75 protein-coding genes, 3 pseudogenes and 1 riboswitch (2 of these 79 running past the window's edge) are annotated in these 115,343 nt (G+C 74.1%); of the genes and pseudogenes, 42 read left to right on the top strand and 36 right to left on the bottom strand.

The genetic code is table 11. The annotated features are described in order from the left end of the window. The 10 genes and pseudogenes from OG534_RS05065 to OG534_RS05020 form a co-directional block, all read left to right on the top strand. Positions 1–626: the end of a non-ribosomal peptide synthetase gene (locus OG534_RS05065; protein ID WP_326586868.1), read on the top strand. 3,904 nt of this gene lie to the left of the window's left edge; the window shows 626 of its 4,530 coding nt (coding positions 3,905–4,530); the start codon falls outside the window, past its left edge; it ends in the stop codon at positions 624–626. Between the two features lie 1,028 nt (positions 627–1,654). After that, positions 1,655–3,433, top strand: coding sequence for a non-ribosomal peptide synthetase (locus OG534_RS05060; protein WP_326586867.1), 1,779 nt, complete (start codon positions 1,655–1,657; stop codon positions 3,431–3,433). Further along, positions 3,430–4,302 carry a thioesterase II family protein gene (locus OG534_RS05055; RefSeq protein WP_326586866.1) on the top strand — a complete coding sequence of 291 codons (873 nt, stop codon included), beginning with the start codon at positions 3,430–3,432 and terminating at the stop codon, positions 4,300–4,302. The genes OG534_RS05060 and OG534_RS05055 overlap by 4 nt, the downstream gene beginning before the upstream one ends. Further along, on the top strand, positions 4,296–5,519 hold the full coding sequence (locus OG534_RS05050) for a cytochrome P450 (RefSeq protein ID WP_326586865.1): 1,224 nt from the start codon (positions 4,296–4,298) through the stop codon (positions 5,517–5,519). Before OG534_RS05055 ends, OG534_RS05050 begins: the two co-directional genes overlap by 7 nt. Before the next feature lie 173 nt (positions 5,520–5,692). Then, positions 5,693–5,905 (top strand): MbtH family protein, encoded by a 213-nt coding sequence (locus tag OG534_RS05045; protein ID WP_326586864.1) that lies wholly within the window; start codon positions 5,693–5,695, stop codon positions 5,903–5,905. 8 nt (positions 5,906–5,913) lie between these two features. Further along, the gene (locus OG534_RS05040; RefSeq protein WP_326593464.1) at positions 5,914–6,912 is read left to right on the top strand and encodes a TauD/TfdA family dioxygenase; all 999 of its coding nucleotides are present in this window, start codon (positions 5,914–5,916) and stop codon (positions 6,910–6,912) included. Positions 6,913–6,959: 47 nt separating this feature from the next. Then, positions 6,960–20,537 (top strand): annotated as a pseudogene (locus OG534_RS05035) (amino acid adenylation domain-containing protein); the annotation flags it as partial. A 6-nt stretch (positions 20,538–20,543) separates the two neighbouring features. Next, entirely contained in the window at positions 20,544–21,848 is a 1,305-nt protein-coding gene (locus OG534_RS05030) for an MFS transporter (RefSeq protein ID WP_326586862.1), read from the top strand. A 150-nt stretch (positions 21,849–21,998) separates the two neighbouring features. Continuing rightward, positions 21,999–22,814, top strand: a complete 816-nt coding sequence (gene ddaH, locus OG534_RS05025) for a dimethylargininase (RefSeq protein ID WP_326586861.1) — start codon at positions 21,999–22,001, stop codon at positions 22,812–22,814. 249 nt (positions 22,815–23,063) lie between these two features. Further along, positions 23,064–23,285, top strand: a complete 222-nt coding sequence (locus OG534_RS05020; RefSeq protein ID WP_326586860.1) for a hypothetical protein — start codon at positions 23,064–23,066, stop codon at positions 23,283–23,285. A 71-nt stretch (positions 23,286–23,356) separates the two neighbouring features. On the opposite strand, the gene OG534_RS05015 is transcribed toward OG534_RS05020, so the two are convergent. Next, entirely contained in the window at positions 23,357–26,647 is a 3,291-nt protein-coding gene (locus tag OG534_RS05015; protein WP_326586859.1) for an AfsR/SARP family transcriptional regulator, read from the bottom strand. Between the two features lie 284 nt (positions 26,648–26,931). On the opposite strand from OG534_RS05015, the gene OG534_RS05010 reads away from it, so the two are divergent. Together OG534_RS05010 and OG534_RS05005 are read left to right on the top strand one after the other, a co-directional pair. After that, the gene (locus tag OG534_RS05010; protein WP_326586858.1) at positions 26,932–27,963 is read left to right on the top strand and encodes a hypothetical protein; all 1,032 of its coding nucleotides are present in this window, start codon (positions 26,932–26,934) and stop codon (positions 27,961–27,963) included. Positions 27,964–28,086: 123 nt separating this feature from the next. After that, positions 28,087–28,521, top strand: a complete 435-nt coding sequence (locus tag OG534_RS05005; RefSeq protein ID WP_442807214.1) for a hypothetical protein — start codon at positions 28,087–28,089, stop codon at positions 28,519–28,521. A 91-nt stretch (positions 28,522–28,612) separates the two neighbouring features. On the opposite strand, the gene OG534_RS05000 is transcribed toward OG534_RS05005, so the two are convergent. Both OG534_RS05000 and OG534_RS04995 read right to left on the bottom strand, forming a co-directional pair. Then, complete coding sequence (locus OG534_RS05000) at positions 28,613–30,145, bottom strand: amino acid permease (protein ID WP_326586857.1); 1,533 nt, start codon at positions 30,143–30,145, stop codon at positions 28,613–28,615. Between the two features lie 128 nt (positions 30,146–30,273). Next, positions 30,274–31,254, bottom strand: coding sequence for a hypothetical protein (locus tag OG534_RS04995; protein WP_326586856.1), 981 nt, complete (start codon positions 31,252–31,254; stop codon positions 30,274–30,276). Between the two features lie 316 nt (positions 31,255–31,570). Here OG534_RS04995 and OG534_RS04990 point away from each other — a divergent pair, with 316 nt between their 5' ends. From OG534_RS04990 to OG534_RS04975, 4 genes are all read left to right on the top strand, one after another. Continuing rightward, entirely contained in the window at positions 31,571–33,007 is a 1,437-nt protein-coding gene (locus OG534_RS04990; RefSeq protein ID WP_326586855.1) for an FGGY family carbohydrate kinase, read from the top strand. Next, the gene (locus OG534_RS04985; protein WP_326586854.1) at positions 33,004–34,440 is read left to right on the top strand and encodes an FAD-dependent oxidoreductase; all 1,437 of its coding nucleotides are present in this window, start codon (positions 33,004–33,006) and stop codon (positions 34,438–34,440) included. Before OG534_RS04990 ends, OG534_RS04985 begins: the two co-directional genes overlap by 4 nt. A gap of 65 nt (positions 34,441–34,505) precedes the next feature. Next, complete coding sequence (locus OG534_RS04980) at positions 34,506–35,693, top strand: NAD(P)/FAD-dependent oxidoreductase (protein ID WP_326593463.1); 1,188 nt, start codon at positions 34,506–34,508, stop codon at positions 35,691–35,693. Positions 35,694–35,858: 165 nt separating this feature from the next. Next, positions 35,859–36,188, top strand: a complete 330-nt coding sequence (locus OG534_RS04975) for a hypothetical protein (RefSeq protein ID WP_326586853.1) — start codon at positions 35,859–35,861, stop codon at positions 36,186–36,188. A 95-nt stretch (positions 36,189–36,283) separates the two neighbouring features. Here OG534_RS04975 and OG534_RS04970 read toward each other — a convergent pair whose 3' ends face one another. Next, on the bottom strand, positions 36,284–36,730 hold the full coding sequence (locus OG534_RS04970; protein WP_326586852.1) for a DUF7144 family membrane protein: 447 nt from the start codon (positions 36,728–36,730) through the stop codon (positions 36,284–36,286). Between the two features lie 340 nt (positions 36,731–37,070). On the opposite strand from OG534_RS04970, the gene OG534_RS04965 reads away from it, so the two are divergent. Together OG534_RS04965 and OG534_RS04960 are read left to right on the top strand one after the other, a co-directional pair. Beyond that, positions 37,071–37,811, top strand: a complete 741-nt coding sequence (locus OG534_RS04965) for a carbonic anhydrase (protein WP_442807036.1) — start codon at positions 37,071–37,073, stop codon at positions 37,809–37,811. A gap of 166 nt (positions 37,812–37,977) precedes the next feature. Continuing rightward, on the top strand, positions 37,978–39,927 hold the full coding sequence (locus OG534_RS04960; RefSeq protein ID WP_326586850.1) for a flavin monoamine oxidase family protein: 1,950 nt from the start codon (positions 37,978–37,980) through the stop codon (positions 39,925–39,927). Between the two features lie 2 nt (positions 39,928–39,929). Here OG534_RS04960 and OG534_RS04955 read toward each other — a convergent pair whose 3' ends face one another. The 4 genes from OG534_RS04955 to OG534_RS04940 are packed head-to-tail and all read right to left on the bottom strand — an operon-like array spanning position 39,930 to position 44,384. Then, positions 39,930–41,924: a CASTOR/POLLUX-related putative ion channel gene (locus OG534_RS04955; protein ID WP_326586849.1), complete on the bottom strand. Its 1,995-nt coding sequence runs from the start codon at positions 41,922–41,924 to the stop codon at positions 39,930–39,932. A gap of 25 nt (positions 41,925–41,949) precedes the next feature. Further along, complete coding sequence (locus tag OG534_RS04950) at positions 41,950–42,681, bottom strand: TetR/AcrR family transcriptional regulator (RefSeq protein ID WP_326586848.1); 732 nt, start codon at positions 42,679–42,681, stop codon at positions 41,950–41,952. Beyond that, the gene (locus OG534_RS04945; RefSeq protein WP_326586847.1) at positions 42,678–43,760 is read right to left on the bottom strand and encodes a saccharopine dehydrogenase; all 1,083 of its coding nucleotides are present in this window, start codon (positions 43,758–43,760) and stop codon (positions 42,678–42,680) included. The genes OG534_RS04950 and OG534_RS04945 overlap by 4 nt, the downstream gene beginning before the upstream one ends. A gap of 24 nt (positions 43,761–43,784) precedes the next feature. Further along, positions 43,785–44,384: an isochorismatase family protein gene (locus OG534_RS04940; RefSeq protein WP_326586846.1), complete on the bottom strand. Its 600-nt coding sequence runs from the start codon at positions 44,382–44,384 to the stop codon at positions 43,785–43,787. Between the two features lie 148 nt (positions 44,385–44,532). Here OG534_RS04940 and OG534_RS04935 point away from each other — a divergent pair, with 148 nt between their 5' ends. Further along, positions 44,533–45,099, top strand: coding sequence for a DUF6434 domain-containing protein (locus OG534_RS04935; protein ID WP_326586845.1), 567 nt, complete (start codon positions 44,533–44,535; stop codon positions 45,097–45,099). A 5-nt stretch (positions 45,100–45,104) separates the two neighbouring features. On the opposite strand, the gene OG534_RS04930 is transcribed toward OG534_RS04935, so the two are convergent. Beyond that, positions 45,105–46,451: an MFS transporter gene (locus OG534_RS04930; protein WP_326586844.1), complete on the bottom strand. Its 1,347-nt coding sequence runs from the start codon at positions 46,449–46,451 to the stop codon at positions 45,105–45,107. Positions 46,452–46,505: 54 nt separating this feature from the next. Here OG534_RS04930 and OG534_RS04925 point away from each other — a divergent pair, with 54 nt between their 5' ends. Next, positions 46,506–47,285 carry an AraC family transcriptional regulator gene (locus OG534_RS04925; protein WP_326586843.1) on the top strand — a complete coding sequence of 260 codons (780 nt, stop codon included), beginning with the start codon at positions 46,506–46,508 and terminating at the stop codon, positions 47,283–47,285. On the opposite strand, the gene OG534_RS04920 is transcribed toward OG534_RS04925, so the two are convergent. Then, positions 47,270–47,833 carry a dihydrofolate reductase family protein gene (locus OG534_RS04920; protein ID WP_326586842.1) on the bottom strand — a complete coding sequence of 188 codons (564 nt, stop codon included), beginning with the start codon at positions 47,831–47,833 and terminating at the stop codon, positions 47,270–47,272. The two genes, OG534_RS04925 and OG534_RS04920, sit on opposite strands and share 16 nt — an antisense overlap. Before the next feature lie 36 nt (positions 47,834–47,869). Between OG534_RS04920 and OG534_RS04915 the strand changes: the two genes are divergently transcribed. Then, the gene (locus OG534_RS04915; RefSeq protein WP_326586841.1) at positions 47,870–48,928 is read left to right on the top strand and encodes an enoyl-CoA hydratase/isomerase family protein; all 1,059 of its coding nucleotides are present in this window, start codon (positions 47,870–47,872) and stop codon (positions 48,926–48,928) included. An 85-nt stretch (positions 48,929–49,013) separates the two neighbouring features. On the opposite strand, the gene OG534_RS04910 is transcribed toward OG534_RS04915, so the two are convergent. Together OG534_RS04910 and OG534_RS04905 are read right to left on the bottom strand one after the other, a co-directional pair. Then, a complete protein-coding gene (locus tag OG534_RS04910) occupies positions 49,014–49,766 on the bottom strand; it encodes a TetR/AcrR family transcriptional regulator (RefSeq protein WP_326586840.1) in 753 nt (250 codons plus the stop codon). A gap of 161 nt (positions 49,767–49,927) precedes the next feature. Continuing rightward, positions 49,928–52,189, bottom strand: a complete 2,262-nt coding sequence (locus OG534_RS04905; RefSeq protein WP_326586839.1) for an excinuclease ABC subunit UvrA — start codon at positions 52,187–52,189, stop codon at positions 49,928–49,930. A gap of 94 nt (positions 52,190–52,283) precedes the next feature. Between OG534_RS04905 and OG534_RS04900 the strand changes: the two genes are divergently transcribed. After that, the gene (locus OG534_RS04900; protein ID WP_326586837.1) at positions 52,284–53,045 is read left to right on the top strand and encodes a TetR/AcrR family transcriptional regulator; all 762 of its coding nucleotides are present in this window, start codon (positions 52,284–52,286) and stop codon (positions 53,043–53,045) included. Positions 53,046–53,113: 68 nt separating this feature from the next. On the opposite strand, the gene OG534_RS04895 is transcribed toward OG534_RS04900, so the two are convergent. The 10 genes from OG534_RS04895 to OG534_RS04850 form a co-directional block, all read right to left on the bottom strand. After that, positions 53,114–54,037: an SDR family oxidoreductase gene (locus OG534_RS04895; protein WP_326586836.1), complete on the bottom strand. Its 924-nt coding sequence runs from the start codon at positions 54,035–54,037 to the stop codon at positions 53,114–53,116. A 9-nt stretch (positions 54,038–54,046) separates the two neighbouring features. Continuing rightward, positions 54,047–55,303, bottom strand: coding sequence for an MFS transporter (locus tag OG534_RS04890; protein WP_326586835.1), 1,257 nt, complete (start codon positions 55,301–55,303; stop codon positions 54,047–54,049). An 18-nt stretch (positions 55,304–55,321) separates the two neighbouring features. Then, positions 55,322–56,590, bottom strand: a complete 1,269-nt coding sequence (locus tag OG534_RS04885; RefSeq protein WP_326586834.1) for an alkaline phosphatase family protein — start codon at positions 56,588–56,590, stop codon at positions 55,322–55,324. Positions 56,591–56,701: 111 nt separating this feature from the next. Then, positions 56,702–57,895 carry a galactokinase gene (locus OG534_RS04880; protein ID WP_326586833.1) on the bottom strand — a complete coding sequence of 398 codons (1,194 nt, stop codon included), beginning with the start codon at positions 57,893–57,895 and terminating at the stop codon, positions 56,702–56,704. Further along, the gene (locus tag OG534_RS04875; protein ID WP_326586832.1) at positions 57,892–59,763 is read right to left on the bottom strand and encodes a class I SAM-dependent methyltransferase; all 1,872 of its coding nucleotides are present in this window, start codon (positions 59,761–59,763) and stop codon (positions 57,892–57,894) included. Before OG534_RS04875 ends, OG534_RS04880 begins: the two co-directional genes overlap by 4 nt. Next, a complete protein-coding gene (locus OG534_RS04870; RefSeq protein ID WP_326593462.1) occupies positions 59,760–60,923 on the bottom strand; it encodes a glycosyltransferase in 1,164 nt (387 codons plus the stop codon). Before OG534_RS04870 ends, OG534_RS04875 begins: the two co-directional genes overlap by 4 nt. A 2-nt stretch (positions 60,924–60,925) precedes the next feature. After that, a complete protein-coding gene (locus OG534_RS04865; protein ID WP_326586831.1) occupies positions 60,926–61,756 on the bottom strand; it encodes an alpha/beta fold hydrolase in 831 nt (276 codons plus the stop codon). 7 nt (positions 61,757–61,763) lie between these two features. After that, positions 61,764–62,084, bottom strand: a complete 321-nt coding sequence (locus tag OG534_RS04860; protein ID WP_326586830.1) for an acyl carrier protein — start codon at positions 62,082–62,084, stop codon at positions 61,764–61,766. After that, complete coding sequence (locus OG534_RS04855) at positions 62,074–66,831, bottom strand: polyketide synthase (protein ID WP_326586829.1); 4,758 nt, start codon at positions 66,829–66,831, stop codon at positions 62,074–62,076. Before OG534_RS04855 ends, OG534_RS04860 begins: the two co-directional genes overlap by 11 nt. Next, positions 66,824–74,149 carry an SDR family NAD(P)-dependent oxidoreductase gene (locus OG534_RS04850; RefSeq protein WP_326586828.1) on the bottom strand — a complete coding sequence of 2,442 codons (7,326 nt, stop codon included), beginning with the start codon at positions 74,147–74,149 and terminating at the stop codon, positions 66,824–66,826. Before OG534_RS04850 ends, OG534_RS04855 begins: the two co-directional genes overlap by 8 nt. 484 nt (positions 74,150–74,633) lie before the next feature. Here OG534_RS04850 and OG534_RS04845 point away from each other — a divergent pair, with 484 nt between their 5' ends. The 3 genes from OG534_RS04845 to OG534_RS04835 all read left to right on the top strand — a co-directional run bounded on the left by OG534_RS04845 (position 74,634) and on the right by OG534_RS04835 (position 78,273). Further along, positions 74,634–75,527, top strand: a complete 894-nt coding sequence (locus OG534_RS04845) for a LysR family transcriptional regulator (protein ID WP_326586827.1) — start codon at positions 74,634–74,636, stop codon at positions 75,525–75,527. A gap of 89 nt (positions 75,528–75,616) precedes the next feature. Further along, positions 75,617–76,903 (top strand): putative Ig domain-containing protein, encoded by a 1,287-nt coding sequence (locus OG534_RS04840; protein ID WP_326586826.1) that lies wholly within the window; start codon positions 75,617–75,619, stop codon positions 76,901–76,903. An 89-nt stretch (positions 76,904–76,992) separates the two neighbouring features. Beyond that, positions 76,993–78,273 (top strand): cytochrome P450 family protein, encoded by a 1,281-nt coding sequence (locus OG534_RS04835; protein WP_326586825.1) that lies wholly within the window; start codon positions 76,993–76,995, stop codon positions 78,271–78,273. A 48-nt stretch (positions 78,274–78,321) separates the two neighbouring features. On the opposite strand, the gene OG534_RS04830 is transcribed toward OG534_RS04835, so the two are convergent. From OG534_RS04830 to OG534_RS04815, 4 genes are all read right to left on the bottom strand, one after another. After that, on the bottom strand, positions 78,322–79,497 hold the full coding sequence (locus OG534_RS04830) for a serine hydrolase domain-containing protein (protein ID WP_326586824.1): 1,176 nt from the start codon (positions 79,495–79,497) through the stop codon (positions 78,322–78,324). Positions 79,498–79,667: 170 nt separating this feature from the next. Beyond that, positions 79,668–81,227: a molybdopterin-dependent oxidoreductase gene (locus OG534_RS04825; RefSeq protein ID WP_442807213.1), complete on the bottom strand. Its 1,560-nt coding sequence runs from the start codon at positions 81,225–81,227 to the stop codon at positions 79,668–79,670. A 114-nt stretch (positions 81,228–81,341) separates the two neighbouring features. Further along, positions 81,342–83,789 (bottom strand): alpha-N-acetylglucosaminidase, encoded by a 2,448-nt coding sequence (locus tag OG534_RS04820; protein WP_326586822.1) that lies wholly within the window; start codon positions 83,787–83,789, stop codon positions 81,342–81,344. A gap of 28 nt (positions 83,790–83,817) precedes the next feature. Next, positions 83,818–85,506, bottom strand: a complete 1,689-nt coding sequence (locus tag OG534_RS04815) for a ricin-type beta-trefoil lectin domain protein (RefSeq protein WP_326586821.1) — start codon at positions 85,504–85,506, stop codon at positions 83,818–83,820. Positions 85,507–85,686: 180 nt separating this feature from the next. Between OG534_RS04815 and OG534_RS04810 the strand changes: the two genes are divergently transcribed. Both OG534_RS04810 and OG534_RS04805 read left to right on the top strand, forming a co-directional pair. Next, positions 85,687–86,364: a TetR/AcrR family transcriptional regulator gene (locus OG534_RS04810; RefSeq protein ID WP_326586820.1), complete on the top strand. Its 678-nt coding sequence runs from the start codon at positions 85,687–85,689 to the stop codon at positions 86,362–86,364. 14 nt (positions 86,365–86,378) lie between these two features. Continuing rightward, positions 86,379–87,320 carry a serine/threonine dehydratase gene (locus tag OG534_RS04805; protein ID WP_326586819.1) on the top strand — a complete coding sequence of 314 codons (942 nt, stop codon included), beginning with the start codon at positions 86,379–86,381 and terminating at the stop codon, positions 87,318–87,320. Between the two features lie 43 nt (positions 87,321–87,363). Here OG534_RS04805 and OG534_RS04800 read toward each other — a convergent pair whose 3' ends face one another. Next, complete coding sequence (locus OG534_RS04800) at positions 87,364–87,837, bottom strand: universal stress protein (RefSeq protein WP_326586818.1); 474 nt, start codon at positions 87,835–87,837, stop codon at positions 87,364–87,366. A gap of 190 nt (positions 87,838–88,027) precedes the next feature. Between OG534_RS04800 and OG534_RS04795 the strand changes: the two genes are divergently transcribed. From OG534_RS04795 to OG534_RS04780, 4 genes and pseudogenes are all read left to right on the top strand, one after another. Beyond that, entirely contained in the window at positions 88,028–88,393 is a 366-nt protein-coding gene (locus tag OG534_RS04795) for a hypothetical protein (protein WP_326586817.1), read from the top strand. Positions 88,394–88,508: 115 nt separating this feature from the next. Further along, a complete protein-coding gene (locus OG534_RS04790; protein WP_326586816.1) occupies positions 88,509–89,066 on the top strand; it encodes a hypothetical protein in 558 nt (185 codons plus the stop codon). Positions 89,067–89,111: 45 nt separating this feature from the next. Next, a pseudogene (locus OG534_RS04785) lies at positions 89,112–89,500 on the top strand (GyrI-like domain-containing protein); the annotation flags it as partial. A 139-nt stretch (positions 89,501–89,639) separates the two neighbouring features. Continuing rightward, the gene (locus OG534_RS04780) at positions 89,640–90,272 is read left to right on the top strand and encodes a hypothetical protein (RefSeq protein ID WP_326586815.1); all 633 of its coding nucleotides are present in this window, start codon (positions 89,640–89,642) and stop codon (positions 90,270–90,272) included. A 30-nt stretch (positions 90,273–90,302) separates the two neighbouring features. Here OG534_RS04780 and OG534_RS04775 read toward each other — a convergent pair whose 3' ends face one another. Next, positions 90,303–90,923, bottom strand: a complete 621-nt coding sequence (locus OG534_RS04775; protein WP_326586814.1) for a hypothetical protein — start codon at positions 90,921–90,923, stop codon at positions 90,303–90,305. A 522-nt stretch (positions 90,924–91,445) separates the two neighbouring features. Here OG534_RS04775 and OG534_RS04770 point away from each other — a divergent pair. The 4 genes from OG534_RS04770 (at position 91,446) to OG534_RS04755 (ending at position 97,696) form a co-directional block, all read left to right on the top strand. Continuing rightward, positions 91,446–92,756, top strand: a complete 1,311-nt coding sequence (locus tag OG534_RS04770) for an ABC transporter substrate-binding protein (protein WP_326586813.1) — start codon at positions 91,446–91,448, stop codon at positions 92,754–92,756. 80 nt (positions 92,757–92,836) lie between these two features. Next, positions 92,837–93,730, top strand: coding sequence for a carbohydrate ABC transporter permease (locus OG534_RS04765; RefSeq protein ID WP_326586812.1), 894 nt, complete (start codon positions 92,837–92,839; stop codon positions 93,728–93,730). Next, entirely contained in the window at positions 93,727–94,611 is an 885-nt protein-coding gene (locus tag OG534_RS04760) for a carbohydrate ABC transporter permease (protein WP_326586811.1), read from the top strand. Before OG534_RS04765 ends, OG534_RS04760 begins: the two co-directional genes overlap by 4 nt. Positions 94,612–94,672: 61 nt before the next feature. Beyond that, positions 94,673–97,696 carry an alpha-mannosidase gene (locus OG534_RS04755; RefSeq protein WP_326586810.1) on the top strand — a complete coding sequence of 1,008 codons (3,024 nt, stop codon included), beginning with the start codon at positions 94,673–94,675 and terminating at the stop codon, positions 97,694–97,696. Positions 97,697–97,745: 49 nt separating this feature from the next. Here the strand turns inward: OG534_RS04755 and OG534_RS04750 are convergent, their stop codons facing one another. Continuing rightward, the gene (locus tag OG534_RS04750) at positions 97,746–99,299 is read right to left on the bottom strand and encodes an alpha/beta fold hydrolase (protein WP_326586809.1); all 1,554 of its coding nucleotides are present in this window, start codon (positions 99,297–99,299) and stop codon (positions 97,746–97,748) included. Between the two features lie 232 nt (positions 99,300–99,531). On the opposite strand from OG534_RS04750, the gene OG534_RS04745 reads away from it, so the two are divergent. Together OG534_RS04745 and OG534_RS04740 are read left to right on the top strand one after the other, a co-directional pair. Then, on the top strand, positions 99,532–101,556 hold the full coding sequence (locus OG534_RS04745; RefSeq protein ID WP_326586808.1) for an NADPH-dependent 2,4-dienoyl-CoA reductase: 2,025 nt from the start codon (positions 99,532–99,534) through the stop codon (positions 101,554–101,556). 56 nt (positions 101,557–101,612) lie between these two features. Further along, positions 101,613–102,026 (top strand): PaaI family thioesterase, encoded by a 414-nt coding sequence (locus OG534_RS04740; RefSeq protein WP_326586807.1) that lies wholly within the window; start codon positions 101,613–101,615, stop codon positions 102,024–102,026. 137 nt (positions 102,027–102,163) lie between these two features. Here OG534_RS04740 and OG534_RS04735 read toward each other — a convergent pair whose 3' ends face one another. Next, entirely contained in the window at positions 102,164–102,856 is a 693-nt protein-coding gene (locus OG534_RS04735; RefSeq protein ID WP_326586806.1) for a DUF6518 family protein, read from the bottom strand. A gap of 100 nt (positions 102,857–102,956) precedes the next feature. Here OG534_RS04735 and OG534_RS04730 point away from each other — a divergent pair, with 100 nt between their 5' ends. Beyond that, positions 102,957–103,871: a cobalamin-binding protein gene (locus OG534_RS04730; RefSeq protein ID WP_326586805.1), complete on the top strand. Its 915-nt coding sequence runs from the start codon at positions 102,957–102,959 to the stop codon at positions 103,869–103,871. Between the two features lie 19 nt (positions 103,872–103,890). On the opposite strand, the pseudogene OG534_RS04725 reads toward OG534_RS04730, so the two are convergent. Then, a pseudogene (locus tag OG534_RS04725) lies at positions 103,891–104,373 on the bottom strand (DUF4430 domain-containing protein); the annotation flags it as partial. Positions 104,374–104,543: 170 nt separating this feature from the next. Then, positions 104,544–104,616: riboswitch (cobalamin riboswitch) on the bottom strand. Between the two features lie 269 nt (positions 104,617–104,885). On the opposite strand from OG534_RS04725, the gene dacB reads away from it, so the two are divergent. The 3 genes from dacB to OG534_RS04710 all read left to right on the top strand — a co-directional run bounded on the left by dacB (position 104,886) and on the right by OG534_RS04710 (position 108,695). Next, positions 104,886–106,532, top strand: coding sequence for a D-alanyl-D-alanine carboxypeptidase/D-alanyl-D-alanine endopeptidase (gene dacB / locus OG534_RS04720; RefSeq protein ID WP_326586804.1), 1,647 nt, complete (start codon positions 104,886–104,888; stop codon positions 106,530–106,532). A gap of 191 nt (positions 106,533–106,723) precedes the next feature. Continuing rightward, complete coding sequence (locus OG534_RS04715) at positions 106,724–108,172, top strand: MFS transporter (protein WP_326586803.1); 1,449 nt, start codon at positions 106,724–106,726, stop codon at positions 108,170–108,172. A gap of 70 nt (positions 108,173–108,242) precedes the next feature. Next, on the top strand, positions 108,243–108,695 hold the full coding sequence (locus OG534_RS04710) for an SRPBCC family protein (RefSeq protein ID WP_326586802.1): 453 nt from the start codon (positions 108,243–108,245) through the stop codon (positions 108,693–108,695). 19 nt (positions 108,696–108,714) lie between these two features. On the opposite strand, the gene OG534_RS04705 is transcribed toward OG534_RS04710, so the two are convergent. The 5 genes from OG534_RS04705 to OG534_RS04685 all read right to left on the bottom strand — a co-directional run bounded on the left by OG534_RS04705 (position 108,715) and on the right by OG534_RS04685 (position 114,496). Then, complete coding sequence (locus OG534_RS04705) at positions 108,715–110,289, bottom strand: alpha/beta hydrolase (RefSeq protein ID WP_326586801.1); 1,575 nt, start codon at positions 110,287–110,289, stop codon at positions 108,715–108,717. A 175-nt stretch (positions 110,290–110,464) separates the two neighbouring features. Beyond that, positions 110,465–110,950, bottom strand: coding sequence for a hypothetical protein (locus tag OG534_RS04700; protein ID WP_326586800.1), 486 nt, complete (start codon positions 110,948–110,950; stop codon positions 110,465–110,467). Positions 110,951–111,133: 183 nt separating this feature from the next. Then, positions 111,134–112,129: an SCO0930 family lipoprotein gene (locus OG534_RS04695; protein ID WP_326593461.1), complete on the bottom strand. Its 996-nt coding sequence runs from the start codon at positions 112,127–112,129 to the stop codon at positions 111,134–111,136. A 136-nt stretch (positions 112,130–112,265) separates the two neighbouring features. Then, the gene (locus OG534_RS04690; protein ID WP_326586799.1) at positions 112,266–113,681 is read right to left on the bottom strand and encodes an NADH-ubiquinone oxidoreductase-F iron-sulfur binding region domain-containing protein; all 1,416 of its coding nucleotides are present in this window, start codon (positions 113,679–113,681) and stop codon (positions 112,266–112,268) included. 29 nt (positions 113,682–113,710) lie between these two features. Continuing rightward, positions 113,711–114,496 carry a hypothetical protein gene (locus OG534_RS04685; protein ID WP_326586798.1) on the bottom strand — a complete coding sequence of 262 codons (786 nt, stop codon included), beginning with the start codon at positions 114,494–114,496 and terminating at the stop codon, positions 113,711–113,713. Positions 114,497–115,310: 814 nt separating this feature from the next. On the opposite strand from OG534_RS04685, the gene OG534_RS04680 reads away from it, so the two are divergent. Continuing rightward, positions 115,311–115,343 carry the beginning of a PucR family transcriptional regulator gene (locus OG534_RS04680; RefSeq protein ID WP_326586797.1) on the top strand. It continues 1,074 nt past the right edge of the window, so the window shows 33 of its 1,107 coding nt (coding positions 1–33); it begins with the start codon at positions 115,311–115,313; its stop codon lies beyond the right edge, outside the window.

Raw genomic sequence — 115,343 nt, 5'->3', positions numbered from 1 at the left:
ACGAACTGCCCCGCACGGTGGAGCGGGTCCTGCCCGACGCCCCCGGGCAGCTGCGCACGGTCGCCGACGCGCTCGCCGTCCCGGTCAAATCGGTCGCGCTCGCCGCCCACCTGCACGCTCTGGCCCGGATCACCGGGCGCCGCCGGGTCACCACCGGGCTGGCGATGAACGGCCGGCTGGAACGGCTCGGCGGCACCGAGGTGTACGGACTGTTCCTCAACACCGTGCCGCTGGTCGCCGAGCCGGAAGGGGACGACCTGGCCGCGCTGGTGCGGCACGTGCACCGGGAGGAGCTGGACATGATGCCGCACCGCCGGGTGCCGTTCGCCCGGCTGGCCCGGATGATGGCCGACACCGCGCTCGACAGCCAGTTCGGCTACCTGCGGTTCCATGCGCTGGGCCGGCTCAGCGCGGCCCGGATCGAGGACGGCCGGATCGGCAGCGAGCCGACCCTGCGACACGAGCCCAACAGCTTCGCCTTCGGCGCCTCGCTGATCCAGGACCCGGTCTCGCAGCGCGTGCTGCTGGCCGTGGACCACCAGCGCGCGCTGGTGGACGACGCCACGGCCGAGGCCTTCATGGACGCCTACGCGGAGGCCCTCTCCCGCCTGGCGACCGACGCCTGACGCGGTGCCGCCGACCGCCTGCGGCGGGGCGGGTGCGGACCCAGTACGGCCGGCCCGGCCCGGGGCCGGACCTGGCGGTCCCGTCCGCCCGATTGCGTCCCGCCGGTGCAGGGGCGCCAACGGTCCGGCCGGTCCGGCCCCCGTACGCCCGGCTTCGCGCCGCTGGTCACCTGCCGGCGGTAGGTGCCGCCGGTCGCGGGCCGTCAGCGGTACGGCGGCCCCGGGGCCGGATCCTGGCGGTCGCGGGCCCGCCGGCCCCGGGGAACCGGACTGGCGCCGGCGGTCCGGCCGGGCCGGGGGGCGCGGAGTTCGTACCGGGGCTACGCGCCGCCGGTCCCGCGTCGGGGTCAGACCTGCCGGTCTGGTTCCGCCGGCCAGGCGGGACCGGGGCAGCTCTGCAGGTCGCGGGCCGTCCGGGGCACGAGCCACGTGCCGCCGGTCCTGTACGACCGGTGGTTCTCACCGGGGGCACGCCCGTAGGGCAGAGCCGAACTGGCCCTGCCGGTCGGGGGTCGTGGGCCGTTCGGCCGGTCCCGGGGCGCGGAGCCGGTACCAGCCGTCACCCGCCGTCGGCGGGTGACGCCGGACCCGTCCGGCAGGCCCGGGCGGAGCCCGTACCGGAGGCCGGCTGCCGCCGGGCGCGGGGCCGCGTTCTGACGGTGCCGTCCGGGCCGCAAGGCGCGGGTCGTTGGCCGCCGGGCCGAAGTGGAGCTCGTACCGCTGCGGTCCACGCCTGTCCGGGCCCGCCTGGATACGGGCGGAGCCCGTCCCGCACGGCAGTTACCGCGGGCCGACCGGGCCGAAGTGGAGCCCGTACTAATGCGGGTCACGCCGGTCCGGGCCCGTCCGGACAGGGGCGGAGCCCGTCCCGCACGTCGGATGCCGCACGCCCGGGCCGAAGCGGCGCCCGTACTACCGCCGGGCCACGCCCGTCCCGCACGGCAGTTGCCGCCGGCCGCGGCGGACGGCGTACCCGCCCATCGTGATCCACCCATCCCGTACCACCCGACAACCGAGGAGTGCCTCGCATGACCACCTTCGCCGAGCCGTCCACCGTCACCAGCGACCTGCTGTCCCGGCTGCGCGTCGCCGTCGCCGCCCACCCCGGGCGGGCCGCCGTGCACGCCGCAGACGGCAGTCTCGACTTCGCCGCCCTGGACCGCCGCACCGCCGCCCTGGCCCGCGCCCTGCGGGCAAACGGCGTCCGGCGCGGCGACCGGGTCGGGATCCACCTCGCCCGCACCTGCGACCTGCCGGTCGCCCTGCTCGCCGCCTGGCGGGCCGGCGCCGCGTACGTCCCGCTCGACCCGGCCTACCCGGCCGAGCGGATCGCCTTCATGGCCGCCGACGCCCGCCTCGCCGCCGTGGTCAGCGCCGACGCCGCGCCGCCCGTCCCGGCCGGCGTCCCGGTGCTCCGCCCGGACGCCGACGGCCCGGCGGCGGCCGACTTCATCCCGCACCCGCTCGACTCCGCCTACGTCATCCACACCTCCGGCTCCACCGGTCGCCCCAAGGGCGTGGAGGTCCCGCACGGCGCCGTCGCCGACCTCGCCGCCGCCCTCGAACTCAGTGGTGCCTACCGCCCGGAGCCGGGCGTCGTCGCCTGGAACGCCAGCGTCTCCTTCGACGCCTCCGTCCAGCAGTGGATCCGGATCTGCCGGGGCGACACCCTGGTGGTGATCGACGACACGCAGCGGGCCGACCCGGCCCGCCTCGCGCAGCTGCTCGCCGAGCACGGCGTCACCGACCTCGACCTGACCCCCTCGCACTGGCAGCTGCTCCGCGAGCCGCTGGCCGGCGCCCGTGTCCTGCGGCTGTTCATGGGCGGCGAGCCCGTGCCCGCCCGGACCTGGCGCGAACTGGCCGACGCACGCATCGACGCGCTCAACCTGTACGGGCCCACCGAGTGCACCGTCGACGCCATCACCACACCGATCACCGGCCCCGGCCCGCACCTGGGCGAACCGCTGCCCGGCGTCCGCGCCCACCTCCTGGACGACCGGCTCGCCCCCGTCACGGCGGTCGGCGCGGTCGGCGAGCTGTACCTGGCCGGGCCCGGCCTGGCGCACGGCTACCCGGGCCACCCGGGCCTGACCGCGGGCCGGTTCGTCGCGGACCCGTTCGCACCGGAGCCGGGCGCCCGGATGTACCGCACCGGAGACCAGGCCCGCCGCTCCACCGAGGGCCTGCTGGAGTACGTGGGCCGGGTGGACCGCCAGGTCAAGCTGCGCGGCTTCCGGATCGAGCCGGGCGAGGTCGAGCACGCGCTGGGCGCCCTGGCCGGCGTGAGCGCCGCCGCGGTCACCGTCCACGAGGCCGCGCCCGGGGACCACCGGCTGGCCGGCTACGTCACCGGCGCGGCCGTCCGCCCCGCCGACCTGCTCGCCGAGCTGCGCCGCACCCTGCCCGCCCACCTGGTGCCGTCCACCGTGACCGTGCTGGACGCCCTGCCGCTCACCCCGAACGGCAAGGTCGACCACCGTGCCCTGCCCGCCCCGGCGGCGCCGGCCGCGGCGCCGGCCGCGGAAGGCGGAGTCGACGAGCAGGTCGCCGAGGTCTGGCGCACCGTGCTCGGTGTGCCCGGCGTCGAACCGACCGACGACTTCCTCTCCCTCGGCGGCCACTCGCTCGCCGCCCTGCGCGTCGTCCACCTGCTGCGCCGCAAGCTCAACGTCGAGCTCCAGCTCCGCGACCTGCTGGACGCCGCCGACCTGGCCGGCTTCACCGCCGCCGTCCGGCGCGCCGCCGAGGCCGGTCCGGCCGCCGTCCGCCCCGCCCTCACCGCCCGCCGCGAGGCCGTCCGATGACCACCATGACCCCCGCGGCCGCCGCGACCACCACGACCAGCGTCACCGCCACGCTCGGCACCCCCGCCGCACGCACCGCCCGCCCCCGGGTCGAGGGCGACTGGCTGCTCGTCCCCGCGCCCCAACCGCACCGCCCCGTCCGGCTGTTCTGCTTCCCGCACGCCGGCGGCGACGCCACCGCCTACACCCCGCTGGCCCGCGCCCTGGCCCCCGTCGCCGAGGTCTGGGCGCTGCGCCCGCCGGCCCGCGGCGGCCGCAGCCGGCACCCGATGCCGCCCGACTTCGACGCCCTGGTGGCAGCCGTCGCCGAGGCACTGACCCCGCACCTGGGCGGCGGCGACGGCGGCCGGTTCGGTTTCTACGGACAGAGCTTCGGCGCCCTGCTCGCCTACGAGGTCGCCCGCGCGCTGCCCGCAGACCGCCGCCCCGAGGTGGTGGTCGTGGCCGGCGCGCCCAGCCCCGCCGAGTGGGCCGAGCGTGGGTCCAAGGACCTGGACGCGTCCGAACTCCTGCGGCTCACCGGCCTGGAGGAGATGGTCCGGGCCGATCCGGACCTGGCCGAGCTCGCCCTCGGCGCCATCCGCACCGACCTCGCCGTCAGCGCCACCTACCGGCACCGTCCGCACGCGCCGATCGGTTCCGCCCTCCACGCACTGGCCGGGGCGGACGACCCGATGCTCGCCACCACCGGCCTCGGCGGCTGGGCCGCCCACACCCGCGGGGCCTTCGGCCACCGCGTCGTCCCCGGCGGGCACCTGCTCGCCACCGTCGACCGGCCCGGCCCGGTCGACCTCCTGGCCTCGCTTCTGGCGGACCGCCAGGTATCCGTCCCGTCCCGTACCGCCGTCCCCAGGGAGCAGGAATGCTGACCACCGCCACCGCCACCGCCACCACGACCGGCACCGCCACCAGCACTGCCGTCGACCTCACCGACCCCGGCCTGTGGGCCCGGCCCGACACCCCCGCCCTGGTCGCCGACATGCGCCGCGAGGCGCCCGTCCACCTGACCGACACCGTCGACGACGGCCCGGTCTGGTCCGTGCTCACCTACCGGGAGTCGGCGGAGGTACTGCGCAACGCGGCCGTGTACAGCTCGGAGTCCGGCTCGCTGCTCGGCTCGGGGGAGGGCAAGGTGCCGGTCGGCTCGGGCCGGATGATGGCCCTCACCGACCCGCCCCGCCACCGCGACCTGCGCGCCCCCGCCAACCCGTTCTTCTCCAAGGGCGGCGTGCGCGGCGCCGCCCGCTCCATCGCCGAACGGGCCGGCGAGCTCTTCGACCGGGCCGTAGAGCAGGGCGACGTGGACCTCGTCGACGTGGTCTCCGCCCTCCCGCTCGCGGTCATGTGCGACCTGCTGGACGTGCCCGAGAAGGACCGCGAGATGGTGGTCCGGGTCTGCGACGTGGCCTTCCTCGGCCGTACTCCGGAGGAACGCCGGGCCGGACACCAGCAGTTGATCCCCTACCTGCTCCACCAGGTGATGCTGCGCCGATCCGACCCGCGCGACGACCTGATCTCGATGATGGCCACGTACAAGGTCGGCGGGCGACTGCTGCCGATCGAGGACGTGGTGCTCAACCTGGACAACATCGTGGTCGGCGGTGTCCAGACCGTCCGCCACACGGCCGCCATGGGGTTGCACACGTTGGTCCAACGGCCGGATCTGTGGCGGAAGCTGCAGCAGGGCGAGGTGTCCATGGACTCCGCCGTGGACGAGCTGCTGCGCTGGACCTCGGTGGGCCTGCACACGCTGCGCACCGCCACCCGGGACGTCGAGCTCGGCGGTCGGCAGATCCGCCGCGGCGACCGGGTCGCGGTCTGGGTGTGGTCCGCGGACCGGGACCCGGAGGCCTTCGAGCAGCCCGAGGAGATCCGCCTCGACCGCTCGCCCAACAAGCACCTCGCGCTGGGCCTGGGCGCCCACTACTGCATCGGTGCCCCGCTCGCCAAGGCGGAGCTGAGCGCGCTGTACTCGGCCGCCCTGGAGAAGGCGGCCCTCATCGAGCCGACCGGGCCCGTCACCTACAACCGCTCGATCATCAACTTCGGCCTGGACCACTTCCCGGTCCGCCTCACTCCCCGCTGAGATCCCCCGCTCCCCCCGCTGCCCCCCGCTGAGACCCCCTCCTGGGCCCCCGCTGAGCCCCCCGGCAGCGCCGTAACTGCCGCCCAGCTGCCGGAGCTTGTGCCGCTCGCGCCCGCCCGGCGCTCCTACCTTCGAATCACACCCCAGAGCTTCTCTCACCTACGGAGAACACCATGAGCAACCCGTTCGAGGACGACAACTCCGGCTACCTGGTCCTGGTCAACGACGAGAACCAGCACTCGCTCTGGCCGGTCTGGATCGACGTGCCGGCCGGCTGGACCACCGTCCACGGCGAGGCCACCCGCCAGGAGTGCCTCGACTGGATCGAGGTCAACTGGGCCGACATCCGCCCGGCGAGCCTGCTCGCCACCCTCGACCAGCGGTGAGCGCCGCCATGCCGACCTGGGAGCTGAACCCCGGCCGTCCCGCCCTCGCCCACGTGCCGGCCACCGCCGACCTCGCCGAGGCCTGCGCGTGGCTGCGGGAGAACGAGGCCGCGCTGACCGCCGCCCTGCACGAGCACGGCACGATCTTCCTGCGCGGACTGCCGGTGGCGCAGAGCGCCGACGTCGCCGCCGTCCGCGACGTGCTGATCCCCGAGCCCACCCCGTACCGGGAGAAGGCCACCCCGCGCAGCGACTTCGGCAACGGCGTCTTCTCCTCCACCGACCTGCCGCCCGCCCAGTCGATCCGGATGCACAACGAGAACAGCTACACCCTGACCTTCCCCGGCCGGCTGCTCTTCGCCTGCCTGACCGCCCCCGGGACGGGCGGCGCCACCCCGACCGCCGATGTCCGCAAGGTCCTCGCCGGGCTCCCCGACCACCTGGTGGAGCGGGGCCGGTCCTCCGGCTGGACGCTCACCCGCGCCTACTCGGACTACATCTCGCTCGGCTGGCGCACCGCCTTCGGCACCGAGGAGCGCGCCGACGTCGAGCGGTACTGCCGGGAGAACGGCATCGCCTGGGAGTGGCAGCCGGACGGCAACCTGCGCACCAGCCAGCTGCGTTCGGCCACCATCCACCACCCGCACACCGGCGAGGAGGTCTGGTTCAACCACCTGGCCTTCTGGAACGAGTGGTCGCTCGACCCGGACATCCGGGAGGCCATGGTCGACGAGTTCGGCCCGGACGGCCTGCCGTTCAACACCGGCTTCGGCGACGGCGAACCGCTCTCCCGGGAGGACGTGGACGCCCTCAACGCGGCCTACGAGGCCGCCACCGTCCGCGAGCCCTGGCAGGTCGGCGACGTGATGCTGGTCGACAACATGCTGTGCGCGCACGGCCGCGACCCGTTCGGCGGCGACCGCAAGATCGCCGTCGCGATGGGCCGCCCCGTCGACCTCCTGGACTGCCGGCCCACGGTGCACCCGACCGCCGCAGTCCCCGCCTGAGGCACCCCGAACACCATCCACGCCGTGACGTGAGCAGAGGAAGCACCGTGATCCCGGTTTCGTACGCACAACAGCGTCTCTGGCTGATCGACCAGATCGAAGGGCCGACCGCGCTCTACAACCTGCCGTTCGCGGTCCGCCTGCGCGGCACGCTCGACGCGGCCGCCCTGTGCGCCGCGACGGCGGATGTGGTGGCCCGGCACGAGGCCCTGCGCACGGTGTTCCCGGTGGTCGGGGGAGTCCCGGTGCAGCGGATCCTGCCGTCCGCGGAGGCGGAGATCGCCTTCGACACGGTGGACTGCGCACCGGGCGACTACCCCGCCCTGCGGGACCGGGCCGCCTCGCACACCTTCGATCTGAGCTGCGAACTGCCCATCAGGGTCACGGTCTTCTCACTCACCCCCACCGTCAGCCCCACCACCCCCGCCACCGGCGAGCCGTCCTCCGAGCACGTGCTGCTCGTCGTGCTCCACCACATCGCGGGCGACGGCTGGTCGCTCGGCCCGCTGCTGCGCGACCTCGCCACCGCCTACGCCGCCCGCCAGGGCGGCCGCGCCCCCGACTGGGAGCCGCTGCCGGTCCAGTACGCCGACTACGCGCTCTGGCAGCGCGAGGTGCTCGGCGAGGAGTCCGACCCCGACAGCCTGATGAGCCGCCAGCTCGACTACTGGAGAGGAGTGCTGCCGGGCCTGCCGGAGGAGCTGGAGCTGCCGGTGGACCGCCCCCGGCCGCCCGCCCCGACCGGGGCCGCCGACGCCGTGGCCTTCGGCTACGGCCCCGGCCTGCACGCCGCGCTGACCGGCCTGGCCCGCCGGCACCGCGCCACCCTGTTCTCCGTCCTCCAGGCCGGCCTCGCCGCGTTGTTCACCCGGCTCGGCGCCGGCACCGACATCCCGCTCGGAACCGGGGTGGCCGGCCGCTCCGACGAGGCGCTGAACGACCTGGTCGGCTTCTTCGTCAACACCCTGGTGCTGCGCACCGACACCTCGGGAGACCCGTCCTTCGCCGAACTCCTCGGCCGCGTCCGGGAGTCCCAGCTCGACGCCTTCGCCCACCAGGACGTGCCGTTCGAGCGGCTGGTCGAGGAGGTCAACCCGGCCCGCGCCCTCGGCCGCCACCCGCTGTTCCAGACCCTGCTCGTCCTGCAGAACCACGAGGAGGGCGAACTCGGGCTGCCGGGGCTGGAGTCGGCGCCCGAGCCGCTCGGCCTGCGGGTCGCCAAGTTCGACCTCAACATCGGCATCACCGAGCGCCACGCCCCCGACGGCGCCCCCGCCGGCCTCACCGGGTCGGTCGAGTACGCGGCCGACCTCTACGACCGCGCCACCGTCACCACCCTGTTCGAGCGCCTGGGCCGGCTGCTGGCCGCCGCGGCCGCCGACCCCGAGGCGCCGATCGGCGCCCTCGACGTCCTCGCCCCCGAGGAGCGCCGCCGCCTGCGCGACGAGTGGAACGCCACCGCCGCGCCCGTCCCGTCCGGCTCGCTGCCCGAGCTGTTCGAGGCCCAGGCCGCCCGCACCCCCGACGCGGTCGCGCTCGCCCACGACGGCGGCGCCGTCGGTTACGCCGAACTCAACACCCGCGCCAACCGGCTGGCCCACCACCTGATCGCCCGCGGCGTCGGCCCGGAGTCCCCGGTCGCCCTGCTGATGGAGCGCTCGGCCGACCTGGTCGTCGCCACCCTGGCCGTGCTCAAGGCCGGAGGCTGCTACGTCCCCATGCACGCGAGCCTGCCGCCGGAGCGGATGGCCGCGCTGCTCGCCGACACCGCCGCCCCCGTCCTGCTCACCGACCGCGCCGACCCGGGCTTCCCGCACACCGCCGTCGTGGTCCGCCCCGGCGACGAGACGGCCGCCCCGGCGCACGACCCCGGCATCCCGGTCCACCCCGACCGGCTCGCGTACGTGATGTTCACCTCCGGCTCCACCGGCACCCCCAAGGGCGTCGCCGTCCGCCACCGCGACGTGGTCGACCTCGCCGCCGACCGCCGCTGGCAGGACGGCCGGCACCAGCGGATCCTGCTGCACTCCCCGCACGCCTTCGACGCCGCCACCTACGAGCTGTGGACGCCGCTGCTGTCCGGCGGCACGGTGGTCGTCGCCCCGCCCGGGAACCTGGACGCCGCCGCCCTGCACGCCGTCGCCACCCGGCACCGGGTCACCGCCGTCTTCCTCACCAAGGCGCTCTTCGACCTGGTCGCCGAGCAGGCCCCGGAGACCTTCCGCGCCCTGCGGACCGTCTGCACCGGCGGCGAGGCCGCCTCCGCCACCCTCATGCGGCGCGTCCTCGACCACTGCCCCGACCTGCTGCTCGCCCACGTCTACGGGCCCACCGAGGCCACCACCTTCGCGACCCACCACCCCCTCGCCCCCGCCGACCTGGCCGGCCCCCGGCCGCCGATCGGCGCCCCGCTCGACAACATGCGCGCCCACGTCCTCGACGCCCGGCTGCAGCCCGTCCCGCCCGGCGTCCCCGGCGAGCTGTACGTGGCGGGAGCCGGCCTGGCCCGCGGCTACTGGCACCGGCCCGCGCTGACCGCCGAGCGCTTCGTCGCCGACCCGTACGCGCCGGGGGAACGGATGTACCGCACCGGCGACCTGGTCCGCCGCCGGGCCGACGGCGCGATCGAGTTCCTCGGCAGGATCGACGGCCAGGTCAAGCTGCGCGGCTTCCGGATCGAGCTCGGCGAGATCGAGGCCGTGCTCTCCCGCCACCCCGCCGTCCGCCAGGTCATCGTGATCCCCCGCGAGGACCGCCCCGGCGACACCCGGCTGGTCGGCTACTGCTCGGTGCTCGGCCCCACCCTCGACGAGCACCCCGAACTCGCCGCCGAGATCAAGCGGTTCGCCGCCGAGACCCTCCCCGGCTACATGGTCCCCTCGGCCGTGGTCGTCCTGCCCGCGCTGCCGCTCAACGCCAACGGCAAGGTCGACCGGCGCGCACTGCCCGCCCCCGAGCAGGCCGCCGACACCGCCGGCCGCGCCCCGCGCGACGAGCGCGAGCAAGCCCTGTGCACGCTCTTCGGGGAGATCCTCGGCATCGACGACATCACCATCGACGACGACTTCTTCGAACTCGGCGGGCACTCCCTGCTGGCGACCCGCCTGGTCGGCCGGGCACGCACCGAGCTCGGCGCCGAACTCGCCATCAGCGACCTCTTCCAGGCCCCGACCGTCGCCGACCTCGCCGCCCGGCTCGCCACCAAGCCGGCCCGGCCCGCCCTGCGCCCCGAGCCCCGGCCCGATCGTCTGCCGGTCTCCTTCGCGCAGCGCCGGCTGTGGTTCCTCGGCCAGGCCGAGGGACCCTCCGCCACCTACAACGTCACCCTCGCCCTCCGGCTCACCGGCCCCCTGGACGCGGACGCCCTGGAACGCGCCCTCGGCGACGTCGTCGCCCGCCACGAGACGCTCCGTACGGTCTTCGGCGAACACGACGGCGTCCCGTACCAGCGGGTCCTGCCCGCGCCCCCGGCCCCGCTGCTCACCGTCACCGACCGCCCCGTGCAGGAACTGACCGGCCACACCTTCGACCTGGCCGTCGACGTACCGCTGCACGCCTACCTGCGCCCCGAGTCCCCCGACGAGCACGTCCTGCTCCTGGTGATGCACCACATCGCAAGCGACGGTTGGTCGCTGCGGCCGCTCTTCCGCGACCTCGCCGACGCCTACACCGCCCGGCTCGGCGGTGAGCTGCCGGTGTGGGAGCCGCTGCCGGTCCAGTACGCCGACTACACCCTCTGGCAGTACCGGCTGCTCGGCGCGGACACCGACCCGCAGTCCCAGCTCACCCGCCAGCTCGACCACTGGAGGCAGACGCTGGCCGGCCTGCCGGACGAGCTGCCGCTCCCGCTGGACCGCCCCCGCCCGGCGGTCGCCGGCCACCGGGGCGACGTCGTCCCGCTGGAGCTGGACGCGGACCTGCACGTGCGGCTCGCCGAGCTGGCCGCCGGGCACGGCGCCACCCTCTTCATGGTGCTCCAGGCCGCCTACGCCACCCTGCTGCACCGCTTCGGCGCCGGCGACGACCTGCCGATCGGCACCCCGCTGGCCGGCCGCCTCGACCCGGCCCTCGACGAGCTGGTCGGCTTCTTCGCCAACACCCTGGTCCTGCGCACCGACCTCACCGGCCGGCCCACCTTCGCCGAGCTGCTGACCCGCGTCCGGGAGGCCGACCTGGCGGCCTACGCGCACCAGGACGTGCCGTTCGAGCGGCTGGTCGAGGAGCTCAACCCGGCCCGCACGCTGGCCCGTCACCCGCTCTTCCAGGTGATGATCGCCTTCGACAACACCGCGGGCGGTGGCCCCGAGTTCCCCGGCACCCGCACCGCCTACGAACCGCTAGGCCTGCCCGCCACCGCTTTCGACCTCACCCTCAACCTCTCCGAGCGCCACCACCCGGACGGCACCCCGGCCGGCCTGGAAGGCGGCCTGGAGTTCGCGACCGACCTGTTCGAGCGGACCACCGCCGAACGGCTCGCCGAGGCCCTGCTGCGCCTGCTCGCCCAGGCCGCCGACGACCCGCACCGCCCGGTCGCCGAACTGGACGTGCTGGGCGACGCCGGCCGGGCCGCGCTGGCCGCGTGGCACGACACCGCCCGGCCCGGCGCGGATGTCCTCGTACCGGAGGCCTTCGCCGCCCAGGCTGCCGCGACCCCGGACGACACCGCCCTGGTCTTCGGGGAGACCCGGCTGACCTATGCCGAGCTGGACGCCCGGTCGAGCCGCCTCGCCCACGGCCTGATCGCCGCCGGCGCCGGCCCGGAGGACGTGGTCGCGCTCGCCCTGCCGCGTTCCGCCGAGTCGCTCGTCGCGGTCCTCGCCGTGCTCAAGGCCGGCGCGGCCTTCCTCCCGCTGGACGCCGAGTACCCCCGCGACCGGATCGTCCACATGCTGGCCGACGCCCGCCCGGCGGCCGTCCTCACCGGCGCCGGCTGGCCGCTGCCCGAGGTGCTGGACGGCCTCGCCGTCCTGGACGCCGACGAGCGGACCTGGGCCGAGCGGCCCGCCGAGGCCCCGCCCGTCCGCGTCACTCCGTCCCACGCCGCGTACGTGATCTACACGTCGGGCTCCACCGGCCGCCCCAAGGGCGTGGTGGTCCGCCACGGCGGCCTCGCCAACCTGCTCGCCTTCCACCGCGACGAAACCATCGCCGCCGCCCGACAGGCCCGCCCGGGGCGCAGGTTCACGTTCGCCCAAGCCGCCTCGCTCTCCTTCGACACGGCCCTCGAGGCGCTGCTGTGGATGGTCAACGGCCACGAACTCCACCTGCTCGACGACGACCTGCGCCGCGACGCCGCCGCGATCGTCCGCCACGCCGAGCGGACCGGCGCCGACGTCCTCGACGTCACCCCCGGCCAGGCCGAGCGGCTGGTCGAGGAGGGCCTGCTCGACCGCTGCCCGCCGGCCCTGCTGATGGTCGGCGGCGAGGCCCTCGGCCAGACCCTCTCGGCCGCCCTCACCGCGGCCGCCGACACCGTCGTGCTCAACATGTACGGCCCCACCGAGTGCACCGTCGACGCGCTGTACCACCGGCTCTCCGGCGACCCGCGCCCGCTCATCGGCCGCCCGCTGCCCAACCTGCGCGCGCACGTCCTGGACGCCGGCCTGCGGCCCGTCCCGCCCGGCGTACCCGGCGAGCTGTACCTGAGCGGCGCCGGCCTGGCCCGCGGCTACCTGGGCCGCCCCGCGCTGACCGCCGAGCGCTTCGTGGCCGACCCGTTCGCGCCGGGGGAGCGGATGTACCGCACCGGCGACCTCGCCCGGCGCCGCCCGGACGGCCGGGTCGAGTACCTGGGCCGCACCGACCACCAGGTCAAGGTCCGCGGCTTCCGGATCGAACCGGGCGAGATCGAGACCGTCCTGACCGCGCACCCCGACGTCCTCCAGGCCGCGGTGCTGCCCCATGAGGACAGTACGGACGGCGCGGCCGGAACCCGGCTGGCCGCCTACGTCGTGGCGCGCACCCCGCTCGACCCGGCCGCGCTGCGCGCCCACGCGGCCGCCGCCCTGCCGGACTACATGGTCCCGGCCGCCTTCACGACGCTCGACGCGCTGCCTCTGGGCGTCAACGGCAAGCTCGACCGAGCCGCGCTGCCCGCCCCCGACTTCGCGGCGGCCACCGGCGGCCGGGCCGCCCGCACGGCGCGCGAGGAGATCCTCTGCGGCCTGTTCGGCGAGGTGCTCGGCGTGACGGGGCCGGTCTCCGTCGACGACGACTTCTTCGCCCTCGGCGGCCACTCGCTGCTCGCCACGAGGCTGCTCAGTCGGGTTCGTTCGGTGCTGGACGCCGAACTCGGCATCCGGGACGTCTTCGAGGCGCCGACCGTCGCCGGCCTGGCCCAGCGGCTGGACGGCGCCACGACCCGTCCCGCGCCGGCCGCGGGCGAGCGCCCCGAACGCCTGCCGCTCTCCTCCGCCCAGCAGCGGCTCTGGCTGATCGACCGGATGGAGGGACCGAGCGCGCTCTACAACATGCCGCTCGCGCTGCGCCTCACCGGCCCGCTCGACCCGGCCGCCCTGGAACGAGCCCTCGGCGACCTGGTCGCCCGCCACGAGATCCTGCGCACCGTCATCGCCGAGCACGACGGCGAGCCCCACCAGCTGGTCCTCGCCCCCGCCGACGCCACACCCCCGGTCGAACTGCTCGACTGCGCACCGGAGTCGGTGGACGCCGAAGTCGACCGGGCCGCCCGCCGCCCCTTCGACCTGGCCGCCGAACCGCCCGTCCGGGTCACCCTGCTCCGGGTAGCCCCCGAGGAGCACGTGCTGGTCGTCGCGCTGCACCACATCGTGGGCGACGGCTGGTCGATGGGCCCGCTGCTGCGCGACCTCACCGACGCCTACACCGCCCGCCAGGGCGGCTCGGCGCCCGGGTGGGACGCGCTGCCCGTCCAGTACGCGGACTACGCACTCTGGCAGCGCGAACTGCTCGGTGCGGAGACCGACCCCGACAGCCTGGTCTCCCGCCAGCTCGCCTACTGGCGCGACACCCTGGCCGACCTCCCGGAGGAGCTCACGCTCCCCGTCGACCGGCCGCGCGGAGCCCGCGCCGACCACCGGGGCGACCGGATCGCCCTGGCCATCGACGCCGAACTGCACCGCTCACTGGTCGAGTTGAGCCGAGAGCACCGGGTCACCCTGTTCATGACCTTCCAGGCCGCACTCGCCGCGCTGCTCACCCGGCTCGGGGCCGGCACCGACGTGCCGATCGGCTCGGTGGTGGCCGGCCGCTCGGACGAGGCACTGGACGACCTGATCGGCTTCTTCGTCAACACCCTCGTCCTGCGCACCGACACCTCCGGCGACCCCACCTTCGCCGAACTCCTCGGCCGCGTCCGGGAGACCGGTCTCGGCGCCTACGCCCATCAGGACGTGCCGTTCGAGCGGCTGGTCGAGGAGCTCAACCCGGCCCGCTCACTGGCCCGCCACCCGCTCTTCCAGGTGGCGATGGTCCTCCAGTCCAACGCCGGGGCCGAGCTGGAACCGGCCGGCCTGCGGGCCGAGGCGCTGCCGGCGGACACCGGCGTCGCCAAGTTCGACCTCAACGTCACGCTGGAGGAGTTCTTCGGCGCGGACGGAGCGCCCGCCGGTCTGGACTGCGCGATCGACTTCGCCACCGACCTGTTCGACCGGGAGACCGTCGAGTCCATCGCCGCCCGTTTCGGCCGGCTGCTGGCGGCCATGACGGCCCGCGCCGACCAGCGGATCGGCCGCGCCGACCTGCTGGCCGAGGACGAGCGCGCCGCACTCCTCGGCGGCCACCGGCCGCTTCCCGCCCAACTCCCGCTGATCCCATCCGCCTTCGCGGACCGGGTGGCGGCCGCGCCGGACCTCACGGCCCTGGTCTTCGGGGAGACCCGGCTGACCTACGCCGAGCTGGACGCCCGCGCGAACCGCCTCGCCCACGGCCTGCGGGCCGCCGGCATCGGACCCGAGGACGTGGTCGCGCTCGCCCTGCCCCGCTCGGTGGAGACGGTGGTCTCCCAGCTCGCCGTGCTCAAGGCCGGTGCGGCCTTCCTCCCGCTGGACGCCGAGTACCCGCTGGAGCGCACCGCCCACATGCTGGCCGACGCCCGCCCGGCGGCCGTCCTCACCCACTCCGGCTGGCCGCTGCCCGAGGCGCTGGACGGCCTCACCGTCCTGGACGCCGGCGAACAGAACTGGGCCGACAGGCCCGCCGACACCCCGCCCGTCCGCGTCACCCCGTCCCACGCCGCCTACGTCATCTACACCTCCGGCTCCACCGGCCGCCCCAAGGGCGTGGTGGTGAGCCACGGTGCGATCGCCGGCCTGCTGGCCGCCCACCGGGCGGAGACCTTCGGCGAGCCCGAGCGGACGCACGGCCGGCTGCGCGCCGCACTGACCGCCTCGCTCTGCTTCGACGCCTCCTGGAACAGCCTGCTGTGGATGGTCGCCGGCCACGAGCTGCACCTGATCGGCGAGGACCTGCGCCGTGACCCGGCCGCCCTGGTCCGGCACATCCGCACGGCGGGCGTCGACGCCGTCCAGTTCACCCCCACCTACGCCGAACAGCTCATTGCCGAGGGCCTGTTGGACGCGCCCGCGCCGCGCGTGGTGCTGCTCGGCGGCGAACCGATCGGCCAGGCGCTGTGGACCCGCCTGCGCGAGGCCCCGGACACCACCGGCCACAACCTCTACGGGCCCACCGAGTGCACCGTCGACACCCTGCTCCAGGCGTACGGCGACTCGGAGCGCCCCACCATGGGTCACACCGTCCTCGGCACCCGCGCCTACGTCCTCGACGAGCACCTGAACCCCGTCCCCGCCGGCGTCCCCGGCGAGCTGTACCTGGCCGGCGACAGCCTGGCCCGCGGCTACCTGGGCCGCCCGGCGCTCACCGCCGAGCGCTTCGTGGCCGACCCGTTCGCGCCGGGAGAGCGGATGTATCGCACCGGCGACCTGGTCCGCCGCGGCCGCGACGGCCGGATCGATTACCTGGGACGCACCGACCACCAGGTCAAGATCCGCGGCTTCCGGATCGAACCCGGCGAGATCGAGCAGGCGCTGACCCGGCACCCGGCCGTCCGCCAAGCCGTGGTCACCCCGCACGAGAGCGCGGACGGCGACCGCCGCCTGGTCGCCCACTGCGCGGTCACCGCGCCCAGCCCCGAACTCGCCGTCGAACTGCGGAGGTTCGTTGCGCAGACCCTCCCCGCCTACATGGTCCCGGCGGCGGTCGTCACCCTCGACGCGCTGCCGCTGACCGGCAGCGGCAAGGTCGACCGGCGCGCCCTGCCCGCCCCCGACTTCCAGCTCTTCGCCGGCGGCCGGGCCGCCCGGACGGCGCGCGAGGAACTGTTCTGCGGCCTGTTCGGCGAGGTGCTCGGCGTGACGGGTCCGGTCTCCGTCGACGACGACTTCTTCGCCCTCGGCGGCCACTCGCTGCTCGCCATGAAGGTGGTCAGCCGGGTCCGCACGCTGTTCGCGGCCGAGATCGACGTCCGGGACGTCTTCGAGGCGCCGACGGTGGCCGGCCTGGCCCAGCGGCTGGACGGCGCCGGGGGCCGGCTCGCACTGACGCCCGGCGAGCGCCCGGAACGGCTTCCGCTGTCCTTCGCCCAGCAGCGGCTCTGGCTGATCGACCGGATGGAAGGCCCCAGCGCCCTCTACAACCTCCCGCTCGCCCTGCGCGTCACCGGCCCGCTCGACCCGGCCGCCCTCGAACTCGCCCTCGGCGACCTGGTCGCCCGGCACGAGATCCTGCGCACGCTGATCACCGAGCAGGACGGCGAGCCCCGGCAGCGGATCGTCCATCCCGCCGAGGCCCGGGTGCCCTTCGAACGCCACACCACCCCGCCCGCCGACCCGGCGGCCGCCCTGGCCGAGTGCACCTCCCTCCCCTTCGACCTCGCCTCCGAACTCCCCGTACGCGCCCACCTGTTCCCGCTCGCCGCCGGCGAGCTCGCCGCCCACGAGTCCGGTGCCGACGAGGTCGCCGCGGCCGAGCACGGTGCCGACGAGCACCTGCTCGTCCTCGTCCTGCACCACATCGCCGGCGACGGCTGGTCCATGGACCCGCTGCTGCGCGACCTGGCCGCCGCCTACGCCGCCCGCCGCGACGGATCGGTGCCCCAGTGGCAGCCGCTGCCGGTGCAGTACGCCGACTACGCGCTCTGGCAGCGCGAGCTGCTCGGCGACGAGGAGGACCAGGAGAGCCTGGTCTCCCGCCAGCTCGGCTACTGGCGGGACGCCCTGGCCGGGCTCCCCGAGGAGCTGTCGCTCCCGGTGGACCGCCCCCGGCGGGCGGACAGCAGCCACCGCGGCGACCGCGTCGTCCTCCCGCTCGGTGCCGCACTGCACCGGTCGCTGGTCGACGTGTCGCGTGAGCACCGGGTCACGATGTTCATGACCCTGCAGGCCGGGCTCGCCGCGCTCCTCACCCGGCTCGGGGCCGGTACCGACGTACCGATCGGGTCGGTCGTCGCCGGCCGCTCGGACGAGGCGCTGGAGGACCTGGTCGGCTTCTTCGTCAACACCCTCGTCCTGCGCACCGACACCTCCGGCGACCCGACCTTCACCGATCTGCTCCACCGCGTCCGGGAGACCCAACTCGACGCCCACGCCCACCAGGACGTGCCCTTCGAGCGGCTGGTCGAGGAACTCAACCCGGCCCGCTCACTGGCCCGGCACCCGCTCTTCCAGGTGATGCTGCTGCTCCAGGGCGGGGGCGGTACCGGCACGCCGGGCGGTTCCGGCGAGGCGCCGCTCGACCTGGCGGGCCTGGCGGCCACCGTCGAACCGGTCGGCGGGTACGTCGCCAAGTTCGACCTCTCCATCGCCATGGGCGAGTCCTTCGACGCCGACGGCGCGCCCGCCGGGCTGGAATGCGCGATCGACTTCGCCACCGACCTGTTCGACCGGGAGACCGTCGAGTCCCTGGCGGTCCGGCTGGGCCGCCTCCTGACGGCGGTGGCCGCCCGCCCCGATCGGCCGATCGGCGGGGTCGAGCTGCTCTCCGCCGCCGAGCGCGCGGAACTCCGCGGCCATGGCGACGCGTTGCCGGCGGACGTTCCGCTGCTGCCCGCCGCCTTCGAGGCCCAAGCGGCCCGCACCCCGGACGCGACCGCCCTGGTCGCCGGGGACACCCGGCTCAGCTGGGCCGAGCTGAACACCCGCGCCAACCGGCTCGCCCACCGCCTCACGGCCGCGGGCGCCGGCCCGGACTCGGTGGTCGCCCTGGCCCTGCCGCGCTCCGCGGAGACTGTGATCGCCCTGATCGCCGTCCTCAAGGCCGGAGCCGCCTCGCTCCCGCTGGACGCCGAGTACCCGGCCGACCGGACCGCCGCCATGCTGGCCGACGCCGCGCCCGCGCTGGCCGTGACCGGCGACGGCTGGCCGCTGCCCGAACTGCTCGCCGGCCTGCCCGTCCTGGCGGCGGCACCGGCGGCCTCGGCGGACGAAACCGACCACCACGCCGTCGCCCGCGACGTCGCCGACAACCCGCCGCCCCGCGCCGTCGCCCGCGACGCCGCCTACGTCATCTACACCTCCGGCTCCACCGGCCGCCCCAAGGGCGTCGTGGTCAGCCACGGTTCGATCGCCGCACTGCTCGCCTCGCACCGCTCAGCCACCGGCCCGATCGGCGCCACCGAGCGCCAGTACGGCCGTCGGCGCGTCGCACTCACCGCCTCGCTCTGCTTCGACGCCTCCTGGGACGGCCTGCTCTGGCTGATCGCCGGCCACGAACTGCACCTGATCGGCGACGAGGTCCGCCGCGACGCCGCCGCGCTCGTCCGGCACCTCCGGACGGAGTCCGTCGACGTCCTTGAGATCACCCCCTCCTACGCCGAACAACTCCTCGACGAGGGACTGCTGGACGCGCCCGCGCCGCGCGTGGTGCTGCTCGGCGGCGAGGCCGTCGGCCAGTCCCTGTGGACCCGCCTGCGCGAGGCACCCGCGACCACCGCACACAACCTCTACGGCCCCACCGAATCCACCGTCGACGCACTCACCCAGCCGTTCGCCGCCACCGAACGCCCCGCCCTCGGCCGCACCGTCTTCGGTACCCGCGCCCACGTCCTCGACGCGCACCTGAACCCCGTACCGCCCGGCGTCCCGGGCGAGCTGTACCTGGCGGGCGCCGGCCTGGCCCGCGGCTACCTCGGGCGTCCGGCGCTCACCGCCGAGCGCTTCGTGGCCGACCCGTTCGCGCCGGGGGAACGGATGTACCGCACCGGCGACCTGGTGCGCCGCACCCGGGACGGCAACCTCGACTACCTGGGACGCACCGACCACCAGGTCAAGATCCGCGGCTTCCGGATCGAACCCGGCGAGATCGAGCACGTGCTGACGCGCCACCCCCGGGTCCACGCCGCCACCGTGACGGTCCACGAGGACGGCGCCGCCGGTCCCCGGCTGGTCGCCCACGTCGTGGTGGACGGCCCGCTCGACCACGCCGAACTGCGCGCCTTCGCCGCGGAGTCGCTGCCGGGCCACATGCTCCCGGCCGCCGTCGTCCCTCTCGACGCGCTGCCCCTGACCGCCAGCGGCAAGGTCGACCGGCGCGCGCTCCCCGCCCCCGACTTCCTCTCCTCGCCCACCGGCCGCGCACCCCGGACACCGCACGAGGAGCTGCTCTGCGGCCTCTTCGCCGAGGTCCTCGGCCTCCCGGGCCCGGTCTCCATCGACGACGGCTTCTTCGACCTCGGCGGCCATTCCCTCCTGGCGATGAAGCTGCTCGGCCGGATCCGGACCGCGCTCGGCGCCGACCTCGGCATGCGGGCGCTCTTCGAAGCCCCCACCGTCGCCGCCCTGGGCCATCGCCTCACCCGGGACTCCGAACGGGACTCCGAACGGAACGCAGGCCGGGACCTCGATCTCGACCGGGGCGGCGCGGCAGCCGCCGACGCCGACAGCGCCCTCGACGTCCTCCTCCCGCTGCGCGCCGGCGGCGCCAGAGCCCCGCTGTTCTGCGTCCACCCCGCCGCGGGCATCAGCTGGGTCTACTCCGGACTGCTGCGCCACCTCGACCCGGACCGCCCGGTCCACGGCCTCCAGGCGCGCGGTCTGCGCGGAGGCTCCCCGTCCTCCGTCACCGAGATCGCCGAGGACTACGTACGGCAGATCCGCGCAGTCCAGCCGGAGGGGCCGTACCACCTGCTCGGCTGGTCCTTCGGCGGGGTGGTCGCCCAGGCGATGGCCGTCGCCCTCCAGGCGGAGGGCCAGGACATCGCCCTGCTCGCCCTCCTCGACGCCCTGCCCGCCGACCCCGCCCGGTACGCCGCCGCCGGCGCCGCCCCGTCCTCGGACGACCCGGTCGACACCCTCGCCGAGCTCCTCGCCTCGCTCGGCTACGACCCGGCCGACGGACGCGGCCAGGCCGACCTCACCGCACTCCTCGGCGAGGCCGCCGGCGTCCTGCCCGACGTGTTCGAGCTGCACCGCAAGCTGATGGCCGAGCACGTACCGGACCGCTACCGGGGCGACGCCGTCTTCTTCGGCGCCACCCTCGACAAGCCCGCCGACTGGCCCTACGCGGCGGCCTGGCACCCGTACGTCGACGGCCGCGTCGAGGAGCACCGCATCACCTGCACACACGGCGCCATGACGCGGCCGGAGCCCGTCGCACGGATCGCCGCAGTGCTCGCCGAGAAGCTTGGAGCGTGACCCGCCATGACCACAGCCTCCGTCAAACCGCCGTTCCCGCCGTCGCCCCCGGCGCCGGACCCGCCGCGAAGGAGCCGCTGGGGCCTCTGGGCGCAGGCCAACTTCCGCAAGCTCTGGATCGGTGAGACGACCAGCGGCCTCGGCACCGCCGTCGGCAACGTCGCCCTCGCCCTGGTGGCCGTCGTCACCCTGGAGGCCTCGCCGTTCATGGTCGGCCTGCTGACCGCCTCCGCGTGGGTGCCCTGGCTCTTCCTCGGCCTGCTGGCCGGTGCCTGGGTGGACCGCTGGCCCCGGCTGAAGGTGATGCTGGTCTGCGACCTCCTGCTGCTGTTGCTGTTCGGCAGCGTGCCGGTGGCCGGCTGGCTGGGCCTGCTGACCATGGCCCAACTGGTGGTGGTGGCGCTGCTGGCCGGCGCGGTCAAGGTGTTCCTGTCCACCGCGAACGGCGCCGTCCTGCCCGTTCTGGTCGCCAAGCAGGACCTGCTGGAGGCCAACGTCAAACTGCGCTCCGGCGACGCGGCGGCGGAGATCGCCGGCCCCGGCCTGGCCGGCCTGCTCTCCCAGGCGTTCGGCGCGGTCAGCGGTCTGCTCGCCGACGCGGTCACCTACCTGGTGGCGGCGATCTGCGTCGGCACCATCCGGGCCGAGGAGAAGCCGCCGCCGGTCTCCGAACGGCGCGGGATCCTGCGCGAGATCGGCGAGGGGGTCCGGTTCCTGGCGCGTGACCCGTACCTGCGCACGCTGGCGAGCTTCGCGGCCGTTGGCAACCTCGGCCTCAACGGCATCCAGGCCGTGCAGACCATCTTCCTGATCCGCAGCGTGGGAGTGACCCCCGGTGGCGTCGGGGCGGTGTTCGCGGTGGTGTCGATCGGCGGCCTCGCCGGGGCGGCGCTCGCCGGACGGATCGCCCGCCGGTTCGGGACGGCGCGCGGGCTGCTGCTCTGCGAGCTGGTGGGGGCGCCGTTCATCCTCCTGCTGCCGATGGCCGGCGACCGGCTGCCGCTGGCGGTGAGCACGGTGGCCTGGTCGGTCGCGGTCTGCGGCGTGGTCGCCGGGAACGTCATCGCCGGCAGCTTCTACCAGGCGTACTGCCCGCCCGCGATGATCGGCCGCATCCGGGCCAGCGCCTCGACCGTCAACTTCAGCGCCATTCCGGTGGGCGCCCTCCTCGGCGGCTGGATGGGCGAGGTGCTCGGCGCCCGCACCACCCTCTGGATCATGGCGAGCGTGCTGCTGTCGGCCGGAGCGGTGCTGCTGGCCAGCCCGCTCCGCGGCCTGCGGAGCTTCCCCGAGCGTCCCGCGGAGTCCTGACCGCCCAGCGTCGCCCTGACCCCGCCCCTCCCCGCACGTCCGGTTCCCCCCGCTGTCCGGTTCTTCCCGCTGTCCGGTTCCCCCCGCTGTCCGGTTCTTCCTGCCGTCCGGATCTTCGCGGCCGCACCCTCACTTCTCCCGGAGCCCTCCATGACCCGCACCGCCCGCCGGCGCCGCTTCCTGATGTGCCGTCCGACCCACTTCGAGGTCAGCTACGCGATCAACCCCTGGATGGACCCGGCCAAGCCGGTCGACACCGGCCTCGCCGTCGCCCAGTGGGAGCGGCTGTACGCCCTGTACGTCGAACTCGGCCACCGCGTCGACCTGATCGACCCGATCCCCGGCCTGCCCGACATGGTCTACGCGGCCAACGGCGCCACCGTCGTCGACGGCAGGGTGCTCGGCGCCCGGTTCCGCAACGCCGAGCGCGCCGCCGAAGGCCCCGCCTACCTGGAGTGGTTCCGGGCCAACGGCTTCGCCACCCACGACCCGGTCCACGTCAACGAGGGCGAGGGCGACCTGCTGCTGACAGGCAGTCACCTGCTCGCCGGGCGCGGCTTCCGCAGCGTGAGCGAGGGTCACGCGGAGGCGCAGGAGTTCCTCGGCCGCCCGGTGATCGGGCTCGACCTCGTCGACCCGCGCTTCTACCACCTCGACACCGCGCTCGGCGTGCTCGACGCCGACCAGGTCGTGTACTACCCCGGCGCGTTCTCGGCGGGCAGCCGGGCGGTGCTGCGGCGGCTCTTCCCGGACGCGGTGCTGGTCGAGGAGGAGGACGCTGAAGTGTTCGGCCTCAACCTGATGAGCGACGGCCTGAACGTGGTGCTGCCGGAGGCGGCGACCGGGGTGGCGGCCCGGCTGCGCGAGCGCGGCTTCCGGCCGGTCGGGGTGGACCTCTCCGAGCTGTTCAAGGGCGGCGGCAGCGTGAAGTGCTGCACTTTGGAGATCCGCGAGGCGGCGGCCTGAGCCACACCGGATGAACGCCCCGCGGGCGTCGGTCGCCACCCCGGTCAACGACGCCGGTCAACGTCCCGGTCAACGTCCCGGTCAACGGCGCCGGTCAACGCCCCGATCAACGACGCGGATCAACGCACGGTGCTCGTGCGTTGATCCGCGGTTGAACGCCCCTTGCCATGCTCATCCCATCAGCCCGGAACACTCCGGGAAGTCCCGGAAAACCCCTTCCCACCAGGGAAGACGTCCTAGGGAGCAGTCATGGCGAAGCAGTCGAACACCTCCGGTGCCGCTCGGATCCGCCTGGCCGTCGCGGGCCTCGGCCTCGGTGCGGTGATCGCCCTCGGCGGGGCCGGAGTGGCGCTGGCCGACGGCGCCGACGGCACCGGGCAGGGCGGGGGCGTCGGCGCCACGCAGGCCACCGTGCCGACCCCGACCCCCACCCCGACCGACGACAAGGACTGGAACAGCACCGGCTCCTGAGCCGTGCGGGTGAGCGGCGCGATGAGCAGGACCGTTTCTCCACGGCCGCCGCACCCACAAGCCTCCGACCCTCAGGGATCGACCAGCGCCAACGCCGGCTCCTCCAGCAGGACGGCCACCTCGGCAGCCTCCGGAAGCCCCAGGCGGCAGAAGATCTCGTACGCCTGCCGCAACCGCGCCCCCGCCTCGGCCCCGCGCCCGAGGTCCGCCAGCGAGCGGCCCAGCACCAGCAGCGCCTGCGCCTGGTCCCGCTCGGCCCCCAGCTCCTCGCAGAGCACCAGCGCCTGCCCGGCGTGGTCGAGCGCCTCGTCGGCCCGGCCGAGCGAGCGCAGACTGTCCGCCATCCGGTAGCGCGCGTGCGCGGCCCGGTCCCGCAGACCGGCTCCCGTCGCCACCGCCAGACACTCCCGGAACCAGGTCACCGCCTCCTCGTGCCGCCCGAGCCCGTGCAGCGCCAGGCCCAGTACGTACAAGGTGTACGCACGCCCGGGGTCGTCCTGCCGGGTCCGCAGCTCGACGAGCACCTCGTGACAGATCTCCACCGCCTCCTCCGCCCGCCCGCTGCGCACCCGTGCCAGCGCGGCGTTCACGGTGGTCACCAAGGCGCCGGAGCGGTGCCCCAGCGCGTTGGCCAGCAGCAGGGCCTGGTCGTAGTGGTCCACCGCCTCGTCGAAGCGGCTGAGGAACTGGCAGATCAGGCCCAGGTCGTTGAGCGCCTGGCGCAGGATCACCGTGTCGCCGGCGGTTCGCGCCGCGTCCACCGCCTGCCGGGCCGCGGCCTCGGCCGCGTCCAGCCGGGTCGCCGCCAGGGCGACGTTCCCGCGCAGGAAGTGCGCACGTCCGGCGGCCCGGACGTCGCCGTGCCGCACCGCCGCCTCGGCCAGCGCGTCGGCGGTGGTGGCGAGTTGACGGCTCGGCGGGGTGAGGACGAAGGGGGTGAGCGCGATCAGCAGATCGATCGCGGCCCGCAGCGCGGTCCCCTGCACGCCGTCCGGCAGCACCGCGCCGCCCGCCGTACTGCCTGCCGCACGGCCCGCGGTACCGTCTCCGGTGCCGCCCGCCGTACCGCCCGCCGTGCCCGCTCCCGCGTCCGCGGCGACCTGGGCCGCCAGCGCCACCGCGCCAGCACGCTCCGCCGCCGTCCACTCCCGGGCCGCGTCCCATCCCGACAGCGCCACACCGGGGGAGCGGGCCGGACCCAGCGCGCCCGCCGCCGGGTCGCCCGGCACCGCGTGCTGGAAGGCGGTGCAGGCCGTGGCCAGCAGGTGGTCCAGCAGCCGGTCCCGGGCCGCCAGCGCCTCCCCGCTCTCCGCCGCGCCACCGGCCGCCGAAGTGGGGCCTCCCGCGTCGGCCCCCTCCACCGGACGCCGCCGGGCGAACGCCCGCAGCAGGTCGTGGTACCGGTAGCGCCCCGGGAACGGCGACTCCACCATCGCCACGTCCACCAGCGCCTCCAGCAGGTCCTCGGCGTCGTACTCGTCGAGGTCGAGCAGGGCCGCGGCCGCCGACAGGCCGATGTCCGGCCCGTCCACCGAGGCGACCAGCCGGAACGCCCGGGCCTGATCGGGGGTCAGCTGGCGATAGCTCAGTTCGAAGGCCGCCGCCACCGCGAGGTCGCCGATCCGCAGCTCGTCGATCCGCCGCCGCTCCACCTGGAGCCGGCGGCTGAGCGTCTGCACCGTCCAGCCAGGCCGGGCCGCGAGGCGGGCCGCCACGATCCGGACCGCCAGCGGCAGGTACCCGCAGGCCACCACCAGCTCCAGCGCCGCCTCCCGTTCGGCGGTCAGCCGCTCCGCGCCGATCGTGCGGCCGAGCAGGTCCAGCGCCTCGGACGGCTGGAACACGTCCAGGTCGACCTGGACGGTGGCCGGCAGCCCGGCCGGCCGGGTGCGCCCGGTGGTGAGGACCGCGCAGCCGACCGCCCCGGGCAGCAGCGGCCGGATCTGCGCCGCGTCCTTGGCGTTGTCGAGCACCAGCAGCAGCCGCCGCCCGTCCACCACGGACCGGAACAGCGCCGAGCGCGCGTCCAGCCCGTCCGGCACCGCGTCGCCGGGCACCCCGAGCGCCACCAGGAAGCTGCTGAGCACCGCCTCCGGATCGGCCGGCACCGGGTCGGAGCCGCGCAGGTCCGCGTACAGCTGGCCGTCCGGGTAGGTGTCCCGGACGCGGTGCGCCACGTGCAGTGCCAGCGCCGTCTTGCCGACGCCGCCCATTCCGACCACGGTGGCGATCACGAGTGCCTGTGCCGAGGGCGCGCCGAGCACCTCGCCGAGCACCCGGACCAGCGCCGTACGGCCGGTGAAGTCGGCGGCGTCGGGTGGGAGTTGGGCCGGCCGCGGCGGTGCGGCGGCCGGTCGGACGGCGGCTTCCCGCCCGTCTCTGTCCTCCCGCCGGCCCGGTGCGGCCGCCCGGGAACCGGCGCTGCCCTCGGAGTCGTCGACGCCGGAGCCGACCGGGGCCGGCTCCGCCTGTCTCTCGAACTCCTCGGAAGTCCCCGCCTCCGCTCCTGCCCCGTGCTCTGCCCCGGCTCCAGGCCCTGTGCGGGCTCCAGGCCTTGCGCCGGCCCCCGTCACCGTCACCGCCGCCGGGCTCGGTTCCGGAGCGGCCAGCGCCGGATCGCCCTCCAGGATCCTGCGGTGCAGCTGCTCCAGCTCCGCCCCGGGCGGGACGCCCAGCTCCGCGAGGAACAACTGCCGCACCCCGCGGTACACCGCCAGCGCGTCCGCCTGCCGCCCGGCCTGGTACAGCGCCCGCATCAGCAGCCCGTACGCCTGCTCGTGCAGCGGGTGCTCGGTGGTGAGCGCGGTCAGCTCGGGGATGCAGCGCGAGTGGCGGCCGAGCGTCAGGTCCAGCCCGATCCGTTCCTCCAGCAGGGTCAGCCGCAGTTCCTCCAGCCGCTGCCGGTGCCGCTCCGCGAACGGACCGGGTACGCCGGCCAGCGGCTCGCCCTGCCACAGCTCCAACGCCCGGTTGAGCAGGTCGCGGGCGCACAGCGGATCGGTGCGCGCGGTGCGCTCCGCCTCGGCGGCCAGCGCCTCGGCCTCCGCCGCGTCCACGGCGAGCTTCGGCAGGACCAGCCGGTAGCCGTCCCCCATCGACACCAGCACGCTCGACGCGGGCCGTTCGGCCCCGGCGGCGCACCCTTCTTCGCTCTTCCCCTCCGCGTCCAGCACCTTGCGCCATCGCCACGCGTAGGTACGGACCGTGGTCATCGCCGCGCCCGGAGGTTCCTCGCCCCACAGCGCGGCGATGAGATCGGTGGCGCTCGCCGAATGCCCCGGCCGGAGCAGGAGGACGGCCAGCATCGCCTGCTGCTGTGGGCTACCGATCTTGAGCGCGGTAGCGCCCCGGTGAGCCCGCATCAGACCGAGTAAGGAGAAACGGAGATCGCCCAAGTTCTGCCCCCAGCCCCCAGAACACAGTGCCCGCCCCCGCTCGGCGCCCATGTCTCGTTTTGTGTCACCTTTTTAACCACAGCGTCGCACCCGGTGTCGAGAGTCTGTTGAGCCTGTGGTGATCAGGTGTTGAACCTTGCCGTACAGAATCGCCGTGCCGCGGGCACGCCGGATACGGTCCGGCACCGCCCTCCCGCCCCCTCGGCCGCCGGTGGCGCCGGGCCTGACCATACATTCGGAGGCGGACGTCCGTGAACACCGCACTGCTGTACCGGCTGCTCGACGCCGACCCGGCCGCCGGGCCGGCCGAACTGCTCCACCGCGCCCGGGCCGACCACCACCTGCCCCACCTGGCGCTCTCCGCGCTGGTCCGCGACGGCGTGCGGATGGGCGAGCCCGCCCGTGCCGAACTGCGCCGCGCCCACGACCGCGTCGCCCACTACGCCCGCCTGGCCGCCGACCTCGCCTGTTCCACCGGCGTCCGCGCCATCCGAGGCCTCCCGCTCGCCGGTTACTACCCGGACGGCCTGCTCCGCCCGCTGGACACCCTCGACCTCGTTGCCCCCGACGAGGCGGCCCTGTGGCAGGCCGTCATCCGTCTGGTCACCGACCACCCGGTGGAGCACATCGACGTCTCACTGCTGGGCGAGCGCCCCCACCACACCGCCGTCACGGTCCACTGGCCCGCCGAGGACCCCCTGGTCGACCCCTGGTACCGCGTCCATCTCACCACCGCCGCCCTGCCCGGCGACGGCTCGGCCGTGCCCGTCCGGCCGTACCTCGTCGCCGACGAGCACGTCGAGTGCCTCATCGCCCTGGCCGAGTCCCACCTCCACCGGCCCGCCCTGCCCCCCGGTCCCGTCACCCTGCTCGACATCGCGTGCCTCGCCCGCCGGCCCTTCGAGCCCGCCGAGACCGCCGCCGTCCTCGCCGCCTACCGCCTGGCCCCCGAGGCCGCGACCCTCCTCGACCACGCCGCCGACCACCTCCCGCTGGGCCCCCTGGCCGCCGTTCGCGCCGCACTCGCCCCCGAACTCGCCCCCGAACACCGCCGCCGCACCGAGACCGCCGCCACCCGACGCTTCCCCACCCGCCACGGCACCCTCCTGCGCCGCACCGTCATCCGCCACGCCTGGGACGAGGCCCGCCTCCACACCCCCACCCCCGACACCCCCCTCCTCCTCACCCCCGTGGCCGACTACCTCCTCACCCGGACCCCCGCCACCCCCACCACCCGCACCGCAGCCCTCCAGGCCCTCCACCACTGGGACACCCTGTGCTGACAGGAAGCTTTTGGAGAGCGAAGACAGCGAGGTGCGCCAGGCCGCCTTGGACACCATGCTGACCACGGCCCGCCTGCGGGGTGAGCGAACGGTCCGGGCGTCCTTCGGGAGGCCGCAGGGGCCATCTGGTACGAATCGCTCAAGGCGTCCGGCTCCGAGGACCAGTTCCAGGACTTCGCGGGCACCACCTTCCGGAAGGCCGGGGAGCTGTTCGGCGTCGGCAGCCCTGAGCAGTCGGCCGTACTGACGGCGTGGCAGGAGGTGGAGGTCCCCGTCAGGGGCGTCCCGACCGGGGTTGCCCGGGCACGGAGCCTTGCGGCCAACGGGAACGGTGGCGCGGGCCGGCAGGACGGCCTGGCAGCGCTGACCAGGCAGGTCGGGGAACTGAACGCCAGGATGGCGGGGATGGCCAAGGACATGGCCGCTCTGCGTGTCCAGCTACACGATCACGGTGGAGGACGGTGGCCGTTCGACGGTCCTCAAGCAGTCGGACGCCGCCATGACCCGCGAGTTCGCGGCTTGCGCACGTGGCTTCAGAGGCACTTCGAGCAGCAGTGACGCGCGATGGGTCACGAGGTGGGTCACGCGATGGGTCACGAGGTGGGGTCGGGACGCGCGCCCCGGGTGCACCGGGGCGCGCGGGGAGGGGTCAGACGATGCCCTCGGCGATTTCGGCCTGCTCCCTTGCGTTTCCGTAGGCCGACGGGGTGCCGTACGAGCGCCGGGCGACGTACCACCAGGCGCTGGCCAGGACCAGGACCACCGCCAGGGCGATCACCGCGTAGTTCATCGAGTCGATGGTCACCGGCGACTTCTGCGGCAGGCAGAACAGGACCGTGACGACGGCCACCCAGACGACGGCGATCCACCCGATCGGCTTGCTCCAGCGGCCCAGGCTCCACGGGCCGGGCTCGAAGCGGCTGCCGGCGCGCAGGCGCAGGTAGATCGGGATGGCGTAGGCCGGGGTGATGCCGATGACGTTGATGGCGGTCACGGCACCGTACGCGGTGGCGGAGTAGAGCGACGGCAGCGCCAGTACGGCGGCGACGGCTACCGCGAGCCATACGGCCGGGACCGGGGTCTGCGTACGGCTGCTGACCTTGCGCCACAGGGCCGAGCCGGGGAGCGCGTTGTCACGGCTGAAGGCGAAGACCATCCGGCTCGCGGCGGCGACCTCGGCATTGCCGCAGAAGAGCTGCGCGACGATCACGACGAGGAGCAGGGCGGTGGCGCCCGCGGAGCCCAGGGCGTCGAGGAAGATCTGGGCCGGCGGGACACCGGTGGCGCTGCCCTGGACGGCCGCGTAGTCCTGGATGGCGAAGGTGAGGCCCGCGAGCAGCGCGAACCCGGCGATCCAGGAGACCCAGATGGCCCGGACGATGCCCTTGGCGGCGGAGACGGATGCGTTGGAGGTCTCCTCCGAGAGGTGCGCGGAGGCGTCGTACCCGGAGAAGGTGTACTGGGCGAGCAGCAGGCCGACCGCCGCCACGTAGAACGGGTTGGCCCAGCCGGTGTCGTTGACGAACTCGGTGAAGACGAACGAGGGCGACTGGTGGTGGTCCGGGATGATGGCCAGGGCGCCGACGATCAGGGCGACGCCGCCCAGGTGCCACCAGACGCTGATGGAGTTGAGCACGCTGACGAGGCGGACGCCGAAGAGGTTGAGCGTGGCGTGCAGCAGCAGGATGCACAGGAAGATCAGGAAGGTGGAGCCGGGGGTCGGCACGAAGCCGAACTGGAGGTTGAGGAAGGCGCCGGTGAACAGTGCGGCGCCGTAGTCGATGCCGGCGATGGCGCCGAGCAGGCCGAGCAGGTTGAGCCAGCCCGTGTACCAGCCCCAGCGGCGTCCGCCGAGCCGGTCGGCCATGTAGTAGAGCGCCCCCGACGTGGGATAGGCGCTGGTCACCTCGGCCAGGGCGAGCCCCACGCACAGGACGAAGAGGCCGACGCCGACCCAGCCCCACAGCATCACGGCCGGACCGCCGGTGCCCAGGCCGAAGCCGTACAGGGTCATGCAGCCGGAGAGGACGGATATGACCGAGAAGCTGATGGCGAAGTTGCCGAAGCCGCCCATCCGGCGGGCGAGGACGGGCTGGTAGCCGAGCTCCCTGAGTCGTTCCTCCTCGTCCTGCCGGGGCGGGGCCTTGCTGTCCGGGCGGACGGTCGGCGCGATGCGGGACATGGGGAGGTACCTCCGGGGGTTCGTGAAGCACGGGGACGGGGAGCGGAGAGCGGGGGTGGAGAACAGGGGGTGGGGCGTTGGGGCGACGGGCGCGGCGCGTGGCGTCGGGGGTGGGGGACGCCCCGGGCTCAGTCCCGGCCGGCCAGGCTGCGGGACCGGGCCCGCAGGAAGACCTCCGTGGCCAGTTCCTGGTCGGCCGGGTCGCGGGTCCGGTGGGCCCACGGCAGGGTGGTCCAGTACCGGTCGATCGCGTCGAAGACCCGGGCCGCCTCGCCGAACCGGTTGGCTCCCCACAGGGCATGGGCGAGATGGTTCAGATCGAGCGGGGAGGCGCGGCGCAGGTCGGCGTACCGGAACCAGGTGTCCAGGGCGTGGCCGGCGTCACGGACGGCGTCCTCGGCGACCCAGTGCAGGTCGAGGGCCTTCTCCTGGCCGCGCTCGCGGCGGTAGCGTTCGATGCTCAGGTAGAGCGGCAGGACGTGGACGGCGGACCCGGGCGGGGCCGAACCGGCCGCCCAGTGCACGAAGTTGGCGGCCCCCGTGAGCGGTCCCGGCGTACCCGCGCACACGAACTGGAGCATCCGGTGGTACGCCTCGCGGTTGTGCGGATCGCGCTTGTCGGCCTGCGCGAGCATGCCCCAGGGGCCGGGAGGCAGCATCAGGCCGGGCGGAGGGAGCCGGTGCTCGTCCATCGCGCGGTGTTCGTCGAGGAGGGCCAGGGCGAGCAGGCAGACCCAGGGCACGGGGTCGGCCGGGCTGAGCTCGGATGCGTACCGGCAGGCCGCCCACGCCTCCTGCCACAGCTCGTGCGTGCGGGGGTGCCGTGCGCGGTGGGCGCGGACGGCCCGTTCGACGACGACACGGGTGTGCATGACGGACGCGGCGACGCTGTGCGGTTCCTCGGCCCGCCACGCCTGGACCACGTCCGATCCGGCGGCGACCGCGGCGAGCACCTGGGTGCGCTGGGTCCACAGCCCCCAGCCGTCCGTCCGGTCCAGCAGGTGCGCCATCGACAGCCATCGGCCTGTGCGCAGGTCCTGCACGGCGACACGTAACTCGTTGTCGTGGCCGGCGGGGTGGTAGACGGGCCGGAAGTCGCCGCCCGCCATCACCTCGCCCCGGTCGGCGGATGGTCGGGACGGGCGCGTCTTGCGGTGGTCGTGGTCATCGGTCCTCGCATCGCATGGCCTTCGCGCCTGGTGATCGGCGATCACTATAGAGCGACTGTGTGCGTTCGCGGCATGAATCTTTTCAAATGCAACTATCAAGCCACGTACAGGATATGAATTCACGTCAGGTCGACTCCGCGACCCCCCGGCCCGGTTCTTGCGGATCTTGACGGGCGCCGTCCGCTGGTGAAGGCTTCCGAGCGGCGATCGCGCACGGCGCCGATCACGCGTGTCGATACAAGGGGACGGAGTGGTGATGACGGGCCCGGTGCTCGCTGTGGACCAGGGCACGTCGGGAACCAAGGCCCTCGTCGTCTGTCCCGTACGCGGGGTCATCGGCTCCGCCTCCGCCCCCGTACGGCCCCGGTACCTGCCGGGCGGCCGTGTGGAGGTCGACCCCGGCGAGCTGCTGGACTCGGTCGTCGACGCGGGGCGGGCCGCCCTGGCGGCGGCCGGCGAGCCGGTGGTGGCGGTGGGCCTGGCCAACCAGGGCGAGACCGTACTCGCCTGGGACCCGGCGAGCGGTGAGCCGCTGACCGACGCGATCGTCTGGCAGGACCGCCGCGCCGAGCAGCTGTGCACGGAACTGGCCCCGCACGCCGCCTCGTTACAGGAGTGGACGGGGCTGCCGCTCGACCCGTACTTCGCCGCGCCGAAGATGGCCTGGATACGCCGCAACCTGACCCGGCAGGGAGTCGTGACGACCAGCGACGTGTGGCTGGTGCACCGGCTCACCGGCGCCTTCGTCACCGACGCGGCCACGGCGGGCCGCACCCAGCTGCTCGACCTCGACACCGTCGACTGGTCGCCGGCGGCGCTCGACGCCTTCGGCCTCACCGGCGAGCGGCTGCCGGAAGTCGTCGACGCGGACACCCATGTCGGCACCACCACCGCGTTCGGACCCCCGCTGCCGCTGACGGGGCTGCTCGTCGACCAGCAGGCCGCGCTGCTCGCCCAGCGCGTCACCGAGCCCGGTACCGCCAAGTGCACCTACGGCACGGGGGCGTTCCTCCTCGCGCAGAGCGGGCCGCGCCCCCTGCGCAGCACCTCCGGACTCGTCGGCTGCGTCGCCTGGCGGCTCGGCGGGGAGACCAGCTACTGCCTGGACGGGCAGGTGTACACGGCCGCCTCCGCCGTGCGGTGGCTCACCGACCTCGGCGTGATCTCCGGCGCGGAGGACATCGACCCGGTGGGCGGCAGCGCCCCGGACGCCGGCGGCGTCACCTTCGTCCCCGCGCTCGCCGGGCTCGCCGCCCCCTGGTGGCGCGGCGACCTGCGGGGTTCGGTCACCGGCCTCGGCCTCGACACGACCGCGGGGCACCTCGTTCGCGCGCTGTGCGACGGCATAGCCGCGCAGGTGGCGGAGCTCGCGGACGCGGTCGCCGCCGATCTGGGCGCGCCCCTGACCGCCCTGCGCGTCGACGGCGGGCTGACCCGGTCCGCGCTGCTCATGCAGGCGCAGGCCGACCTGCTGCAGATCCCCGTCGAGGTGTCCGCGCTGCCGGACGTCACCGCGCTCGGCGTCGGCGCGGTCGCCCGGCTCGGGCTCGACCCCTCGCTCACCGTGCACGAGGCCGTCCCGGAGTGGAAGCCGTCCGCCGTCTACGAGCCGCGGGCCGGTTCCGGGCAGGCGGCGGAGCGCCGCGCACGGTTCCGTACGGCGGTCTCCGCCCTGCTCGACGGCCCGGCATGACCGTCACCACCGACGGCCCGCTGCCCGGCGGCAACGGCAACGGCAACGGCAACGTCAACGTCAACGGCGACGCGTACGACGTGACGGTCGTCGGCGCCGGCGTGGTCGGCTCGGCCATCGCCCGCGAACTGGCCCGGCTCCCCCTGCGGATCGCCCTGATCGACGCGTCCGACGACGTCGGCAACGGCACCTCCAAGGCCAACACCGCCATCCTGCACACCGGTTTCGACGCCGTGCCCGGCTCCCTGGAGTCCCGCCTCGTCCGGGAGGGGCAGCGGCTGCTCGCCTCGTACGCCGCCGAGAGCGGCATCCCGGTGGAACCGCTCGGGGCGCTGCTCGTCGCCTGGAACGAGGAGCAGTACGCGGCCCTGCCCGGCCTCGCCGACAAGGCCGTACGCAACGGCTACCGCTCGGCCCGGATCCTCCCGGCCGAGGAGGTACGGGCCCGCGAGCCGGAGCTCGGACCCGGCGTGCTGGGGGCGCTCCACGTGCCGGACGAGGCCGTCATCTGCCCCTGGACGACCACCCTCGCGTACGCGACGCAGGCCGTGCGCGCCGGTGTCGACCTGCACCTCAACTGCCCGGTGCGGTCGGTCACCCCGGGCGCACCGCACACGCTGGCCACCGGCCGCGGCCCGCTGCGCACCCGGCACCTGGTCAACGCGGCCGGCCTGTACGCCGACGAGATCGACCGGATGCTCGGCCACGCGGACTTCACCGTGACGCCCCGGCGCGGTCAGCTGATCGTCTTCGACGAACTCGCCCGCGGCCTCGTACGCCACATCCTGCTGCCGGTGCCGGACGCGCGCGGCAAGGGAGTGCTGGTGACGCCGACCGTGTACGGGAACGTGATGCTCGGGCCGACCGCCGAGGACCTGGACGACAAGACGGCCACCGGGTCGACCGCCGACGGGCTCGCGCTGCTGCGGGAGAAGGGCCGGCGGATCCTGCCGGCGCTCCTGGAGGAGGAGGTCACCGCCGTCTACGCCGGGCTGCGGGCGGCCACCGGGCAGGAGGACTACGCGATCCGGGCGCATCCCGCGCAGCGGTGCGTCACCGTGGGCGGGATCCGCTCCACGGGCCTGACCGCCTCGATGGCGATCGCCGCCCACGTGGTGGAGCTGCTCGCCGAGGGCGGGCTGCCGGTGGCCGGCGCGCAGGAGCCGGCCCCGGTGCGGATGCCGAACCTCGGCGAGGCGTTCCCCCGCCCGTACCGCGACGCGGCGATGATCGCGGCGGATCCGGAGTACGGCCGGATCGTCTGCCACTGCGAGCGCGTCACCCGCGGGGAGATCCGCGACGCGCTCGCCGGGACCGTCCCGCCCGGCTCGCCGGACGGCCTGCGGCGGCGCACGCGCGCCCGGGGCGGCCGCTGCCAGGGCTTCCACTGCGGGGCCGCCGTCCGCGCCATGTTCGAGGAGGCCCGCCGGTGAACCGTACGGCCGACGGGCTGGCCGACGGGCCGGTCGGCGTCCCGGCCCACGGTCCGGTCGATGTCCTGGTCGACGTCCTCGTCGTCGGCGCCGGCCCCGCCGGGCTGGCCCTCGCCGCCCGGCTGGCGGCCGCGGGCGCCGGACGGGTCGAGGTCCTGGAACGCGAGCCGGAGGCGGGCGGAATGCCGCGTCACCTCCACCACGGCGGCTTCGGCAGGCCCCCGCGCCCCTGGCTCCGCGGTCCCGAGCACGCACGGCGGTCGGCGGAGGCCGCGGTCGCCGCCGGGGCCGCGGTCCGCACCGGCGTCACCGCCACCGGCTGGGCCGGCCCGCTGTCCCTGGACACCACGAGCCCGGCGGGCCTGGAGCGGATCACGGCCCGCGCCGTGGTCCTCGCCACGGGCGCCCGGGAGCGACCCCGCAGCGCCCGGCTGGTCCCGGGATCCCGCCCGCAGGGCGTGCTGACCACCGGGGAGCTGCTGCAGTCGGTCCACCGGTACGGGCTGCCCGTCGGCCGGCGGGCCGTGGTCGTGGGCGCCGGGCCGGTGGCCCGCCACGCGGTGGGCACGCTGCGCCGGGCGGGTACGGACGTGGTGGCGATGGTCACCGAGCTCCCGCGCGCCACCGCCGTACCGGGGGTCCCGCTGCTCACGGCGACGACGGTGGGCGAACTGCGCGGCCGGGGCCGGCTGACCGGCGTGGCCGTCCGGCACCGGGACGGCAGGTCGGGGGTCCTGGCCTGCGACACGGTGGTCTTCACCGGCGACTGGATCCCCGATCACGAGCTGGCCCGCCGCGGCGGCGTCCCCCTGGACCCCGGCACCCGGGGCCCCTGCGTGGACGCGTCCTTCCGTACGTCGGTGCCGGGCGTCTTCGCGGTCGGCAACGCCCTCCACGGCATCGAGCGCGCGGCCACCGCGGCCGGGGAGGGCGCCGCCGCGGCGGCCCCCGTGCTGGCCCACCTGGCGGGCGCCCCCTGGCCGGAGCCCGGCCCGCCGCTGAAGGTCCGGGCCCCCTTCCTGTGGGTGACGCCGAACCGGGTCACGGGACCGGGCACCGCCGGGAGGCCGCTCTTGCTCCGGTCCGGGGAGCCGTTGACCGGCCCGGTGGTGACGGTGGGCCAGGACGGCCGGCTGCTGTGGCGGCGTCGCATCATCGGCCCGGTGTCCCCGTCCCGCTCGCTGCGCCTGCCACCGGACTGGACGAACCGGGTCGACCGGTCCGGCGGCCCGGTCGTGGTGGCCCTCGGCTGACGCGGGACCGCCGAGGCGTGGGGTACCACCGTTCAAGGAGACCCCCAAAGCAGGCGTGGCCACACGAATGAAGCCCCGATCTCCGTTTGCGGTGGTCATCGAGCCACGCCAACACTGGTTGCGCTGTGTCAACTGTCACGCAACGAGTAGACGATGGGAGTAGGCATGTCTGAGCCTACGAACGGCTTCGCCTGTGCAGCTGGTGACCAAGACTTCACGGCCACGGCGTATCAGGACGGCAAGGCGAGGCGCCGGGTCACGGTGAAGGGCACGTGTGCGTGTCAGACCTCGGGATTCAAGCTCAAGTTGGAACTGGCGTCCCCGCCGATCGTCCCTGACGAACTGCACGTGAACCTGGTGGAAGCCAAGCCCACGGGGACCGTCACGCAGGTCATCACACCCACGGATGTGGAAGGCACGTTCGAGATCGGAGATGAGGTCGAGCGGGTGCTGATCCGCAATCGGAACATCACCGTGCTGATCAAGGAAGGGTGAAAGCCCCGGGCTGGGTGCAAGGGCCGTTCCGGAACGATCCGGAACGGCCCTTGCTCGTTTTCCGTACCGCGGCCCACGCTGGGAGCGTGCCCGCCTCAGGCCGTCGAGCCGGAGTCCGCTTCCCGGTGCATGCCCGTGCACAGGGCCCAGACGACGAAGAGGTTCACGACGACCAGGATCAGCGCCCACAAGGGGTAGAACGGGAGCCACAGGAAGTTGGCGATCGCGCCCAGGCCGGCGATGAACACCCCGAAGTAGCGCGCCCACAGGGCGCCGGTGATCACCGCGCAGCCGCCGACGACGAGGAGGATGCCCACGATGAGGTGTACCCAGCCCCAGGCCGTCAGGTTGAACTCGAACAGGTAGTGGCGCGTCACGACGAGCAGGTTGTCCTTGGCGAGGGCCGAGATCCCCTCGAAGATCGCCATCACCCCGCCGAAGATCATCAGGGCGGCCGCCGCGATGGTCGTACCGGATGTGGGCGCATGCCAGGGGCTCGGCTGCGGGCGACTGGCTTGGGCTCTGGTGGCGTCACTGGCCATCTCGATCTCCTTGCTGGCAGAGCCGGCCTGGCGGGCCAGGACCAGCGATCCCCCGGTTTCAGCGTGTCACGACGGCCTGCCCCGTCGGCATTCCGGCCTCCGGGCCCCCTCCGTGCCGGTGCACCCGGCGAGCGGCATATGGGCAGGTGGAGGGGGTGTGGGGTGGTGGCGGCATGCTGAGAGGCCATGCCCGCGCGGGGGCGGGCGACGCGCCGTAGGGCCGGGCCGTGCGGGGAGGTCCGGGGGCGGCGGGCCGTTTTGCCCAAGACTTCGCCAAGGCCGGGCCAGTCCCCAAGCGGCGCGCACACCGCAGGCCTGGATGTGCATAGCTTGTCCTGATATGACGGTGAATGCTGCTGAAGGTCGCGGGGCCCCCGGGCGGCGCCGGCTGGTCCGGGCGGTGCTGACGGGCGCGGCGGCCGTGGGCGCCGGGCTGGTGGCCGGTACCCCCGGCACCCCGACCCCCTCCCGCGCCGGCGGGGCGAGCGCTGCGCGGCCGACCACGCCCGAGACCGCGCTCAACGTGCTGGCGGCGGGGAACGCGCGCTGGCGGACCCTTCACGAAACGCATCCCGACGAGACGCGGACCGTGCGGCGCACGCTGGTCCGCGGCCAGCACCCGTTCGCCGTCGTCCTCGGCTGCGTCGATTCCCGCGTACCGCCCGAGCTGGTCTTCGACCAGGGACTCGGCGACCTCCTCACCGTGCGCTCGGCGGGCGAGGTCCTGGACGAGGCGGTGCTCGGGAGCATCGCGTACGGGGTCCTCGAACTGGGCATCCCGCTGGTCGTCGTCCTGGGGCACCAGTCCTGCGGGGCCGTCGCCGCGGCCGTCAACGCCGCCGAGGGCGGGGCGCCGCTCCCCGGACACATGCAGTACCTGGTCGATCAGATCCGGCCCGCGATCGACCGTACGCTCCGGGGGCCCGCGCGGATCGACGCGGCGATCACCACGAACGTCCGGCTGGTGCGGTCGCGGCTGGCCGCGGAACCCGAACTGGCGGCCAAGGTCGCGGCCGGGAAGCTGGCCGTCGTCGGAGCCCGGTACGAACTCACCAGCCAGCGGGTGCGCCGGATCCCCTGACCACCCCTCCCGGCGCCCCCCGCACCGGTCGGCGTCAGCCGTAAGCGCCGTGACACGAAAACCAGTTCGTCAGCGGCGCGCGGTCCGTACCGCACGTCCGGGTGATTGTTTCCCGCCCGGGCGACTTTGGGCGTTCAAGGCGCTTGGGGGACGCGAGAGTTCAGTCATGATCATCGACTCTGCCCCCGTGCCCGACTCTCCGAACGAGCCCGCTCCGGAGCCCGCCCGCCGCCCCTCCCGCCGCACCGTCATCGCGGGCGCCGCCGCCGTCGCGGGAGCCGGTGCGCTCACGGTCGCCGCCGCGTCCGCCGAGACCTCGCGGACGCCGTCCGGCTCCGCACACTCCGACTGGGAGACGTGCCTGACCATCGCCCGGGCCATCCTCGTACGGGACGATGACGACGAGCCCCTGGTACCCCGTTACGCGGACATCCTCCTGAAGCACGGCCTGCCCCGGTCCCGCACCCGCAAGAAGGTGCTGATCGTCGGCGCCGGGCCCGCCGGGCTCACCGCCGCCCACCTGTTGCGCGGGGCCGGGCACGAGGTCACCGTCATCGAGGCCAACGGCAACCGGGTGGGCGGCCGGATCAAGACCTTCCGTACCGGTGGCCACGAGAAGTCCCCCGCCGCCTTCGCCGACCCCAAGCAGTACGCCGAGGCCGGCGCCATGCGGATCCCCGACAGTCACCCGCTGGTCACCGGACTGATCGACAGCCTCGGCCTGAAGCGCCGGCGCTTCCACCTGGTCGACGTCGACGGCTCCGGCCGCCCCGCCTACCGCACGTGGATCTTCGTCAACGGCATCCGCGTCCGGCGCGCCGACTACGCGCGCAGCCCGCAGGCACTCAACCGCTCCTTCGGAGTCCCGGCGGCCTACGAGGGGATTCCCGCCGCGCAGATCGTGCGGAACGCCTTCGCCCCGGTACGCAAGGAGATCGACGGGAAGAAGGACAAGGCCCTCGTCGAGGGCTGGGCACGCGTCATCCAGCGCTACGGCCACATGTCGATGTACCGCTACCTCACCGAGGAGGCGAAGCTCGACGAGCGGACGATCGACCTGATCGGAACCGTCGAGAACCTCACCTCCCGGCTGCACCTCGCCTTCGTGCACAGCTTCATCGGCGCCTCGCTGATCAGCCCGGACACCGCCTTCTTCGAACTGCCCGGCGGCACCGCCACCTTGGCCGACGCGCTCTACGACCGGGTGAAGGACGTCGTACGGCTCGACCGCCGCGCCACCCGCATCACGCACGGGGAGGGCAAGGTCACCGTCGACACCGTCTCCGAGGGCCGCGGCGGCGCCGCCGTGCAGCGCGAGACGTTCACCGGCGACACCGCGATCATCACCGTCCCCTTCTCCGGCCTGCGCCACATCCCGGTCGCGCCCGCGCTCTCCTACGGCAAGCGGCGCGCGATCACCGAACTGCACTACGACGCGGCCACCAAGGTGCTGCTGGAATTCGGCCGCCGCTGGTGGGAGTTCGACGAGGCCGGCTGGAAGCGCGAACTGGAGGCCGTACAGCCCGGTCTGTACCGCAAGTACCAGCTCGGGCAGACCCCGCAGGACGGCTCCCTGCTGGGCGCCCACTCCTCCGTCACCAGGAGCCACATCTCCGGCGCCCAGCGGGCCCACTACGCGGCCTGCCGCCCCGTCACCCGCGACCAGCCCGAGGCCGCCGGGGTCATCGGCGGCGGTTCGGCCACCGACAACCCCAACCGCTTCATGTTCCAGCCCTCCTACCCCGTCGAGGGCAGCCCGGGCGGGGTCGTGCTCGCCTCCTACAGCTGGTCGGACGACGCCCTGAAGTGGGACTCCCTGGACGACGCGGAGCGCTACCCGCGGGCGCTCGCCGGGCTCCAGGAGGTGTTCGGGCAGCGGATCGAGGTGTTCTACACCGGTGTCGGGCGCACCCAGTCCTGGATGCGCGACCCGTACGCCTACGGCGAGGCCTCCGTCCTGCTGCCCGGCCAGCACACCGAGCTCTTCCCGCACGTCCGCAGCGCCGAGGGCAACCTGCACTTCGCCGGCTGCCACACCTCCATCAAGCCGGCGTGGATCGAAGGGGCTCTGGAATCCGCGGTACGGACCGCCCTGGAGGTCCACTCGACGCTCTGAGGTCAGCTTTCGGCGAGCACGATCAGCCAGTCGTGCTCGCCGAAGCGGACCCGCTGCCGCTTGTCCGGGTTGAGCCGTACGCCGTAGGCGGGGCCCGTGGCGGCCTGCGAGCGCAGCCGGTAGCCGACGGCGCATTCGCGGCGGCGGCGCGCCGACTCCACGAGGGTCGCGAAGGCCACCTCGCGGTCGGTCCGCACGTAGTCCGATACGGGCTTCAGGTAGAGCTCGTTCCCGTGCGCCCCGAACAGCTCCTCGAAGACGTCGGCGAGGTGGCTGCTCTCCGAGATCTGGGTCATGAGCAGGCTGATCAGCCGGCCGCTGACGATGAAGTCGGCGCCCTCCCGGGCCGGGGCGAGCAGCCGGTTGCCGTCGTCGGACATCTCGGTGGTGAGCGAGAGCTCCCGGTGGGCGGCTTCCCCGATCGCCCGCAGGTGCAGCAGCGTGACCAGCGTACGGTCGTCCGTCTCGGCCCCGGTCTCGCCGCCGGTCCCGGCCCCGGTGTCACCCCCGGCACCGGCCCCTGCCCAGGTCCCTTGCGCAGCCCAGGTCTCCGGGCCGGGGGCGAGTGGGACAGTGGGCCGCAGCCCCGTCTCGCCGATGACGATCACGCTGTCGTACGAGGGCACGTCCAGCTTGGCCAGGACACCGGGATCGGTGATGTCCCCGCTGTGGAAGGTCACTTCGAGGCGGCCGCGCGCTCCCGCGATGCCGGAGGCGGCGCGCATCGTCGCGTCGTCGCCGAGGGCCACGACGTCCAGGGTGGTCCCGGGGCTCACGAACTGGTCGAGCTGCTCCACGATGAGCGGGGCGCGGCGGTTCCAGCCGAGGAGGAGCAGGCGTTCGGTGAGGGGGATCCCGGGGCGGGCCGTGACGATCGCGTCCTCGTCGACGCAGGAGGAGGCGTCCGCCGGTACGGCCGTGTCGTCGTCCTCGGAGACGAGGATGATCCGGTCGTCCGCGCCGATCGGCGTGCCGGGTTCCGGGTTGAGCGCGACGCGGCCGTCGGCGTGCAGCAGGCCGACCACCGAGGACGTGGTGAACGCCAGCAGGGTCTCGCCGAAGGTGCGTCCGGCGAGACCCCGGGCGGCGGCGGTGTAGAACTCGTCGCCGTCGAAGCCCAGTAACTCCTGGTAGACGAGCGAGAGACCGGGCTGGCGGGCGGTCTGGACGAGGAGCCGGGCGATGATGTCGTCGACGCACAGGACGTGCCCGCCGGGTCCGGCCGCCAGCTGCGCGGTCACGTGGTTGCGGGTGTCACGGACGGCGGCGACCACCACCGCGTCACCGGCGCCGGGGACCGCCGCGTCGAGGGCGAGCAGGGTCTTCACCACGTGGGCGTCGCCGGTCTCCCCGTCGGGCGGCAGCACGAGCACGGCCTTCGCGGTCTGCGGGCTCACCCGGGCCAGCTCCGCGGGATCGGTGGTGCGGCCGCTGCGGCAGATGATCCTCGTCGTGCCGGCGTCGGTCACGTGGGCGGAGATCTCGTCGTCCATCTCCACCTTGTCCTTCGGCGCGAGGACGGCGACGGCCGAGCGCCGCTGGTTGGCGTTGGCGGCCACCAACTCCCCGACCACCGGGAGGATCTGGTCCGACCAGCCCAGGACGACGGTGTGCCCGGCCTCCAGCACGGTGGAGTGGCCGCGGCGCAGGGACATGATGCGCCGGTTGATGCCCGTGGTGATCAGACTGACCAGGGTCGACACGAAGAGCAGCGCGACCAGGGCGAGCGTCACGGAGGCCAGGACGTAGAGGGGAGAGCCGACCGCGCCCCCGATCTTGAGGGTCTGCCCGACGCTGACCCACACGGCCGCGAGCCGGCCGGAGAGGGTCGTGGGGGCGGCCCGGTCGGTCCAGACGAGGACCGCGCTCGCCGGGATCACGACGGCGAGGCAGGCCAGGGCCAGCCAGCCGATGAGCGCGGTGGTTCCCCCTGCCACCAGATGGTCGAAGCGGTACCGGAGGCGCAGCCGCAGGGACGTCTCGTGCTGCTGCGCCATGCGAACTCCCTCGTCTTCCGTGCTCCTAACCCACTGGCGTCCCTCCGGTTACGGGTGAACCGCCTTCGGTGTGATGTCGGGAAGGCAGGGCCTCCCCGGCGAGGAGACCGAGCAGGGTGCGGCGCAGGAGGGTGTCGGCCGGGGTGGTGGGGCGGCCCGTGATGCCGGAGCGGAACAGGGCCGATCCCTCCATGAGCATCACGAACACCTCGGCGCGGGCGGCCGCGGCGGCGGGGGTGAGGGCGGGGGAGCGGCCGCGGATGAACTCGGCCACGTGCCCGGCGTACGCGGCGTAGAAGGCGCGGACGGCCCGGGCGGCCTCCTCGTCGTGCGCGGCCATGGACCAGACCTCGGTGAACAGCCGTACCAGGGGCAGGTCGTCGTGGTCGCCGAGGACGGTGTCCAGGATGGCCTCGGCGCCCGCGTCCGCGTCCGCGTTCGTGTCCGCGCCTGCACCGGCGTCCGCGTCCGCACCGGCCCCGGCGCCCGCATCGGCCCCGCTCGCGTCCGTGAGCGCGGCGACGCGCGCCAGCGAAGCGGTGAGGATCCGGTCCAGCAGGGCCGCCAGGAGGTCGGAGCGGGCCGGGAAGTAGTACTGGAGGTGCCCGAGCCGGACGCCCGCCGCGTCCGCGACCGCGCGCATCGTGAGCTCGGCGCCGCCGGAGGAGCCCAGGATCCGTTCCGCGGCGTCGAGCAGGGCCGTCCGCCGCTGGTGGCCCTTCGGGGTCGGCCCGCCCGGGGTGGCGGCGGCGGTCATGCGGCGGCCTCGATCCGGTCCGGGTCGAGGTCGACCCGGACGCCGTGGGTGGCCAGTGCGCCGGCGGCCCGGATCGGGTCCGGATGCTGTTCGGGGAAGACCACGCCCTCCGGCGCCGGGGCCCCGTCGGTGCCCAGCACCCGGTGCAGTCCCAGGAGCGCCCCGACCGCGGTCAGATGGCTCTGCCCGCGCGGGTCGGTGACGGTCGCGGTGCGGCTGCGCCCTTGGTGGGAGACGTCGATGCGGAGCCGGGCCGTACCGCCGTCCCCGGGGGAGTGGAGCAGGGCGCGGCGCGCCGGAGCCCAGCGCTCGCCCCCCGCCCAGCGGAAGAAGCCCGCGCCCCGCAGGGCGAGGAGCGCGCGGGTGGCGGCCGGGGAGCTGAAGCCGATGCGGGTGACCGCGGTGGTGGTGGCGAGGGTCAGCGGCAGCGTGAACTGCTCGGGGGTGTCGATGCGCGCGACCCGTACGGGACCGCCGCCGATGAGCACCGTACGGGCGTCCGTGAGCGGAGCGGCGTACCGGCGGCGGCCGTCGTCGACCACCTCGAACTCCACGCCGAGCCGGTCCATGAACTCCACGGAGTCCGCGCCGGACCGGTCGGCCATGTCCCACCGCACGGCGATCTCGACCCGCTCGGCGCCGCCCAGTTCCGCGGCGAGCGACGCGGCGACGAGGCTGCTCACCCCGCCCATCCAGGCCGAGGACAACAGCACGGGGGCGGTGGGGCGCAGCAGCGCGGCCACGGTGACGGCCCGCTGGAGCCGGGCCGTCCAGCGGGTGATGTCGACATAGGGGACGCCGGCCGCCACGGCGGCGCGCAGCACCCGGTCCTCGGGGTCGTTGACCGAGTTGATCACGGCTCGCACATCGGCTCGGAAGGGTGCGGGATCGGTGAGGTCCCAGGCGCGCACCTCGGCTCCGAGTTCGGCCGCAAGGGCCCGGCCGCGTTCGGGCGTACGGCCGGTGAGCAGGGTCGGGGCGTCGAGGGCGACCATACGGGCGATCTCGGCGCCGACGGTTCCGTATCCGCCGGTGATCAGGACGGGGGCGGACGGGTCGTGCCGCAGGGCATCAGTCATGACGCAGATTCTAGGTCAGCTGACCTAAAAATGGGAATCGCCGGTCCCCAGGGACGCGATGACCTCGTCCGTGGTGCTGACCTTGCCGATGCGCGGGAAGATCTTGCCGAAGGTGTGCGTGTGGGAGTCGGGGTCGGTGTCGGCGGTGGCGTCCTCCGGGAAGACCAGGTCGTAGCTGAGCTCCCACGCCGTACGGGCGGTGGACTCGACGCCGACGCTGGTGGAGATGCCGGCCAGCACGATGCGGTGGATGCCGCGGCGGCGCAGCTGGAGGTCGAGCTCGGTCCCGGTGAAGGCGCCCCAGTGGCGCTTGGTGACGACCACGTCCCCGAGGGCGGCGAGTTCGGCGGGGATCTCGGAGAACGCGGCGGGCGGGGCGGCGGCCGGACCCGGGCGGTCCACGTTGACGGTGGGCAGGTCGCCGCCGTCGGGGGACCAGGCCACCTTGACCAGCACCACGGGCAGTCGGTGGGCGCGGAACGCCTCGGCGAGCGCGATGCCCCTCTTGAGGATCTCGGGGGCCGGTCTGGTGGTGGGCAGGCCCAGGATGCCCGTCTGGAGGTCGATGAGGACGAGGGCGGTGTCGCCGCCCAGGGTGAGGTGGTGGTTCGGGTCGTCGGTCATGCGGTCTCCTCCGGATCCGCCCGTGCCCGGGCCTGCGGCGCTTGCGAACATATAGGGACAATAGGTGACATGTAGTCACATTCACAAGGCTGCTTTACGGGTGGGCCGATCGGTCCGTTGTGCCCGGCGCCTCGCCTAGGATGGGAACGTGAGTACGAATATGAATGCGGAGGAAATCCGGCCCGCCCTGACGCCGGCGCTGACCGGGACGGAGCTGCGGCGCTGGTACTGGACGCTGGCCGAACTGAGTGCACTGGCCCGGGAGATGGGCTTGTCGGCGGGAGGCGGCAAGGCCGCCGTCACCGCCCGCCTCGCCGCCGCACTCGACGGGCTCCCCGCACCCGCCGCCGCGGCGCCCCCCGCGACCCGCCGCACGGGACGTCAGCTCGCCGCCCCCGTCGACGGCGCGACCGTGATCCCGCAGGGGCAGCGGTGCAGCCAGGTGCTGCGGGAGTACTTCGTACGGGAGATCGGCCCCGGGTTCCACTTCGACGCCTTCATGCGGGAGTACGTCGCGCAGCACGCGGGCCACACCCTCGCCGAGGCCGTCGCCCACTGGCACACCACCCGCGCGCAGGCGGCCGAACCCCAGGAGGTGGGCGCACAGTTCGAGTTCAACCGCTTCCTGCGCGCCTGGCACGCGCGCCACCCCGACGGCGCCCGCTCCGAGGCCCTGGCAGCCTGGCAGGCCCACCGGGCCCGCCCCCGCGACTGACGCGATCAGGCGGCCGGGCCCGACGCCGGACCGGTCTGTGGGCCGGGCTGTGGGGCGGTCTGCGGGTCGGTCTGCGGACCGGACTGCGGCGCGCTCTGCCGCCGCGCGACCTGCCGCTCGGTCTGAGGTTCGACCTCCACCGGTTCGACCTCCACCGGTTCGGCCTCCGCCGCCGGTTCCGCCGCCGGTTCCGGCAGGCGCCGGGCCAGTGCCCACGCCAGTACGGGCAGGGCCGCCAGCGGCAGCAGCGCGGCGCGCAGCGAGGCGGCGTCCGCCGCCGCGCCGATGAGCGGGCTCGCGAGGCCGCCGACACTGACGGTCAGGCCGAGGGTCACCCCGCTCGCCGTTCCCATGCGGGTCGGGAGGTAGTCCTGGCCCAGGGTGACCTGGAGCGAGAACGGCACGTACAGCGCGGCGGCGGCGAGCGCCGCGCAGACGGGCACCAGGGGCAGGGGCAGGAGGAGGAGCCCGGCCACGGCGGGCACGGCGGCGGCGTAGGCCCGGCGCACGGTGGCCGCCCGTCCCCACCGGCCGGCCAGCCGGCCGCCGAGCAGGGTGCCGCCCGCGCTGCCCGCGAACAGGGCGAACAGGGCCACGGCGGCGGCGGTTTCACCGCCGCCGCGCTCGTGCACGTACAAGGCGATGAACGTGCTCAGGCCGATGAAGACGACGGACCGGACGATCACCACCAGGCAGAGCAGCAGGAAGGCCCGCAGGTTCTCCTCCGGGGCGCTCGCGGGCGCCTTGCCCGGCCGTGCGGTGGCCGCGGCGGCCGAGCCGTCCGCGCCGCTCCCCGCGGGCGGCCGGTTGAGGAGCACGCCGAGCGCGGCCGGGAGGGCCAGCAGACCCCAGCCGGCCGGCCCGGGCACCGCCAGGGCGCCGAGGACCAGCAGCGGCGCGCAGGCGAAGCCGATGTTGCCGCCCAGCGCGAACCAGCTCATCGCCGTGTGCCCGGCCGCCCCGCCCGCCAGGGAGCGGACCAGCCGGGCGGCCGCCGGGTGGTAGGCGGCGACGCCCAGCCCGGAGAGCGCGACGGCGGCCACCGTGGCGGGATAGCCGGCGTCCAGCCCGACGAGCGCGATGCCGAGTCCGGCGGCGGCCGTGGCCAGCGGTATCAGCCAGGGCATCGGCCGCCGGTCGGTCAGCATCCCGAAGAGCGGCTGGACCACGGAGGAGAGGAGCGAGGCGGCGAGCACGATGCCGGAGGCGGCGGCGTACCCGTACCCGCGCTCGGCCACGAGGAAGGGCACGAGCGCGGCGACGGCGCCCTGGTAGACGTCCACGCACGAGTGGCCCGCCGAGAGGGCGGTGGTGCGGCGCCGCAGCGCAGTGGTTGCGATCGGTGATTTCACCGACCGAGCATCGCCGCCGCCAAGGATGGCCCGCTTCCGATAAGTTGCCGGGCAATGCAGAAAAACCGCCAACAGCCGAGCCCCCGGCACGGCGTCCGTCACACGCCGCGGGCCGCGACCAGCATCCGCGCGCTCGACACCGGCATCGGGATCGACCCGCACCGCCACGACGACCACCAGATCGCCTACGCGGGCTCGGGGGTGCTGTCCGTCACCACCGATGCCGGCACCTGGGTGGCCCCCGCGACCCGGGCCCTGTGGATCCCGGCGGGAACCGTGCACGAGCACCGCGCCTTCGGCCGGACCGACCTGCACTCCGTCGGCCTGCCGACCCGCCTCAACCCGCTGTCCCTGGACGCGCCGGCCGTCATCGCCGTCGGCCCGCTGCTGCGCGAGCTGATCCTGGCCTACACCCGGGCCCCCGAGGACGGCAGCCCCGAACACCGCCGACTGCTCGGGGTGCTCCTGGACCAGCTGCGGGCCTCGCCGCTGCAGCCCCTGCACCTGCCCGCCCCCGCGGACCCGCGGCTCGGGGCGGTCTGCGCGCTGCTGTACGACGACCCCGCCGATCAGCGGGGGCTGGCGGCGCTCGCCGCGGCCTCGGGGGCGGGGGCCGGCGAGCGGACGCTGAGCCGGCTGTTCCGCGCCGAGCTGGGCATGACCTTCCCGCAGTGGCGCACCCAGCTGCGGCTGCACCGGGCGCTGCAGCTGCTGGCCGTGGACACCCCGGTGACCGCCGTCGCGCACCGCTGCGGATGGTCGTCGGCGAGTGCCTTCATCGATGTCTTCCGCAAGGCGTTCGGACAGACGCCCGGAACCTACGGGCGGCCGTAGCTCAGGCGCACGACGCCGTTGCCGAAGGTGTGGGTGCCCTCCAGACGCAGCGGCACCAGGCCGCTGTCGACGGGCGGGAAGAGCGGTTTGCCGCGCCCGATCCGTACCGGGTGCACGCAGATCCGGTACGCGTCCACCAGGTCGTGGCGCAGGAAGGAGGCGGTGAGGTCCGCCCCGCTCAGGGCCAGGTCGCCGCCCGGGGCCGCCTTCAGCGCGGCGACCTCCTCCGGTACGACGTCCCGCACGACGGTGGTGTTCCAGCCGGCCTGCTGCAGGGTGCGCGAGTAGACGTACTTCGGCATGTTCCGCCAGATGCCGGCGAACTCCGCCGTGGGCCCGGCGTTCGCCGGGTCGGCGTCGGCCGTCGGCCAGAAGTCCGCCATCAGCTCGTGCGTGACGCGGCCGCTCAGGAACCCGCCCATCGAGCGGAGTTCGTCGTTGAAGTACTGGTGCACCTCGTCGTCGACGAGGTGCCAGTCGATCTGCCGTTCGGGACCCTCGATGTATCCGTCAAGGGACACCTGCGTCATGAGGATGATCTTCCGCATACCGGGCCACCCTACGCCGCGGCCATACTGATCGGCGTGAAGACCGAAGACGACAATGCCGACGACACCGTCCAGTTCCACGTCGAGGGCCGGACCGGGGTGGTCACCCTCAACCGTCCCAGGGCCCTCAACGCCCTCACCCACCCCATGGTGCGGCGGATCGACGAGGCCCTCGGCGCCTGGGAGGAGGACCCCGCCGTCGGCCAGGTCCTGATCCGCGGGGCCGGGGAGCGGGGGCTGTGCGCGGGCGGCGACATCCGCGCCATCCACGACGACGCGAAGGCCGGGAACACCGCCTCCGCGGACTTCTGGCGCGACGAGTACCGGCTCAACGCCCGCATCGCCCGCTACCTCAAGCCGTACGTGGCCCTGATGGACGGCATCGTCATGGGCGGCGGCGTCGGGGTCTCGGCCCACGGCAGCGTACGGATCGTCACCGAGCGCTCCCGCGTCGCCATGCCCGAGACCGGCATCGGCTTCGTCCCCGACGTCGGAGGGACCTGGCTGCTCGGGCGGGCCCCGGGTCGGCTCGGTACCCATCTCGCCCTCACCGGCACCGCCGTGGGCCCCGCCGACGCCCTGCTCTGCGGGCTCGCCGACCACTTCGTACCCGCCGGCCGACTGCCGGAGCTGACCGCCGCACTCGCCGCCGCCCCCGCCCACGAGGTGCTGCCGCGGTACGCCGCCACGCCGGAGCCCGGTGAACTCGCCGACCGGCGGCCCTGGATCGACCACTGCTACGCGGCGGACACGGTCGAGGAGATCGTCGAGCGGCTGCTCGGCGTGGGGGATCCGGCGGCCAAGGAGACCGCGGAGACGATCCTGGCCAAGTCCCCGACCGCCCTCAAGGTCACCCTCGCCGCCGTGCGCCGGGCCGCGGCCCTCGACACCCTGGAGCACGTGCTGGCCCAGGAGTTCCGGGTCTCCTGCAACGCGCTCGCCTCGCCCGACCTCGTGGAGGGCATCCGGGCCCAGGTCGTCGACAAGGACCGCACTCCGCGCTGGTCCCCGCCGACCCTGGCCGAGGTCTCCGGGGCGGACGTGGAGCGGTTCTTCGCCCCGCTCGGGGAGGATCGCGAACTGCGGCTGCCGTAATCCGGCCCAGGCCCCGGCCCCGGCCCAGGCCCGGCCCAGGCCCCGGCCCGTGTCCCGGCCGTCGGCTGGGCCCGTCCGGCAGGGCTCAGCCGCCGCCGAGCCGGGCCTGCAGGCCGTCCAGGACCCGCTGGAGTCCGTAGTCGAAGCTCTCCTCGCGTGCCTTCCGAGGGTCCCGGCCCTCCTGCGCCGCGTGCTCCCCGGCCGGCAACGGGTGCCCGGCCGACGCCTGTTCGGCGGCCGGGCGCAGGCTCTCCAGCCACTCCTGCTCGCTCTGCCCGCTGCGGGCGAGCAGCGAGAGGTACGCGGCCTCGCTGGTCGTGGCGCCGACGACGTAGGAGATGACCGCCTTCATCGCGAGGTCCGCCTCGCCCGCCGGGAAGCCGGCCGTCTGGAAGAGCGCCAGCATCCGCTCCGACATGCGCATCAGGTTCGGGCCGAGGTGCGCCGGCCCCACCTGGCCGAGCACCGACGCCACCCAGGGGTGGCGCAGGGCCATCGCGCGCAGGCTGTGCCCGCTGCGGGAGACGGCCTCGCGCCACTCGCCCGGCGTGTCGGCGCGGGGCACCTCCAATTCGCCGTAGACCTCGTCCACGACCAGCTCGATCAGCTCGTCCTTGTTGGCCACGTGCCGGTACAGGGAGGTGGCGGCCGCGCCCATCCCGGTGCCGAGCTTGCGCATGCTCAGCGCCTCGATGCCCTCGGCGTCGAGCAGCCGCACGGCCGCCGCGACGATCTCGGTCCGGCTGAGCGCGGGCTGCTGTTCCCTGCGGCGGGGGCGCGTCCAGACGGAGGCGACGGCGGGCGCGGCGGTACTGAGCAGCTGCTCGTCTGCTGACATGGCGCCAGACTAGCTCACGATGCGAACGCCGTACGCATGGTGCGTACGCCCGGTTTGAGTCCGTACGGCGTCCCTCGTGCACCGGCCCATCAGGCCGCCGGCCCCGGCGGCGGGCCGCCCCCGGCCCAGGGAGCGGCCCCCGCCCGCCCCGGCCCCGGGGTCTACGAGCCCACGTACTCCCGCAGATGACGGGCGGTCAGCGTGTCGGCCCCGGCCACCAGGTCGGCCGGCGTGCCCTCGAAGACGACCTCGCCGCCGGCGTGGCCGCCGCCCGGACCGATGTCGATCAGCCAGTCGGCGTGCGCCATCACCGCCTGGTGGTGCTCGATGACGATCACCGAGTTCCCGTCGTCGACGAGCCGGTCCAGCAGGGCCAGCAGCTTGTCGACGTCGGCCATGTGCAGGCCGGTCGTCGGCTCGTCCAGGATGTACGTCGAGGACTTCTCCGCCATGTTGATGGCGAGCTTGAGCCGCTGCCGCTCACCGCCCGACAGGGTGTTGAGCGGCTGGCCGAGCCGCAGGTACGACAGACCGACGTCGACCAGCCGGCCCAGGACGGCCCGCGCCTGGCCGGTGGGGAAGAACGCGTGCGCCTCCGCGACCGGCATGGCGAGCACCTCGCTGATGTTCTTGCCGCGGAGCCGGTACGTCAGCACCTCCGGCGTGAACCGCTTGCCCTCGCACTCCTCGCAGACCGAGGCCACCCCGGCCATCATGGCCAGGTCCGTGTACACCAGCCCGAGGCCGTTGCACTTCGGGCAGGCGCCTTCCGAATTCGCGCTGAACAGCGCCGCCTTGACCCCGTTGGCCTTGGCGAAGGCGGTCCGGATGGGACCCAGCAGCCCGGTGTACGTGGCCGGGTTGGACCGGCGCGAGCCGCGGATCGGCGACTGGTCGGCCACCACGACCCCGTCCCGCCCGGCCAGGTAGCCGTGGATGAGCGAGCTCTTGCCCGATCCCGCGACCCCCGTCACCACCGCCAGCACCCCGAGCGGCACGTCCACGCTGACGTCCTTCAGGTTGTGCAGGCCGGCGTCCTTGATCGACAGGTGTCCGCGCGGGGTGCGCACCGACTCCCGCAGCCGCGCCCGGTGTTCGAGGTGGCGGCCGGTGAGGGTGTCGGAGGCGCGGAGCCCGGCCACGTCCCCGCTGTAGCAGAGCCGCCCGCCGGCCGTGCCCGCGCCCGGGCCGAGGTCGACGACGTGGTCCGCGATCGCGATGACCTCGGGCTTGTGCTCCACGACCAGCACGGTGTTGCCCTTGTCGCGCAGCCGCAGCAGGAGGTCGTTCATGCGCCGGATGTCGTGCGGGTGCAGCCCGGTCGTGGGCTCGTCGAAGACGTACGTGACGTCCGTGAGCGAGGATCCCAGGTGCCGCACCATCTTGACGCGCTGGGCCTCGCCGCCGGAGAGCGTGCCGGAGGGGCGGTCCAGGCTGAGGTAGCCCAGGCCGATCTCGACGAGGGAGTCGAGCAGGTCCCGCAGGCTCGCGAGCAGCGGGGCCACGCCCGGGTCGGCGATCCGGCGGACGAAGGCGGCGAGTTCGCTGATCTGCATCGACGCGCACTCGGCGATGTTCACCCCGTCGATGCGCGAGGAGAGCGCGGCTGCGGAGAGGCGGCTGCCGCCGCAGTCAGGGCAGTCGGCGAAGACCACGGCGCGGTCCACGAACGCCCGGATGTGGGACTGCATGGCCTCGCGGTCCTTGGCGAGGTAGGTCCGCTGGATCTTGGTGACCAGCCCCTCGTAGGTGAAGTTGTTGGAGCCCGCCTTCACCTTCACCGAGGTCTTGTGCAGGAGGTCGGCCCACTCCTGCTCGGTGAAGTCCTTGAGCTTGGTGTCGGGGGAGTAGAAGCCGGAGTTCACCATGATCTGCCAGTACCAGGAGTCCACGGCGTAGCCCGGGACGGTGATCGCGCCCTCGTTGAGCGAGAGTTCGCGGTCGACGAGCTGGTCCACGTCGATGTCGGAGACCTGGCCGACGCCCTCGCAGCGCGGGCACATGCCCTCGGGGGCGTTGAAGCTGAAGGCGCTTGACGTGCCGATGTGGGGGGTGCCGAGGCGGGAGAAGATGATCCGCAGCATGGTGTAGGCGTCGGTCGCGGTGCCCACGGTGGAGCGGGAGTTGGCGCCCATCCGCTCCTGGTCGACCACGATGGCGGCGCTCAGGTTGTGCAGCCCGTCCACGTCCGGCCGGCCCAGGCTCGGCATGAAGGACTGGATGAAGGCGGTGTACGTCTCGTTGATCATCCGCTGCGACTCGGCGGCGATGGTGCCGAAGACGAGGGAGGACTTTCCGGAGCCCGAGACGCCGGTGAAGACGGTGAGGCGGCGCTTGGGTATGTCGAGGGAGATGTCGGTGAGGTTGTTCTCCCGCGCTCCGCGGACCTGGATGACCTGGTGGTTGTCGGCGGCGATCTGCACGGAACTCCTCGCGGTGGGGTGTCTCGAGCTTATTTTGTACACTGTACTCTATACGGTGTAGTGAGTTGTTGGCCGAGCGTGCGGAGGACCGGGCATGGCGAAGGACCGGAGTGGGGCGGGCGACCCCGTCCGCACGCTGGAGCTGCTGTGGCGCGAGCCCGGCCGGCCGGCACAGCCCGGGCGGCGCGGCCCCCGCCAGGGCCTCAGCGTGGACGCCGTGGTCCGGGCCGCGACCGGCCTCGCCGACGAGGAGGGGCTGCCCGCGCTGACCATGCGGGCACTGGCCCAGCGGCTGGGCGTGACGCCGATGACCCTCTACACGTACGTCCCCGGCAAGGCCGAACTGCTCGACCTCATGCTCGACGAGGCGTACGCGGGCATGGAACGCCGGGCGGTCGGCGCGCGGGACCCGTGGCAGGTGAAGGTCGCCCGCGTCGCGGACGACAACCGCGACCTGCTCACCCGGCACCCCTGGATCGCGGACCTGGCGGTCACCCGTCCGCCGCTGGGCCCCGGAGTGATCGGGAAGTACGAGTACGAGCTGGCGGCCTTCGAGGGCATCGGGCTCACCGACGTCGAGATGGACGCCGCCCTGGCCCACGTTCTCGGCTTCGTCCACGCGAACGCCCTGGCCGCCGCCGACGACGTCGACCACAACAGCCGCCAGAGCCAGGAGGAGTGGTGGGCCGTCAGCGCCCCGCTGCTGGAACGGGCCCTCGACCCGGAGCGCTACCCGCTCGCGGGCCGCGTCGGCAGCACGGTCGCCGGCTACCACCCGCAGACGATCTGGGCCTTCGGCCTCCAGTGCATCCTGGACGGCCTCGCCCGCCTGATCGACTCCCGGCCCGCGCGGTAGACCCGCGCGCCGGACGTCGCCGCGCTGGACGTCGCCGCGCCGGAGCCGGCGGCGCGCCGCCCCGTGGTCTACCGGTAGCCGGTCGGGTCCGCAGGGAGGCCCGGGTCCTGGACCTCGACCATGTACCGCCAGGCGTCCGGCCTGCTGCCGTCGAGGTCGGTGAAGCCGTAGACCCGGGCGAGCTGCCCGCTGGACAGGGACCCGCCGTTCCAGCGCGCCACGTCCGGGTCAGCGGCGAGCGCCGCCACCGCCCGGCCCACGTACGACGGGGTCTCGGAAATGGCGAAGTGCGGGACCTCGGAGAGGGCGTCGCGCCAGTTCGCCTCCGTCACCCCGAAGCCGTCGAGCATCATCTCCGAGCGCAGCCAGCCCGGGGTCAGCGCCACCGCCGTGGCGCCGCGCGGCCCCAGCTCGTGCCCCAGCGCGAACGCCATCCGCAGGACCGAGGACTTGGCGATGTCGTAGAAGAAGGAGACCCGGTAGCGGCTCGCGTTGTACTCGGCGGTGCCGTCCGTCATCTCCACCACCAGCCCGCCCGGCTCGCGCAGCAGCAACGGCACGGCGAAATGGCTGGTGATGGCATGGGTCTCCACCGCCAGGCGCATCAGCCGCAGCCCCTTGTCCAGGTCGTGCTCCCAGACCGTGCCGTCCCACTCGAACAGCAGCTCCCCGCCCCAGACGTCGTTGACCAGGACGTCGAGACGTCCCTCCTCGGTGTCGATCCGCCGGACCAGCGCCTCGACCTCGCCCGGCACCAAGTGGTCGGCGACCACCGCGATCCCGCGCCCGCCCGCTGCGGTGACCAGCTCGGCGGTCTCCTCGATGGTCTCGGGCCGGTCGTACTCCGAGCGCCTGCCCGTGGTGCTGCGCCCCGACACGTACACGGTCGCGCCCCGCGCGCCCAGCTGGACGGCGATGCCCCGGCCCGCGCCGCGCGTCGCCCCGGCCACGAGGGCCACCCTGCCTTCGAGAGTCGGCTGCGATTCCGGCATGTCCCGAGCCTACGACGCCCCGCCCGCCCGAGGCCCGCCGAACACGGCGACCAGCGCCAGCGACAGCAGCAGCCCGCCCGCCGCCAGGCCCAGCGCCGGGCCCGGCCCCCACAGGGTCCAGGCCGCCCCGAAGAGCAGCGAACCCGCGAACCGGGCCAGCGCCTGCGCCGTCTGGACCGCCGCGAGCCCGGTGGTGCGCAGCTCGGGCGGGAGCAGCGGCCCGGCGGCCGCCATCAGCACCCCGTCGGTGGCTGCGTAGAACAGGCCGAGCGACGCGAGCACGCCGACGACCAGGAGCGCCCCGGCCGGTACCGGGGCCAGGAGCAGCAGGCAGGCGCCGAGCAGCAGCACGTGCCCGCCGAGGAAGACCCGGCGACGGCCCATCCGGTCGGCGAACCGGCCCGCGGGCAGCGCGGCCAGCAGGAACACCCCCGCCGTGCCGACGGGCAGCAGCGGGAAGTACGCCACCGACAGGTCCAGCCGGCGCTGGAGCAGCAGGTAGAGGAAGCCGTCCCCGACGGTGAACAGGCCGAGCACGGCCGCGGTCAGGCAGAGCCGCCGCAGGCCGGGGAGCCGTAGCAGGGTGCGTACGGGCGGCAGCGGAGCCCGGGCGGCGACGGGCACGGGCGCGGGGGCCTCCCGCACGAAGAGCGCGAGCAGCACCACCCCCAGGACGGCGAGGCAGCAGCTCACGGTGAACACGGCCGCGTACCCGTCCACCGCCACCCACAGCACGCCGAACGCGGCCAGCGGCCCCAGCAGGGCGCCCGCAGTGTCCAGCGCGCGGTGCACCCCGAAGGCGCGGCCCTGCTGCTCCGGCGGAACGGACAGCGAGATCAACGCGTCGCGCGGGGCGGTGCGCAGGCCCTTGCCGGTCCGGTCGGCGGCGAGCACCGCCGCCACCGACCAGGGGGTGGTGACGGCGAGCAGAGCCGCCTTGCACACGGCGGAGAGCGCGTAGCCGGTGCCCGCGACCAGCTTGCGGCGGCGGGTGCGGTCCGCGATCCGCCCGCCGGCGAGGCGCAGCAGCGCGGTGGCGCCCTGGTGAAGACCGTCCAGGGCGCCGAAGGCGAGCGGGGACATGCCGAGTCCGGCCATCAGGTACAACGGCAGGACGGCGGTGACCATCTCTGCGGAGACGTCCGTGACCAGGCTGACCAGTCCGAGCGCGAACACCGTGCCGGGGACGGCCCTCAGCGGGCCCTTCGGAGCGGGGGTGCGGGTGTCCCCGGCGATGTCCGACGCCCGGCTGGTCGACAGGTACACGGATGCCTCCCGGGAGGTCTAGAACCAGTTGACGGTGAGCGGGAACGCGGCGGTGACGGTGGCGCCCGCGGTGTCGGTGGCGGTCGCGGTGATCTGGAGCGTGCCGGTGGCCCACGGTTTTCCGCTGATCCGGCCGGTGACCGCGTCGACGGTAAGGCCCCAGGGCAGGCCGGTGGCCGCGTACCGGACCGGGGGCTTGCCGCCGGTGGCGCTGAGCTGGATGGTGCAGGACTGGTTGAACTTGCAGGTCTTCGGACCCGGGTTGGCCAGCTTCAGTTCACCCGCGGTCGGGGTGGGGGTCGGCGTCGGAGTGGGTGTCGGGGTGGAGGTGGGGGTCGGTGTGGGTGTGGGCGTGGGGTCCGTCGAGGTCTGGAACACCTCGCTGATCGGCTGGACGTTGGCCGCGTTGCCCGCGTGCGTCGTGCCGAAGAGGTCCTCGAAGGTCCGCAGCAGGTGGTGGTGGTTGAAGGGGGTGGCGTACTTGCCCGTCTTGACGTGCGCCCCATAGAAGACGGTGGCGATCTGGTTGGAGCCCAGGAAGTTGTCCTCGTCCCAGGTCAGCACCAGCAGGCTGTTGTTGGCCTTCGCCCACTGCGCGTAGGCGTCGATGTTGTTCTTCGTCCAGGTGTCACCCGTGCCGACGGAGCACGAGTGCATGTCGTTGCACTGGTTGGGGACGACGAAGGACAGGTGGGGCAGGGCCGCGAAGTTGTTCTGCGGGAACTGCGTCCACGTCTTGCCGGTGTTCAGCGGCACGTTCTTGAAGGCGAACCACGGGTTGTGCTTCTGCGCGTACTGGCCGTTCGTGCAGGCGGTGGACCCCTCGCTCGGCAGGTCCTCGTTGTACGTCGCGAACGTCTTGCCGGCCGCGATCAGCTCCTGGCCGAGGTTGGGCGCCGTCATGGACTGCGGGACGTAGCAGCCGTCGCCCGTGATGCCCTGCGTGGCCCCCGAGAAGAGGTTGAAGTAGTTCGGCTGACTCGGGTGGGTCAGCGCCTTCATGGCGGTCAGGCTCGCACCGCCGTTCGCGAGCTGGTTGATGTACGGGGCGTTGGCGCTGCCGATGATCTCGCCGTACTGCTTGTTCTCGTACACGACGACCAGCACGTGGTCGTACGACGGCAGTGCGGCGGCGGCACTCATCGGGGCGGAACCGCTCTCCGCTGCCTGCGAGTTGGCCACGGTGAAGGCGCCCAGCAGGCAGAGCGTGCCGATCCCGGCCACGAGCGCGGACCAGCGGGCCCTGCGTCTCGCGCGCGCCGTCGGTGAGGGAAGGGGTGTGGGCATGGGTGGTTCCTCCTGGTTGTAGGTGCGGTGGGTGTCCTCGGTGTCCTCGGTGTCCTCGGTGTCCCGGTGTTTCGGGTGCTCCGGGTGGGGACGATGGCTGCCCGGGTGGGGTCAGTCCTCGCGCCGGGCGGCCCCGGCCACGGCGACGTTCAAGAACCGCGGTACGGGCCGGTCCCGGTCGCGGAAGTCCTCCGCGACCGCGGCCCGCACCGCCGCCATGCGCGCCTCGGGCAGCAGCACCAGCACGCTCCGGCCCGGCTGCTGCCCGGGCTGCCAGGCGCTGAGCGCACCGGCCCGGCGGGCGCAGGCCACCGCGCGCGCCAGCTCCCCGGGCCGGTCCGCGGCCTCGCCGCGGACGGCGACCAGGACCAGCCGCGCCCCCGAGGCGGCCGGGTCGAAGACGACGTACCGCTGCCGCCGCCGGGGCTCCGGGCTCAGCAGCAGGGCCCGGCCCGGCCGGGCGAAGAACACCGCCCGCCGCAGGCCCTCGTCCCCGTCCGGCAGCGCTCCGGCCAGCAGCCGGGCCAGGTGCTCGCGGTCGGGCTGCTCACCGGCCGCCGTGTGTACGTCGGCTACCGCCAGCGCCACCGCGCATTCGGCGGGCTCCGCCGTGGCCAGCCCGGCGGCACCCGTGAGCGAGCCCTGCACGTGCAGGTCGGTCCCGCCCCGGCCGTACCCGGCCCGGGCCAGCGCCCGCAGCACGGCGTACGGCCGGACCGCCCAGGCCGGGGCGTCGGGCGGCGGCCCGGACAGGGACAGCGGCAGATCACAGCTGTCCGCGGGATGGCCGAGGGAGCTGAGCCGCACCAGGCCGTCGGTGCGCGGGGCCGCGGCGGCGGCCGTGGGCCAGCCGGCCGCCGCGACCAGCCCGGGGGAGCCCAGGTGGAAGGCGTACGGGGCGCTCCACACGGCGGTGGGGGGCCGGCCGTGCGCGGCCTCCAGGGCGTAGGCGACGAGGCGGAACAGCGGATCGGCGGTGGCCCGCCGAGCCAGGTCGCCTCCGGCGGGGTCGGCGGACCCACCTCCCGCGGGAGCACCGGACTCGGCTTCGCCCGGGCGGGCAGCGAAACCGAAGTCGCCCCTGCGGGAGGCATCGGCGGGGCTCGCCTGGGCGGTGGCTGCGGGGGCGGCCGATTCGCCTCCGGCGGGGGCGCGGGACTCGGCTTCGCCCGGGCGGGCAGCGAAACCGAAGTCGCCCCCGCGGGGGGCACCGGCCGGGCCTGCCTGGGTGGTGGCGCCGCCTGCCGGGGGTGAGCCGGCGGCGGCCGGGGCCGGCCGGGGGCCGGCGGGCTCCGGGCCCGTCACAGGTCGTCCTTGCGGGCCAGCATCCGGTAGGCGTTTCCGCCGTCCGTGCGGTGGGCCGCCGCCGTGCGCAGGGCGTCGAGTACCGCCGCGCCGGCGAAGCACGGCAGCGTGGCCACCCGTACGGCCGCCGCGAGGGCCCGGGTGCGGGGCGTGGGCGGGGGGCCCCACGGCCGGTCCGGGTCCGGGGCCAGCCGCGTCGCCGTGAGGGCCACCGCGCCGAAGAAGTCGTTGCCCTGGTGGGCCGGGCCGTGCTCCTCGGCGAGGACGGTGAACCCCCGGTCGGCCAGCGCCTCGCGCAGGTTCGCCGCGGGGACCAGGTGCTGGTGCTGCGGCTGGAACCACGGCAGCCACGCCGGACCGAGGAGCCGGGCCATCCGCGACTCCGGGTCGGGCAGCTCGATGGTCAGGAACCCGCCGGGGGCGAGGACCGCGGCCGCCGCGTCCAGCTCGGCGAGCGGATCCCGGGTGTGCTCCAGGTAGTGGTACATGCTGACCACCTCGTACTGGCCCGCCAGCTTCGACGCGAACTCCGGGAACTGGCCCTGGTATCCGCTCTCCACCCAGCCGCGGCGCTCCGCCTCGCGCACCCCGTCGCCCATGTCGAGGCCGTCGAACCGGGTCCGCGGCCAGACGGCCCGCGCCGCGTTGCAGAAGTGGCCGTGCCCAGTGCCGACGTCGAGCCAGGACAGCGGTTCGGCGTGGGGGAGGAGCATCTCGGCGCGTCCCCGGTAGGCGGCGCCGAGCCGTCCGAAGACCGTGCCCGCGCCCTCGCCGCCGCGTCCGTCGTAGAAGTCGCGGTAGTAGAAGTCCAGGCCCTCCACGGTCAGCCGGGGGTTCTGGAAGACGTGCCCGCAGTCCCCGCACTGCTCCAGGGTGAAGCGCCCCGGCTTGCCCTGCAGCAGGTCGGGCACCCGGACCCGGACGGTGAGCCGGGCGGAGCCGCACCACGGGCAGTCCGGGCGGCGCGGCTCGAAGAAGTGCCCGGTGCCGTCGGCCAGTTCCTCTCGGTAGGCGGCGGCACGGGCAGCGGCGTCCGGGCCGGTGTCCCCGGCGTCCGGGGCCTTGCCCGCCGCCGCGGCCGTACGCAGGGCAGCGCCGAGGGAGCGTACCGGGCGGGCCGCGGTGGCCCGGGCCAGGTCAGCGGGCCGCAGCGGGGAGCCGGGCCCGCCGAGCGCGAGGTACGGCTGGAGCCAGTACAGCCCCGCCGCGGCGAGGCCCCACCGGCCCTGGCGGACGGCGACGCCCGCCAGCAGCGCCAGCCCGCCGAGCTGCGCCGCGGCCAGCGCACCCGGCGGCAGCCCCTGGGCCCGCAGTTCGGCGGCCCGCGTCGGACCCGTGGTCCTTCCGGTCCCCGCGCAGCTCAGGCCGGGGGCGATGGCCAGCCCCGTGGCGTCGGCCGCGTACTCCTTCAACCGGCGGGTCAGCGCGAGGAGTTCGGCCGGCCCCGGGCGCGGCCCGGCCGGATCGACCCCGGCCCGCGCCAGCACCTCCTCGGTGACGAGGACGGCGAACCCGGCCCCGCGCCCCTCGCCGAGCCGGTCCTGCCGGTAGCGGACGGGGTCGACCAGCCGCAGCAGCCCCAGCGCCCGCTCGGCGGCCAGGTCCGCGGGCAGCAGGTCCAGCACCCGCAGGCCCTCCCCCTCGGCGTACGCGCAGGCGGTGAGGAAGGTGCCCGCGTCGGCCTCGACCCCCCGGGCGGTGAGCAGCCGCCACCCGGCGGCGCGCGGTACCCCGGCCGCCGCGGACGGGGGCACCGGCAGCACCGGGATCGCCCGCAGCCGGCGCCCGGCGCGGACCGTGCCCGCGCCGAGCACGGCCAGGAGTACCGCGGAGGTCCACGGGACCCGGGAGAGCGGGGGTGGCGTCATGACAGTTTCTCCAACCGGTCGGCCGCGGCGGCAGCCCCGCCCGCCGCGGCGAATGAGGCCTGGATGCGCCGGGCGGCCCGGCGGGGGCCGGGTTCGTCCAGCACGGCCGTGAGCGCGTCGCGCAGTTCCTCGGCCCGGGTCCGGCCGAACCGCACCCGGATCCCCGCCCCGGCCTCCACCACCTGCCGGGCCACGATCGGCTGGTCGTCCCGGATCGGGGCGACGACCAGCGGCAGCCCGTGCGCGAGGGCCTCGCAGACGGTGTTGTGGCCGGCGTGGCAGACCACCGCGTCCAGGTGCGGCAGCAGTTCCAGCTGGGGGACGCTCTCCTGGAGCAGTACGTGGTCTGGCGCCGCCCCGATCAGTGCGGCGGGCGCCGCCAGCACGAACTGGACCTCCTCGGCGAGCCGTTCGGCGGCCCCGAGCACCGCCCCGTAGAACCGGGCGCCGGCCTCCTGGTTGAGGGTGCCCAGGGACACCAGGACCCGCCGTCGCGCCGGGTCGAGCCGCTGCCAGGGAAAGCCGGGCGAGGGCGGGCGGGCCCCGAAGGCCGGCCCGACGAAGGCGTGGTGCGGCGGGAAGTCACGGGCGGACCCCACGAGTTCGGGCGTGGAGAAGACCAGCACCAGCCGCTCGGAGAACCGCGGGTCCCAGCCCCCCGGATCCCGCGCCGCGCCGTACTCCGCGAGCAGGCCGGAGATCTGCCCGGCCACCCACTCGCCGACCTTCGGGAAGTCCGCGAAGGGCCGGGTCAGTTCGGCCGACGTACTGGCGGACGTCGCCCACGGAACGCCGAGCCGCCGGGCGACCAGCGGACCGGCCAGCGCCTGCTGGTCGGCGACCAGCACGTCCGGCCCGAAGGCGCGGACGGCCCGCGTCACCCCGGGCACCATCGCCCGGGCCAGCGGCACCAGCGCCTCCTCCCACAGGAACCGCAGCGCCCCGACCCCGCGCAGATCGCGCCAGCGCTCGTGCAGCGCCGAGTAGCCGCCGCCCACGTCCTCGCCCGCCGGCAGGATCCGGGCCTGCGCGGGCAGCAGCCGGGCGAGCGCCGCGGCCGGTCCGGTCCAGGCGACCTCGTGCCCCCGGGCGGCCAGTTCGGCCCCGACGGCCACGGTCGGATTGACGTGCCCCGCCAGCGGCGGCACCGTGAACAGCACCCTCACGGCACCAGCACCCCCGCCCGCGGCCGGGCCGCCACCACGGCCGTCGTGTCGAGATGGGCGAGCACGGACTCCCGCAGGACCCCGCTGCTCTCCTTCAGGACGTCGTGGCCCAGGTCCGGCAGGATCCGCAGCGCGCCGTGCGGGGCGTGGCGGACCAGCTCCCGGGCTCCCGGGACCAGTTCGGAGTGCTCGCCGCAGACGACCAGCACCGGGCAGTGCAGCCGGGCGTAGTCGGCCGGGGCGAAGGTGCGGCTCGCGGCGATGTCGTCGATGAGCGAGGTGCGGTTGAGGAGGGAGTCGGCGATGGCCGTGAGGTTGGCGGCCTTGCGCAGGCGCAGGGTGAGCAGCTCGGCGGGCACCGGGCTGTCCTCCAGGCTGAGCGCGGCGGCCGACAGGGTGTCCACCATGTTCTCCACCCAGGCCCCGCCGAGCGGGGGTTCGAGGAGGGTGAGCCCGGTGACGAGGTCGGGCCGGGCCAGGGCGGCGTGCAGGGCGAGGGTCCCGCCGTAGCTGTTGCCGACCAGGTGGACGGGCCGCTGCCCGAGGTCCAGCGCACGCAGCAGGGAGAAGAGGTCCCGTACGGCGGTGCGGCTGTCGTAGCCGGTGGCCGGGCGTTCGGTGCGGCCGTGGCCGCGCAGGTCGTAGAGGACGACCTCGTGCCCGGACCGGGCCACCGGCACGGCCAGGGGGCAGTAGAAGGAGGAGAGGTTGTCGACGACCAGTCCGTGCAGGAACACCACGACGGGCCGGTCGGGGGCGTCGGCGCCGGTGGGTGCCGGGAGCCGCTGGACGTGGAAGCGCAGGGAGCCCGCGAGGACGAAGGCCATGGCGGGCTCAGCCGGCCGAGGCGGGCGAGGTCCCCGCCGAGACGTGGGCCAGGGAGGTGTGGGTGATCCGGCCGATGTGGGCGACGAGTTCACCGACGGACATGGCCAGGATGGCGTCCATGTCCTTCTCGGCGAGGAAGCCCATCAGGTCCACCTCGGCGCCGTAGCGGTGGTGGAGCAGCTCGGCGAGGGCGACGAACTCGATGCTCTCCAGGGCGAGGTCCTCGTTGAACGTCGTCTTCATCGTGACCTCCTCCGCGAGCAGGTACTCGTCGCCGACGATCTCCACGAGCATGTCCGTGATCTCGGCGAGGATGTCAGGTGCCATGACGGGTCTCCGTGAGGTGGAAGGGGACGGGGGAGGGGGCCGCGGGGTGGGCGGTCCAGGCGACGACGTGGTCGAGCGGCGGTACGTCGGCGGACGCGGTGCGGATCGGGTACGGGTGTCCGTCCGGGGACGTCACCAACAGGGCTCCGGTGTCCGGGTCTTCGGTCACCCGCCAGTCCCGCGGCCGGCCGCCCAGCCCGCTGCCCTCCGCCTTGGCCGCGGCCTCCTTGGCGCACCACAGGGCGGTGAGCGCGGCCGGCAGGCCGGTGCCGTCGCGGGCGCCCAGCCGTTCGGCGAGGCGCAGTTCGTCCGGCCCGAGGGCGATCCGGATCAGCGCGTCCGGGTCGGAGGTCACCGGCTCCACGTCGATGCCGACCGGCAGGGTCGGGTGGGCGAGGGCGACCGCGATCCGGTCCTTGTGGGCGATCGACAGCCGGAAGCCGCGGGTCAGCGGGCCCTGGGCCAGCGGCCGGCCGGCCGGGTCGTTGCCGACCGGTACCTCCACCGGGAACACCGGTCCGGCCCCGCCGTCCCACAGCAGGCCGCGCAGCGCGTCCTTGGCCGCGATCCGGCCCAGCAGCCAGGGCGCCCGGGCCCGCGGCGACAGCCGCTCGTAGGCCGCGCGCTCGGCGGCGCCGAGGTAGCGGCGCATCACCAGCTCCTGGGAGGCGGGATCGGTCCAGCGGCGCCGGGCCAGGCACCAGCCCTCGGGCCGGGGCTCGCCGATGCCGCAGACCTCCGGGGTGAACTTCATCGGCCAGACCCGCTCGTCGGCGCCGAACCGGCGGTACGTCCACCCGTCGATCCGGGCCCACACCTCGCCGGTGGCCCGGCGCAGTTCGAGGTCTCCGCGCACGGTGACGTCGTGCACCTCGCGGATCCGGGCCGTGGCGGTGACGAGGTCGTGGGGGGCCGGCGGCGGCCCGCAGAACCGGATGCGGTCCACGGTGGCCGGGAACACCAGCCGGTCCACCGGGAGCCGCAATTGCATCCAGTGCCCGAAGAGCTGCCCGGCGGCGTCGAGCAGGGCGCCCGGGTCGGGCAGCGCCCGCAGGACCCCGTGGATGCCGTCCGAGCCGACGGTCCGCACCTCGTGGACCCCGGCGAAACGCGGCCCGTGGAACATCCACCGGTCCCGGTAGAGGGCGGCGGCGCTGACCGGGGCGGGGCCGGCGTCGCGCAGGGGCGTGTCGTCGGGCGCGGGCGGCTCCCCGTACCGCTCGCCGAGGAGCACGACCACCGAGGCGTACGGGCCGAGGCCGACCCGCATCCGGCCGGGCCCGTCCTCGCGGACGGAGACCTCGACGTCGACGGCCGGCTCGACGGCGAGCCACCGCAGGGCCCTTACGTCTTCGTAGCCGAGGACGGCGAGGCCGGAGAGGCCGGTGAGGCCGGGCGGGGCGTACCGCAGTGCGGCCTCGGCGGCCAGCTCCAGCATCGTGGTCATGGGCACGACGGGGAAGCCGTCGGAGTCCTCCGGCCAGCCGTCGGGCTGGAGGTACACGCAGTGGTCGCGTATCGAGGGGTGCGTGGCGAGGGAGAGGCGCAGGGTGTGCTTCCCCGTGGCCCTTCCCGCACCGTCGACGCCCGGGGCCGCGGCCGGGGCGGGGGCCGGGCCCGTGGCCGTGGCCCGGGCCGCTGCCGGCCGGGGCTTCGGCGGTCCTCCTGCCGACCAGGCCTCGGTGACGGCCCGCGCGGCCGACCCGGTGTCGGCCAGCACCGCGTCCAGGGCGCTCAGCAGTACCGGCCGGTCCGCTCCCGCCCCCGCCACCGGGGCCGGGGCCGGGGGAGCACCCTCGGGCCGTGCCGGGCCGGCGAGGAGGCCGCCCAGGGAGGCCCTGGCCGCCTCCCCGAGGCGGACCAGCGGGGACCCGAGGTCCAACGGCACGCTGCGCCCCGCCCCACCGGCCGCGGCCCGCCCACCCGACCGCCCACCGACCGCCCCGGCCGACTCCGCCACCCCGGACGCCGAAGCGCCCACCGGGTCGGGCATCGGCGCGCCCGCCGCCCCCGGCGCCGGCATCGGAGGAGCCGCCGGACGTTTCACCGCGGGCTGCGCCACGCCCGCTGCCGCAGGCCCGGCGGACGGCCCCGCCGCGGTCGGGGTTTCGGCCAGGGGCTCCCAGTGCGGGGTGTGTCCCTCGGACCAGAGGGCGGCGCACGCCCGGCGGAGTGCCGCCAGGCCGTCCAGGCGGGGAGCGGAGACGGGCACCGAGAGGTGGGGGCGGTCGCGCAGGGTGTCCTCGACGAAGCCCGGCAGGCTGCCCGGGCCCAGAGTGACGAAGCTGCGCACGCCCTCCTCCTCGTACAGCCGCAGCGTCAGCTCGCGGAAGCGGACCGGCTCCAGCAGGTGGCGGACCACCAGGTCCCGTACGTCCTCCGGGGCGGACGGGAACGGCGCGCACGTGGTGGCCGACCACACCGGGAGCGAGCCGGCCCGCAACGGCAGCCGGTCGAACGCGGCACGGACCTGGCCGAGGTACGGCTCCCACATCGGGGTGTGGAAGCCCGAACGGAACGGCAGTTCCTGGCCCATCACGCCGTCACCGCGCAACCGCGCCACCACGGCGGCCACTTGCTCCGGCTCGCCGCAGATCACCGACTGGTGCGTGCAGTTGTCGTGGCTGACCACCACCCGGTCCAGGCCGTGGAGCGCCGCCTCCGCCCGCTGCGCACCGCAGCCCAGCGCCGCGTACACGAGGTCCGGGACCCGTAGGTCGCCCGGCCGCAGCGAGTCCAGGAAGGTGTCGGCCGCCTCCTGCGGATACATCCCGGCTGCCACCATCGCCGCCCATTCGCCCAGGCTGTGGCCCGCCAGCACGTCCGCCTCGATGCCGAGCGCGGGCAGGACCCGGGCGAAGAAGCGGCCCGTCGCAAGGGCGTCCAGGGCCCGTTCCACGAGCGACGCGCCCCGCGTGAGCCGGGGCGGGGCCAGCGCGAGCCGCCGCGCCACGTCGTCCACCACCGGAGCGAACTCCGGCTCCAGGCCCGGGAACAGGAACGCCACCCGGCCGCCGAGGCGTTCCGGCGTGAACCACACGTCCCCGCGCCCCCGCCACGGCCGCCCGCGCGCCACCACCTTCGCGGCCAGCGCGAGCCGCTGCGGCGTCGGCCCGACCACAGCGACCCGGCAGGGCCCGTCACCGCCCGGCACCGGGGAGGCGGACGCCAGCCGGGCCGACACCTCCGCCGTCGTGTCCGCACCGATCAGGAGTACGTCGCCCCGCGCGGCCGGCCCCACCGGCGCGGCCGGGGCTCCCAGCGGCAGGAACCGCCTCACCGGCAGCGGCGGGCGCACGGCCGCCGGAGCCTCCTCCAGGACCACGTGCGCGTTGATCCCGCCGAAGCCGAACGCGTTGACCCCGGCCCGGCGCGGCGCCGGTCCGCGCTCCCACGGCTCCGCCGCCGTCACCGGCCGCATCCGGGTCCGCGCCAGGTCCGCGTGCGGCTCCTCCAGGTGCAGCGTCGGCGGCAGCACCCCCTCGTGCACCGCGAGCGCGGCCTTGATCAGCCCGGCCATGCCCGAGGCCTGCATGGTGTGGCCGAGCATCGACTTCACCGAGCCGAAGCCGATCCCGGGCCCGGCTCCGCCCGGCTCGGCCGGGCCGAACACCTGGGCGAGGGTGTCCAGTTCGGCGGCGTCCCCGACCGGCGTGCCCGTACCGTGCGCCTCCAGCAGCCCCAGCGCGCCCGGCGCCCGCGGATCCAGCCCGGCCTCCTGCCAGGCCCGCTCCAGTGCCCGTACCTGGCCCGCGACGAGCGGGCTCATCAGGCTCGCCGCCCGGCCGTCCCCGGCCACGCCCGTCCCGCGGATGACGGCGTAGACGCGGTCGCCGTCGCGCTCCGCGTCCGCCAGCCGCTTGAGCAGCACCACCCCGGTGCCCTCGGACAGCAGGGTCCCGTCGGCCCGGCGGTCGAACGGCCGGATCCGCTCGCTCGGGCTGAGCGCCCGCAGCTGAGTGAACACGCTCCACAGCGTCGCGATGTGGCAGTGGTGCACCGCGCCCGCGACCACCGCGTCACAGCGCCCGGACGCCAGCAGCCCGACCGCCTGGTCCACCGCCAACAGCGAGGAGGCGCAGGCCGCGTCCAGGGTGTAGGCGGGGCCGCGGAAGTCCAGCCGGTTCGCGGTCCGGGCGGCGGTGAAGCTCGGCACCAGCCCGATCGACGCGTCCGGCCGCTCCGGACCCAGCGCGTCCTGGAACGCCGAACGCACCGCCGCGATCCGCCGCTCGCCCAGCTCCGGCACCAGCTCGCGCAGCGTCTGAGCCAACTGGTGGGCGGTACGCACCCGTTGGTCGAGGCGGGCCGTGGCCACACCCATGAACCCGCCGCGCCCCAGCACCACCCCGATCCGGGAGCGGTCGGCCGGCATCCGCGCCTCGCCGCCCGCGTCGGCGATCGCCTCGGCCGTCGCGTGCAGGGCCAGCATCTGATCCGGCTCGGCCCCCTCCACGGCGGCCGGCATGATCCCGAACCGGGTCGGGTCGAAGGCGGCCAGACCGTCGACGAAACCACCGCGCCGGCAGTAGAACCGGTCGCCGACCGCGGGTCCGGCGGCGCCCTCCGGGTCGTAGTACACCTCGGGATCCCAACGCCCCGGCGGGACCTCGCCGATGGCGTCCGTACCGGCGAGGAGGTTGCGCCGGTAGGCCGCCAGGTCGGCGGCCCCCGGGAAGACCGCGCCCATCCCGACGATCGCGGCATCGGTCGGCCGGGGGCCGCGCTGCCGTCGCTGCTCACTCATCGCCCCGGCCCTCCTGCGCGGATGCCATCAGGACCACCTGGACGTCGGTCCCGTGCGCCAGTTCGGCGAGGAACGCGGCGGTACCCGCGTCCGGCGAGATGAGCGGGATGCCGCGCCGGGCGTACGCACGCTCCAGCTCGGGGGTGACCATCCCGCCCGCATCCGCCGCCCAGGGGCCCCAGTCGACGGACAGCACCCGCCCCGGGAAGGACTCCGCCCAGGTGTGCGCGAGACCGTCGAGGGCGTCGTTGGCCGCGGCGTAGTCGCTCTGCCCGCGGTTGCCGTACACCCCGGCGACGCTGCCGAACAGCGCCAGGAACCGGGGCGCGGGCCACGCCCCGTGCTCGGCGGCCGCGGCGGCCAGGTGGCGTGCGCCGGCCACCTTGGTGGTGAACACTTCGGCGAAGTCCGCCGGTTGCTTGTCTCGCAGCAGCCCGTCGCGCAGGACCCCGGCTCCGTGCACGATGCCGTCCAGCCGCCCGTGGCGCTCCCGTACGCCGGCCACGACGGCCCGCACGGCCCGCTCGTCGGTGACGTCCGCGCAGTGGTAGCGGACGGAGGCCGCGGTCGCGGTGAGGGCGTCCAGGGTGGCCCGTACCTCGCGCTCGGCGAGGATCCGCGAGGCCGCCGCCTCGATCTCCACGGGCGTACGGAGCCCCGAGGCGATCAGGGCGGCGCGCAGCGCGACCCGGTCCTGCGCCTGCCCGAAACCGTCGGCCCCGGCGGCCGGTTCAGGGGTGCGCCCGACCAGCTCGACGTGGCATCCGGTGGCGCGGGCCAGCGCGAGCGCGGTGCGGGCGGTGATCCCGCGGGCCCCGCCCGTCAGCAGGACCACCGAGCCCGGCTCCAGGACCGGCGGTCCGTCGGAGGTGAGCAGGGGGGCGGGTACCGGACGGCGGGTCACGCGCGTTCCCTCGGCCGTGTAGCCGACGGAGGCGGCGGCGTCGCTGCTCAGCTCGGCGAGGAGCTGCGCGGCGATCTGCTCGGGGGCCTCCTTGGGGTGGACGTCCACGGCACGGACGAGGGTGCCGGGGAATTCGAGCGCCGCGCTGCGGGCGAAGCCGTGCAGGCCGGCGCCGCCGGGGGAGCCGGGAGCGCCCACGAGCAGCAGCCGGCGGACGCCGCCGACCAGGGCCCGCCGCAGCCCGGGGAACGCCTCGGGCAACACGGGCTCGGCCCCCGCCCGCAGCGCGGACAGATCGACGATCCCGTCGCACCCGGCGCCGGTCCAGGCCTCGGCTCGGGAGCCCGGTTCCGCTTCGGGCAGGATCGTCACCTCGGCGCCGCGGGCGTCCAGGGCGGTGCCCAGGGCGAGGGCGATGCCCTGGCCGTCCTCGACGACCCCGATGCGCAGGCCGCGCAGGGAGTCCGGGTCGCCGCCGGCCGCCGGGACGCGGACCGTGTCCACCCGGAGCCGGGCGACCGGCTCCGCGGCGGGCTGCGCGTCCGCCGCCGACTGGGGCTCCGGGTCCGGGTCGGGCTCCGGTGCGCCGCTGTGGGCGGTGACCCAGTCCACGATGCCGCGCAGGGTCTTGATCCGGGAGAGCTCCTCGACCGCGGCCTCGGCGGAGCCGCCCGGGTCCTGGGGGAGGCCGATCCGGTCGGCCAGGGCGCCGATGATCTCCACGCGCTTGATGGAGTCGATGGAGAGGTCCGCCTCCAGGTCGAGCGCGGGGTCGAGCATGTCCAGGGGGTATCCGGTCCGGGTGTGGACGATGTCCAGGACCACCTCCATGACCGCCTCGGCCGAAGGGGCGCTGCGGGTGTGCGGGGTGCGGGTGCCGGAGCCCGGCTCCTCCGCCCCGCCCGCCGTTCCGGACCGGAACCCGCCGGGTGTCCCGGTGCCCGCGGCCGCACCCTGCGGGTGCCGGCCGTTCGGCCGGTCTTCCGGCCACGGGCCGGGGGCGGGCCCGGTGCCGGGAACCCCGGCCGTGCCTGGGGGGAGGGGCCCGCCCGCCCTCCCGGGCCGCGGGCCGCCGGGTGTCCCGGCCGCGTACTCGGGGCCGCCGCCGGGCCGGGCGGCGTGCAGTGCGGTGGGTGGAGTGACCGCGGCGACGGGCGGCTCGGCCGCAGACCATTGCGGGGCCGCCCGGTTCGGCGCACCCACAGGAGTGCCCAGGTAGCCGAGCAGGACGTCCCGCTGCGCCTCGACCAGTTCGCGGGTGCCGCGGAGGTACTCCAGCACCGCCTCGTCACGCCGGTCGGCGGCCGTCGTCGAACCCGCGGCCACCTCGGCAGCCGAGCCGGTGCCGGCGCCCGTGCCCGCTCCTGCGGGCCATCCCGCACCAGGCAATTCCAGCCCCGCCGGCGTTTGAGGCGCGGGGGTCCGGGGGCGGCGCCCCCGCAACGGCGCCGCACCCCGATCGGCGCCCGCACCGGCACCCGCGGCCCCATCCGCACCGGCAACCGCACCGGCACCCGCACCAGCACCCGCACCGACAACCGCACCAGCACCCGCTTCGGTGGCCGGTGCCGCCGGACTCCCCCACGCGACCGTCGGGGACACCCGGCGGGCCGGGCGCAGGCCGCCCGCCACCGGGGTGCCGTCCGCGGTGCGGACCAGGTGGCCGTCCACCAGCCAGCCCGGCCGTCGCGGGGCCCGGTCCGGGAGGCGCGAGGTCCGGCCGCGGAACAGCGCCTCCGGCGCCACCGGCACGCCCGCCGCCGCCAGTTCCGCCAGCGCCGTGACCAGCCGGAGCAGGCCGTGCTCGCCCGGCACGTCCAGCGGGACCACCGTGTGCGGGCGGTCGCGCAGGATCCGGCCGACCAGTCCGGACAGGACCCGGCCGGGCCCCGCCTCCACGAACGTTCGGACACCGGCCGCGTACATGGCCTCCACCTGCTCCACGAACCGGACCGGCTCCGCGACCTGGCCGGCCGCAAGGCTCCGTACGCCCTCGGCCGATGCCGGATACGGGCCGGCGGTCGTGTTCGACCAGACGGGGATGCCCGGCGCGGTCACCGCCGTCCCCGCCAGTTCCGCGGCGAGCGCGGTCGCCGCCCCCGCCACCACCTCGCTGTGGAACGCGCACGCCACCGGGATCGGCTCCGCCGACAGCCCCGCCTCCCGCAGCGCGGCCACCGCCGCGGCCACGGCCGCCGTCGGGCCCGAGATCACGCACTGCCGGGGTGCGTTGTGGTTCGCCACCACGCACCCGGCGCGGGCCGCGATCTCCCGGACCTCCTCCGGCGCCGCCGACACCGCCGCCATCGCCCCCGGATCGGCGCCGGCGGCCGCCACGATCGCCTCGGCCCGGCGCGCGCTCAGCCGCAGCAGGCTGTCCGTGTCGTACGCCCCCGCCGCCCACAGCGCGGTGAGCTCCCCGTACGAGTGCCCGGCCACGCAGTCCGGCCGTACGCCGAGCTCGCCGAGCAGCAGGTGCACCGCGGCCCCGGCCAGGCCGAGGGCCGGCTGGGCCACCCGGGTGTCGGTGACCGAGGCCCGCTGCGCCGCCCGCCCCTCGGCGGTGAACGCCGCCGAGGGGAACATCGCCGACACCACCGCCCCCGGAGCCTCGTCCAGGAGCCCGCGCAGCGCGGGGAACGCCATGAACAACTCGCTGAGCATCCCGGGCCGTTGACTGCCCTGCCCGGGGAACAGGAACGCGGTCAGGCCCGGCTCCGCCGACTCCTCCCGTACGTGGACCCCCGCGCCCGGAGCGAAGGTCCGGGCCCGTTCCAGCCGGGCCCTCAGCTCGTCCGGATCGGCGGCGACGACCGCAACCTGGACCGGGCCGCCGTCCGCGGCCGCCTCCGCCGCGAGGTCGCGCAGGGCCCAGGGCCGCCCGGCCGCGTCGTTCTCCTGCAGCCGGGCCGCGAGCCGCGCCATCGCCCGGCCCGCCGCCCGCCGGTCCGTGCCGCGGAAGCAGAACAGCTCGGCCGGCCACTCCTCCAGGCCGTGCCGGGGCTCCTCCGCGCCCCCGTAACCGGCCAGCACCGCGTGGTAGTTGGTGCCGCCGAAGCCGAAGGCGCTCACCCCGGCGATCCGCCGCTCCACGGGCACCGCCCAGGGCCGGGCCTCCGTGTCGAACGTGAAGGGGCTGGTCTCCGCCCGCCAGGCCGGGTTCGGCGTGTCGATGTGCAGGGTCGGCGGTCGTACGCCCGCGTGGACCGCGCGGGCCGCCTTGATCAGCCCGGCCAGTCCGGCCGCGCACTTGGTGTGCCCGAGCTGCGATTTCACCGAGCCCAGCGCGCACGACCCGGCCGCGGCCCCGGAGGAGGTGAACAGTGCGCTCAGAACGGCCAGTTCGGTGCTGTCGCCGACGACCGTGCCGGTGCCGTGCGCCTCGATCAGGCCCACCTCGCCCGGGGCGATGCCGGCCCGGGCGTAGGCCCGTTCCAGGGCCCGCCGCTGGCCTTCCGGCCGGGGCGCGGTCAGACCGAGGGACCGGCCGTCGCTGGAGGCGCCGACCGCCTTGATCACGGCGTACACCCGGTCGCCGTCGCGTTCCGCGTCCGCGAGCCGCTTCAGGACGAGCGCGCCCACCCCCTCGCCGAGCGCGATCCCGTCGGCGGCCGCGTCGAAGGGGCGGCAGCGGCCGCCGGGCGACAGGGCGCGGACGGAGGCGAACATCAGGTAGTCGTTGATGCCGTTGTGCACGTCGGCGCCCCCGCACAGCACCATGTCGCTGTCGCCGTCGCGCAGTTGGCGGCAGGCGAGGTCCAGCGCGGCGAGCGAGGAGGCGCAGGCGGCGTCGACCGTGCAGTTCGCGCCGCCCAGGTCGAGGCGGTTGGCGACCCGGCCCGCGATCACGTTGGCGAGGATCCCGGGGAAGGAGTCCTCGGTGAGCCGCGGCAGCTGCTCGTCCAACTCGGTGGGGAGTTCGCCCAGGTAGGCCGGGTGCAGGGCGCGCAGCCCGTACGCGCCCGCCAGCTCGGTACCGGCCTCCGCACCGAAGACCACCGACGTACGGGACCGGTCGAAGGTGCGGTCCTTGCCGTAGCCCGCGTCCGCGAGGGCCCGCGCGGAGATCTCCAGGGCCAGCAGCTGCACGGGCTCGATCCCGGAGAGGGAGGCGGGCGGGATGCCGTGCGCGAGGGCGTCGAAGGGCACCGGGCCGAGGAAGCCGCCCCAGCGCGAGGGGGTGCGCTCGCCGGCCCGGGCCGGGTCGGCGTCGTAGTAGAGCGCCGGGTCCCAGCGCTCGGCCGGCACCTCGGTCACGGCGTCGGTCCCGGCGAGCACCATGGCCCAGTAGGCGGCCAGGTCCGGGGCGCCGGGGTAGGCGCAGGCCATGCCGACGATGGCGATGTCGAGCGGGTCGGCCGCGGCCGACGCAGCGGCCGCCGGCGCGGCGAGGTCCCGGGCCCGGCGTTCCAGCAGCGCGGTGGCCCCGTCGGTGACCTGGGCGTGCAGCGCGGCGACGGTGGTGGTCCCCGTGCGCAGGGCGGCGACCTGCCCGAGCATGAACAGGCCGTCGGTTTCCTGCTGTTCCTCCGGAACGGGCTCCAGCCCACCTCCGTCGGCGGCCCGCCGCAGGCCCTTGCTGGCGATCCGCAGCCGCCCCAGGTTCAGCCGCTCCAGTTCCTCCCACATCTCGCGCGGTGCGACCCCGCTCTCCGCGAGCCGCCGCCGGGTCGCCTCGAAGGTCTCGGCGTACGGGGTGGCCGCACACCGGGTGGCATGTCCGGGCGCGGTGCGCAGCAGCACGGTGTCCGCGCACTCCACCGCCGCCCGCTGGAAGCCCGGCAGGACCGCGCCCGCCGCCACGGCCTCCTCGGTGAACAGGTACGCGGTGCCCATCAGCACCCCGATCCGGGCGCCCCGCTCGGCCAGCGGGGCCGCGGCCGCCACCGCCATCGCGGCGGACCGCTCGTCGTGGATCCCGCCCGCGAACAGCAGGTCCAGGGCCTCCGGCTCGGGGCAGGACAGCAGCCGGTCGATCTGCTCCTCCCACAGCGGGAACGAGGCGCGCGGCCCGACGTGCCCGCCGCACTCCAGCCCCTCGAAGACGAACCGCCGCGCCCCCTCGGCGAGATACCGCTCCAGCAGGCCGGGCGAGGGCACGTGCAGGTGGGTGTGGATCCCGGCCGCCTCCAGCGGGGCCGCCTGCGCCGGAGTGCCGCCGGCGATGATCGCGTACGGGGGGCGGGCGTCGGTCACGGCCGCCAGTTGCTCCCGCCGCAGCTCGGCCGGTGCGAAGCCGAGCAGCCCCGCGCCCCAGGGGAGGTCCCCGAGCCGCTCGGCGGTCTCGGCCAGCAGCGCGCGTACGTCCGGGCCCTCCATCACCGCGAGCGCGAGGTACGGGACCCCGCCCGCAAGGGCCACGGCCTCGGCGAAGGCCGCCTGGTCGCTCACCCGGGTCATCGGCCCCTGCGCGACGGGGAGCGGCCGCCCGAGGGGCCGGGCCCGTACGGCGCCCGCGAGGTGCTCGGTGACGGCTGCCCGTACGGCCTGGAGCACACCGCCGGTGGTCCGGTACCGCGCGGCCAGCCGGGCCGCCGCGGCCCCGTCCTGACCGACGGGCAGCAGCTGCGCGCGCAGGTCCCGGGCGCCGAGCAGCGCGGGCGCCGCCCCCTCGGGCGGGGTCAGGTCGGGCCGCGCGAACACCCGGTGCCCTTCGGCCAGCCGGGTCTCCGAGCCGTCCATCGCCCGCAGCGCGGCCGCCACTTCCGGCGGCAGTCCCACCTCGCCCTCGACGGTCAGGGCCAGTTGTACGTCGAGCAGCACCCCGGCGGCTCCGCCCGCGACGGCCGCGGCCGCCGTGTGCGGCCCGATCCCGCCGCAGGCCCGTACGGGCACGCGGATCGCGGGGTCCCCGAGCAGCTGCTGGAGCAGGACGAAGGTGGTGGCCCCGCCCACCCGGCCGCCGGCCTCGTGCCCCTTGGCGACGAGCGAGTCCGCGCCGGCGGCCACGGCGCCGGCGGCTTCCGCCACGCTGGTGACCTCGGCCCACACCCGGGGCCGTCCGGGCGCGGCGGCCCAGGCGGCCACCTGCTCCGCGGTGTGCGCGGCGGGGTCGGCGAGCAGGACCGTGTCCACCTCGGCCGGCAGGTCCGCAGGCCCGAGCGGGCAGCCGGGAGGCACCCGCACGCCGTACCTGCCGGACACGGCGCCCCGGCCGGTGCCGACACCTTGGCCGGTGCTTTGGCTGGAACCGGTACCCGTGCCCGTGCCGCTGCCCCGGCCGGTGCCGCCGAGCCGGCGGCCCAGCTCCGCGAGAGCGCGCCGCGCGGCGCGCTCGTCCCGGCCGAGGTCGAGCAGTCCGAGCGCCCCGGCGCGCTCGGCAGCGGTCACGATCCCCGGACGGGGCTCCTCGAAGGGGCTGAGGGCGACGACCAGGTCACGGGTGGCGGCGGACTGTGGGGGCTGGGGGGTCACGGGCGCTCCTCTTCCAGTGCTGTGTGACATGGCGCGTTGCAGGGCGGAAGAACGGAAAACGGAGGTGATGAGCGGCCGAAGATGGTGGGGGCGCGGCGTCTCGCACTTCGGCCGGGGTATCCGCCACAGGTACGGCGGGCTTGAACAGTGGTCAAAACACCCTCACGCCGCGTTGCATCGTGCGGTGGCCGCCGTGCACTGTCAACAGCCATGCGGAGTAAGGCGCTTCGTGTTATCGCTGCACGCGGAGCGACCGGGGGCCACTCCGGGCGGAGCCACGCGACGCCTCGGCCCGGCTGGTGGCCTGCGGCTTTCCCTCCCGGGCGGGCCGACCCCGGAGTGCGGGCCGGCGTACGGCGTCCCCGCGGGCATGCCGCATCGGCATGCCTATCCGCCGGCCGGGCATGAACGCCGCACCGGACCCGGTCAGTTGTTCACCCGACGAGCCCTTACAGGTACAGCCCCGCGCGGTTACCGTCCGGTCATGACCCCCACGCTCGCGCAGCTCCGCTACCTCGTAGCCGTCGCCGACTGCCGGTCCATCACCGGCGCCGCCGCCTCGGTCTTCGTCGCCCAGTCCGCCCTGTCCCGGGCCGTCCAGGCCATGGAACGCGATCTGGGCGTCGAACTCCTGGCCCGCCGGGGAAGGGGGGTGGACCTCACGCCGGAGGGGGCCCGGGTGGTCCGGCTGGCCCGTACCGTGCTCAACGCGGTGGAGGCGATCGACGACATCGGGACCCCGCACGGCCGGGACGCCCGGGCCATCCTCACCCTCGTCACGACGCCCACCCTCGCCCTCGACCTGGCCGCCGACCTGATCGCGGCCTTCACCGAGCGGCACCCGACCGTCGACGTGCGGCTCCAGCAGCACGACAGCCGGGAGGCCCTGGTCGAGGAACTGAGCCAGGGGCGCTCGGAGCTGGCCCTGGTCGACCTGCCCGTCGACAAGGAGCTGTCGACGCACTACATCCAGGAACGCGAGGTGGTGCTGATCTCGCCGATCGGCTCCCCGCTGCCCCACCCGATGCCGCTGCGCATGCTCGACGGACTCCCGATGGTGCTGCCCACCCCCGGAACCGGCCGGCGCACCGAGATGGAGGCCATGTTCAGCTGCCTCGGCGTGCGGCCCGTCCCCACCCTGGAGGTCGACGAACGCCTCGCCTGGGTGACGGGCGTGACGGACGGCCGCGGCTCCCTCATCTGGTACCGCGACGTGGTGTTGAGAGCGTTCGGGAGCCGGGCCGAGATCCGCTCCTTCACGCCGCCCCTGCTGCGCCCGGTGGGGATCGCCCACGCCCGGCGGCCGCTGAGCCGGGCGGCCCGCGCGTTCATCGCGCAGGCCGGCCACAAGGCGCCCGTCAGAGAGCCGGTGCGCTGACCGGCCATGCCCCCGCGGCATTGAACGATGCTCGAACGGGAGAGGACTGGGCCTGGCGCCATCATCTGATGTCCCCTCACATGGTGGGCATGTCCCGACTCCTGACACCTGCACGGGTCGCCGCCCTCGCGACAGCGGCCCTCGCCACGATCCTGCCCGCGGTCGCCTGGATGACCAGCGCCAACGCCTCCCCGGCCCCGTCCGCCGCGGTGGCGGCCGCCGAAGCCCTCGCGCCCGAGAAGAAGTGCACCCTGCCCGGCGGCCTGGCCGAGCTGAGCGGGCTCGCCATGAGCCGCAAGCACCCCGGCGTCTTCTACGCCGTCAACGACAGCGGCAACACCAGCCAGGTCTTCGCGATCGACTGCAACGGCGCCACCGGCCGGCTGGTGGCCACCTTCACCGTCTCCGGCGTCGGCAACACCGACTGGGAGGGCCTGGCCCTCGGCAAGGACGCCTCGGGCGGCCCGGCGATCCTGGTCGGCGACATCGGGGACAACTTCAGCGGGCGCGCCGAGATCACCGTGCACGGCTTCGCCGAGCCCGATCAGCTCGCCAACGCCACCGTCACGCCGGTGACGTACCGCTTCTCCTACGCCGACGGCCGGCACGACGCAGAGTCCCTGCTCGCCGACCCCGTGACCGGACGGCTCTATGTCGCGAGCAAACTCATCGGAGCCGCCGGGCAGCTGTACCAGGCCCCCCTTCCGCCCGTGACCGGGCAGGTCGACACCCTCACGGCAGTCCGGCCCGGCCCGGTGTTCGCCACCGACGGCGCGTTCTCGCCGTCGGGCGCCTCGTACACCCTGCGCAGCGGCGGACCCCTGGGGGCCAACACCGCGTCCGTGTACGACACCGCCGGCGTCAAGCTCGCGGACGTCGCCCTCCCGGCCCAGTCACAGGGCGAGACGGTGACGTACGCCGACTGCGCGAACCTGCTCGTCGGGTCGGAGAACGACACACAGATCTGGCGGGTGCCGCTGCCGCCGGAGGCCACCCCGGCCTGCGGCACCACGCCGACTCCCACCCCGACTCCGACCCCGACACCCACGCCGACTCCCACGCCCACGCCGACTCCGACCCCGACCCCGACTCCCACCCCGACCCCCACTCCCGGCGGCCTGAAGCTCGCCAACCCCGGTCCGCAGACGTGCAAGTTCAACCAGTCCTGCACCATCCAGCTCACCGCCACCGGCGGGAAGCCGCCCGTCCGGTACGCCGTCACCGGCCTGCCCTGGGGTCTGACCCTCGACAGCGCCTCGGGGCGGATCAGCGGCAAGCCCTGGGGCAGTGGCACGGTCCAGGTCACCGCCACCGCGACCGACGCCACCGGAGCCTCCGCCGGCGCCACCTTCGCGCTGGCCCTCACCTGGTTCTGAGGACGCGGCGGGGCGGGCGGGCTTGTCCAACCCGCCCCCGAGACCGCACTGTTGAGCGAGTTGCCGTTCACCAGGTCAGGAGAGCCGGCTTGTCGTCGTCCCCCATCTCACCCGTCCCGCAGGCTCCGGACGCCCCGCACGCGATCGACCCCGCCGGAGGCTGCCCGCACGCCCTCAACGCCCGGCTGCACGCCGCGCACGGCCCGGTCGCGCAGGTCGTGCTCCCCGGCGGGGTGCCGGGAGCGGTCGTCCTGGGGCACGACGCGCTGAAGGAGTTCCTGGCCCACCCCGAAGTGGCCAAGGACGCACGGCACTTCCCTGGTCTGCACGACGGCAGCATCCCCCGCGACTGGCCGCTGCGGGTCTTCGCCAACGCCCAGGGCATGCACACCGCGGACGACGCCGACCACCGCCGGCTCCGCTCGCTGGTCGGCAAGGCCTTCACGGCCCGCCAGGTCGAACGGCTGCGGCCGCGCGTCGAGGAGCTGACCGCCGAGCTCCTCGACGACCTCGCCCGGGCCGCGGCCGAGGCCCCCGACGGGGTCGCCGACCTGCGCGAGCACGTCGCGCTGCCGCTCCCGATGAGCGTCATCTGCGAGCTGCTCGGCGTGAACCCCGAGCACCGCGGCCGGCTGCACCACCTCTCCAACCAGGTGATCGTCGCGACCGACACCACTCCGGCCGAGGCGATGGCCGCCGTACGCGAACTCGTCGCGCTCATGGGCACGATCGCCGCCACCCGCCGGGAGGCCCCGGGCGACGACCTCACCAGCGCCCTGATCGCCGCCCGCGAGGACGACGGCGACCGGCTCAGCGAAGCCGAACTCATCGGCACCATGCGCCTGATGCTCATCGCCGGCCACGAGACCACCCTCAACCTCATCACCAACGCGGTCCGCGCCCTGTGCACCCACCGCGATCAGCTCTCCCTCGTCCTGGAGGGCGAGGCGACCTGGTCGGACGTGGTGGACGAGACCCTGCGCTGGGACGGCCCGATCAGCTGGTTCCCCTTCCGCTACCCCACCCGCGACCTGACCGTGGACGGCACCGTCATCCCGCGGGGCACGCCGGTGCTCGCCGGCTACACCGCCGCCGGCCGGGACGAGGCCTTCCACGGCCCCGACGCCGACCGCTTCGACCTCACCCGCCCCACGGCCGCCCGCACCCTCTCCTTCGGTCACGGGGCGCACTACTGCGTGGGCGCCCCGCTCGCCCGACTGGAGGCCACCACCGCCCTGGAGCGGCTGTTCACCCGCTTCCCCGACCTCGACCTCGCGACCCCCGAGGCCGAACTCCCGCACCAGCGCAGCTTCATCGGCAACAGCGTCGAGTCGCTGCCGGTCCGCCTGGCCCGCCCGGTTCACCGATAGGTCCCGGACACCTCCACCCGCCGGGGCCGGACCGCGGCGGGTGGCTCGTCAGCCCAGGCTCAGGGGCCGTTCCGGGGCCACGTGGTCGGCGATCGCCTGCAGCACGTTCGAGCTCGCGTTCTGGACGGTGCTGCCCAGCCCCTGGGTCGCCACCGTCGCGATGGCGATCTTCTTGGACGGCAGGTAGGCGACCGTGCCCGCGTAGCCGGCGAAGGACGGGTTCTGGAGGATCCAGGTGTTCTGCACCGGCAGACCCAGGGCGAACCAGGCAGTCCCCTTGATCTCGACGACGGGGGTGAGCTGAAGCTGGTGCGACGCGGGCGTCAGCAGCTTTCCCTCGCCGATCGCCGCGAAGGACTTCGCCATGTCCTCCAGCGTTCCGGTCATCACCGCCCCCTCCGCCACCGTCCACGACGGATTCCAGTAGGTGGCGTCCTCGAAGACGCCCCGCTCGTTGTCGAAGCCGTGCAGCACCGGCGCGGGGATCTCGGCCCTGGACGAGATGGCGGTGTGGGTCAAGCCCATCGGTTCGAGGACGTCCTCGCGCATCACCTCCCCCAGGGGCCTCTGCTCCACCCTGGAAATGATGTCGCCCAGGAGGACCCAGTTGGCGTGCGAGTAGGCGAAGCCCGAACCGGGGGGCCGCACCAGGGGCTTGGAGACCGCGATCTGCACGCGCTCCTCCCCGGTCCAGTGCCGGAAGGGGTTCTTGTAGAGAGCGGCGATGAAGGCCTTGTCCGTGACGTAGTCCGCGTACCCGGAGGACGCGGACGCCAGCATCTTCAGCGTGATCTCGTCCGCGTGCGGAAGGTCCGGGCGCCAGCGGGAGAGCTTGTCGTCGAGCGTGACCTTGCCCTCGTCGACCAGCTTGAGCAGCGCGGTCGTCATATAGGGGATGGCGACCGACCCGATGCGGAACCGCATGTCCGTCTTCGCGGGGAAGCCGGTCATCGTTTCCCCCGCCGCGGCGGCCGAGACCCGTTCACCGTCGACCCACACCTCGGCCATCGCCGCGGTGAGCTTGTACTTCTTCAGCGCCTCGGTCACCTGCCGCGCGGTGAACTCCGCCGTGTCGGCCGCGATGCACGTGCCGCCGCGCGACACCTGGCCGGCCGGGCATTCCTGAGCAGCGCCCTCGGCCCGGCTCACGGTGCAGCCGGCCGCCGGCAGAACGCCCAGGAGAAGGCCCAGGCAGACGAGGGTGACGGTCTTGGAACTGCGCACGGTGCCTCCATGCGGGTCGAAGGCGAAATTCCCCCACCTCGCGTTCGCAGGCCTCATCGCGCAGGCTATCGGCGGGTGCCGCCCGCCGCGCTCCGGAGGCGCTCCAGGAGTGACACCCCGCCGGGACGGATCTCCGGGATCACCACGGCGAAGGGGGGCGCCGCGCCCGTTCAGCCCGGAGCCCGGACGCTCACGTCCACCGCGTGCCACCCCGTCGCCCCGTCGGGCACGGTGCCGGTGGCGACCCCCGTCTGGACGGCGCCCGTGCCGTCCGTCGCACGGACCTCCAGCGTGTGCCGCCCGGCCGTCGCCTCCCACGGCCACACCCACTGCCGCCAGGTGTCGACGCCGTCCGAGGCGCCGAGCCGCGCCTGCTGCCAGGGGCCGCCGTCCACCCGTACCTCCACCCGCTCGATGCCCCGGTGCTGCGCCCACGCCACCCCGGCGACCGCCACCCGGCCCGGCGCCAGGTCGGCGTACGGGCGCGGGGTGTCGATCCGCGACTGCGTCTTGACCGGGGCCTGCTGGGCCCAGGACCGCCGCACCCAGTAGGCGTCGTACGCGGCGAAGGTGGTCAGCCGCAGCTCGCTCAGCCATTTGCAGGCGGAGACGTACCCGTACAGGCCCGGTACGACCATCCGGACGGGGAAACCGTGCGCGAAGGGCAGCGGCTCGCCGTTCATGCCGACGGCCAGCAGCGCCGCCCGGCCGTCCATCACCGCCTCGACGGGCGTGCCCAGCGTCATGCCGTCCACCGACCGCGCCACCAGCTGGTCGGCCCGGCCGCCCTGGGACGGCGGCCGCACCCCCGCCTCGCGGAGCAGGTCCCCGAGGCGTACGCCGAGCCAGCGCGCGTTGCCCGCGTACGGCCCCCCGACCTCGTTGGACACGCAGGTGAGGGTGATGTCGTGCTCGACCAGGGGGCGTGCGAGCAGCTGCCGCAGGTCGAGCGTGAGGGGGCGCGCGACGCCCTCCCCGTGGATGCGCAGCCGCCAGGTGTCCGCGTCCACGCGGGGGACGACCAGGGCGGTGTCCACCCGGTAGAAGTCCCCGTTGGGGGTGAGGAAGGGGGAGACCCCGGGCACCCGCAGGTCCGCGCCGGCAGGCACCGGCGGCGCGGGCACGGTGGGCCGGGGCAGGACGAAGCGGGCCCGAGAGGCGGTGGCTCCGGCCGAACCGTGGGCGCCCAGGCGCCGTCCGGCCCATGTCGCCCCGGCCGACGCCACCACGACGGCGGCGACCAACCGACCGAAGCCGCGCCGGTCCATCGCCCGGGCCCCGCGGTCCGGGGCCCAGGCCGGCGGCGGCCGCCGAGCCGCCGTGACCAGCAGGCAGAGCACCGCGGCCGCGGCCGCCGCGCCCACCAGCGACGGCAGCGCGTCCCGCCAGGAGGCCTCGGGCCGGCTGAGCGCGGCGACGGCCCCCAGCACCCCGAAACCGCCGGTGACCGCGATCCCGGCGGGAAGCCGGCGTACGGCGAGCAGCCCGGTCCCGACGGCGACCAGGGCCAGGACGACGATGATGCCGAGGGTCAGCACCAGCTTGTCGCTGGTGCCGAACAGCCGGATGGCCCACTCCCTGACGGCCACCGGCGTCAGGTCGACCAGCGCCGCGCCGACGGCCGTGACCGGGGCGGCCTCGGGCCGGACGGCCGCCGCGGTCAGCTCCGCCGAGGCCAGCCCGGCGAACGCGGCGGCGAGCCCGCTGACCGCGCCCCGCGCGACCGGCACGCGCCGCGGCCGCCCGGAGCGGCTCGGGTCTGCCTTCACACGGCCAGTGTGCCCCGGCCCCGGGTCTCCGCGCCGCCGCCACGGGGGAGTGTCGTCGCAGGCCGGGGTCCGGGGTCAGCCGGCGGGGGCCGTCGGCAGGGCCGCCGCGATGGCCGCGGCCAGGCGGTACGGGTCTCCGCTCGGCCGGTCCGGATGCCGGGTGGTCCGCCCCGCCCACTCCTCCTCGAAGGCGTGCCAGTCGATCGCGCGCGGCGCGGTCTTCCCCACCAGCGCCTCGTCCAGCGACGCGAAGTAGGCCGCCCACCGCCGGGCGTACAGCTCCGAGACCAGGCCGTTCCATTCGCGGTTCGCGTAGTCGTGCAGGAAACCGCCCTCGCTGGTGCTGCGGCGGCCCCACACGCTGAGGAGCGAGCGGGCGTCGTACTCGTGGCGGTCCTGCTCGGCCCGGTCGGTGCCCCAGGAGCGGGCCCCGGCGAGCCAGGTGCCGAGGAGGAAGTTCGGGTCGGAGCCCGTCACCGCCTCCAACTTCCCCATCGCGTCCTGCCATTCGGCCGTCAGGGACCGGAACCGGGTCAGGTCCTCGGCCTCGTAGGCCGCCTTGATCTTCGGGAGCAGCACCCGGGAGTGGTTGGCGAGGGCCTGCCGGGCGGTGTCCACCAGGTCGAAGCGGTAGGCGCTGGAGCCGCGCAGCCCCGGATCCACCCTGAGCAGGTGGTCCAGGGCCCCGCGCACCGAACCGGGCGGGTAGCGCAGGGACTTGGGGCTCCAGTACGCCGCCCCCACCGCGGTCAGGCTCGGCCGGGCGGTGAACAGGCTGTCCTGCGACTCCGACCACAGCCCCGAGGAGGTGCTGTACGGCCCCTTGCGCAGCTCCTCCCAGGCCGCGGCGGCCGCGGGGTCGGGGCGGCCGTAGCGGCGGGCCGCGAAGTCGGCGAACCATTTGCGCTGGTCGATCGTGCCCGGCTCCCAGGCCAGGTCGGTGAAGAGGTCGAAGGCCGCCGGGTTGGTCCCGGTGGCCTCCGGCAGGTAGGCGATCCCGGCGAGCGCGCTGTTGCCCTTCGCGCGCCAGGGCCCGAACCGCTCGATCCACACGGAGGTGTTCGCGCCGATCGTGGTGTGCCCGCCGAAGTTGTAGATGGTGCCCATCGCGTAGGGGGCGCCGCCCCAACGGGTCTCGCGGTCCAGGCGGTTGTAGCGGTCGGACAACCCGTCCAGGATGAGCAGCTTCGAGGTGTCCACCCCGGCCAGCAGCTCCGCGGTCGGGTCGTCCTGCCAGCCCAGCACCGCCCACAGCGCACCCGGACGGGCGGCGTGCAGCGCGTTCTGGATGGCACCCGCCGCGGCGGCGACGTCGACCGAGCCGGTCTGGCCGCCCTCGTGCAGCGGGCTCATCCGGTACATCGTGCTGTCCCCGAACACCGCGCGCTGCTCGGCGTAGTACGCGGAGGCCAGCCGCCCGAACGCCGGCGAGGCGGGATCGAGCCAGTCGGGCCGGTCGAAGCCCGCCCAGTCGCCCTGCGGGACCGTGGTGGATCCCGGGTTGCGCGCCGCGAACCCGGGCGGGACGGTGCCGAAGTAGCCGGGCAGCACCGGGGTCATGCCGAGCCCGCGCAGCTGCTCGGCGATCCGCCCGCCCAGCTCGGCGCGCTCGTGCAGCAGCCGCTCGGAGACCGGGCCGCCGAAGCCGCTCAGGTTCTGCAGCAGCCACCAGCTCTGGTGGCCGGGCCCGGGGATCCACTGCCGCAGCTCCTCGGCGGAGTAGCCGAAGCCCTGGAGCGCCCGGTAGTACGGGTACTCGGCCCCCACCTGCACGAACACCTCGTTGACGCCGTGCAGGGCGAGCAGGTCGATCTGCCGCTGGTGCTCCTCGAAGGAGCGGTACGGGCCGGAGTACCCGTCGTCGGTGTCGTTGAGCGCGTACCGGTGCGGGACCTGTGCGCTGCGGGTGACCGGCGTCGGGACGGCCGGCAGCCGGGCGGGCAGCATGCCGATGCTGTCGCCGGGCCAGCCGATGTCGGCCCCGGCGACGTGCTGGAGGTACCAGCCGACGCCCGTGAGCAGGGTGGCCCCGGTGCTGCCGCGCACGGTGATCGCGCCGGCCGTCCCGGACACGGTGAAGGTGTCGGCGCCGGCGGCCGGGTCGGGCACCAGGGTGAACTGCCCGGAGTGGCGCGGGAGCAGCCGCTGCAGGGCGGCCCGCGCGGGCGCGGTGTCGAACGTGCGGGCCCGGGGCGCGCCCGCGTGCGCAGCACCTGGGGACGAGGCGGCCGCGTACGAGGCGGCCCGTACCCCGGCCCGCCCGTCCGGCTGCCCGTGTGGCCGTACATCCGGTCGTACATCCGGCCGTACATCGGCCTGTACATCCGACCGTACATCCGGCCGTCCGTCCCTCCGCGCGTCCATGCGCACGTCCGTCCGTACGTCGGCACGTGCGGGCGACCCCGCGCCCGGGGCGGTGGCCCCGGGCGCGGGCCCCGCGCAGACCAGGGCCAGCAGGGCCGCGGGAAGAGCGGCGCGGGCGACCGGGCGGGTGGCGGGCAGGCGGCGCCCGCTTCGTGGCATCGGGTTCCTCATCCGTTTCGCCGGGCCGTCAGACCGGTAGGGCCCAGGCCTGGTCGACCCGGTGGTCGCCGCAGGGGGCCAGCCGCAGCCGCGCGGCCGGGGCGTCCGGGGTGGCGGCCGCGGCGGGGGCCGTCAGGCACAGCCCGCCGGTCTCCTCCACGAGGGCGCCGTCGCGGCGGTGCGTCCAGTTCTGGCCGGGCTGCCGCTCCTGCAGGGGCCCGCAGTCGGCCAGCTCCACCAGGCCGTCCTCGCCCGCCGACAGGCACTCTCCGGCCAGCCGCACGCTCGCGTCCTCGCCCAGGACCCACCGCTGGTCGGGGGCACCGGTGCAGGTGGCCATGACGACGGCGCCGACGCCCGTGGTGTTGGCCCCGTCGGCGCACCTGGCGCCGTCACCGACGATCTGTCCGGTGGGCACGGCATCGGCGCAGCCGCGCGTGGTGAGCCGCCAGACCCCGGTGTCGTGCCCGGCCACCTTGCCGGTCAGCGTGCCGGAGACCGTACGGCGCGTCCCGGTCCACAGGTCCTGCGCGTCGGCCGTGCAGTCGGTCAGCCCGAACTCGTCGAGCGGCACGTTGATGTCCCGGGTGTTGGCCGAGCGGTTGAGCACGGCCACGGCGCGGTCGCCGTTCGCGAGCGGCCTGACCAGGATCTCGAAGGTGGCGTTGGAGGAGACCACGGCGCCCTGACGGCCCATCGGGTCCTGGTCCAGCTCGATCATCCGGGTGTTGCCGAGGGCCGCGAGCCCCGCGGGGGTCAGCTTCGAGACGTCCGAGGACAGGATGAAGGGGGACGCCATCATGGCCCAGAGGGCGACCTGGCTGCGGCTCTCGGCCGCCGTGAGCCCGGGGGCGCCCGCGATCAGGAAGTCGGGGTCGTTCCAGTTGCCGGGGCCCGCGTACCGGCCGAGCCAGCGGTTGTAGCCGTAGTTGCCCATGACCGAGCCCCACCGGGAGGTGGCGGGGGTGGCCGGGTTGTAGACCTTGATGTCCTTGCCCTCGCGCCACAGCTGGCCGGTCTCGCCGACCCAGCCGAGGACCTTGTGCCAGTCGGAGCCGCCCCACTCGCCCTGCTGGAAGTAGGCGGGCGCGGAGGCCGACAGGACCATGTCGCGGCCGCTCTCCCGCAGGGCCTTGGCGACGCCGTTGTACGCGTCCCGGTAGGCCTGTTCCTTGGTCTTGCCCTCCGGCACCCAGAGGTTGCAGCCGTCCATCTTGACGTAGTCGACGTTCCAGGAGGCGAACTGCCGGGCGTCCTGCGCGTAGTGGTCCGCGCCGCCGCCCTGGGGGGCTCCGCTGCCGGGGTACTTCTCGCAGGTGAGGGAGCCGGCGTCCTGGTAGATGCCGAACTTCAGCCCCTTGGCGTGCAGGTGGTCGCCGAGCCAGGCCATGCCGTGCGGGAACTTCGCCGTGTCGACGACCAGGTTGCCGTCCGCGTCCCGGCTCTTGGTCATCCAGCAGTCGTCGACGGTCACCGTGTCGTAGCCCTTGGCGGCGAGCCCGGTCGACACGAGCGCGTCGGCGTTGGCGACGACCTTGGCCTCGTCGATGTCGCACATGTAGTGCGCCCAGTTGTTCCAGCCCATGGGAGGGGTGAGCGCGAGCGGGGTGTCCGAGGTCGCCCTGGGGTCGGCCGCCACCGGGGCGGGCGAGAGCGCGAGGGCGAACAGGGCGGCCGCGGTCAGGCAGGGGAGCGTCGCACGCAGGCGAGGCGGCACGGAGTCTCCTTGACGTGGGGGCAGTCGTGCGCCCAGTGCAGCGAGGCGATTACCCACTGTCAACAAAAGTCGCCGATTGTCAGCCAATGACCAGCAATATGGCTGCAATCGGTGTCACACGAAAGAGGTGGTACGGCGTAACGTACGGCGGTCGATACGTCGTATGTTACGGTGTATCTCATGCCGAGACGATCAGCAGCGCTGGACCGCGCGACCCCCGAGGCCATCGCCGTCACCGCCCTGCGGATCCTCGACGAGGAAGGGCCGCAGCGCCTGAGCTTCCGCACCCTCGCCGACCGGCTCGACGTCTCCCACGCCACCGTCCAGCGCCGCTGCACCGATCTCGCCGGGCTGCTCGACCTGTGCACCGAGCACCTCGCCGCGCAGCTCCCGGAGATCCCCGCCAGCACCGACTGGGCGCAGGCCGCCGAGCAGCGCTTCCGTGCGCTGTACCTGCTGCTCATCGCCCACCCCGGCCTGCTGGTGCTGCGCGGCGGCCGGCCCTGGCTCGGGCGGCAGCTGCTGGCCCGGCTCGTCGAGCCCGCCCTCGCCGACAGCACGGCCGCGGGGATGAGCGCCGCCGAGGCGATGACCGTCTACCGCCGGATGTACCTGCTCACCCTCGGCAGCGCGGCCTTCGTGGACCACCGGGATCCGGACGGAGCCACCGCCGCCTCGCGGGCGGCCCTGGCCGCGCTGGATCCGAAGGAGTTCCCCGTGCTCGCCGGCGGACTGCCCGACGTACTGCCCGCCCTGACGGACCACGAGGTGTACTACGGCGCCCTGCGCCAGCTGATCGAGGCCGCCCGGTCCGCGCTGCCTGCCCCGCCCGCCCCGCCCGCCCGGCCCACCACCTGATGGGGAGACAGTCCATGGAACCGGCACAGCAGCTCGACTACGCGGCCGTACGCGCCGCCGCCGCCCGGATCGCCGGCGGGATACGGCCCGTCACGGTGGCGCCCGCGGCCGACGGGGTCTGGTACGCGCTGGAGTACCTCCAGTACACCGGCACCTTCAAGGCGCGCGGCGCCCGCAACTTCCTCGCCGCCCACCACGAGACCGGCGTCCTGCCGGCCGCCGGCGTCACCATCGCCTCCGGCGGCAACGCCGGACTCGCCTGCGCCTGGTCGGCCCGCGCGCTGTCCGTGCCCGCGACCGTGTTCCTGCCCGCCAACGCCCCGCGCGTGAAAGTGGAACGGCTGCGCGGATACGGGGCCGAGGTACGGCTCGTCGGCGACCGGTACGCCGAAGCGCTTGCCGCCTGCGAGGAGTTCGCCGCCGAGAGCGGAGCCCTCAGCAGCCACGCCTACGACCACCCGCTCATCGCGGCGGGCGCCGGAACGCTGCTCGACGAGATCCGGGCCACCCTGCCCGGACTGGACACCGTGGTCGTCGCGGTCGGCGGCGGCGGGCTGTTCGCCGGCGTGGCCACGGCCGCGCGCGAACACGGCGTCCACGTGGTCGCGGTCGAGCCGGAGAACAGCCGGGCCCTGAACGCCGCCCTGGCGGCGGGCCGGGTCGTGGACGTGGCCGTGGACTCCGTGGCCGCCGACTCCCTGGGGGCCACCCGGGTCTCGGCGGACGCGCTGGCCGCGGCGCAGCAGAAGAACGTGACGTCGGTCCTCGTGTCCGACGTGGAGATCACGGCCGCCCGGCGCGCGCTCTGGGAGGAGCACCGGATTGTGGTCGAGGCGGGTGCGGCCACCGCGTCGGCGGCGCTGCGCGGTGCGCCGCAGCCGCTGGGCGAGCGGGTCGCCGTCATCCTCTGCGGGGCCAACACGGACCCCGGGGACCTGGTGACCCCCGCGGCCTGAGCGCGTGCAGCGCGGTGCGCCCGCCCCGGGAGGTGTCGCGCCGTCAGTCGTCGTCCTCGGCCCCGCCCTCGCGGACGACCACGACCGTGCCCGCGGAGTACTGCACCACCTGCTGGCTCACCGATCCCAGCAGCGCGCCCTTGAAGCCGCCGTACCCGCGCGTGCCGACCACCGTCAGGTCCGCCTCCTTCGAGGCGTCGACCAGGACCTGTGCGGGGGTGCCCTGTTCGACGCGACGGAACACCGGCACGCCGGGCGAGGCGCCGACGGCCGCGGTGACGGTGTCCGCCAGCTTCCGGCGGGCCGCCTCCTCGGCCGTCACCGCCCCGGCGTCGGCGACACCGGCGGCCGCCGGGTCGATGGCGAACGGATTGGGGTTCCAGTCCCAGGCCATGACGGCGTGTACCCGGCCACCGATCAGCGCGGCCTGCGCGACGGCCCAGCGCACGGCCTCCTTGGAATGGTTCGAACCGTCCACGCCGACGACGATCAGAGGCTCGATGGTGCGCTCACTCACGGGGGTTCCTCTCGCTTCGTCCGAATAGTCGATCTCCTCCCTGTATACACGGACCCGGGGGTCCGGCCTCGAACGACGATCGTTGCGACGGCCGACGACTTTCGAGGACAGCCCGGGACCGCCGCCCGTTGCGAGGGTGTGAGTGTCCAGGCGACCGCCGCCGGACACGGAACGACATGGAGGAACGGGCGTGGCTCAGCGCAAGGGTTGTCTGATCGGGTGCGGGGTGGCGCTGGTGCTGGGCGTGGGCCTCGTGGTGGCCGTGGTCTTCGGCATGGGGAAGGTCCTCGACATGGCGGACCAGACCCTCCTCGACCCCGCGGTCTACGAGGCCGTGAAGACCGGCGACCCGGAGGACGAGGTCCGCGGCAAGCTCCCGTCGGGCGAGAGCTTCGTCAAGAGCGCCCTCAAGGACGGCGGCCCGGGCGAGCCCGAGGGCAGCACCTGCTCCTGGTACCTCTCCAGCGGCGACCCCAAGAACGGCAAGGAGACGGTGCTCCGCTTCTGCTTCAAGGACGGCAAGCTCGCGGAGAAGATGGAATACCCGATGCAGTAGGCCCTCCGGCCGAGCCCGGACGCTCCGTGCACCGACGTCGGTTCGACAGCCCCGATGTCTTCGCGAGCGCCGTGGCGGCCTGGAGTTCCGTGGGTTTCCGTTGGGGGTGTGAGGCATGGAGTTCGGGGTGGAGCTGCCGCGGTACGGGCGGCGGCCGGGAGTGCGGCGTCTGCCGCCGCGTTCGCGTCGGGAGAGGTGGAGGTCCCTGGGCTCGCTGTTCCTCTTCCGGTTCCTGGTCTCGCTGCCCGAAGACCCCGTCGCGGCGTTCTCCGCGCTGTTCGAGCCGGCGCGGAAGGCCTGGCGGCTATTGGTGCGGCTGTGGGCAGGGCCGGGGATGCGGGGCGGCTGGGACAGCGATGCGGGACGACTCGCCCTTGCGGTGCATACGGCGTACTGGTCGAGGGACGCGCTGCGCGCTGAGGCGGCGGACTGTCTGCTCGTCGTGGCGGACGGCAGGGTCGCCGTGCGGACCGCCTGGCAGGACGGGGCGGAAGCGGTCTCCTGCGCGCACGCGGGTGTGCGGGTCACCCCGCGGCCGCGACGGCTGCGGCGACGCGTGGACATCGCCTGCGCGGACGGCTCCTGGCTGACGGTCCACGCGTCCCAAGCCGCGTCCGCCGACCGGATCCGCACTCTTCTGTCGGCCCAGGAGCCCACTGAACTCCGGACGTGAGCCTCCCGCGGCATCGGCACGGCATCGATGCGGCACCGACGCGTCATCCGGGGCATCGGGCAGGAGACGCTGCAGCGCATGCAGGCTCTGTCCGGTCAGGAGCCGCAGGGGATCGTGGGGGCGAGTGACAACCTCGACCCGAGTCGGGCGGAGGGAACCGAACTCGACTACTGCCACGGGGTGGTGACCTGGGCGGCCGTGCCCGAGGACATGGATGCGCTCACCGTGCCGGCCGGGACGTGGGCCGTCTTCGAGAGCTCTGGGCCGTTTCCGCGGGCGCTGCAGTACCTGTGGCGGGACGTGTTCACGCCCGGTTCCCGTCCAATCCGTACCGGAGCCGGCCGGGACCCGAGATCCTGCGGACCCGGCTGTCGCAGGATGCCACGCAGGCGGATGCGGAACTGTGGATCCCCGTGGAGCGGACTGCGCTCTGAACGGCTGCACCACACCAGGCTGCACAACACCCGGACCCTGACCCTCAGGTGACCCCTGGTCGGCATTCCGTCGGGGTCAGGGTGCTGTCGGGGTGATCACCCATGGTGGCGGCGCGGGGACCGGCTGCAGGGTGGAGCCATGACACAGTGCGCAGCAAGACTCACCCGGTTCTCCTTCGTCGCGGCCCCCGTCCTCCTCGTGGTCTACGGATCCGTACGCCTTCTGGTGGAGGGGGCCAAGGAGCCCGGCGCCGCGTGGATCACCGGCCACTTCGCCTTCCTCTTCGGGGTGTTGCTCTTCGGGGTGGTCTGCGAGGGGCTGCGCCGAACGGTGGCCGCTTCCGGCGGACCGGCCCGGCGGGCGGTGGCACGGGCCGGGGCGGTGGCCGGTCTGGTCGGCGTGACCGCGGCCGCCGCCCAGGCCGTGATCGACCTGTACGCGGGATTCCGGGCCGCCGACAAGCCGGAGATGAAGGAGATCTTCGCCCAGGTGCAGGACGTGCCCGGGGTGCTGCCGGCCGTGTACACCGTCGGTCCGCTCTTCCTCTACCTGGGGATGATCACCCTGCTCGCCACGCTCAGGGGTCCGGGCGCGGTCCGCTCCCTGGTGCTCTTCGTGCTGGGTACGGTCGCGATGGCGGCGAGCCTGGACCTCATGCCGCTCGGCGGTCTCTGCTACCTCCTGGCCTTCGCACCCCTGCGTCGCCGTGTGCCCGCCCCGCCGGCACGGGGCGCCGCCGGCCCGGTACCCGCAGGTCGCCGCCCTGCCTGATCCCGGGCCGAGGCGCACATCCGCCGCCGGTCAGCCGCAGTCGCGTACCGGACACAGTTCGACCCCGCGGACGCCGGGTAGTTGTGCGATCTCCCGCTTCAGCTCCGCGCGCTGAGTATGGGAGAGGCCGTCGGTGAAACGGACCTCCAGGTAGGAACCCTCGTCCGACTCCGAACCGGTCACACTCGTCGCCCCGAACCGACGAAGCCGCTCGTCGGTGTCCCCGAGCCCGTTGCGGAACCAGCCGGGGTCGGTCGCCGCCCGGAACGTGTGCGGCGTGGCCAGGGCGGGGCCGAGGTGGACGTGCCAGCCGTAGGCGAGGGAGCCCGCGAGCACCCCCGCGGTCACCAGGGCGCCGAGGCCTCCCGAGATCCGCCCGGCGACCGGGTGCCTGCGGGGATCTGCGAACGAGGCCAGCAGGAGGAGCAGCGCCGACGGCCAGAACAGGAAGACACCCAGGAGGAAGAACAGCACCCCGCAGGCGAGCAGTGTGCATCCCGCGATCAGACAGGCGGGCACGAAGGCCTGCGCGCGGCGCGTGCAGAACAGGGGAGCCGCGACGGCCCCGCCGATGACGACGTACAGCCCCGCGAACCGCGTGGCGTCCAGCCCCCACAGCACCACACACACGGCGCCGAACGCCGCGCTCACCGCGAGGGCCTGTTGCACCCGGTGGACCGGTCTGGCGCTCTCCTGTCCGGCCTCTATGGCCGCACCCCCCGAATCACTGAACGCGTTCAACTGAACGCGTTCAAGCTATCAGAGCCCCTCGGTGGCGTGCGGGTCGCCCGTGGCCGCCGCCGCGGATTCTCCGGTGCGGGAGGTGAGGTAAAGCGGTTTCGTGGCGGCCGGGTAAAGCGCATTAGTGCAGGGCTTGGCCAACCGTCGATAAAGAGCCAGACCGTGACGGTCGGCCAGCTTTGTTATCGAATCGATACCGGGCTCAACTCTCTTTGTGCTAAAGCGCATTAGTCCAGCTCGGAAGGGTGGCAACCAGGCCATCCGAAGGGTGCGCCGGCCCGTCGCGGCATTCGGCACCTATGCGCCACCGGCCAGCGGTACCCCGGCCTCATTGACGAGGTCTTGCTTTCGGGTGACGGTGGGCACCGCCTCCGGCAAAGCGGCCGGACTTCTGCAAAGGCGGCGACGATGACTCGTGCGAACCCGACGCGTATGGCTGTGGTCACGCTGGTGACCGGCGCGCTTCTCTCGACCGCCGCGTGCGGCCTCGGCGGTGGGGCCGGCGAGGCGAAGGAGGCGGAGAGGACGGGCAAGGTGGCCGGGGAGATCACCTTCCGGACCCTCCAGTTGAAGCCCACATTCACGGCGTACGTCCAGGGAGTCATCGACGCCTTCGAGGCGAAGTACCCCGAGGTCAAGGTCAAGTGGGAGGACGTCCCCGGCGACGGCTACAACGAGAAGCTCGTCGCCGACGCCCAGGCCGGAGCCCTCCCGGACGTGGTCAACCTCTCCACCGACTCCTTCCAGCTCCTCGGCGACCGCGGCATGCTCGCCGACGTCGCCAAGCTCGACGGGACGGCGGCCAAGGAGTACGTGCCGGGTGCCTGGGAGCAGTTCAGACTGCCGGGCAAGGGCGACAGCGTGTACGCGTACCCCTGGTACGTGACCCCCGAGATCCTCACGTACAACAGAGAACTCTTCGAGAAGGCCGGTCTGGACCCGGCCCAACCGCCCACCAGCGTGGAGCAGTTCTTCGACTACGCCGAGCAGATCGCCGCCCGGTCCGGCGGCCGGTACTCCGCCTTCATGGCCGACCCCAAGGGCCGGCTCCCCGGCGACTGGCAGAAGATGGGCATCCCGATCCTCAGCGGGAAGCAGGACCGGTTCACCTTCGACACCGACAAGGCGGTCGCGTGGGTGGAGCGGATGAAGGACCTGTACGCCAAGGGCGCCATGCCCAAGGAGTCCCTGCTCAAGTCCGACGACATCAACCAGCTCTACGGCGGCGGCAAGATCGTCTTCGGGCCGGGCTCCCCGGGCTTCGTCAAGGACATCAAGCAGAACGCCCCGCAGGTCTACGCCAAGACCCAGGTCGCGGGAGCCGTCACCGGCACGCTCGGCCACATCGGCATCTACGCCCAGTCGCTCGGCATCAAGAAGGACACCAGGCACCTCGACGCGGCCGCCGAGTTCGCCAAGTGGGTCACCAACGGCCCCAACCAGGTGGAGTTCTCCAGGAAGGCCACCATCTACCCGTCCAACGCCCAGGGCCTCGCCGACCCGTTCTTCTCGGACAAGGGCGACGGCAAGGACGCGGAGACCCTCGCCCGCGCGGTCGGCGCCGACCAGCTGAAGACCGCCGCTCTCGACGCCAACACCCCCGTGCAGTGGACCAACCAGGTCGGCGACGCCGTCGTACGCGAGGTGCAGAAGGCCATCAAGGGTGAGCAGGACGCCCGGACAGCGGTGAAGAACGCCGAGGAAGCGGCGAACAGGCTCCTCGCCGACGCGGCCCGGAAGTGACCGGCGCAGCCGCAGGCTCGGGGGAGCCGGGCGGCGTCCCCGCGGCCACGAGACGGCGCAGCAGAGCGGCGCGGCGGGCGATGGAGGCCGAGACCGGGCTGCCGCACCGCAAGTGGTGGACCCCGTACCTGTTCCTCGCCCCCGGCCTGGTGATGGTGGCCCTGTTCAGCCTCTGGCCGTTCGTCAACACCGTCATCCTCTCCCTCACCGACGCCCGGATCCTGAGCGGCGGCACCTTCGTCGGCCTCGACAACTACCGGCGGGCCTTCGCCGACCCCGACTTCTGGGTCGCGGCCGGCAACAGCGTGCTGTACCTCGTGGTCGTCGTACCGTGCCTGGTCCTCCTGCCGCTGGCGCTCGCGGTCCTCGTCCAGACCAAGATCCCCGGCATCGGCTTCTTCCGCTCCGCCTTCTACACGCCGGTGATCGCCTCCGCCGTGGTCGTCGGGCTGATCTGGCAGTGGGTGCTGCGCAGCGACGGCCTCGTCAACACCGTCTTCCAGCGGCTGAACGTCGTCTCCGAGCCGATCCCGTTCCTGACGGACAGCACGATGCTGCTCGTCTCCGCGATGATCGTGACCGTGTGGAAGGGCCTCGGCTACTACATGGTCTTCTACCTGGCCGCCCTCGGGAACGTCCCCGCCTCCCTCCACGAGGCGGCAGCGATCGACGGCGCCGGCCCCGTCCGCCGCTTCTTCAGCATCACCGTCCCCCAGGTGAAGCCGATGATGCTGCTGGTCGGCACCCTCTCCGCCATCTCGGCACTCCGGGTCTTCACCGAGATCTACATCCTCGGCGGCGAGAGCGGCGGCCCCGGCGGCGGCGCCCGCACCCTGCCCTTCCTCATCCGGCAGGTCGGCCTCGGGTTCTCCGGCGAGACCGGCTACGCCTCCGCCATCTCCATCCTGCTGTTCCTCCTGACCCTGGTCTTCAGCCTGCTGGGCCGCCGCCTGTCGAAGGGAGACGAGAGGTGAGCACCCCGCCCTCACCCCGGAGCGACGGGGCGACCCGGCCCGTCCGGTCCGGCGCCGACCGCAGGCGGCGGCGGATCGGTCTGGCCGGCCGGTACGCCACGCTGGTGCTGATGCTCGTGGTCATGCTGGGCCCGATCATCTGGCAGTTCCTGACCTCGATCCGCGGCCGCACCGAGAACGTGTACGACGGCGTGCTGCCCTCGCAGCCCACCCTCGACAACTACGTCCGGGTCGCCGAGTCCTTCCCGCTGCTCCAGTACGTCGGCAACACCCTCACCGTCGCGGTCCTCGCGATCACCTCGAACCTGCTCTTCGCGGCGATGGGCGGATACGCCCTCTCCCGGGCCGCCTGGAAGGGCCGCGGCGTCGTCTTCACCGTGCTGGTGGCGACCCTGATGTTCCCCTTCGAGTCCGTGATGATCTCGATGTTCCTGACGGTCCGCGAGATGGGCCTGGTCGACACCCTCATCGGGGTCTGGCTCCCCGGCGCGGTCTCCGTGCTCAACATCATGATCATGCGGGCGGCGTTCCTCGCCGTGCCCAAGGAGGTCGAGGAGGCTGCCGTCCTGGACGGGGCCGGCGAATGGACCCGCTTCACCCGGGTCTTCCTCCCCGCCGCCAAGGGCGCCCTCGCCGTCGTCTGCATCACCAGCTTCATGGGCGCCTGGGACGACTTCCTCTGGCCCCTGCTCGTTCTCACCGACAGCGACAACTACACCCTGCAGCTCGGTCTGAAGACCCTGGCCGGCGCCACCACCGTCAACGACCAGCGACTCATCGCCGCCGGCGCGATGGCCGCGCTCCTCCCGATGATGCTCCTCTTCTTCGCCCTCCAGCGTTTCTTCTTCAAGGGCGTGGGCGAGGGAGCCGTCAAGACCTGAGCCGGCCCACCCGCCCACCGACCGACCGTAGCGACCACCACCCTCCCTGGGAGCAGCCGTCATGCACGACGACCGCAGCATCACCGAGCACCGCCTCCGCCGGGTGCTGAAGGAGCGCATCAAGCCCGCCGTCCACTCCCGCCCGGTCCCGCTGACCGTCGAGCGCTGGGAGGCCCCGGGCGAGCCCGTCCCCGTCGCCGAGGGCCTGGCGGCGGCCTACGAGCCCTGCGCGATCGGCGACCCCTGGGGCCCGGCCTGGGGCACCACCTGGTTCAAGGTCACCGGCACGGTCCCCGCCGACTGGGCCGGCCGTACGGTGGAAGCCGTCCTCGACCTCGGCTTCGACCGGATGATGCCCGGCTTCCAGTGCGAGGGCCTGGTCCACCGGGCCGACGGCAGCGAGGTCAAGGCACTCAACCCGTACAACGACTGGGTGCGCGTGGCCGACCGCGCCGAGGGCGGCGAGCGCGTCGAGTGGTACGTGGAGGCCGCCTCCAACCCGGTCCTGGTCGACCACGCGGTCACGTACGAGGGGGACCGGCAGACCAGCGGCGACCAGCCCCTGTACCGGCTCGCCCGGATGGACCTCACCGTCTTCGAGACCGAGGTCTGGGAGCTGGTCCAGGACCTGGAGGTGCTCTACGACCTGATGACGCAGCTCGACGTGGGGGATGCCCGCCGGTACGGGATCCTGCACGCCATCGGCGCGTCCCTGGACGCGCTGGACCTCGGCGACGTGCCCGGCACGGCGCCCGCCGCCCGCGCCCGCCTCGCCGGGGTGCTGGCCGCGCCGGCCCACCCCTCCGCGCACCGGATCAGCGCGGTCGGCCACGCCCACATCGACTCCGCGTGGCTGTGGCCACTGCGCGAGACGGTGCGCAAGGTCGCGCGCACCGCGTCGAACATGGTCAGCCTGATGGACGAGCACCCCGAGTTCGTCTTCGCGATGTCGCAGGCGCAGCAGCTCGACTGGATCAAGACCTACCGGCCCGAGCTCTTCGAGCGGATCAAGAAGAAGATCGCGGACGGGCAGTTCGTGCCGGTCGGCGGCATGTGGGTGGAGTCCGACACCAACATGGTCGGCGGCGAGGCCATGGCCCGCCAGTTCCTCTACGGCAAGAAGTTCTTCCTCGACGAGTTCGGCATCGAGACCCACAACGTCTGGCTGCCCGACTCCTTCGGCTACACCGCCGCGATGCCGCAGATCGTCAAGCTCTCCGGCTCCACCTGGTTCCTGACCCAGAAGATCTCCTGGTCCCAAGTCAACCGGTTCCCCCACCACACCTTCTGGTGGGAGGGAATCGACGGCACCCGTGTCTTCACGCACTTCCCGCCCGTCGACACCTACAACTCCGACCTCGGCGGCGCCCAGCTGGCACACGCCGCCCGCAACTACCGCGAGAAGGGACGGGGTTCGCGCTCACTGGCCCCCTTCGGCTGGGGCGACGGCGGGGGCGGCCCCACCCGCGAACACCTCGCCCGCGCCCGGCGCCAGCGGGACCTGGAAGGCTCCCCGAAGGTCCGGATCGAGCGGCCCGACGCCTTCTTCGAGAAGGCCCGCACCGAATACGAGGACGCGCCCGTCTGGGCCGGCGAGCTCTACCTGGAGCTGCACCGCGGCACCTACACCTCCCAGGCCAAGACCAAGCAGGGCAACCGGCGCAGCGAATCCCTCCTGCGCGAGGCCGAGTTGTGGGCGGCCGGCGCAGCCGTGAAGGTGCCGGGGTACGCGTACCCGTACGAGGACCTGGAACGGATCTGGAAGACGGTGCTGCTGCACCAGTTCCACGACATCCTGCCCGGCTCCTCCATCGCCTGGGTGCACCGCGAGGCGCGCGAGACGTACCGGACGGTCCGCGAGGAGCTGCGGGGCATCACCCTCGCCGCGCAGCGGGCGCTGGCGGGGGAGGGCGGCGAGGAGCTCGTCTTCAACTGCGCCCCGCACGCCCGGCGCGGCATCCCGGCCGGCGGCGCGGGCCGCCCGTCCGGGGCGGGGGAACCGGTCACGCTGGAGGAGCGGCACGGCGGCGGACACGTCCTGGCCAACGGCCGGCTGCTGGTGGAGATCGACGGCCGGGGGCTGATCGTCTCCGCCTACGACCTGGAGGCGCGCCGTGAGACGGTCGCCCCGGGAGCCGCGGCGAACCTGCTCCAGATCCACCCCGACTTCCCGAACATGTGGGACGCCTGGGACATCGACGCGTTCTACCGCAACCGGGTCACGGACCTGGCGGAGCTGGACGCCCTGGAGGTCGCCGAGAGCGGGCCGTCGGCCGCCACCGTCCGGGTCACCCGCTCCTTCGGCTCCTCCACCGCCGTCCAGTCGATCACGCTGCGGGCCGGGTCCAGGACGGTGGACATCGTCACGGACGTGGACTGGCACGAGACGGAGAAGTTCCTCAAGGCCGCCTTCCCGCTGGACGTGAAGGCCGAACGGACCGCCTCCGAGACGCAGTTCGGGCACGTCTACCGGGCCACCCACACGAACACCTCGTGGGAGGCGGCCAAGTTCGAGATCTGCGCGCACCGCTGGATCCACGCGGAGGAGCCCGGCTGGGGCGTCGCGCTGCTCAACGACTCCACGTACGGGCACGACGTGACCCGCGACGTGCGGCCCGACGGCGGCCAGACCACCACGGTCCGGCTCTCCCTGCTGCGGGCCCCGCGCTACCCCGACCCGGAGACCGACCAGGGCGCCCACACCCTGCGGTTCTCGCTCGCGCCCGGCGCGCGGATCGGGGACGCGGTCCGCGAGGGCCACGCCCTGAACCTGCCCGAGCGCACCGTGACCGGCGCGGGCCCGGTCGCCCCGCTGCTCGCCGTCGACGGGGACGCGGTCGTGATCGAGGCGGTCAAACTGGCCGAGGACCGCAGCGGCGATGTGATCGTCCGCCTCTACGAGTCCCTCGGCGGCCGCGCCACCGCCACCCTCACGGCGGACTTCCCGCTCACCGCGGCCGTGGAGAGCGACCTGCTCGAACGCCCCCTGGAGGGCTCGGCGGTGGGCCCGCCCGCCCCGGACGGAACGGTCGCCCTCACACTGCGCCCGTTCCAGATCGTCACGGTCCGCCTGCGGCGGGCGTGAGCGGCTGAGCGGCCGAGTGCGGGGGCGCGGGGGCGGGGCCCGGGCCGGGTCACCGGTCCTGGGCCGCGTCCTGCGCCGCCGTCCAGGCCTCCGGGGTGTGGCGGTGGTTGCGGTGACCGGCCGCCAGTACGGTGCGCAGCGCGGCCAGGTGCTCGGTGTCCGGCGGGAGTTCCAGCCCGCCGAGGAGGTCGAGCGCCTGGCCGGGGTCGAGGTCCCCGTACACGTCGTGGTAGCCGAGCAGGACGGCCCGGAAGAGCGAGTGGTGCAGGGCCGGCACCAGGGCGGCTGACCGGTAGACCGGTGCCTTGACCTGCCAGGGCACCGGCCCGGAGCTCTCCAGTACGCGCCGGGCCCGGCGCAGCAGGGGCTCCGGGGCGCCGGGCCGCAGCCGTCCGACGTCCTTGCCGAGGACCTCGGCGAAGGCGGTGTCCGCGGTGTCGCGGTCCTCGAACCAGTCGACCCAGAGGGAGTACGTGACCGCCTCGGAGACCTCCGGAGCCTCCAGCCGGCTGCGGTAGCCGTCCCAGAGCGCACGGGCTGCGCGCGGGTCCTCGGCGCCCTGGACGGCGAAGCCGATCTCGACGGTCACCCAGTACGCGTCGAGCAGGTCCATCAGACCGAATCCGAGCCGCAGCCGGCCCTCCACGTCGAGGGACTCGTCCCTGACGGCCGTCCCGGCGAACGCGTGGGCGACCTCGTTCGAGGTGAGCCGGCCGTCCTCGGACCCGCCGTCGGTCCACTCGTCCTCGCCGGTGCGGGTCACGCCCTCCGCGGCCAGCCAGCGGCGGGCGAGCTCGCTGTCGGACACGTCGTCGGGCGCGCCGTGGGGCACGCCGTCAAGCACGTCGTCGAGCACGTCGTCGGGCGCGCTGTCGGGCGCGCCGTGGGGCAGGCCGTCGGGCGCGCCGTCGAGGAAGGCCGCGACCTCCCGCACGAACGCCTCCGGCGCGGCCGCGTGGACCAGGTGGCCGACCGGGATCGTGGTCATCCGGGCGTCGGGGATCCGGCGGACCAGCTCCGCGACGCCGTCCTGCGGGACGTGGCCGGCGGAGCCGCCCGCCACCACCAGGGTCGGGGCGGTGATCCGGCCGAGCCCCTCCAGCCAGGCCGGATCGGGCCGGTCGAGCTGCCGCCCGACCGCGAGGACCGCGTCCCAGTCGACGTCCAGGTCGCCGTCGGGCCGTACCGGTGCGACCGGTGCGCCCGGCGCGACCGGCTCGCGGGGGAGAGGGGCCGGTACGCCCTCCAGGACGAGCCGGACCACCCGGTGCGGCGCGGCCTGCGCGACCAGGTGGGCCACGACGGCGCCCGCCGCATGCCCGACCAGGTCCGCCCGGTCGAGGCCCAGGGCGTCTAGGAAGCCGAGCACGTCGTCGCGCATCAGCTCCAGCGAGTACTCCGCCGTCCGCGCGCTGCGGCCGTGCCCGCGCAGGTCGAGCGCGTACACCCGGCGCTCCCGCGCGAGTGCGTCCCGTACGAGGGCCCTGTCGTCGGCGCTCTCGCCCAGCGCGGACAGCAGGACCAGAGGGTCGCCCTCCTCGGGCCCGGCCGCCCGGTACGCCAGCCGAACGCCGTTCACGGTCAGGGTGTGATGCTCTGTCATACCGCCGAGCCTACGGTCCGCGCGAAACGGCGTGTGGGGCGGTCGCAACGGTTCACCGGCGCCACATGTCCCTGCCCGTCGGCGTGAACTCCGCCACAGCGGTGTGCGGGCCGTGCCCCATGGGCCCGGGATTCCCGGGCCGGCGCGCCCCCAGCCGGTTTTGCACTTAGTTGCAAAACCGGGCTGCCCTCGCTAGAACAGGTTCATCACCCCCGCGCGAGGAGGCGCCCCCATGAGTTCCCAGAGCCGGTACCCGCACCTGCTGAGCCCCCTGGACCTCGGTTTCACCACCCTGCCGAACCGCGTGATCATGGGCTCGATGCACACCGGCCTCGAAGAGCACGAGCGAGGCTTCGAACGCCTCGCCGCCTTCTACGCCGAGCGCGCCCGCGGCGGCGCCGGTCTGATCGTCACCGGCGGCATCGCCCCGAACGATGCCGGCCGGCCCTTCGAGGGCGGCTCCCGCCTCACCACCGAGGACGAGGCCGCCGAGCACCGGGTGATCACCGAGGCGGTGCACGCCGAGGGCGGGAAGATCGCGATGCAGATCCTCCACTTCGGCCGCTACGCCTACCACAAGGACTTGGTCGCCCCCAGCGCCCTGCAGGCCCCGATCAGCCCCTTCGTGCCGAACGAGCTCAGCGACATCGAGGTCGAGCGGACCGTCGAGGACTTCGTCCGCGCCGCCCGCCTCGCCAAGCTCGCCGGCTACGACGGCGTCGAGATCATGGGCTCCGAGGGCTACCTGATCAACGAGTTCATCGCCGCCGCGACCAACAAGCGCACCGACCGCTGGGGCGGCGCGTACGAGAACCGGGTCCGCTTCCCCCTGGAGATCGTCCGCCGCACCCGCGAGGCCGTCGGCGAGGACTTCATCCTCATCTACCGCCTCTCCATGCTCGACCTGATCCCCGGCGGCTCCACCCTCGACGAGGTCGTCCTCCTCGCCAAGGAGATCGAGGCGGCCGGCGCCACCATCATCAACACCGGCATCGGCTGGCACGAGGCGCGCATCCCCACCATCGCCACCTCCGTCCCGCGCGGCGCCTACACCTGGGTCACGAAGCGCCTGATGGGCGCCGTCTCCGTCCCCCTCGTCACCAGCAACCGCATCAACACCCCCGAGATCGCCGAGGAGCTGCTCGCCGACGGGCGCGCCGACCTGGTCTCCCTCGCCCGCCCCTTCCTGGCCGACGCCGACTTCGTCGCCAAGGCCGCCGCCGGCCGCTCCGAGACCATCAACACCTGCATCGGCTGCAACCAGGCCTGCCTCGACCACACCTTCAGCGGCAAGATCACCAGCTGCCTGGTCAACCCGCGCGCCTGCCACGAGACCGAGCTCGTGCTGTTGCCCACGCGGACGAAGAAGAGCGTCGCCGTCGTCGGCGCCGGCCCGGCCGGTCTCGCCTGCGCCGTCTCCGCCGCCGGCCGCGGCCACGCCGTCACCCTCTTCGAGGCCTCCGGCCACATCGGCGGCCAGCTCGACGTCGCCCGCCGCATCCCGGGCAAGGAGGAGTTCGAGGAGACGATCCGCTACTTCGGCACCCAGCTCGCCGCCCACGCCATCGACGTCCGGCTGAACACCCGCGCCGACGTGGAGACCCTCCAGGGCTTCGACGAGGTCGTCGTCGCCACCGGCGTCACCCCCCGCACCCCCGACATCGAGGGCGTGGACCACGCCAACGTGGTCAACTACCTCGACGTGCTGCGCGACGGCGTCCCCGTCGGCGAGCGCGTCGCCGTCGTCGGCGCCGGCGGCATCGGCTTCGACGTCGCCGAGTTCCTCACCGACAGCGGCGAGGGCGCCTCCCAGGACCCGGCCGTCTACTTCCGCCACTGGGGCGTGGACACCGCGTACGCCGGCCCCGGCGGGCTCACCGCCCCCGAGCGCCCCGCGCCGCCGCGCCAGGTCCACCTCCTCCAGCGCAAGGCCACCAAGGTCGGCGCCGGCCTCGGCACCACCACCGGCTGGATCCACCGCGCGGAGCTCAAGCACCGCGGGGTCGTCTCCGTCGCCGGGGCCACGTACGACCGCATCGACGACGAGGGCCTGCACATCACCGTCGGCGGCGAGCAGCGCCTCGTACCCGCCGACACGGTGGTCCTGTGCACGGGCCAGGAGCCGCGCCGCGACCTGTACGAGGCCCTGCGCGCGGCCGGCGTCGAGGCGCACCTGATCGGCGGCGCCGACGTGGCGGCCGAGCTCGACGCCAAGCGGGCCATCCGCCAGGGCACGGAACTGGCCGCCGCCCTCTGAGATCGTCTGACCGCAGGGGATTGTGGCGGCCCGGCCGGGGCCGCCACAATCTCCCGGTGACGTTCTCACCCGCAGACGCAGACAAGATCCTCGCCGACCACTTCGCCCCCTGGGTGCTCGCCCTCGGACTGACCGTCCGGGAGACGGGCGAGCGGCACGCCGTACTGAGGCTGCCCTGGTCCGAGGACCTGGCCCGGGACGGCGGCGGCCTCTCGGGGCAGGCCATGATGGCGGCCGCCGACACCGCCACCGTCATCGCCATCTCCGCGGCCCGCGGCGCGTACGGCCCGATGACCACGGTCCAGCAGTCGACGAGCTTCCAGCGGCCGGTGATCGGCACCGACGTCCTGATCCACGTACGGGTCACCAAACTCGGCAAGCGCATGGCCTTCGCCGACATCACCCTGACGCCCGAAGGCACGGAAGAACCGGCCGCCACGGCCTCGACGGTCTACGCGTTGCTCGGCTAGCCCGCTCCTGTGCGGATGGGTTGAGAATTCCAGCACCTCGCTCAACGGCACAGGAGCCTCGTGCGTTGCAGCCGCTGCCCTGACCTCGTTCACGTACCCCGATCAGTGGCCAGCCTGAAAGGCGTCAGAACGAGGGGTCAGCGACGTCGTGGAGGCGCGGCAACTTCCGTTCGTCCGGCGGCTCGGATACGCCGAACGCGCCGGCTCCACACCGTGTGTCCCATGAGAGCCACGGCGACGACGCATGCGGCGGCGCGAGTCACGTTCCAGGTCATGGCGAAAACCGGACCCTGTGAGTCCGCCTCTGTGTTCAATCGCTGAGTAGCCTCGAAGAAGGCGATCAATGGAACAAGCAGACGGAACGGAAGACCACCAACTCCAGGCGTTCGCGCTACGTTCCCCACGAGTCCCACAGGCGCACCAAAAACGAAAGCCGCTATTCCCCACACGAGAATCTGCCCCCCACCGGAGGCGCCAGATTCCATGCCGGCAGGAATGGTGGGGTTCATGTTTTTGAAAAGGTAGTACGCGACTACATCGATGGCCAATCCCAAAGGTGCCAGCAAGGTCGACTCGATTTTGGATCTACGGAAGTAGCCCACCAGGAAGGCGTAACAGGCCCACGGCCAGCCGCTGGAAAGAGCAGTACTCGCAGCGACGCAAACGGGATTATGCCATTTCCCGATAATGGGGCCCGCTAAGCCAAGCAGTAAACCTGCCCCGAGAGACACGATGACCGGCACAACGCGAGCACGCGTTAAGCGTATGATTTTTCTTCCCCGTTCAGTGAGTGAGTCCGAGTTGGGGGCGGCGCCACTCTGAGGCCGCACGGGTTTATCGAACAACCTTCCGAGCGGCGCACCAACCTACCGCACCTTCCGAGGGGTTACTGCTCACCGTGGAGCCCCGGGGTCGGCCTAGAGTCGGATCATGCGCATCGTTTCCTTGTTGCCGGCCGCCACCGATATCGTCGCCGAGCTCGGGCTGGCCGGTGACCTGGTGGGGCGGACCCATGAGTGCGACTGGCCGCCGGAGTTGCTCTCCCGGGTCCCGGTCGTCACCGCGGCCGAGTTCTCCGCCGACACCCTCAGCAGCCGGGAGATCTCGGACGCCGTGGGCGGCGCGGCGCATTCCGGGTCCTCGCTCTACACGCTCGACACCGAGGCCCTCGCGGAGCTCGCGCCCGACGTGGTCCTGACCCAGGACCTGTGCGACGTCTGCGCCGTGTCGTACAACGGTGTGTCGCAGGCGGTCCGGGTGCTGGAGGCGGGCCCGCGGGTGCTCAGCCTGGAGCCGCGCACCCTGGACGACGTACTGGACTGCCTGGTCACCGTGGGGGAGTTGCTGGGCGTACGGGAGCGGGCCGAGCGGCGGCGGGAGGAGCTGCGCGCACGGCTCGCCGAGGTGCGGCGGGTGACCGCCGGCCGGGCCCGGCCCCGGGTGGTCGCGATCGAGTGGCTCGACCCGCTGTGGCCCGCCGGGCACTGGGTCCCCGAACAGATCGCCTGCGCGGGAGGCGAGCCGCTGCTCGCCTCCCCTGGGGAGCACACCAAGCCGATGAGATGGGACGACGTCATCGCCGCCCGGCCCGACACCGTCCTCGTCCTCCCCTGCGGTTTCCCGCCCGACCGCACCCTGCGGGAGCGCGGGCTGCTCACCTCGCTCCCCGGCTGGGACGAGCTGCCCGCCGTACGCACCGGCGACGTCTGGGTCCTCGACGGGCCGGCGTACTTCAACCGCCCCGGCCCCCGCGTGGTCCGGGGCGCGGAAGTCCTCGCCCACGTCCTGCACTCCGTACGGGCGGGTGAACCCGTGACCGGGGCGGAGGCCCGGCGGCTCGGCTGAACGAATCGGAACTGTTTTGGAAGGCGGTCCAGGTGAACGCGACCTGGTCGCCCGCCTTCAGCTTGAACTGGCAGCCGCCTACCGGGGTCGGGGTCCCGTTCACGGATATGTTCCAGTAGGCCGCGCCGCCACCGTCGACGTTCTTGATGGAGTCGACGGAGAAGTCGTCGAACGACGCGTACCACGTGCCGTCCCAGCCGAAGTAGTTCGTCCGGGCGGCGTCGTCGAGGGCGGCCGTCGGAGTGGGCACGGCGCTCGGGTTCGCGGCCCCGTTGGTGCCGCACTGGTGCGTCCCACCGGTAGCCGTGGTGACGTCGTGCCCCTTGGTCCTGACCTTCCCCTTGAACAGCAGCCCGTCGGGGCCCTGGACCGTGAGCGTCACGTTGACCGGCTTGTTCGACTTCGGACCGGCCCCGGCGTGTGCGACGGTCGGCGCGGTGGCGAGGGTGAGCCCGAGGACCGCCGTGGTGATGACGGCGCGGCGGGCGAGGGTCTGGCGCATGGAGTGCCTTCCTGGCGTGGATCGAGGTCATGCGCCGTGGGCCCCGACCGCCCGCGGCACACCGCGGCCCCCGTGCCCCGGGGGAGGCGGGCACGGGTGATCGGTGAACCGGAGGCTCAGGGCTTCGTGCTGCAGACCATGACAGTGGGAAGCCGTACGCACCACGCGCTGGGTCCTCCGACTCGCGGCGCGGATGCGCCGCTCACGGTTGCAGGTCAGCGCCGGACTCACACCGGCTTCCCCCAGTCGCGCAGGCATTCAGTTGTGTTCGGTTTTCAGGCATGTACCTGACGAGACGCATCGTAGGGGCAGGTGCGCGGGCTGACCAGCACCGTCTCCGTTCCCGAGTGGTGTCCGGGGCAGGGGAGTTGGGTCGCGGGGAGGAAGCCGGGGGAGGCCCCCGCCACCGCGCTGCGGTGCGATGGGCAGCGGGTGACATGCATGCCGAAACAGGCCGTGCCACCCTGTTCACAGGCCTCGGGAGGAGACAGCGGCGACGAACGGAGCGCGCTGTGAGCAGTCCGATCCACTCCGCATCGAGGCGGCGCGGCGTCGCCGCCGCGTGCGCCGCACTGCTGTTCGTGGCGCTCGCCCCGGGTACGGCGGCCGGGGCACCGTCGCCCTCGCCGTCTCCCTCTCCCTCCTCGAATCCGTCCGCGTCGCCGTCCGGTGGCGGAGGCCAGGGCCCGCTCGACCCGCGCATCACGGAGATCATGGGCAAGCCGGAGTACCGCCACGCCCAGTGGGGCCTGCTGCAGACCGAACTGGACGGCGGGCGCGTGGTGCACAGCCTGTTCCCCGGGCAGTTCTTCATCCCCGGGTCCACCGCCAAGCTGATCAGCGTCTCGGGCCCCTGGCAGACCCTCGGCTCGGACCACCGCTTCGTGACCCCGCTCTACGCGGTCGGCGAGCGGAAGGGCGGCACGCTCACCGGCGACCTCGACCTCGTCGCCCAGGGCGACCTCACCATGGGCGGCAGGACGCGTCCCGACGGCACGGTCGCGTACACCGATCTCGACCACACCTACGCCAACGACTTCCCCGGTGCGACCCTCACGCCCGAGAACCCCCTCGCCGGGATCGACCGGCTCGCCCGGCAGACGCGTGCCTCCGGCATCACCCGGCTCGACGGCGACGTGATCGTCGACAGCCGTCTCTTCCAGCCCGACCCCGTCCTCGACCCCACCCCGACGCCGCTGATCATCAACGACAACCTGATCGACCTGCTGACCACTCCCGGGGACCGCCCCGGCGCGGACGCCCGGCTCGACTGGCGGCCCAAGGTCGCTCCGTACCAGGTCAGCTCCACGGTGAAGACCGTGGAGGCGGGGAAGCCGACCGCGATCACGGTCACGGCCACCGACGGCGGAACCCGGATCCGGCTGTCCGGAACGATCGCCGCGGACGCCGAGCCACTGCTGCGCACCTCCCCGATTGCCGACCCGGCCGCCTTCGGCCGCGCCGCCCTGATCGAGGCGCTCCGGAGGGCCGGGGTACAGGTCACCGCCGACCCCGAGGGCCCCAACCCCGTCGCCCGGCTGCCGCGCGACTACGCGGGACGGCCGCGGGTGGCCGAGTACACCTCCCCGCCCTACGCCCAGTACGCCAAGCTGATCCTCAAGGTCAGCCACAACCTGGGCGCCAACCTCGGCATCTGCCTGATGGCCGTCACGGCCGGCAGCAACCAGTGCGAGGCCGGCTTCCCGGTGCTCGCCGACTTCCTGGACCGGGCGGGCGTCGACCGCCGGCAGGCGCAGCTCATGGACGGCCGGGGCGGCAACCCCGCCGACCGTGCCACGCCGGAGGTACTGGTGCAGATGCTGGCGTACTGGCAGCGCACCCCTGACGCGCGGCTCTTCCGGGAGGCCCTGCCCATCCTCGGCGTCGACGGCCTGCTGGCCGACAACTGCCGCAGCTGCCCGGCGCGCGGGAAGGTGTTCGCCAAGACCGGCGCGGCCGTCGGCGGCGACGCCCTCAACGACCGCCTGGCCGTGGGCGCCATCACGATCGCCGGGTACCTGGACAAGGGCGGCGGCCGCTTCGACACCTTCTACGCGGGCGTCAACGGCGCCTCCACGCCGACCGCCGACACCGCCGGGGTGCTGAGCATCGCCAACGACCTCGCCATGATCGCCGCCTACCTGCAGGAGTCGCCCTGATCCGCGGGCGCGCCGCACAGCCCTGGCCGAGCCCCGCCCACCCCGCCACCCCACGCCTCTCCCGCCCCTGGAAACCCGGGTGACAGGGCGGGAGTCCGTCCCCTACCGTCCCGGTGTCCGCGTCCCGACCCGAGGGGCGGACGGACGGCAGAAGGGGCTGTGACATCTCACCGGAATCCGGAACCCGCCATGTGAGCCCTTCGCTCCGGCGGAACAAGGACTTCAACGTCTTCTGGCTCGGCCAGGCGCTGTCCGTGCTCGGCGGGTCCATCTCGCTGCTCGCGCTCCCGCTGCTCGTCCTCGACGCCACCGGGTCCATTGTCCAGATGGGCCTGGTCACGGTCGTCTCCGGCGCCACCGCCATCGGCACGGGGGTGTTCGCCGGGTACGTGGTGGACCGCGCTGACCGCCGCCGGCTCATGATCGTCTGCGATCTGGTGCGAGCGGTCCTGCTCGGCGCGGTGCCGCTCGTCTGGTGGGTCGCCGGGCCCCAGATCTGGCTGCTGTACGTGCTGACCGCGCTGGTCGCCGTACTGAAGACGCTGTTCGACGTGGCGTACGTGACGGCCGTGCCGAATCTGGTGCGTACGCAGGACCTCACCGCCGCCAACGGCCGGCTGATGGGCACCTTCGCCCTCGGGACCCTGCTCGGGCCGGTGGCCGCCGGCTTCATCACCGCCGGGGTGGGGGCGGACTGGGCGCTGGCCGTGGACGGGGCGACCTTCCTGGTCTCCGCCGCCAGCCTCGGATGGGTGAGGTTCACCCCCCGGCCCGCAGACGACCGCAGCGGCGCGGTGAAGGCCGGGGCCGGGCCCACGACCGAGTCCGGGCCCACGACCGAGTCCGGGCCCACGACCGAGTCCGGGCCCACGACCGAGTCCGGGTCCACGACCGGGGCCGGGTTCACGACCGGGGCCGGGGCTGCGTCCGGGTCTGGAGCGGCGTCCGGGGCTGCGTCCGGGGTGCTCCGGGAGATGTTCGTCGTCGGCTTCCGCTTCCTGTGGAGCCACCCGCTGCTGCGCCCGCTGACCATCCAGCTCACCCTGCTGACCTTCGTCACCATGGGCGCCACCGACCTGCTGATCTACCGGGTCCAGCACGACCTCGGCCGCGACGCCGCCACCCTCGGCTACGTGATCGCCGTGAGCGGGGCCGGCGCCGTCGCCGCGGCCCTGACCGCCGGGCGGCTGCGCCGGATCCTCGGCTTCGGGACGTGCTGGCTGACCTCGATCGCGATGATCGCCGTCGGGGTGGCGGTGACGGGCGTCAGCCGCAGCCTGCCGGTCATCGCCGCCCTGGCCGCCGTGTTCATGTTCGGGATCACCCTGGGCGGGATCTGCACCATGACCCTGCGCCAGGAGGTGACCCCGGACCACCTGCTCGGCCGGGTCACCTCCGCCTTCTGGACCGTGCACAACGCCTCGGGCCCGGTGGGCGCGGCCGTGCTCACGCTGCTGGCCGCCCGCCACGGGGTCCCGGCGGTCAGCCTGGCCGGCGGGGCGCTGTGCCTGCTGATCCTCGGCGGCGGGCTGCTGACCCCGCTGCGCGGCAGCCGGGCCGGCGCGGCCCCCGACCCCGGTCCCGAGGAGGGCCCGGGCCCTGCCACGGAACCCGCCGCCGGGCCGTCGGCGCGCGCGTAGGGTGCCGCTCTGGGATCGTGAATCAGAGGGAGTGGATCAGGATCACAGGGAGTCGCACCGAGGAGCGGACATGTCCGGAAAGTTCGAGGCGAGCGTCGAGATCGACCGGCCGTTGGATCAGGTCTTCGCCTACCTCGCCGACGGGCGCCACGACCCCGAGTTCAGCCCGCGCGTCCAGCAGATCACCAAGACCCCGGACGGCCCCACGGCCCTCGGCACGGTCTTCCGCAGCACGGTCAAGGACGCCGGGATGAAGACGGGCCGTGAGTTCCGCATCGTCGGCTTCGATCCGCCACACCTGATCCGCTGGACGGAGCAGAGCAGGAACCTCGTCACGGCCGAGGGCGGCTACGATTTCGAAGCCCTTCCCGGCGACCGCACCCGGGTCCGGATCCAGAACACCCTCGAAGGCCACGGCCTCGGCAAACTGCTCGTCGGCCTCGCGCTGAGCGCAGCCCGCAAGGACGCCCCCGACTTCGGCCGCCGTATCAAGGCGGCCGCGGAGGCGTCCCTCACGGGCTAGGCGCGTTCAGAACGGTGTGTCAGAACCGCCCGGGGCCGCCGGGGAACGGCAGCGGCTTCGACGGCGGCACGGAATCGAGGCGCCCGGCGCCGGCCGGCGGGTTCTGGCAGGTCACGTCCTCGGCGGGCAGCCGGCCCGTGGCCAGGTACGAGTTGACCGGGGCGTTGGCGCAGGAGCCGGGGTCGAAGAGGTACACCCCGTGGCCCTCACCGCCGGCCGCCAGCACCATCCGCGAGCCCTTGAGCGCGCGGTGCAGGCCCTGGCCGCTGGAGAGCGGGGTCTGCGAGTCCCACTCGTTCTGCACGGTCAGCACGTTCGCCCTCTTGTGCATCGGCGTGGCCGACTCGACCGGCCGGTCCCAGAAGGCGCACGGCTTGATGTTGGACGCGAAGTCCCCGTACAGCGGGTACTTGATCTTGTCCTTCGCCGCGTCCCGCTCGTACTGCTCGGTGTAGCGGGGCCAGTTGCCGGTGTCTCCGCACACCACGGCCCAGAAGGCGGCGGTGCCGTTGTCCGTGGCGGGCTCGGCCGCCCGGCCGCCGGCGAGCAGCCGCTTCAGCTCCGCCGGGTCCACGCCCGGGGGAACCGGCTTGCCCTCGGCCGCGGCCTTGAGGGCCACGATCAGCGGGGTGGCCTGCGACGGGTAGAAGAACACCCCGCGGGCGGTCCGGATGAGGTCGCCGTCGACCTTCTGCCCCTCGAAGTCGATCGGCTCGCGGTCGGCGCGCTCCACCAGCCCCCAGAACGTGTCGGACACGGCCTTCGGGGTGTCGCCCAGCTGGTACTCGGTGGACCGCTCCGCCGCCCACTGCGTCCACCGCGCGAAGGCGGGTTCGGCCTCCGTGGCCCACACCTGGATCATGCCGCGCCAGATCTTCTGCGGGTCCACACCGCTGTCGAGCACGAAGCGGTCCGTGCGCTCCGGGAACATCTGCGAGTACACCGCGCCGAGGTAGGTCCCGTACGAGTAGCCCACGTACGAGATCTTCCGCTCGCCCAGCACCGCACGGATGGTGTCCATGTCGCGCGCCGTGTTGCGGGTGGTGATGTACGGCAGGACCGCACCGGACTTCTCGCGGCACTTCTCGGCGATGGTGCGCGCCCACGTCACGTCGGAGGCGAAGGTCTCCGGGCGGTACGGCCGGTCGAAGTTCTGCTCGGCGTCGTCCATGCCGCAGCTGATCGGGCTGCTGGCGCCGACGCCGCGCGGGTCGAAGCCGATGAGGTCGTACTGGTCGCGTACGTCCTTGGGCATCGCCTCGTTCATCAGCAGGGGCAGGTCCAGTCCGGAACCGCCCGGGCCGCCGGGGTTGAACAGCATGGCGCCGTGCCGCTTGGCGGGGTTATCGCTCTTCAGCCGGGATATGGCGAGGTCGATCGTGCGCCCGTCGGGGCGCCGGTAGTCGAGCGGGACCTTGAGCGTCGCGCACTCGTACGCGGCCGGCTGCTCGGAGCTGCAGCGGTGCCAGGCGGGTTTCTGCTTCAGGTGGTCCGCCACCGGGGCGGCGGAGACCTGCGTCGCGGTCAGCAGGGGCACGGTGGTGGCGATGAGTCCGGCGGCGGCGAGCAGCGGTGCGAAGCGTTTCAGGCGCACTGAGCCGTTCCTTTCGGTGAAGTCGCTTACGCCTCCACCTTGTTGTACGCCGGGCCGGGCCGAATCATCCCGAAGGGCCGTGCCGTCTGCTCCTCACGAACGAGCCGAAAACGGACAGCTGGCCGACACGCCGCAGTCGGCCTTGCCTGCCAAGAGGGAGGTTCGGCCCCGGGGTTCAGGAATGGGCGGCGTGCTCGCCGTGGGCGGCACCGGTCTCGAGGGAACCCCCGAGCCGCTCGCGCAGGGCCGTCAGGGCCTCCGTCGTCTGGGCGGTGACGACCCAGCGGTCCCCGACCAGGTAGAGGCCGCCGTACGTCTGGGCCTCGGTCAGCCAGGAGCGCAGTCCCGTATCGGCGGCGAAGGTGGCCATGCGGTACGGGCCCTGCCCGGTCTCGCATCCGCCCTGCCGCAACTCCTCGGCCTCCACGCTCACTTCGGCGGTGCAGCCGATGGCCGTCGCGATCTCCTCGATCGAGGAGGAGGGGGGCCCCGCTGCCTCCGCGGCCTTCCCCGCCTTCTCGGTCTTCCCGGCCTCCTGGGTTTCCTGGGCCTCCTCGGTCTTTCCTGCGCAGCCTCCGCACAGCAGCGCGGCGACGCACACCGCGGCGACGGCCGCGAGCGACGGACGGATCCGCCGGGTGTGGCGGTCGGTGAACGGCATGGCGACCTCACTGGCTGATCGGGACGGGGGTCGTGGTGCCCGGGAGGGGAGGGCCCGGGCACCACGCGCATGGGGGAGGGGAGGGTGAAGAGAAGGTGAGAGGGGGGAAGGGGACGAGGGGTGAGGCGAGGAGGGGGAGGGCGGGGCGGGAGTGGGGTGTTCGGGCGGTGGTCCGGCGTCGTCCTAGCCGGCCGCCTTCGCCTTCTTGCCCTTGTCGGTGACGGCGAACCAGAGGCCCTGCTTGTTGTGCCCGCTGATGTCTCCGGCCGCCTTGTCGCCGGTGAACGTATAAACCGGCCAGCAGTCGATCGTCAATTGTTCCGTACCGTCGGGCCGCTTGACCTTGCCCACCAATTCGGCAGCGATTCCATTCACCTTTTCCTTGTCGACGGGCGCGGCCGGCTTCCAGGTTTCCGCGCAGGCGCCGACACAGGTGACCTTCATCGGCCAGGCGCTGTCCTTGTCGAATCGGTAAAGCGTCCGGCCCTCCGCATCCGTGATGATGGGACCGAGCTCGGCGTTCTGGTCGACGGTGAGCTCGGCGCCCTGCCCGGCCTTGTCGGCCCCCTCCGCTTCGTCCGCCCCGCTCTTGCCGGGATCGGCGGCCGGCTTCCCGCCCGGGGCGGCGGGCTTCCCGTCGGGGCCCAGCACGTGCCAGGTTCCACCGACGCCCTCGCCGAGCGTGTCGCCCGCCTTGGTGTCCTTCGCGTAGCGGTAGACGGGCCATCCCGCGACCGTCAGCTGCCGGGTGCCGTCGGCCCGTTCGACGGCGCCGAGGAGGGTCGCGTCGATTCCCTCACCTGCGGAAACATCATCCGCGGACACGACGGGCCAGGTCGTGGCACAGTCCCCCTCGCAGTTGGACTTGGGGGGCTTGGGCGTGTCCTTGTCGAACCGGTAGAGCGTGAAGCCCGCGCTGTCGGTGACCGTCGCGCCCAACTCCGGGCTCTCCCGCACCTTCAGCTCGCCGGCCGGGCCGTTCTTGCCGGCCTCGCCCGCCGGGACCGCGCCGGATCCGCTTCCGCTTCCGTATGCGCCGTCGTAGGCGGACCCGACCTGTTTGCTGTCGCCCACCGGTTGGACGGAATTTCCCTTTCCCGCCGAATTATCGGCGGTGCCGCATGCGGCGGTCATCATCAGTACCGCGACCGCCGACCCGGCGAATATCTCACGACGCATTCTCTTCACGATCTCTCCTTCAGGTTCGGTTCCGCGTTTTCGTGTCCCAAGTAATTGATACGGGGCCCGGGGCGGCGGAAGTGAATATCCCTGGGAATTTGTCAGATCGCGCCAAGATTGAACCCGGCGCAATGGTTCAGTCCTGGATGCGGAGCGCGAGGGCCGGGCAGCGCCGGACCGCACGCAGCGCCTTCTGCCGCAGTTGTCCCGGTACGGGCATGGAGGCCTGGGAGGGATAGCCGTCCGCGTCGAGCCGTACGACATCGGGCAGGACGTCCACGCACAGCCCGTGCCCCTTGCAGAGGGTCCAGTCGACCACCAGCCGCTCCGGACTCTCGTCCTCGGGCAGCGGCAGCGCCCCCAGCACCCGTCGCCCGCACCCGCTGCCGAGGGCGTGGTCCCGGAACTCGTCCGGGAACACGGCGAGCGCCGAGGCCACGAAGCGTGAGGTGCCGTCAGGATGGCTGCACGCGCCCCGGCCGAGGACCACCTTCATCCTCGCCTCCAGCATTTCCAGGGCGGTTCTGCCCCCTCCTCTGATGGCGTCCTCGAGTACGTCGGCCAGCGCCGGCAGCCCCCGTACGCAGGGGCCGCACTGGCCGGCCGTCTCCTTCGCCATCCAGCGGGTCACCCGTGCCACCTCGCCGGCCGGGCAGGTGTCCTCAGGCAAGGGCAGGACCGCCCCCGCCCCCAGCCGCGCGCCCAGCGAGTCGAGGGACTGCCGGGACACCTCCGCGGCGCGGGCGGACGCCGGATCGAGCCATTTGCCGTGATAGCCGCCGACCAGGACGCCCTGGCCGGGAGCGGTGCCGCACAGATCCAGGATGTAGGACAGCGCGGCCCCGGTGGGCGTCTCGACGACCGTGGAGCCGGCGACGGTCAGCAGTACGGTGCCCGGTTCGGCCGGCAGGCCGGTCGTACGGTAGTCCAGTGCGCCGAGCCGTGCGGCGACGGCGAGTTGGGCGAACGTCTCGGTGTTGGACAGCAGGGTGGGCACGCCGCCCAGACCCCTCTCGCTGGTACGCACCTTCTGCCCGGACGGCAGCGTCGGCCCGCCGTTGAGGCCGTTGATCATGGCGGTGCCCTCGCCGGTGACGAAGCGCTCGGGAAGCCGGGCCACCCGCACCCGGGCGCCGGCCGGGCCGCGTTCCGCGATGGCCTCCCGTACCGACTGCTCCACGTCCGACCGGGTGACGGCCACCACGACCTCCTCGGCGTTGAGCGCCGCGGCGGCCAGGACGGCTCCGTCGATCACCAGGTGCGGGGCGTGCAGCAGCAGCGCCTTGTCCTTCAGGCAACTCGGCTCGCCCTCACTGCCGTTGACGACGACGGCGGTCATCCCGTCGCGTGCCCGGGCCGACCGCATGACGGCGCGCAGTTTCCGGGAGAAGGGGAAGCCGGCTCCGCCGCGGCCCCGCAGGTCGATGTTTTCGGCCAGGTCGACGAGTTCGTCCGGCCGGTACGCGGGAAGCGAGCCGTGCGTGGTCAGATGCCCCACACGGTCCAGCCGGGGGGCCTGGTCGAGCCCGGCCAGCAGCCGGGGTGCGCCCACGCAGCCGAGGCTGGGGCGCGGGTTGGCGCTCACATCCACCGCTCAGGCGTGGCGAGCTGCTCGCCGTCCAACGCGCTTCCGGCCCGGCTCGGCGCGTACACGGCGGCACGCGGCGGGTAGTCGGGGCGGGGCGGCGGATAGTCGGGCAGGGGCGGCGGAGCCGGCTGCGCGGACGCGGCCGGACGTGTGCCCCGCCTCTGCCGGGGGAGGGAGACCGCGACCGGTTTCTGCGGCGGGCCCTGGGGAGCGGCCGGGCGCGAAGGCGCGTCGCTCAAACGGGACTTGAGCCGGAGCGCCAGGATGCCGGCGACACCGATCAGGCACAGTGCGTAGGCCACCGTGACCCAGGCGTCCGCGGGCCGGCCCGCCTTCAGCCCGTGCACCAGCGACGCGCCCCAGGCCGGGTACGCCCCGAGGTGCAGGGCCCGCCACCACAGCGAGCGGCCCTTGGTGGCGAACGCGCTGCGTACCGCGCCGGAGACGGCCACCGCCAGGAAGAGGTATCCGGCCAGTGAGCCGAGCCCGATCAGGACGGGTTGTTCGAGGTCCGTGAACGGCACCACGGCCGACGCCGCGGTCGTCCGCTGCTCTGCGATCTTGACCCAGATGTGCAGGGCCAGGAAACCCAGCCCCGACACGGCCAGGCCCCGGTGGGCCCCCTGGGCGAGCAGTCGGTGGCCCGACCCCAGAAGCACCCGGTCGGTGGCCACCAGCCCCCACAGGACGGTGGCGGTGAGCGAAACGAGCGAGATCACGCCCGCGCCGTAGTCGAGGAAGTCCCACAGGTGGGTCAAGGCGCCCGCGCGGGCGGCCACGATGAGGGAGACGAGGGCCGCGCCGGCGGCGCAGATTACGCCGGGACTCAGTCCGCCGGCGGTGGGAAGGAGGGAGGGTCGCCGGACGGCCCGCCGTCCGGCGGCCGGAGCCGATGCCGCGTGACGGCTTCTGCGGCGGGCTCGGTGCGAGCTGGGCATGTGCGGCTGGGGCAGGGGCATCCAGTTCTCCTGTGCGCCTGGGCTCCGAGCGCTCCACCTGGCGCTCGGTACCCGGGGGTCGTTGTCCTCTGTGCCCGGCAGCGCTGTGAAACTCCGCGCCGGCCGAGGGAACTTGGGGCCGGAGTGCAGCAGCATCGTGGAGCTGCACAGCAGCTCCACAGGATTTATCGAAACGTGATAATTTCTCGCACCGCGTCTACGGCGCTCCGAACTACACCGGAAGATTCCCCTCCAGCGGGGGTTGCGACTGGCCACCGCGTCGCCTGTCACCTACGCGTCCCCGACGGCAAAATTAAAGCAAAACCGTGGGGCCGTAAGTGGCCGGACCTCTCCAGGAGGGAGTACGAGGGCCGCAACTCCCGTGCCAGTCATGGCTGTTGGCGCGGGGGGCAACCTCGGCGGGCTTGTCGCTCTTCCCCGGACAAGCCTCACCCCGGCACGAACGAGGAAAACGATGTGCGAACTTCTGAACCGCATCTGGTCCCGCCCGCGTGGCGAGTGGACCCGCGTCCTTCGCAGGGAACTTCCCGCGCTGGCCGCCGAGATAGTGGAGGAGCTTCTGCATGGAATTCCGGAATTTTCCGCACTTATCGATGACAACGATGCCATTGATGACGAGTTGCTCTGTCAGAGGGTGGAAGAGGCTCTCCTCACCGCCCTCGGCTAC

Origin of the sequence: Streptomyces sp. NBC_01294 (assembly GCF_035917235.1) — a bacterium.
GTDB lineage: Bacteria > Actinomycetota > Actinomycetes > Streptomycetales > Streptomycetaceae > Streptomyces > Streptomyces caledonius.
The sequence above is the reverse complement of the archived record's forward strand: the minus strand, read 5'-3'. Positions and strand labels throughout refer to the sequence as shown.

What these genes read in the sequence shown, in the direction of transcription:
- OG534_RS05060 (WP_326586867.1), top strand. Translation starts at nt 1,655, where the DNA reads ATGACCACCTTCGCCGAGCCGTCCACCGTCACCAGCGACCTGCTGTCC.
- OG534_RS05055 (WP_326586866.1), top strand. Translation starts at nt 3,430, where the DNA reads ATGACCACCATGACCCCCGCGGCCGCCGCGACCACCACGACCAGCGTC.
- OG534_RS05050 (WP_326586865.1), top strand. Translation starts at nt 4,296, where the DNA reads ATGCTGACCACCGCCACCGCCACCGCCACCACGACCGGCACCGCCACC.
- OG534_RS05045 (WP_326586864.1), top strand. Translation starts at nt 5,693, where the DNA reads ATGAGCAACCCGTTCGAGGACGACAACTCCGGCTACCTGGTCCTGGTC.
- OG534_RS05040 (WP_326593464.1), top strand. Translation starts at nt 5,914, where the DNA reads ATGCCGACCTGGGAGCTGAACCCCGGCCGTCCCGCCCTCGCCCACGTG.
- OG534_RS05030 (WP_326586862.1), top strand. Translation starts at nt 20,544, where the DNA reads ATGACCACAGCCTCCGTCAAACCGCCGTTCCCGCCGTCGCCCCCGGCG.
- ddaH (WP_326586861.1), top strand. Translation starts at nt 21,999, where the DNA reads ATGACCCGCACCGCCCGCCGGCGCCGCTTCCTGATGTGCCGTCCGACC.
- OG534_RS05020 (WP_326586860.1), top strand. Translation starts at nt 23,064, where the DNA reads ATGGCGAAGCAGTCGAACACCTCCGGTGCCGCTCGGATCCGCCTGGCC.
- OG534_RS05015 (WP_326586859.1), bottom strand. Translation starts at nt 26,647, where the DNA reads ATGCGGGCTCACCGGGGCGCTACCGCGCTCAAGATCGGTAGCCCACAG.
- OG534_RS05000 (WP_326586857.1), bottom strand. Translation starts at nt 30,145, where the DNA reads ATGTCCCGCATCGCGCCGACCGTCCGCCCGGACAGCAAGGCCCCGCCC.
- OG534_RS04995 (WP_326586856.1), bottom strand. Translation starts at nt 31,254, where the DNA reads ATGGCGGGCGGCGACTTCCGGCCCGTCTACCACCCCGCCGGCCACGAC.
- OG534_RS04990 (WP_326586855.1), top strand. Translation starts at nt 31,571, where the DNA reads ATGACGGGCCCGGTGCTCGCTGTGGACCAGGGCACGTCGGGAACCAAG.
- OG534_RS04985 (WP_326586854.1), top strand. Translation starts at nt 33,004, where the DNA reads ATGACCGTCACCACCGACGGCCCGCTGCCCGGCGGCAACGGCAACGGC.
- OG534_RS04975 (WP_326586853.1), top strand. Translation starts at nt 35,859, where the DNA reads ATGTCTGAGCCTACGAACGGCTTCGCCTGTGCAGCTGGTGACCAAGAC.
- OG534_RS04970 (WP_326586852.1), bottom strand. Translation starts at nt 36,730, where the DNA reads ATGGCCAGTGACGCCACCAGAGCCCAAGCCAGTCGCCCGCAGCCGAGC.
- OG534_RS04965 (WP_442807036.1), top strand. Translation starts at nt 37,071, where the DNA reads ATGACGGTGAATGCTGCTGAAGGTCGCGGGGCCCCCGGGCGGCGCCGG.
- OG534_RS04960 (WP_326586850.1), top strand. Translation starts at nt 37,978, where the DNA reads ATGATCATCGACTCTGCCCCCGTGCCCGACTCTCCGAACGAGCCCGCT.
- OG534_RS04955 (WP_326586849.1), bottom strand. Translation starts at nt 41,924, where the DNA reads ATGGCGCAGCAGCACGAGACGTCCCTGCGGCTGCGCCTCCGGTACCGC.
- OG534_RS04950 (WP_326586848.1), bottom strand. Translation starts at nt 42,681, where the DNA reads ATGACCGCCGCCGCCACCCCGGGCGGGCCGACCCCGAAGGGCCACCAG.
- OG534_RS04945 (WP_326586847.1), bottom strand. Translation starts at nt 43,760, where the DNA reads ATGACTGATGCCCTGCGGCACGACCCGTCCGCCCCCGTCCTGATCACC.
- OG534_RS04940 (WP_326586846.1), bottom strand. Translation starts at nt 44,384, where the DNA reads ATGACCGACGACCCGAACCACCACCTCACCCTGGGCGGCGACACCGCC.
- OG534_RS04925 (WP_326586843.1), top strand. Translation starts at nt 46,506, where the DNA reads ATGCAGAAAAACCGCCAACAGCCGAGCCCCCGGCACGGCGTCCGTCAC.
- OG534_RS04920 (WP_326586842.1), bottom strand. Translation starts at nt 47,833, where the DNA reads ATGCGGAAGATCATCCTCATGACGCAGGTGTCCCTTGACGGATACATC.
- OG534_RS04910 (WP_326586840.1), bottom strand. Translation starts at nt 49,766, where the DNA reads ATGTCAGCAGACGAGCAGCTGCTCAGTACCGCCGCGCCCGCCGTCGCC.
- OG534_RS04900 (WP_326586837.1), top strand. Translation starts at nt 52,284, where the DNA reads ATGGCGAAGGACCGGAGTGGGGCGGGCGACCCCGTCCGCACGCTGGAG.
- OG534_RS04895 (WP_326586836.1), bottom strand. Translation starts at nt 54,037, where the DNA reads ATGCCGGAATCGCAGCCGACTCTCGAAGGCAGGGTGGCCCTCGTGGCC.
- OG534_RS04885 (WP_326586834.1), bottom strand. Translation starts at nt 56,590, where the DNA reads ATGCCCACACCCCTTCCCTCACCGACGGCGCGCGCGAGACGCAGGGCC.
- OG534_RS04875 (WP_326586832.1), bottom strand. Translation starts at nt 59,763, where the DNA reads ATGACGCCACCCCCGCTCTCCCGGGTCCCGTGGACCTCCGCGGTACTC.
- OG534_RS04865 (WP_326586831.1), bottom strand. Translation starts at nt 61,756, where the DNA reads ATGGCCTTCGTCCTCGCGGGCTCCCTGCGCTTCCACGTCCAGCGGCTC.
- OG534_RS04860 (WP_326586830.1), bottom strand. Translation starts at nt 62,084, where the DNA reads ATGGCACCTGACATCCTCGCCGAGATCACGGACATGCTCGTGGAGATC.
- OG534_RS04855 (WP_326586829.1), bottom strand. Translation starts at nt 66,831, where the DNA reads ATGAGTGAGCAGCGACGGCAGCGCGGCCCCCGGCCGACCGATGCCGCG.
- OG534_RS04845 (WP_326586827.1), top strand. Translation starts at nt 74,634, where the DNA reads ATGACCCCCACGCTCGCGCAGCTCCGCTACCTCGTAGCCGTCGCCGAC.
- OG534_RS04840 (WP_326586826.1), top strand. Translation starts at nt 75,617, where the DNA reads ATGTCCCGACTCCTGACACCTGCACGGGTCGCCGCCCTCGCGACAGCG.
- OG534_RS04820 (WP_326586822.1), bottom strand. Translation starts at nt 83,789, where the DNA reads ATGCCACGAAGCGGGCGCCGCCTGCCCGCCACCCGCCCGGTCGCCCGC.
- OG534_RS04810 (WP_326586820.1), top strand. Translation starts at nt 85,687, where the DNA reads ATGCCGAGACGATCAGCAGCGCTGGACCGCGCGACCCCCGAGGCCATC.
- OG534_RS04805 (WP_326586819.1), top strand. Translation starts at nt 86,379, where the DNA reads ATGGAACCGGCACAGCAGCTCGACTACGCGGCCGTACGCGCCGCCGCC.
- OG534_RS04790 (WP_326586816.1), top strand. Translation starts at nt 88,509, where the DNA reads ATGGAGTTCGGGGTGGAGCTGCCGCGGTACGGGCGGCGGCCGGGAGTG.
- OG534_RS04780 (WP_326586815.1), top strand. Translation starts at nt 89,640, where the DNA reads ATGACACAGTGCGCAGCAAGACTCACCCGGTTCTCCTTCGTCGCGGCC.
- OG534_RS04770 (WP_326586813.1), top strand. Translation starts at nt 91,446, where the DNA reads ATGGCTGTGGTCACGCTGGTGACCGGCGCGCTTCTCTCGACCGCCGCG.
- OG534_RS04765 (WP_326586812.1), top strand. Translation starts at nt 92,837, where the DNA reads ATGGAGGCCGAGACCGGGCTGCCGCACCGCAAGTGGTGGACCCCGTAC.
- OG534_RS04755 (WP_326586810.1), top strand. Translation starts at nt 94,673, where the DNA reads ATGCACGACGACCGCAGCATCACCGAGCACCGCCTCCGCCGGGTGCTG.
- OG534_RS04750 (WP_326586809.1), bottom strand. Translation starts at nt 99,299, where the DNA reads ATGACAGAGCATCACACCCTGACCGTGAACGGCGTTCGGCTGGCGTAC.
- OG534_RS04745 (WP_326586808.1), top strand. Translation starts at nt 99,532, where the DNA reads ATGAGTTCCCAGAGCCGGTACCCGCACCTGCTGAGCCCCCTGGACCTC.
- OG534_RS04730 (WP_326586805.1), top strand. Translation starts at nt 102,957, where the DNA reads ATGCGCATCGTTTCCTTGTTGCCGGCCGCCACCGATATCGTCGCCGAG.
- OG534_RS04710 (WP_326586802.1), top strand. Translation starts at nt 108,243, where the DNA reads ATGTCCGGAAAGTTCGAGGCGAGCGTCGAGATCGACCGGCCGTTGGAT.
- OG534_RS04700 (WP_326586800.1), bottom strand. Translation starts at nt 110,950, where the DNA reads ATGCCGTTCACCGACCGCCACACCCGGCGGATCCGTCCGTCGCTCGCG.
- OG534_RS04695 (WP_326593461.1), bottom strand. Translation starts at nt 112,129, where the DNA reads ATGCGTCGTGAGATATTCGCCGGGTCGGCGGTCGCGGTACTGATGATG.